The 115343-nt window shown below is 68.4% G+C and carries 103 protein-coding genes, 2 tRNA genes and 1 pseudogene (1 of these 106 only partly in view); 39 read left to right on the forward strand and 67 right to left on the reverse strand.

The genetic code is table 11. From position 1 onward, the window contains the following. Positions 1–201 precede the first annotated feature (201 nt). On the reverse strand, positions 202–1884 hold the full coding sequence (locus G6N28_RS06985; protein ID WP_163898585.1) for a DUF7159 family protein: 1683 nt from the start codon (positions 1882–1884) through the stop codon (positions 202–204). Between the two features lie 127 nt (positions 1885–2011). Between G6N28_RS06985 and G6N28_RS06990 the strand changes: the two genes are divergently transcribed. After that, positions 2012–3568, forward strand: coding sequence for a DUF7937 domain-containing protein (locus G6N28_RS06990; RefSeq protein ID WP_163898588.1), 1557 nt, complete (start codon positions 2012–2014; stop codon positions 3566–3568). 50 nt (positions 3569–3618) lie between these two features. On the opposite strand, the gene G6N28_RS06995 is transcribed toward G6N28_RS06990, so the two are convergent. The 4 genes from G6N28_RS06995 to G6N28_RS27000 all read right to left on the reverse strand — a co-directional run bounded on the left by G6N28_RS06995 (position 3619) and on the right by G6N28_RS27000 (position 7372). Continuing rightward, the gene (locus tag G6N28_RS06995) at positions 3619–4098 is read right to left on the reverse strand and encodes a hypothetical protein (RefSeq protein WP_235674492.1); all 480 of its coding nucleotides are present in this window, start codon (positions 4096–4098) and stop codon (positions 3619–3621) included. A 281-nt stretch (positions 4099–4379) separates the two neighbouring features. Beyond that, entirely contained in the window at positions 4380–5750 is a 1371-nt protein-coding gene (locus G6N28_RS07000) for a hypothetical protein (protein ID WP_163898592.1), read from the reverse strand. Between the two features lie 38 nt (positions 5751–5788). Next, on the reverse strand, positions 5789–7177 hold the full coding sequence (locus G6N28_RS07005) for a WS/DGAT/MGAT family O-acyltransferase (RefSeq protein WP_163898595.1): 1389 nt from the start codon (positions 7175–7177) through the stop codon (positions 5789–5791). 57 nt (positions 7178–7234) lie between these two features. Beyond that, a complete protein-coding gene (locus G6N28_RS27000; RefSeq protein WP_235674493.1) occupies positions 7235–7372 on the reverse strand; it encodes a hypothetical protein in 138 nt (45 codons plus the stop codon). A gap of 505 nt (positions 7373–7877) precedes the next feature. Between G6N28_RS27000 and G6N28_RS07015 the strand changes: the two genes are divergently transcribed. Beyond that, entirely contained in the window at positions 7878–8603 is a 726-nt protein-coding gene (locus G6N28_RS07015; protein WP_197745779.1) for a M15 family metallopeptidase, read from the forward strand. Between the two features lie 71 nt (positions 8604–8674). Here the strand turns inward: G6N28_RS07015 and G6N28_RS07020 are convergent, their stop codons facing one another. Continuing rightward, positions 8675–9319 carry a DUF1361 domain-containing protein gene (locus G6N28_RS07020; protein WP_163898598.1) on the reverse strand — a complete coding sequence of 215 codons (645 nt, stop codon included), beginning with the start codon at positions 9317–9319 and terminating at the stop codon, positions 8675–8677. 86 nt (positions 9320–9405) lie between these two features. Here G6N28_RS07020 and G6N28_RS07025 point away from each other — a divergent pair, with 86 nt between their 5' ends. The 5 genes from G6N28_RS07025 to sodC are packed head-to-tail and all read left to right on the forward strand — an operon-like array spanning position 9406 to position 15105. Continuing rightward, on the forward strand, positions 9406–11613 hold the full coding sequence (locus tag G6N28_RS07025) for an MMPL family transporter (protein WP_163898601.1): 2208 nt from the start codon (positions 9406–9408) through the stop codon (positions 11611–11613). Continuing rightward, a complete protein-coding gene (locus G6N28_RS07030; protein ID WP_163898604.1) occupies positions 11610–12668 on the forward strand; it encodes a type III polyketide synthase in 1059 nt (352 codons plus the stop codon). The genes G6N28_RS07025 and G6N28_RS07030 overlap by 4 nt, the downstream gene beginning before the upstream one ends. 1 nt (position 12669) lies before the next feature. After that, positions 12670–13179 carry an isoprenylcysteine carboxyl methyltransferase family protein gene (locus G6N28_RS07035; protein WP_163898607.1) on the forward strand — a complete coding sequence of 170 codons (510 nt, stop codon included), beginning with the start codon at positions 12670–12672 and terminating at the stop codon, positions 13177–13179. After that, positions 13176–14192, forward strand: a complete 1017-nt coding sequence (locus tag G6N28_RS07040) for an NAD(P)/FAD-dependent oxidoreductase (RefSeq protein ID WP_163898610.1) — start codon at positions 13176–13178, stop codon at positions 14190–14192. The genes G6N28_RS07035 and G6N28_RS07040 overlap by 4 nt, the downstream gene beginning before the upstream one ends. A gap of 37 nt (positions 14193–14229) precedes the next feature. Next, positions 14230–15105 carry a superoxide dismutase[Cu-Zn] gene (gene sodC, locus G6N28_RS07045; RefSeq protein WP_163898613.1) on the forward strand — a complete coding sequence of 292 codons (876 nt, stop codon included), beginning with the start codon at positions 14230–14232 and terminating at the stop codon, positions 15103–15105. Positions 15106–15280: 175 nt separating this feature from the next. Here the strand turns inward: sodC and nrfD are convergent, their stop codons facing one another. The 7 genes from nrfD to selA form a co-directional block, all read right to left on the reverse strand. Continuing rightward, positions 15281–16225, reverse strand: coding sequence for an NrfD/PsrC family molybdoenzyme membrane anchor subunit (gene nrfD, locus G6N28_RS07050; protein ID WP_163898617.1), 945 nt, complete (start codon positions 16223–16225; stop codon positions 15281–15283). Beyond that, positions 16222–17055 (reverse strand): 4Fe-4S dicluster domain-containing protein, encoded by an 834-nt coding sequence (locus G6N28_RS07055; protein WP_163898620.1) that lies wholly within the window; start codon positions 17053–17055, stop codon positions 16222–16224. Before G6N28_RS07055 ends, nrfD begins: the two co-directional genes overlap by 4 nt. Then, the gene (gene fdh, locus G6N28_RS07060) at positions 17052–20312 is read right to left on the reverse strand and encodes a formate dehydrogenase (protein WP_179962033.1); all 3261 of its coding nucleotides are present in this window, start codon (positions 20310–20312) and stop codon (positions 17052–17054) included. The genes G6N28_RS07055 and fdh overlap by 4 nt, the downstream gene beginning before the upstream one ends. A 66-nt stretch (positions 20313–20378) precedes the next feature. Then, complete coding sequence (locus tag G6N28_RS07070; RefSeq protein WP_163898625.1) at positions 20379–20936, reverse strand: hemerythrin domain-containing protein; 558 nt, start codon at positions 20934–20936, stop codon at positions 20379–20381. 176 nt (positions 20937–21112) lie between these two features. After that, entirely contained in the window at positions 21113–21913 is an 801-nt protein-coding gene (locus G6N28_RS07075) for a restriction endonuclease (RefSeq protein WP_235674494.1), read from the reverse strand. A 351-nt stretch (positions 21914–22264) separates the two neighbouring features. Next, positions 22265–23950 (reverse strand): selenocysteine-specific translation elongation factor, encoded by a 1686-nt coding sequence (locus G6N28_RS07080; RefSeq protein WP_163898632.1) that lies wholly within the window; start codon positions 23948–23950, stop codon positions 22265–22267. Next, positions 23938–25278 carry an L-seryl-tRNA(Sec) selenium transferase gene (gene selA, locus G6N28_RS07085; protein ID WP_163898636.1) on the reverse strand — a complete coding sequence of 447 codons (1341 nt, stop codon included), beginning with the start codon at positions 25276–25278 and terminating at the stop codon, positions 23938–23940. The genes G6N28_RS07080 and selA overlap by 13 nt, the downstream gene beginning before the upstream one ends. Positions 25279–25319: 41 nt before the next feature. Here selA and G6N28_RS07090 point away from each other — a divergent pair, with 41 nt between their 5' ends. After that, the gene (locus G6N28_RS07090) at positions 25320–25838 is read left to right on the forward strand and encodes a DUF488 domain-containing protein (protein WP_163898639.1); all 519 of its coding nucleotides are present in this window, start codon (positions 25320–25322) and stop codon (positions 25836–25838) included. A 26-nt stretch (positions 25839–25864) separates the two neighbouring features. On the opposite strand, the gene G6N28_RS07095 is transcribed toward G6N28_RS07090, so the two are convergent. Beyond that, a tRNA-Sec gene (locus G6N28_RS07095) sits at positions 25865–25959 on the reverse strand. 38 nt (positions 25960–25997) lie between these two features. Between G6N28_RS07095 and selD the strand changes: the two genes are divergently transcribed. Both selD and G6N28_RS07105 read left to right on the forward strand, forming a co-directional pair. Next, a complete protein-coding gene (gene selD / locus G6N28_RS07100; RefSeq protein ID WP_163898642.1) occupies positions 25998–26990 on the forward strand; it encodes a selenide, water dikinase SelD in 993 nt (330 codons plus the stop codon). A gap of 237 nt (positions 26991–27227) precedes the next feature. After that, a complete protein-coding gene (locus G6N28_RS07105; protein WP_163898645.1) occupies positions 27228–28616 on the forward strand; it encodes a glycoside hydrolase family 183 protein in 1389 nt (462 codons plus the stop codon). A 70-nt stretch (positions 28617–28686) separates the two neighbouring features. On the opposite strand, the gene G6N28_RS07110 is transcribed toward G6N28_RS07105, so the two are convergent. From G6N28_RS07110 to G6N28_RS27005, 8 genes are all read right to left on the reverse strand, one after another. After that, on the reverse strand, positions 28687–28890 hold the full coding sequence (locus tag G6N28_RS07110; RefSeq protein ID WP_163898648.1) for a cold-shock protein: 204 nt from the start codon (positions 28888–28890) through the stop codon (positions 28687–28689). A gap of 112 nt (positions 28891–29002) precedes the next feature. After that, positions 29003–29482 (reverse strand): DUF5994 family protein, encoded by a 480-nt coding sequence (locus G6N28_RS07115; RefSeq protein ID WP_163898651.1) that lies wholly within the window; start codon positions 29480–29482, stop codon positions 29003–29005. Continuing rightward, a complete protein-coding gene (locus tag G6N28_RS27255) occupies positions 29479–29607 on the reverse strand; it encodes a hypothetical protein (RefSeq protein WP_264072957.1) in 129 nt (42 codons plus the stop codon). Before G6N28_RS27255 ends, G6N28_RS07115 begins: the two co-directional genes overlap by 4 nt. A 105-nt stretch (positions 29608–29712) precedes the next feature. Beyond that, a complete protein-coding gene (locus tag G6N28_RS07120; RefSeq protein WP_163898654.1) occupies positions 29713–31251 on the reverse strand; it encodes a serine/threonine-protein kinase in 1539 nt (512 codons plus the stop codon). Between the two features lie 163 nt (positions 31252–31414). Next, positions 31415–31789 carry a hypothetical protein gene (locus G6N28_RS07125; RefSeq protein ID WP_163896466.1) on the reverse strand — a complete coding sequence of 125 codons (375 nt, stop codon included), beginning with the start codon at positions 31787–31789 and terminating at the stop codon, positions 31415–31417. A gap of 63 nt (positions 31790–31852) precedes the next feature. Further along, positions 31853–33649: a serine/threonine protein kinase StpK7 gene (gene stpK7 / locus G6N28_RS07130; protein ID WP_163898658.1), complete on the reverse strand. Its 1797-nt coding sequence runs from the start codon at positions 33647–33649 to the stop codon at positions 31853–31855. Positions 33650–33744: 95 nt separating this feature from the next. Next, the gene (locus G6N28_RS07135) at positions 33745–35397 is read right to left on the reverse strand and encodes a S15 peptidase family protein (protein WP_235674495.1); all 1653 of its coding nucleotides are present in this window, start codon (positions 35395–35397) and stop codon (positions 33745–33747) included. Further along, the gene (locus G6N28_RS27005) at positions 35394–35990 is read right to left on the reverse strand and encodes a hypothetical protein (RefSeq protein ID WP_163896467.1); all 597 of its coding nucleotides are present in this window, start codon (positions 35988–35990) and stop codon (positions 35394–35396) included. Before G6N28_RS27005 ends, G6N28_RS07135 begins: the two co-directional genes overlap by 4 nt. A 125-nt stretch (positions 35991–36115) precedes the next feature. Here G6N28_RS27005 and G6N28_RS07145 point away from each other — a divergent pair, with 125 nt between their 5' ends. Next, the gene (locus G6N28_RS07145) at positions 36116–37177 is read left to right on the forward strand and encodes a DNA topoisomerase subunit B (protein WP_163898661.1); all 1062 of its coding nucleotides are present in this window, start codon (positions 36116–36118) and stop codon (positions 37175–37177) included. Here the strand turns inward: G6N28_RS07145 and G6N28_RS07150 are convergent. Then, positions 37095–38465, reverse strand: coding sequence for a cytochrome P450 (locus G6N28_RS07150; protein ID WP_163898665.1), 1371 nt, complete (start codon positions 38463–38465; stop codon positions 37095–37097). The two genes, G6N28_RS07145 and G6N28_RS07150, sit on opposite strands and share 83 nt — an antisense overlap. Before the next feature lie 61 nt (positions 38466–38526). Beyond that, entirely contained in the window at positions 38527–39525 is a 999-nt protein-coding gene (locus tag G6N28_RS07155) for a PQQ-dependent sugar dehydrogenase (RefSeq protein WP_170307927.1), read from the reverse strand. Positions 39526–39623: 98 nt separating this feature from the next. Between G6N28_RS07155 and G6N28_RS07160 the strand changes: the two genes are divergently transcribed. The 4 genes from G6N28_RS07160 (at position 39624) to G6N28_RS07175 (ending at position 45278) form a co-directional block, all read left to right on the forward strand. Then, positions 39624–40790 (forward strand): FAD-binding domain, encoded by a 1167-nt coding sequence (locus G6N28_RS07160; protein WP_163905926.1) that lies wholly within the window; start codon positions 39624–39626, stop codon positions 40788–40790. A gap of 87 nt (positions 40791–40877) precedes the next feature. Next, on the forward strand, positions 40878–43247 hold the full coding sequence (locus tag G6N28_RS07165; protein WP_163898668.1) for a lysylphosphatidylglycerol synthase transmembrane domain-containing protein: 2370 nt from the start codon (positions 40878–40880) through the stop codon (positions 43245–43247). A gap of 121 nt (positions 43248–43368) precedes the next feature. After that, positions 43369–44313: a cyclopropane mycolic acid synthase family methyltransferase gene (locus tag G6N28_RS07170; RefSeq protein ID WP_163898671.1), complete on the forward strand. Its 945-nt coding sequence runs from the start codon at positions 43369–43371 to the stop codon at positions 44311–44313. 71 nt (positions 44314–44384) lie between these two features. Further along, a complete protein-coding gene (locus G6N28_RS07175) occupies positions 44385–45278 on the forward strand; it encodes a cyclopropane mycolic acid synthase family methyltransferase (RefSeq protein ID WP_170307886.1) in 894 nt (297 codons plus the stop codon). A gap of 46 nt (positions 45279–45324) precedes the next feature. Here G6N28_RS07175 and G6N28_RS07180 read toward each other — a convergent pair whose 3' ends face one another. Next, positions 45325–46575: a KasA/KasB family beta-ketoacyl-ACP synthase gene (locus G6N28_RS07180; RefSeq protein WP_163898674.1), complete on the reverse strand. Its 1251-nt coding sequence runs from the start codon at positions 46573–46575 to the stop codon at positions 45325–45327. A 59-nt stretch (positions 46576–46634) separates the two neighbouring features. Between G6N28_RS07180 and G6N28_RS07185 the strand changes: the two genes are divergently transcribed. From G6N28_RS07185 to G6N28_RS07195, 3 genes and pseudogenes are all read left to right on the forward strand, one after another. Then, positions 46635–47024, forward strand: a complete 390-nt coding sequence (locus tag G6N28_RS07185) for a DUF2237 family protein (RefSeq protein WP_163898677.1) — start codon at positions 46635–46637, stop codon at positions 47022–47024. 42 nt (positions 47025–47066) lie between these two features. Continuing rightward, positions 47067–47554 (forward strand): annotated as a pseudogene (locus tag G6N28_RS07190) (hypothetical protein). Between the two features lie 273 nt (positions 47555–47827). Then, entirely contained in the window at positions 47828–48271 is a 444-nt protein-coding gene (locus tag G6N28_RS07195; RefSeq protein WP_163898680.1) for a hypothetical protein, read from the forward strand. 2 nt (positions 48272–48273) lie between these two features. Here G6N28_RS07195 and G6N28_RS07200 read toward each other — a convergent pair whose 3' ends face one another. Further along, complete coding sequence (locus tag G6N28_RS07200) at positions 48274–50490, reverse strand: 6-phosphofructokinase (protein ID WP_163898683.1); 2217 nt, start codon at positions 50488–50490, stop codon at positions 48274–48276. Positions 50491–50568: 78 nt separating this feature from the next. Further along, entirely contained in the window at positions 50569–51420 is an 852-nt protein-coding gene (locus G6N28_RS07205; protein ID WP_163898687.1) for a phytanoyl-CoA dioxygenase family protein, read from the reverse strand. 447 nt (positions 51421–51867) lie between these two features. Here G6N28_RS07205 and G6N28_RS07210 point away from each other — a divergent pair, with 447 nt between their 5' ends. Further along, positions 51868–54897, forward strand: a complete 3030-nt coding sequence (locus G6N28_RS07210; RefSeq protein WP_163898691.1) for an Ig-like domain-containing protein — start codon at positions 51868–51870, stop codon at positions 54895–54897. 31 nt (positions 54898–54928) lie between these two features. Here G6N28_RS07210 and G6N28_RS07215 read toward each other — a convergent pair whose 3' ends face one another. Continuing rightward, a complete protein-coding gene (locus G6N28_RS07215) occupies positions 54929–56446 on the reverse strand; it encodes a carotenoid oxygenase family protein (protein ID WP_163898694.1) in 1518 nt (505 codons plus the stop codon). An 87-nt stretch (positions 56447–56533) separates the two neighbouring features. Here G6N28_RS07215 and G6N28_RS07220 point away from each other — a divergent pair, with 87 nt between their 5' ends. Further along, positions 56534–57088 (forward strand): TetR/AcrR family transcriptional regulator, encoded by a 555-nt coding sequence (locus G6N28_RS07220; protein ID WP_163898697.1) that lies wholly within the window; start codon positions 56534–56536, stop codon positions 57086–57088. A 119-nt stretch (positions 57089–57207) separates the two neighbouring features. Here G6N28_RS07220 and G6N28_RS07225 read toward each other — a convergent pair. Next, positions 57208–57293, reverse strand: a tRNA-Tyr gene (locus tag G6N28_RS07225). A 108-nt stretch (positions 57294–57401) separates the two neighbouring features. Here G6N28_RS07225 and G6N28_RS07230 point away from each other — a divergent pair. Continuing rightward, entirely contained in the window at positions 57402–57893 is a 492-nt protein-coding gene (locus G6N28_RS07230; RefSeq protein WP_163898699.1) for a YajQ family cyclic di-GMP-binding protein, read from the forward strand. A 64-nt stretch (positions 57894–57957) separates the two neighbouring features. Here the strand turns inward: G6N28_RS07230 and G6N28_RS07235 are convergent, their stop codons facing one another. Then, positions 57958–58950, reverse strand: coding sequence for an oxygenase MpaB family protein (locus tag G6N28_RS07235; RefSeq protein ID WP_163898702.1), 993 nt, complete (start codon positions 58948–58950; stop codon positions 57958–57960). A gap of 146 nt (positions 58951–59096) precedes the next feature. Here G6N28_RS07235 and G6N28_RS07240 point away from each other — a divergent pair, with 146 nt between their 5' ends. Continuing rightward, entirely contained in the window at positions 59097–59663 is a 567-nt protein-coding gene (locus G6N28_RS07240) for a TetR/AcrR family transcriptional regulator (RefSeq protein WP_163898705.1), read from the forward strand. A gap of 9 nt (positions 59664–59672) precedes the next feature. Here the strand turns inward: G6N28_RS07240 and G6N28_RS07245 are convergent, their stop codons facing one another. Genes G6N28_RS07245 through G6N28_RS07265 form a run of 5 tightly spaced genes read right to left on the reverse strand, consistent with a single transcriptional unit; the run spans position 59673 to position 65257 of the window. Further along, complete coding sequence (locus G6N28_RS07245; protein ID WP_163898708.1) at positions 59673–60698, reverse strand: spirocyclase AveC family protein; 1026 nt, start codon at positions 60696–60698, stop codon at positions 59673–59675. Beyond that, a complete protein-coding gene (locus tag G6N28_RS07250; RefSeq protein WP_163898712.1) occupies positions 60695–61699 on the reverse strand; it encodes an LLM class flavin-dependent oxidoreductase in 1005 nt (334 codons plus the stop codon). Before G6N28_RS07250 ends, G6N28_RS07245 begins: the two co-directional genes overlap by 4 nt. 7 nt (positions 61700–61706) lie before the next feature. After that, positions 61707–62558, reverse strand: a complete 852-nt coding sequence (locus tag G6N28_RS07255) for a mycofactocin-coupled SDR family oxidoreductase (RefSeq protein WP_163898715.1) — start codon at positions 62556–62558, stop codon at positions 61707–61709. 12 nt (positions 62559–62570) lie between these two features. Then, a complete protein-coding gene (locus G6N28_RS07260; RefSeq protein ID WP_163898718.1) occupies positions 62571–64130 on the reverse strand; it encodes a class I adenylate-forming enzyme family protein in 1560 nt (519 codons plus the stop codon). After that, positions 64124–65257 carry a thiolase family protein gene (locus G6N28_RS07265; protein WP_235674496.1) on the reverse strand — a complete coding sequence of 378 codons (1134 nt, stop codon included), beginning with the start codon at positions 65255–65257 and terminating at the stop codon, positions 64124–64126. The genes G6N28_RS07260 and G6N28_RS07265 overlap by 7 nt, the downstream gene beginning before the upstream one ends. Before the next feature lie 105 nt (positions 65258–65362). Here G6N28_RS07265 and G6N28_RS07270 point away from each other — a divergent pair, with 105 nt between their 5' ends. Then, positions 65363–65746, forward strand: coding sequence for a Zn-ribbon domain-containing OB-fold protein (locus G6N28_RS07270; protein WP_163905934.1), 384 nt, complete (start codon positions 65363–65365; stop codon positions 65744–65746). Between the two features lie 26 nt (positions 65747–65772). Here the strand turns inward: G6N28_RS07270 and G6N28_RS07275 are convergent, their stop codons facing one another. Genes G6N28_RS07275 through G6N28_RS07295 form a run of 5 tightly spaced genes read right to left on the reverse strand, consistent with a single transcriptional unit; the run spans position 65773 to position 72697 of the window. After that, entirely contained in the window at positions 65773–67950 is a 2178-nt protein-coding gene (locus tag G6N28_RS07275) for an acyl-CoA dehydrogenase family protein (RefSeq protein ID WP_163898721.1), read from the reverse strand. Further along, complete coding sequence (locus tag G6N28_RS07280; RefSeq protein WP_163898724.1) at positions 67914–69368, reverse strand: phosphotransferase family protein; 1455 nt, start codon at positions 69366–69368, stop codon at positions 67914–67916. The genes G6N28_RS07275 and G6N28_RS07280 overlap by 37 nt, the downstream gene beginning before the upstream one ends. Next, complete coding sequence (locus tag G6N28_RS07285; RefSeq protein WP_235674497.1) at positions 69365–70201, reverse strand: enoyl-CoA hydratase/isomerase family protein; 837 nt, start codon at positions 70199–70201, stop codon at positions 69365–69367. The genes G6N28_RS07280 and G6N28_RS07285 overlap by 4 nt, the downstream gene beginning before the upstream one ends. Next, positions 70198–71469: an FAS1-like dehydratase domain-containing protein gene (locus G6N28_RS07290; RefSeq protein ID WP_163898755.1), complete on the reverse strand. Its 1272-nt coding sequence runs from the start codon at positions 71467–71469 to the stop codon at positions 70198–70200. Before G6N28_RS07290 ends, G6N28_RS07285 begins: the two co-directional genes overlap by 4 nt. A gap of 1 nt (position 71470) precedes the next feature. After that, positions 71471–72697, reverse strand: coding sequence for a cytochrome P450 family protein (locus G6N28_RS07295; RefSeq protein ID WP_163898758.1), 1227 nt, complete (start codon positions 72695–72697; stop codon positions 71471–71473). Between the two features lie 171 nt (positions 72698–72868). Here G6N28_RS07295 and G6N28_RS07300 point away from each other — a divergent pair, with 171 nt between their 5' ends. The 6 genes from G6N28_RS07300 to G6N28_RS07325 all read left to right on the forward strand — a co-directional run bounded on the left by G6N28_RS07300 (position 72869) and on the right by G6N28_RS07325 (position 80019). Then, on the forward strand, positions 72869–73702 hold the full coding sequence (locus G6N28_RS07300) for an enoyl-CoA hydratase/isomerase family protein (RefSeq protein WP_163898761.1): 834 nt from the start codon (positions 72869–72871) through the stop codon (positions 73700–73702). A 4-nt stretch (positions 73703–73706) separates the two neighbouring features. Continuing rightward, complete coding sequence (locus G6N28_RS07305) at positions 73707–75140, forward strand: FadR/GntR family transcriptional regulator (protein ID WP_163898763.1); 1434 nt, start codon at positions 73707–73709, stop codon at positions 75138–75140. 90 nt (positions 75141–75230) lie between these two features. Beyond that, positions 75231–76805 carry an AMP-binding protein gene (locus tag G6N28_RS07310; protein WP_163898765.1) on the forward strand — a complete coding sequence of 525 codons (1575 nt, stop codon included), beginning with the start codon at positions 75231–75233 and terminating at the stop codon, positions 76803–76805. A gap of 4 nt (positions 76806–76809) precedes the next feature. Then, complete coding sequence (locus G6N28_RS07315) at positions 76810–77646, forward strand: acyl-CoA thioesterase (protein ID WP_163898767.1); 837 nt, start codon at positions 76810–76812, stop codon at positions 77644–77646. 50 nt (positions 77647–77696) lie between these two features. Next, entirely contained in the window at positions 77697–78788 is a 1092-nt protein-coding gene (locus G6N28_RS07320) for a DUF7064 domain-containing protein (protein WP_163898771.1), read from the forward strand. Positions 78789–78810: 22 nt separating this feature from the next. Continuing rightward, on the forward strand, positions 78811–80019 hold the full coding sequence (locus tag G6N28_RS07325) for a CaiB/BaiF CoA transferase family protein (protein WP_163898774.1): 1209 nt from the start codon (positions 78811–78813) through the stop codon (positions 80017–80019). A 7-nt stretch (positions 80020–80026) separates the two neighbouring features. Here the strand turns inward: G6N28_RS07325 and G6N28_RS07330 are convergent, their stop codons facing one another. After that, positions 80027–80821: a FadR/GntR family transcriptional regulator gene (locus G6N28_RS07330; RefSeq protein ID WP_163898777.1), complete on the reverse strand. Its 795-nt coding sequence runs from the start codon at positions 80819–80821 to the stop codon at positions 80027–80029. 116 nt (positions 80822–80937) lie between these two features. After that, entirely contained in the window at positions 80938–82158 is a 1221-nt protein-coding gene (locus G6N28_RS07335) for an IS110 family RNA-guided transposase (RefSeq protein WP_179962008.1), read from the reverse strand. 224 nt (positions 82159–82382) lie between these two features. On the opposite strand from G6N28_RS07335, the gene G6N28_RS07340 reads away from it, so the two are divergent. Together G6N28_RS07340 and G6N28_RS07345 are read left to right on the forward strand one after the other, a co-directional pair. Next, positions 82383–83855, forward strand: a complete 1473-nt coding sequence (locus G6N28_RS07340) for an aldehyde dehydrogenase family protein (protein WP_163898780.1) — start codon at positions 82383–82385, stop codon at positions 83853–83855. Then, positions 83840–84277: a DUF2599 domain-containing protein gene (locus tag G6N28_RS07345; RefSeq protein WP_163898783.1), complete on the forward strand. Its 438-nt coding sequence runs from the start codon at positions 83840–83842 to the stop codon at positions 84275–84277. Before G6N28_RS07340 ends, G6N28_RS07345 begins: the two co-directional genes overlap by 16 nt. Here G6N28_RS07345 and G6N28_RS07350 read toward each other — a convergent pair. Genes G6N28_RS07350 through G6N28_RS07410 form a run of 13 tightly spaced genes read right to left on the reverse strand, consistent with a single transcriptional unit; the run spans position 84267 to position 97088 of the window. After that, positions 84267–85016 (reverse strand): DUF3298 domain-containing protein, encoded by a 750-nt coding sequence (locus tag G6N28_RS07350; protein WP_235674498.1) that lies wholly within the window; start codon positions 85014–85016, stop codon positions 84267–84269. The two genes, G6N28_RS07345 and G6N28_RS07350, sit on opposite strands and share 11 nt — an antisense overlap. Then, complete coding sequence (locus tag G6N28_RS07355) at positions 84986–85603, reverse strand: Rv1363c family protein (RefSeq protein ID WP_179962034.1); 618 nt, start codon at positions 85601–85603, stop codon at positions 84986–84988. Before G6N28_RS07355 ends, G6N28_RS07350 begins: the two co-directional genes overlap by 31 nt. 27 nt (positions 85604–85630) lie before the next feature. Next, a complete protein-coding gene (locus tag G6N28_RS07360; protein WP_163898786.1) occupies positions 85631–86881 on the reverse strand; it encodes an MlaD family protein in 1251 nt (416 codons plus the stop codon). Then, entirely contained in the window at positions 86878–88122 is a 1245-nt protein-coding gene (locus tag G6N28_RS07365) for an MlaD family protein (RefSeq protein ID WP_163898789.1), read from the reverse strand. The genes G6N28_RS07360 and G6N28_RS07365 overlap by 4 nt, the downstream gene beginning before the upstream one ends. Beyond that, positions 88119–89222, reverse strand: a complete 1104-nt coding sequence (locus G6N28_RS07370) for an MCE family protein (RefSeq protein ID WP_163898792.1) — start codon at positions 89220–89222, stop codon at positions 88119–88121. The genes G6N28_RS07365 and G6N28_RS07370 overlap by 4 nt, the downstream gene beginning before the upstream one ends. Beyond that, the gene (locus G6N28_RS07375; protein ID WP_163898795.1) at positions 89219–90265 is read right to left on the reverse strand and encodes an MCE family protein; all 1047 of its coding nucleotides are present in this window, start codon (positions 90263–90265) and stop codon (positions 89219–89221) included. The genes G6N28_RS07370 and G6N28_RS07375 overlap by 4 nt, the downstream gene beginning before the upstream one ends. Positions 90266–90270: 5 nt before the next feature. After that, entirely contained in the window at positions 90271–91344 is a 1074-nt protein-coding gene (locus G6N28_RS07380) for an MlaD family protein (protein ID WP_163898798.1), read from the reverse strand. After that, positions 91341–92696: an MlaD family protein gene (locus G6N28_RS07385; protein WP_163898801.1), complete on the reverse strand. Its 1356-nt coding sequence runs from the start codon at positions 92694–92696 to the stop codon at positions 91341–91343. Before G6N28_RS07385 ends, G6N28_RS07380 begins: the two co-directional genes overlap by 4 nt. Positions 92697–92698: 2 nt before the next feature. Beyond that, positions 92699–93556, reverse strand: a complete 858-nt coding sequence (locus G6N28_RS07390) for an ABC transporter permease (protein WP_163898805.1) — start codon at positions 93554–93556, stop codon at positions 92699–92701. After that, a complete protein-coding gene (locus G6N28_RS07395; protein ID WP_163898808.1) occupies positions 93556–94386 on the reverse strand; it encodes an MlaE family ABC transporter permease in 831 nt (276 codons plus the stop codon). Before G6N28_RS07395 ends, G6N28_RS07390 begins: the two co-directional genes overlap by 1 nt. Before the next feature lie 47 nt (positions 94387–94433). After that, positions 94434–94718: a hypothetical protein gene (locus G6N28_RS07400; protein WP_163898811.1), complete on the reverse strand. Its 285-nt coding sequence runs from the start codon at positions 94716–94718 to the stop codon at positions 94434–94436. Further along, entirely contained in the window at positions 94715–95875 is a 1161-nt protein-coding gene (locus G6N28_RS07405; RefSeq protein ID WP_163898814.1) for an amidohydrolase family protein, read from the reverse strand. The genes G6N28_RS07400 and G6N28_RS07405 overlap by 4 nt, the downstream gene beginning before the upstream one ends. Before the next feature lie 37 nt (positions 95876–95912). Beyond that, positions 95913–97088: an acyl-CoA dehydrogenase family protein gene (locus G6N28_RS07410; RefSeq protein WP_163898818.1), complete on the reverse strand. Its 1176-nt coding sequence runs from the start codon at positions 97086–97088 to the stop codon at positions 95913–95915. 116 nt (positions 97089–97204) lie between these two features. Between G6N28_RS07410 and G6N28_RS07415 the strand changes: the two genes are divergently transcribed. Beyond that, on the forward strand, positions 97205–98332 hold the full coding sequence (locus G6N28_RS07415) for an acyl-CoA dehydrogenase family protein (protein ID WP_163898821.1): 1128 nt from the start codon (positions 97205–97207) through the stop codon (positions 98330–98332). A 119-nt stretch (positions 98333–98451) separates the two neighbouring features. Next, positions 98452–99474: an NAD(P)H-dependent glycerol-3-phosphate dehydrogenase gene (locus tag G6N28_RS07420; RefSeq protein ID WP_163898824.1), complete on the forward strand. Its 1023-nt coding sequence runs from the start codon at positions 98452–98454 to the stop codon at positions 99472–99474. A gap of 18 nt (positions 99475–99492) precedes the next feature. Here G6N28_RS07420 and G6N28_RS07425 read toward each other — a convergent pair whose 3' ends face one another. The 3 genes from G6N28_RS07425 to grcC1 form a co-directional block, all read right to left on the reverse strand. Further along, entirely contained in the window at positions 99493–100029 is a 537-nt protein-coding gene (locus G6N28_RS07425; protein ID WP_235674499.1) for a hypothetical protein, read from the reverse strand. Positions 100030–100155: 126 nt separating this feature from the next. After that, complete coding sequence (htpX, locus tag G6N28_RS07430) at positions 100156–101031, reverse strand: zinc metalloprotease HtpX (protein ID WP_163898829.1); 876 nt, start codon at positions 101029–101031, stop codon at positions 100156–100158. Positions 101032–101122: 91 nt separating this feature from the next. Beyond that, positions 101123–102130, reverse strand: a complete 1008-nt coding sequence (gene grcC1, locus G6N28_RS07435) for a nonaprenyl/(2E,6E)-farnesyl/geranylgeranyl diphosphat synthase (RefSeq protein ID WP_179962035.1) — start codon at positions 102128–102130, stop codon at positions 101123–101125. Positions 102131–102151: 21 nt separating this feature from the next. Here grcC1 and menJ point away from each other — a divergent pair, with 21 nt between their 5' ends. From menJ to G6N28_RS07450, 3 genes are all read left to right on the forward strand, one after another. Then, entirely contained in the window at positions 102152–103372 is a 1221-nt protein-coding gene (gene menJ, locus G6N28_RS07440) for a menaquinone reductase MenJ (RefSeq protein ID WP_163898832.1), read from the forward strand. After that, complete coding sequence (locus G6N28_RS07445; RefSeq protein WP_163898836.1) at positions 103372–103812, forward strand: GAF domain-containing protein; 441 nt, start codon at positions 103372–103374, stop codon at positions 103810–103812. The genes menJ and G6N28_RS07445 overlap by 1 nt, the downstream gene beginning before the upstream one ends. Positions 103813–103908: 96 nt before the next feature. Then, positions 103909–104124, forward strand: a complete 216-nt coding sequence (locus G6N28_RS07450) for a hypothetical protein (protein WP_163898840.1) — start codon at positions 103909–103911, stop codon at positions 104122–104124. Here the strand turns inward: G6N28_RS07450 and G6N28_RS07455 are convergent. From G6N28_RS07455 to G6N28_RS07465, 3 genes are all read right to left on the reverse strand, one after another. Then, positions 104121–105176, reverse strand: coding sequence for an alpha/beta hydrolase fold domain-containing protein (locus G6N28_RS07455; RefSeq protein WP_163898843.1), 1056 nt, complete (start codon positions 105174–105176; stop codon positions 104121–104123). The two genes, G6N28_RS07450 and G6N28_RS07455, sit on opposite strands and share 4 nt — an antisense overlap. A gap of 24 nt (positions 105177–105200) precedes the next feature. Further along, positions 105201–106979 (reverse strand): hydroxysqualene dehydroxylase, encoded by a 1779-nt coding sequence (locus G6N28_RS07460; RefSeq protein WP_163898846.1) that lies wholly within the window; start codon positions 106977–106979, stop codon positions 105201–105203. A gap of 67 nt (positions 106980–107046) precedes the next feature. Continuing rightward, positions 107047–107733: a demethylmenaquinone methyltransferase gene (locus G6N28_RS07465; RefSeq protein ID WP_163898849.1), complete on the reverse strand. Its 687-nt coding sequence runs from the start codon at positions 107731–107733 to the stop codon at positions 107047–107049. Positions 107734–107781: 48 nt separating this feature from the next. On the opposite strand from G6N28_RS07465, the gene G6N28_RS07470 reads away from it, so the two are divergent. Continuing rightward, the gene (locus G6N28_RS07470; RefSeq protein ID WP_163898852.1) at positions 107782–108606 is read left to right on the forward strand and encodes an SDR family oxidoreductase; all 825 of its coding nucleotides are present in this window, start codon (positions 107782–107784) and stop codon (positions 108604–108606) included. Between the two features lie 36 nt (positions 108607–108642). Here the strand turns inward: G6N28_RS07470 and G6N28_RS07475 are convergent, their stop codons facing one another. Further along, positions 108643–109782, reverse strand: a complete 1140-nt coding sequence (locus G6N28_RS07475) for a glycosyltransferase family 4 protein (protein ID WP_163898855.1) — start codon at positions 109780–109782, stop codon at positions 108643–108645. 134 nt (positions 109783–109916) lie between these two features. Between G6N28_RS07475 and G6N28_RS07480 the strand changes: the two genes are divergently transcribed. Then, complete coding sequence (locus G6N28_RS07480; RefSeq protein WP_163898857.1) at positions 109917–110588, forward strand: DsbA family protein; 672 nt, start codon at positions 109917–109919, stop codon at positions 110586–110588. A 45-nt stretch (positions 110589–110633) separates the two neighbouring features. Here the strand turns inward: G6N28_RS07480 and G6N28_RS07485 are convergent, their stop codons facing one another. From G6N28_RS07485 to G6N28_RS07495, 3 genes are read right to left on the reverse strand one after another with little or no spacing between them, the layout of a single operon-like run. After that, positions 110634–111134 (reverse strand): DUF3592 domain-containing protein, encoded by a 501-nt coding sequence (locus tag G6N28_RS07485; RefSeq protein ID WP_163905943.1) that lies wholly within the window; start codon positions 111132–111134, stop codon positions 110634–110636. A 41-nt stretch (positions 111135–111175) separates the two neighbouring features. Next, on the reverse strand, positions 111176–112825 hold the full coding sequence (gene menD / locus G6N28_RS07490) for a 2-succinyl-5-enolpyruvyl-6-hydroxy-3-cyclohexene-1-carboxylic-acid synthase (protein ID WP_163898861.1): 1650 nt from the start codon (positions 112823–112825) through the stop codon (positions 111176–111178). Next, the gene (locus G6N28_RS07495) at positions 112822–113610 is read right to left on the reverse strand and encodes an alpha/beta fold hydrolase (RefSeq protein ID WP_163898864.1); all 789 of its coding nucleotides are present in this window, start codon (positions 113608–113610) and stop codon (positions 112822–112824) included. The genes menD and G6N28_RS07495 overlap by 4 nt, the downstream gene beginning before the upstream one ends. 115 nt (positions 113611–113725) lie before the next feature. Here G6N28_RS07495 and G6N28_RS07500 point away from each other — a divergent pair, with 115 nt between their 5' ends. After that, on the forward strand, positions 113726–114607 hold the full coding sequence (locus G6N28_RS07500) for a PDDEXK-like endonuclease domain-containing protein (protein ID WP_163898867.1): 882 nt from the start codon (positions 113726–113728) through the stop codon (positions 114605–114607). Here G6N28_RS07500 and G6N28_RS07505 read toward each other — a convergent pair. Both G6N28_RS07505 and G6N28_RS07510 read right to left on the reverse strand, forming a co-directional pair. Beyond that, positions 114604–115326: a DJ-1/PfpI family protein gene (locus G6N28_RS07505; protein WP_163898871.1), complete on the reverse strand. Its 723-nt coding sequence runs from the start codon at positions 115324–115326 to the stop codon at positions 114604–114606. The two genes, G6N28_RS07500 and G6N28_RS07505, sit on opposite strands and share 4 nt — an antisense overlap. 12 nt (positions 115327–115338) lie before the next feature. Next, positions 115339–115343, reverse strand: partial view of a GlxA family transcriptional regulator gene (locus G6N28_RS07510; protein ID WP_163905945.1) — the 3' end only. 946 nt of this gene lie beyond the right edge of the window; only the last 5 of its 951 coding nucleotides appear in the window; its start codon lies off the right edge, out of view — the gene reads right to left on this strand; its stop codon occupies positions 115339–115341.

The following is a 115343-nucleotide window of genomic DNA, read 5'->3' on the forward strand; positions in this document are numbered from 1 at the left end:
GACACGAGATGCTGCGCGTCGGGCCTCGTTACGGGCCGAGGTCACCGACCACCGCCCACCTGCCGCAGCACACGGGCCGAGCACCGCCGAGGTCCGCGCCTGGGCCCGCACCGCCAGGCGGCGGTGCCCGATCGCGGCTGGCTTCGCCCCGATATTTGGCGGGCCTGCACGACGCCCACGACCCGACCTGACACGGTCGAGTTACGGCGACTCCAGCACCGTCGTCGCCGGCGACTGGACGGAACCGCCACTGCCACTGTCGCTTCCGCTGCCGTATCCGCCGCTCGACGGCAGCTCCGGAACCACCGGAGCAGGCGCCGGAGCGACCGGGGCAGGCGCCGGAGCGACCGGCGCGGGTGCGGGGGCCGGCGCAACGGCAGGCGGCGGCGTGTAGGCCGGCACCATCTGCGTCGTCGGCGGCTCGGGCGCGGGCGTGACCGGCGCGTACTCCACCGTCGGCTCCGTCGTCGGCGCCTCCTCCGACGTCGTGGGCGTCTCCGTGGTCGTCTCGGTAGTCGGCTGCTCGGACGTCGTCGTCTCGGTCGTCGTCGGTTCCGTGCTCGTGGTCGTCGGCGTCGTCGCGGTGGTCGTCGGCGTCACCGACGTCGTCACCGTCGTCGTCCACGTCGGCAGCGTCGGGAACGGGTTGAACGGCGGCACCGGAACCACAGGAACGACCGGGACCACCGGCACGTTCGGGGCCGGAGCGGGCGCCGGCGGCGGCACCTGCGGCGCCGGAACCTGCGGTACGACGCGGTTGGGCCCCCGGTTGATCAGCGCGCCCGTTCCTCGCGGCGCCTCGGGCGCCGGCGACACCACCGCGACCGGCAACGCCACCGGGTCCGGCTCGTGCGGCACCGTCGGCAGGTACCGCCCCGGCACCGTCTGCGCCTGCGCCTGCGCCGGGGGCGGCGGCTGCGCGGACACGTCGGCCACCGGCCGCACCGCGATCGCCACCGACGCCGCCAGCGTCGCGAAGCTGACCACCACGAAGCCCAGCGCACTGCCCATCAACAGCGTCCGCGGCGGCGGAGGCGGGATCATCGAGGTGTAGGCCTCTTCGTCTTCCAGCTCCGGGACGTACTCCTCGAGCGCATCGAAGGGCAGCTCGTATTCGCCCGGCTCCTCCTGCGAGTACGCCAGCTGCGGCCCCACCGCCGCCGGATCCGGCGCGGGCGCCATCTGCGTGGCATCCGCGGCGGCCGGCGCCATCTGCGTGGCATCGCCAGCCACGGGCGCCATCTGCGTCGCCGCACCCGCCGGGAACCCGGACTCCTGCGCCGTCTGCGCCGCGCCCCGCGCGACCGCGAACCCCGCGTCCTGGGGCAACTCCACCGGCGTCGTCGAACTGAGCTCCGCCGCAACAGAATCCAAGTCGAGTCGCTGCCCGACCAGCATGATCCGGACGACCCCCTCGTCGGGCACCTGCCGCAGCACCTCGGCACACGCGACGGCCGCGCCGGCCGCCCCGATCGGCACCGACGCCAGCACCGACGTCGACTCCTCGTCCTGCCCGATCACCGTCAGCGACACGGTGTCGTCGTCAGCGATGAGCAACGCGGCGTCCGCGCCGGTACTGCGGGCCAGTGTCGCGGCCGCGTCGACCTCCGAGATCACCTCGACGTTCTGCACCCCGGCGTCGGCCACCGCCTGGCGCAGCGTCTCGGCCCGCGCCGCGTCGGGCAGGCAGAGCCGCGTCGCGGCCACCCGGTTACCCGAGTCGGCCACCGCGCGGTACGTGCCCACGATCGTGTCGGCCAGGTCGGTCATCGCGTCGTCGGGCAGGTCCAGCGCGTACTGGTCGTACACCTGCCCGTCCGCCGCGCCGACCATCGCCAGCCGCGCGACCCGCCCGGTCACCGCCACCCCGAGGACTACGTCCACCAGTTCACCCTCGCCATTCTCGTGCCTGCCACGACGGTCCAAAGTTACTCTCTACCGTCTCGCTTGTGCGGCGACGCAAAAGTGAGCACGCTGAAGCGCAACATGTCCCTAAAGGAGGAATCGGCACGTGAGCGACCCGCGTTACGACGCCACCGTCGCCGTCCCCCGGTCACCGCGGGCCGGTCACGTGCCCGTCCGCACCAATAGGGTGCGCGACGGCGTCGCGGTCGCCCTGCTGCTCCTCGCGTTGCTGCTGCCGTGGAACCTCGACTTCGGGTTCGGGGTCCCCGGCAGTGAGGGCTCGTGGTGGGCGGCCGTCATCGCGGTGACGCTGCTCGCCGCCACCGCCGCGCTCGACGCCCACATCGGCCCGCTGCGGCTGACCAACCCGCAGCTCGACGTCCGCCTGCTCAGCCGAATCCGGCTGTTCGTCTGCCTGCCCTACCTCGTGGTCGCGGTCGGTTTCGTCGGATACCACCTGTTCGAAACCGTGCGCGACGGCGGCACCGGCATCGTGCCGCCGGGCGTCGGGCCCGGCCTGGTGTTGGGCGTGGCGGGTGCGCTGCTCGCCGCGCAGCCGCCGGTCACCAGTGTCACCATCGAGGACAACCGGTTTCGGCAGTGGTACGCGGTCGCTCGGGTGCTCGGCGCCGTGTCGATCGGACTCGCGACGCTGTCGGTCGCGTGGAACGTGTACTGGCGGCTGCGCTATCTGTTCGTCACCGACGGCGAGTTCGGCGGTCAGGACGTCGCGGTCATCGTCACCACGCTGCTGTACGGCGCCGTCGCGCTGATCGCGTTGATCATCGGGTCGCGCTGGCTGACCGAGAAGTCCGCCGCCGCGCGCCTGGCCACCACCGCGCTGGGTGCGTCGGCCGCGCTGGCCGCGACGCTCGTGTGGGTGTTCCCGATCGGCCGCGACATCGACGCGTTTCACGGCATCGCGCAGAACACCTCGACGGCGGCGGTGGGTTACGAGGGCTACCTGTTCTGGGCGGCCGCCGCGGCGATCGTGGCGCCGACGACGCTGTACACCGTCTTTCTCGTCAAGCCGCCGACCCTGGGGGCGTTTCGCTCCGCCGCGCAGAAGTGCCTGACGCTGATCGCGTTCTGGGCGTTCGCCGCCGCGGTCTGCCGGGTGATCGACTTCGTGATCGCCGCCTCGCTGCAATTGCCCCGCGCGCTGTACGACAGCGTGGCGATGACGGCGTTCAACCTGTTCGCGGGGATCGTCGCGGCGTGGCTGAACCGCCAGCTCGGCCGGGGCGAGGCCTCGCCGGCGGTGATGGCGGCGTTCAGCGGCCTGCTGTTCGTGTTCACGGTCGCCAACATCGCGATCGGCGTCGCGCTGGCCCCGCGGTACGCCGAGGCGTCGCCCGAGGCGATCTACGGCAACAACCTCGTCCAGCAGATCACCAGCATGTTCGACGTGGTGATCTGCCTGCTGTCTCTCGCCGTGTTGCTGGTGATGCTGTTCACCGGTCCGCTGGCGGGCTATTTGATGCGCCGCCGCGAAGCCCGCGTCACTGCGCCGGAGCCAGAGCCGCCGACGGTCACCCAGCCTTCGCAGCCTGCTCAGCCTCCCAGAATCGCTCGGCTCAAGGAGGATTCGACGACGGTGCTGCCCGCGCCGGAGACCGAGCAGTTCACCATCGGGTTGCGGATCCAGCGCCGCGACCCCTAGGCGATTTCGGCGCGCTCATGCACCCTCAGGGGGCCATCAGCGCGCCGAAATCACTCCAGGTCGAATCGGCCGTCGCGCAGCCGCTCGGCCGCGCGGCCGTCCACCAGTTCCGCCCGGTCCTCGGGATGGCGCCAGTAGTGGCGCACCAACCAGTACAGCGCGGCCCCACGGGGCAGATAGATGTCGGCGATCGTGATGATCTCTTCGTGGCCGTCGCGCATCCGAAGCACCACTGCGCGACGCGCCTTCTTCGATTCCGCATGGTCGGCGACGTCGACCACGTCGTCCCAGTCGAACACCCGAACCTTGAGAATGTCAGCGTTCTCGACCACGCTCGGCGTCAGCTTGACGTGTCCGATTCCCTTGCGACGCCACGCGGTGACCAAGCTCAAGATCGTCGTGAACGCAGCGAATCCTGCCAGACCAGGTATGACCCCTCGCAAGTAGCGGCTGTCGGGCATATCGATGACGCCGAACGGTCCGAAGACCGCTAAGGGTAGGCAGCTCAAAATGGCCGGCACGGTCGACACGAGGCAGATGATGGTGAACCGTCGATCCGGCCACACGGTGAAACCCGTTGCATCACTTGTGGTCCGTGCAGTGGTTCGGCCCGAACCGGCCAAGGCTATCGCTGTCATTGCCAGCAGCCAAACGAGGGCCAATCCAATGAAAACCACTGCGGTCAAGTAGCTTCCACGGCCGACTGCCGCCACACCCAGACAGGCCAAACCCACTGCGACAACGATGCCCACCGTGCCGATCACCACGAGAAACCGCCGCCCACCACGCCAACCCGGGGGCTCCGGTAGGCCTAGTACGGACACACCGCGTCTCCGACCATTTTGCCTAACTCGCGGCCGCCGAATCCCGCGAGAAGCGCGCCGCTGATGGCAAGGGTTGGAACGAGAAATAACGCTCCAGGTCCCGTCGCCGCACCGAGAGCTGCACCACCTTTCGCGCCGCCCCAACCGCCGAGACCGCCGGCGGCCCCGGCGGCCAATGCGACGCACCTGTCGTGCCGCGAGTCGGCCATCACCATGTCGAAGATCGTCGTCGCCACCGTAACCGCGGGGCCGCCGAACTTCATTGTCTTGCCGATCTTGTCGACCGACTCGGGGGTGACCATCGGCAGCGAGCCGCCGCGGGCGATGTGTTTCTCCAACCCGGACATGCCGGAGGTGCTCACCAACGAGATGTTGTCGATCAACTCGACGGGTACCGCGCTGTGGTGCCCGTCGGCCGTGGTGAAGCCGACCGTGACGTATCCGGTCGGATCCATCGACATCGACAGGTTGGAGCCGTCGGCGTAGGCGAACGACGTGTAGTCGCAGTCGTTTCCCATGTCATGCCACGAACTGGTCGTGGCGACGAACGCGCCGGTCCTGTCGAACTCCTCGATCTGGTAGAAGTTCATCTTGCTCGGCCATTCGAACGGGTCCATGCGGGTGGCGACGGCCTTGCTTCCGTCCTGTTTGATCACCGTGGTCACCTCCTCGCCGTATTCGTTGGTCGATTCGATGACCTCACGCACGTTCTGCTGCTGGTCCGCGGCCCGCATCGCCTCCTGGCCGACCAGCCCGATGACCGTCCGCGGATCGGGCACCTGATCGGCCGGCCGCTGCGCGGTCGCCATCATCATCGCCGCCAGATCGGTCGACGGTGCCGGCTCCACGAACCCGAACTCGTTGCCCGCCTTCAGGACTGCGTTCGCCATCGCGTCGTCGGCGTCGCCCACCGCGATCAGCATCGCGTTCACCGCCGCCTGCTCCTGCAGCGCCAGCGCCTGCAAATCGGCCATCTCCTCCGCGGAGACATGCCTCGGATCGATCTGCACGACCCACTGGTCGGTGACGTTCAGCGGGCCGGTGTCGAGCTCGTTGGCCTTGGCCAGCAATGCGTTACGCGCGGTTTCCAGCGATGCGGCGCCGTCCCGTATCGCCGCCGCCACGGCGCCGGCGTAGTTCGAGAACGTCTCGGCCACGCCGTCGGCCCGGCCGAACATCTCTTTGGCCGCGTCGTGCGCCGTCCCCGCCCACGCGCTCAGCTCCGGCAGCCGCCCACAGGCGTCGTCGACGCTGGACACCGCGGCCCGTACCGCGTCACCACCGGTCTCCACGGCTGCCGACGAACCCCACAACGCGTCCGGTCGCCAGCCTTCCAAGGTCGATCGGGTCGGCAGCACCCGTCAATTGTCTCCCAGCCGCCGCCGTGCTCCGGACACTAATTTCGGCGCCGCACCAGTTCATCGAGCTCAGCCTCGAAGAGATCGGCCAGATCCCACAGGTCATCCACCAGGTCGCGGCACGAGACGATTCCCACGTTGAGCTTGCCGCTCAACGACATCACGGTGATGTTCAACCCCGAGCCGTGAAAGATCGGCCCGAGCGGATACAGCGCCTTCAGCTTCGCCCCCATCACATACAACTCGGCCTGCGGGCCCGCCACGTTTGACAGCACGACGTTGTGAATCGCCGTGTGTTTCAACGGTGTATGCGACATGACGTCGAAGGCCACCCCGAACATCGCAGGCGGCAGCGCCTGGGTCACATCCGCCAACAGCGTCGGTGTGAGCGCCGAGCTGTGTTCCTTTGCCCGCGAGCTTGATTCGGCGATCGCCCGCAGGCGCTGCACCGGATCCGCTATCTGTGTCTTCAAGTTGCAGAACATGCCCGACAACTGGTTGCGCCCCGGCCGGTCCGACAGCCCACGCACCGACGACGGCACCACCGCCACCAATGGCTTGTCCGGCAACTCGCCCCGGCCCTCCAGATATCCGCGCAGCGCCCCGGCGCACAACGCCATCACCACGTCGTTGACCTTGACGCCGTAACGGTCCTTCACCCGCTTGACGTCAGCCAGGTCCAGCTGCGCCAACGCGAGCGTCCGATTCCCGGTGATCTCGGCGTTGAACACCGTCGTCGGGGCCTTGAACGGCGCCGCCATCGCCCGACCGCTCAGCGCCCGGCCGATCGTGCTCACCACCGTCGACACCGTCGCGGGCACTGCCCGCGTCAGCTGCCACGGAAGCGTGAGAAACCGCAGCAACCCCCCGGCGGCGATCTCCAGCGGCAGCGCCCCGCCGGGCCCCGCCACCGCATCCGGGGGCGGCGCGTCGGGTTGCAGGTCGCACAGATGGCTGAGCAGTTCGCCCGCCGACACCCCGTCGACGGCCGCGTGGTGCACCTTGATCATCAACGCGATCGGCCCGCCGTCGTGCGGGTCGGTGCCGGCGACGCCTTCGAGTACCCACATCTCCCACAGCGGTTTGTCGCGGGCCAGTGGAATCGACGCGATGCGTCCGCACACCTCGCTCAGCTCATGGCGCCCGCCAGGTGCGGGCAGTGCGATCCGGTGCAGGTGGTGCGACACGTCCAGCTCCGTGTCCTCCACCCACACCGGGTGATCGAGGTTGAGATGACTGTTCGCAAGTTTTGCTCGCAGCTCCGGGAGCGCGCTCATTCGCGACGCCAGATGGTCACGTAGCCCGTCGAAGTCGTAGCCACCGGGGATCGTGGTGGTGTCCAGCTCCGCGATCGAACACACATGCAGCAGCACCGAACTCGTCTCGGCGTAAAGCAAACTGGCGTCGAACGCGGTGAGCCGTTCCATCCGTCGAAGGTACCCGCGTTGACACTTGCGTCAAACGCCGAAGGGGTGGCAAACCGGTTAGCCCGAACCGTCGGGCGAAGCGCCGGGAACATGGCGCGCGACGGTCTGGTTCATGGTCTCGCGCAGCGCCGGGATCTCGTCGAGCAGCCGCCGCAAATCGTCGCGCGCGATGTGTAGCACCTGTGCGCTGCCCATCGTCGTCACCGTCGCGTTGCGCAGCGAACCGCGCAGCGCCGACTCCCCCGATCACCTCGCCGGGCCCCACCACCGCGATGCGGTCGTGGCCGACGTACACCCCGGCCTCCCCGCTGAGCAGGATGTAGCAGGACTCCGAGGGCGTGTGCTCCTGGATCAGCGGCCACGGCCCCGACGTCGACGTGCGATGCGCCGTCTGCACCAGCCGCTTGAGGTCCTTGTCGGAGAACTTCGCGAACGTGTCGAACTCGCGCAGCCGTTGCGCGGCCTCTTCGATCTCCTGCGCGCGCGCCTCTTCGCTCTCCCGGGCGTACTTGCGGTTGTCCATGTGATCCCCGAATCCGCGAGGTTCCGCTGTCACCGGGAGCCTAGTGAACCCCCCGCGAATGTGCGGTTTTATCCGCAACACGCCGCTCCGGCCGGATGAATCCGCACAGTCGCCGACGCGCGCCGGCGCTACATTGGCCGCAGCCGGGACCTCCCCGGTGAAAGCTGGTCGGATCGAATGACTGCACGACGCGCATGGTTGGTGGCGTTGGCGATGGCCGCCGCCGTCGTGCTGCCGCACTGCAGCTCGCCACCGCCCACCCCCGACGCCCCGCCGCCGCCCGCCTCCTCGGAAGCGTCCCCGCCGCCGTCGACCAGCGCCCCTTCACCGCCCAGCCCGACGCCGGTCGGGCCTGCCGTTCACCCCGTCACCGCGGCCGACCTCGGGGCGAGCTGGCGCCCGGGGTGCCCGCTGGGCCCGGAGCGGTTGCGGCGCGTCGAACTCGACCACATCGGGTTCGACAACCAGCCCCGCCGCGGCGAGCTGATCGTGCACGAGGACCTCGTCGACGAGGTCATCGCGATCTTCGCCGACCTGTATCGGCTCGGCTATCCGATCGAGAAGATGCGCACGGTCGAGGTTTACCCGAACGCCGACGACGAGTTGTCCATGCGCGACAACAACACCTCGGCGTTCAACTGCCGCGACATCCCGGGCAGCGGCCAGTGGTCATGGCACGCCTTCGGCCGCGCCATCGACGTCAACCCGCTGCTCAACCCGTACATCGACGCCGCGGGTGACCTTCAGCCCGCCAACGCCGAGGTCTTTTTGGATCGCAACCGCATCGACCCGGGCCTGCTGCACGACGGCGACCCGGCCGTCGCGGTGTTCACCGACCGCGGCTGGGTCTGGGGCGGGAACTGGCGAACCCCGAAGGACTACCAGCACTTCGAACGTCGCTGACCACCCGCCAGCTCCGCCGATTGTGCGGTTTCATCCGCGACACGCCGCGCGGGGCGTATGAAACGGCACAATCACGGCTCAACGCGCCCGGACGCACACAGCGACCACACCGTCAGATACGCCAACCCGAAGAACGCCGCCACCGCGATCCCCACCCCCGTGGACTCCACGTAGGACAGCGGCGAGCTCACCCAGTCCAGCGTCGACGTCGCGATCGCCCGCGGGTCCGTCACCAGGTCCCACGAGTTCCACCGCTGAAACCGCCCGATGACGACGCCGATCGCGCACAACCCGACCGACACGATCGCCGCCGCCCATCCGACCAGCACGCCGAACTCGCGCTCGATCCGGCGGTGCACCAGCCACAGCGACACCGTGCCCAGGATGATGCCCGTCCACGCCGCCACCCCGTATTGCAGGACGTGCCGCCACAGTTCGGCGTTGGCCTCCAGGTGCACGAGATCGGTCACCAGGTACGGGGCGTTGGGCAGAAACGCCAGCCAGCACGCCCCCAGCGGGATCAGCCAGATCCGGCGTCGCACCGCGGCGAAACCGGCCGCGAAGACCATCGGCATCCACGCCAACACCAGGTTCCAGATCAGGAACGCGGTCGGGTAGTACAGCGGCTCGGCCGGATCGGTGATGCCCAGCATGATCGCCAACCCGGTGGTGGCCACCAGCGAGAAGGACAGCAGGTATCGCGACAGCGAGGTCATCCGTGCAGCTTGCCAGCCAGTCCGGTGAACCTTCGGGCATTTGCGCACGTGAATAGTGTTAGGAAGCCTGACTGAGAGGATGCCGCGTGCTGCACGGGATCGCACGGCTGGCCATCGCCGCGCCGCGTCGCGTCCTCGCCGTGGCCGCGCTGGCGACGGTGCTGGCGGCCCTCTTCGGCATCCCGGTGGCAAACCGGCTGTGTGCGTGCGGTTTCCAGGACCCCTCCTCGGAGTCGACGGAGGCGACCCAGCTGCTCACCGACAAGTTCGACCAGGGCGGCGTGGAGCTGCTCATCGTCGTCACCGCGCCCGACGGCGCCGACAGCGCAGCCGCGCGTGCCGCGGGCACCGCCATCGTGGAGCAGCTGAGCCGCTCCCCGCACGTCGCGACCGTGACCTCGGCCTGGACCGCCCCACCCCCGGCCGCGGCCCGGCTGGTCAGCACGGACGGCAGCTCCGGGCTGGTGATCGCGGGCATCCGCGGCGGGGAGAACGACTCACAGAAGTACGCCAAGGAGCTCTCCTCGGAGATCGCCCAGGACCGCGACGGCGTCACGGTGCGGGCCGGCGGCGTCGCGATGGTCAACGTGCAGGTCACCGAGCAGTCCCAGCGCGACGTGCTGGTGATGGAGATGATCGCGATCCCGCTCAGCTTCCTGGTGCTGGTGTGGGTGTTCGGTGGGCCGCTGGCCGCCGCGGTGCCGATCGCGGTCGGCGTGATGGCCATTCTCGGTGCGCTGGCGGTGCTGCATGCCATCACGTTCGCCACCGACGTGTCGATCTTCGCGCTCAACCTCACCGCCGCGATGGGGTTGGCCCTGGCCATCGACTACACGCTGCTGATGGTCAGCCGGTTCCGCGACGAGCTCGCCGAGGGCGCCGGCCGCGACGAGGCCCTGGTGCGCACCATGGTCACCGCGGGCCGCACGGTGGTGTTCTCCGCGACGACGGTGGCGCTGTCGGTGGCCGCGATGGTGCTGTTCCCCATGCGTTTCCTCAAGTCGTTCGCCTACGCAGGGGTGGTGACCGTGGGGTTCACGATGGTCGCCGCGCTGGTCGTGACGCCCGCGGCCATCGTGGCGCTCGGGGACCGGTTCGACGCGCTCGATGTACGACGGCTGCTTCGCCGCGTGTTCCGGCGACCCGCGCCCGTTCGGCGTCCTGTCGAGCGCCAGTTCTGGTACCGCACACCGAAATTCGTCATGTCGCGCGCGATTCCGATCGGGTTGGCGGTCGTCGCGCTGCTCGTGCTGCTCGGGGTGCCGTTCCTCGGCGTGCGGTGGGGTTTCCCCGACGATCGTGTGCTACCGGCGTCGGCGTCGGCGCATCAGGTGGGTGATCAGCTGCGCAACGACTTCGCCGCCAACTTCGAGTCCACGGTGACCGTGGTGATCCCCGACGCCGCCGGCGTCGGCCCCGGCGAGATGCAGCGCTACGCGGCCGGCCTGGCCCGGATACCCGACGTCGCCTCCGTGTCGCCGCCGGTATTCGCCGACGGCAGCGCGTTTCTCACCGTCGATAGTACGGCGCCGCTGTTCACCGACCGCTCCGAAGCCCAGCTCGACGCGCTGCACGCGTTGGCCGGCCCCGCCGACAGGCCCGTGCTCGTCACCGGGACCGCGCAGATCAACCGCGACAGCGTCGCCGCGATCACCTCGCGGCTGCCGCTGGTGCTCGCGGTGATCGCCGTCGTCATGCTGGGGCTGCTGTTCCTGCTGACCGGCAGCGTCGTCGTCCCGCTGAAAGCGTTGGTGTTCAACGTACTTTCGCTGACCGCCGCGTTCGGTGCAATGGTGTGGATCTTCCAGGACGGGCAGCTCGGCGCGCTCGGCACGACACCGACCGGCACACTGACCGCCAACATCGCCGTGCTGCTGTTCTGCGTCGCGTTCGGCCTGTCGATGGACTACGAGGTGTTCCTGGTCTCCCGGATCCGCGAGTTCTGGCTTTCATCCGGCCGCACCCGCGCCGACAACGACGAAAGCGTCGCGCTCGGGGTCGCCCACACCGCGCGCGTCATCACCGCGGCCGCGCTGATCATGTCGATCTCGTTCGCGGCACTGATCGCCTCCGATGTCTCGGTGCTGCGGCTGCTGGGCTTGGGGCTGACGCTGGCCGTGCTCGCCGACGCCACGCTGGTGCGGATGGTGTTGGTGCCCGCGTTCATGCACGTGCTGGGCCGGTGGAACTGGTGGGCGCCCAAGTGGATGACCTGGCTGCACAACCGCTTCGGCCTCGACGACGGCCACGGGGTGGTGAACCAACCCGACCCCCAAGTCGTGTCCAATAGGTGAGCGTCATTGCCAGCGTGCGGGGCGCCTTGCCGCGCCACCGCTATGCCCAGTCCGAGATCACCGAGGCCCTGCTCGCCTATCCCGGGTGGGAGGCGCATGAGGCGGAGATCCGGGCCCTGCACGAAAGCGCGCACGTCCGCAGCCGCCATCTCGTCGTGCCGCTCGAGGACTACCCGATGCTGATCGACTTCGGCGCCGCCAACGACGCGTTCATCTCCCACGCCGTTTCCCTCGGGGCGGCGGCGCTTTCGGGCGCGCTGCAGGACGCCGGGCTGGCGCCCGCCGACGTCGACGTGATCCTGACGACGACGGTCACCGGGATCGCGGTCCCGCCGCTGGACGCCCGCATCGCCGCGCGCGTCGGCCTTCGCCCCGACGTGCGACGGCTGCCGGTGTTCGGGCTGGGCTGCGTGGCCGGCGCGGCGGGCCTGGCCCGGCTCAACGACTATCTGCGCGGTGCCCCCGACGACGTCGCGGTGCTGCTGTCGGTGGAGTTGTGCTCGCTGGGCAAGAAGGTGAACCCGACGATGGCCACCATCGTCGGCAGCGCGTTGTTCGGCGACGGCGCGGCCGCCGTGGTGGCCGTCGGCGAGCGTCGCGCGTCGACGATCGCTGCGCGCGGACCCGACATCCTCGATTCCCGCAGCCATCTCTACCCCGACTCGCTGCGCACGATGGGCTGGGACATCAGTTCGGACGGAATGGAATTGGTGTTGGCGGCGGATCTGCCCGCCGTGGTCGAACGCTATCTCGGCGACGACGTCGCCGGCTTCCTCGCCTCACACGGGCTGACGGTCGAGGACGTCGGCGCCTGGGTGAGCCATCCCGGCGGGCCGAAGATCATCGACGCGATCGTCGACACCCTGGGGCTCCCCGACGACGCCCTGGAGCTGACCTGGCGCTCGCTGAGCGAGGTCGGCAACCTGTCGTCGTCGTCGGTGTTGTTCGTCCTGCGCGACACCATCGCCAAACAGCCGCCTCCCGGCAGCCCGGGGGTCGTGATCGCGATGGGGCCCGGCTTCTGCTCGGAGCTGGTCCTGCTGCGCTGGCACTGACATGCTCTGGTATCTGCTGCTGGTCGGCGCGATCGCGGTGGAGCGTGTCGCCGAACTGGTTGTGGCCCAACGCAACCTGTTGTGGAGCCGTTCCCGTGGGGGTGTCGAGTGGGGTGCGCGTCATTACCCGGCGATGGTTGCGTTGCACACTGGGTTGCTGGCCGGGTGTGTCATCGAAGTCGTCGTGCTGCACCGGCCTTTCCTTGCCTGGCTGGGCTTGCCGATGCTGGGGCTCGTGGTGGCCGCGCAAGGGTTGCGCTGGTGGTGCGTCGCGACGCTGGGCCGGCAATGGAACACCCGGGTCATCGTCATTCCCGGCGCCACCCGGGTGGATCGTGGGCCGTATCGCGTTGTGCCGCATCCGAACTACGTCGCCGTGGTGCTCGAAGGGATGGCGCTGCCGCTGGTGCATACGGCTTGGCTGACCGCCGTCGTGTTCACCGTGCTCAACGCGGCGCTGCTGCGGACACGGATCAAGGTGGAGAACGCGGCGCTGGCGGAGCTGAAGTGATCGACCTTCTGATCGCGGGCGGCGGGCCGGCCGGACTGGTCACCGCGTTGCACAGCGCCCGCGCCGGACTCGACGTCGTCGTCGTCGAACGACGTCGCGGCGTGATCGACAAGGCCTGCGGGGAAGGGCTGATGCCGCACACGCTGCGCCAGCTGGAACGTCTCGGCGTCGATCCGCCGGGGCGGCCGTTCCGCGGCATCCGCTACCTGGACGAGCACCGCAGCGTCGACGCGGCGTTTCGTTCCGGCCCCGGCCGCGGGGTGCGCCGGACCGCGCTGCACGCGGCACTGCGGGACGCGGTGATGGCGGTCGGCGTGCCGGTGTTCACCACGGAAGCCGGTGCGGTAACACAGGATTCGACGTCGGTGCGGATGGGCGCGCTGCGGGCGCGCTACCTCGCCGCCGCCGACGGGTTGCATTCGCCGATCCGCCGGTCGCTGGGGCTGGCGCGGCCGTCGCACGGCTCGCGCCGGTGGGGCATCCGCAGGCACGTGCGGATCGCGCCGTGGACCGATCACGTGGAGGTGTACTGGGCCTCCGGCGCCGAGGCCTACGTGACACCGGTCGCCGACGACTGCGTCGGCATCGCGATCCTGACGTCGCAGCGCGGCGGGTTCGATCAGCAGCTATGCGCCTTCACCGCGCTGCGCGACCGGATGGCCGATCACCCGCACGGGCCGGACATGGCCGCCGGGCCGTTGCGGCAGCGCGTCCGCGCACTGTCGACGGGTCGGGTGTTGCTCGTCGGGGACGCGGCGGGCTATGTCGACGCGCTGACCGGCGAAGGGCTCGGCATCGCCTTCGATGCGGCTCGGTTGCTGGTGAGCTGTGTCATCGCCGACCGGCCCGGCGAGTACGACCGGCAGTGGCGGCGAATGTCGCGCCGCTACCGGTTGTTGACGTCGGCGCTGGTGAACGCGGGTGCCTGGCGGCCGGTGCGGTCGCGGATCGTGCCCGCCGCGGCGGCGTTTCCGCGGGTGTTCGCGCTGGCCGTCAACCAGCTGGCCGACTGACGCGATTGAAAGATCTTGAATCGGGTACGCGCCCCTCATGTCCAAGTCGAAAACCGCCGCCGCCGCGCTCGCCGCACCCCTCGCCATCGCCATGTTGAGTGCCTGCAACGCCGAGGAAACCGCCGACCAGACCACCACGACCTCCCCCACGACCAGCCCCGCACCGGAGGCCGAGACGCTGACCACCGAGCTGCGGACCGCCGACGGCACCACCGTCGCCAACGCGACGATCGAGTTCACCGACGGCTACGCCACGATCACGCTGGAGACCGCCGAGGGAGGCAACCTGACACCCGGGTTCCACGGCTTCCACATCCACGCGATCGGCAAGTGTGAACCCAACTCGGTCGCCCCCGACGGCGGCGAACCCGGCGATTTCCTGTCCGCCGGCGGGCACCTGCACACGCGCGGACAGGGCGACGGCCATCCCGCCGCCGGCGACCTGACCCCGGTGGACGTGCGTTCGGACGGGTCGGCGCGCCTGGTCGCCACCTCCGATTCGTTCACGATCGAGGACCTGCGCGGATCGCAGGGCTCCGCGCTGATGCTGCACGAGCTGCCCGACAACTTCGCCAACATCCCGCCGCGCTACACCGTCAACGGCGTGCCCGGCCCGGACGCCGAGACGCTGGCCACCGGGGACGCCGGCAGCCGCGTCGCGTGCGGCGTGCTGGCCCCCGCGTCCGAGACGCCGGCGACCACCGATACGACGACCGTCACCGAGACGGCCCCGGTGGTCCCGCCGCCCGCTGAGACGACGCCGCCGGCCACCGAGCCTCCGCCGGCCACGGAGCCCCCGGCTGCGGAGACGGAAACCACCACGCCGACCACGACCGAGAGCCCGGCGACGACGACGCCCACCACCGTGGAGACGACGACGACCACGCCGGAGGAGGGGCAGCCGGGCGGGTGACCCCGGGGCGGGGTGACCCCGAGTCGATGCCCGGCGCCTCGTGCGGGCGCTGGCTCTCCGGAAGCCGTGGCGCGGCTATTGCCAAGCTATGAGCGAAAAATTCGCTCAACTACTACACGCGGTCCCGACGTCAGCGAATAATTCGCTCAGAGCTTGGCATTTCGGTATATGCACCCTAGAGGCGGGCACGCTCACGTGCGTTGACCCGTTCGCGCTGCGGCACCACAACGTATTTCGGGTCGCGGGTGGACGCGACGCCCGCCTCGAACACGGCGAACCGCTGCAGCGCGCTGCCCACCAGCAGCGCCGCCCCCGACACCGCCGTCACCGCGCGGCGCCTGCCGAGCACCGCCCCGACCGCCCCGCCGACGGTCAGGGCCTCCGACAGCTGACGTAGCCGGTGCGGCTTGCCGGTCGTGTACGCCTCAGCGGGCAGGCCGATCCGCTGTTCCATGACGCGCGACGCCGTCACCTCCACCGCGGCGCCGACGACGGCCATCCGCCGCGCCGGCCCGGTCTCGGCCGTCGGCGCCAGCAGCATGCCCAGCCCGCCGCCGCTGGCCGCGGCCGAGCCGGTGAACACGAACGGTAGATACGGGTGCGCCTCCCGCCACGCCGGAACCGCCGTCTGCGACAACAGAACCGCCGTATACGACGCCACCCCCGGCGCCGTCGCAGCCGCCCACAACCCCGCGGGCCGCGCCAACCGCGCGACCAGCCGGCCCAGCCGCGTGCGTCGCAGCCAGCTGGGCATCAGTTCGGCCACCGCGGCAACCCCTGAGCCGGGCCCGTACGCGCTCAGGATCCAGGTGCCGACGCTCATCGGCGAGCTCGGCTTGGCCACCCGCAGCATGTGGTGAAACCGTTCCGGGCGGCCCAGGTCGGCGATCAAGAAGTAGAGGCTGGCCAGCACCCCCGCCAGCGAGCCGATCCGCGAAACCTTGCGCAGCCCAGGCAGTCCCGTCAGGTCCGCGCCCGCGGCCAGCATCGCCGAGCCCGCCGACAGCCCGCCGGTGAACAGGTAGGCCGCGATCATCCAGTTCCACACCGGGGTCTTGAGGATCTGCTTGCCGTAGTAGGAGCGGAACTCCGCGCGCGGCACCGCCAGCTGTTCCTTCATCGGCGCCGCCCCGCGAAAGCCGACACCGCGATGCCCACCAGCGCCGACGCCGCGATCCCGGCGTAGCGCCACATCGCGGGGGCGTCGCGCGTGGGAACCACCGGATCCGGCGGCAACCCATACACTTCCGGCTCGTCGAGCAGCAGGAAGAACGCGCCGTCGCCGCCGACCCCGTCGTCGCTATCCTCGCCGTACAGCCGCGCTTCTGTGATGCCGCGGGCGTGCAAGTCCTCGACACGCCGGGCAGCCCGCTCGCGCAGTTCGTCGAGCACCCCGAACTGGATCGAGTCGGTGGGACACGCCTTGGCGCACGCCGGTTCCAACCCGTCGCGCAGCCGGTCGTAGCACAGCGTGCACTTCCAGGCGCGGCCGTCACCCTCGCGCCGCTCGATAACCCCGTACGGGCAGCCCGACACGCAGTATCCGCAACCGTTGCAGATGTCTTGCTGCACAACGACAGTACCGAACTCGGTGCGGAACAACGCACCCGTCGGGCAGACATCCAGACAGCCGGCGCGGGTGCAGTGCTTGCACACGTCGCTGCTCATCAGCCAGCGGAAATCGGTGCGGGTCTCGGCGCCCGATAAGTCGCCGGGCCGTTGCAGACCGGGCATGCCGAGGTCCACCGGGGCCTGCTCGACGAACGCAACGTGGCGCCACGAGTTCGCGCCCAGCTCACCGGTGTTGTCGAACGACGTGCCCAGCAGGTTGAACCCGTCGTCGGGCACGTCGTTCCATTCCTTGCACGCGACCTCGCACGCCTTGCAGCCGATGCACACCGAGGTGTCGGTGAAGAACCCGACCCGCGGCTGCTCGTCGTAGGCGGTCATGGCGTCTCCTCGGTGTGCTCGTCGGCGGCCTTGGTGGTGTCCAGCTGGGTTCCCGTCCCAATAGTGATACCCGCCCGGCGTCGGTATTCCTCGATGTACGAAAGCAATTCGGGTCCGCGGGGCCGACGGCCCGGCTGGATATCGCACGTGGCGACCTTGCTCTCCTGGATGAACACGTTCGGGTCGGCCACCACGCCGAGCAGATCGTTGACCACGTCGCCGTCGATCAGCCCGACGTGGCCCCAGTGGTAGGGCATCCAGATCTGGTGTACCACCCGGTCCTCGATCCGCAGCGGGCGCATCCGGTCGGTGACGAGCACCCGGGCGTCGACCGCGGTGCGGCTGGTGATGACGTGCGCCCAGTCCATGTGCGAAAGTCCGCGCAGCGCAGCGAGTTGCGGGGACACCTCGACGAACAGCTCCGGCTGCAGCTCGCTGAGATAGGGCAGCTGGCGGCTCATGCCGCCCGCGGTGTGGTGCTCGGTCAGCCGCGCGGCGGTGAACACGTACGGAAACACCTCGCCGTTCGGTTCCGGTGGCGACGGATTCGACGGGTTGTCGTCGCGTCCGTAGACTTTGCGCGCCGGATTGCCCTGCTGCTTGTACAGCGCGTTGCGCACCGGAGACTCGTGGGGCTCGTAGTGCGTGGGCAGCGGGCCGTCGAGCACGCCGCTGGGGGCGAACAGCCACCCCTTGCCGTCGGCCTGCATGACGAACGCGTCGTCGCCACGTAACGCATCCACGCCGACAGCGTCCGGATCAGGTTGGTAGCCCGGCGGTTTGGCCTTCTCGAAGTCCGGGACGTCGTAGCCGGTCCACTCGCCGACCCCGGCGTCCCACCAGACCAGTTTCTTGCGTTCGCTCCACGGCCTGCCTTGCGGGTCGGCTGAGGCGCGGTTGTAGAGCACACGCCGATTCATCGGCCAGACCCAGCCCCACTCGCCGGGCGGGCCGTGCCCGGTATGCGGGTGGCGGCGGGCGGCCTGGTTGACCTCGTCGGCGTACACGCCGCTGTAGATCCAGCAGCCGCATGCGGTGCTGCCGTCGGCCTTGAGTTCGGTGTAGCCGTTGAGCGCGCGCCCGGTGATCAGGTCCACGCCGTTGATGCGGCGCAGCACGTCCTCGGCCGAGGGTTCGTCGCCGTCCATCTCGTAGTCCCACGCCAGGTCCAGGATGGGGCGGTCGCGCTCATCGGTTGAGCGGGCGAGCTTTTCGCGGATCCGGCGGCCGAGGTGGTAGAAGAACCACAGCTCCGAGCGCGCGTCGCCGGGTGGTTCGACGGCCTGCTCGCGCCACTGCAGCATCCGCTGGGTCTGGGTGAACGTGCCGGACTTCTCCACATGCGAGGCGGCCGGGAACAAGAACACCTCGGTGCGGCAGGTCTGCGGGGTGATCTCGCCGGTCTCGATCTCGGGCCCGTCTTTCCAGAAGGTGGCGCTTTCGATTTCGACGAGGTCGCGCACCACCAGCCAGTCCAGGTTGGCCATGCCGAGGCGCTGCAGCTTGCCGTGCGCGGAGCCCACGGCGGGGTTCTGGCCGAGCAGGAAGTAGCCGAACACCTTGCCGTCAACCATGTCCATCACGGTGCGGTAGGTGCCGTGGTCGCCGTTGATGCGGGGCAGGTAGTCGAAGCAGTAATCGTTGTCGGCGGTGGCGGCGTCACCCCAGTACTCCTTGAGCAGCGACACCATGTAGGTATCGGCATTGCGCCAGAACCCTTTCTGGTATTTGCCGATGATGTCGTCGAGGTAGTCCGACAGCGTGGCGTGACCGGCCTGGGGCATCGCGAGGTAGCCGGGCAGCAGGTTGAACAGCGTCGGCACGTCGGTGGAGCCTTGGATGCTGGCGTGGCCGCGCAGCGCGATCACGCCGCCGCCGGGCCTGCCGATGTTGCCGAGCAGCAGCTGGATGATCGAGCCCGCGCGGATGTACTGCGCGCCCACCGAGTGCTGGGTCCACCCGACGCTGTACACCAGCGCCGAGGTGCGTTCGCGCCCGGAGTTTTCCGTCCACGCCCGCGCGATCTCGAGGAACTGTTCGGCGGGCACGCCGCAGATGCGCTCCACCATTTCGGGGGTGTAGCGGGCGTAGTGGCGCTTGAGGATCTGGTAGACGCAGCGCGGGTCCTGCAGCGTCGGATCGGCCGGAATCTGTTGGGCGCCTTCGATCGGGGCGCCGCCGGAACCGTGCCGTTCCGGCGCGGCCTCCTCCGAGTCCTCGGCGCCGCCCTCTTCGGTGTCGGTGGTCTGGTACTGCCAGCTCGAGGGGTCGTAGGAGGCGGTGTCGGGGTCGTAGCCGCTGAACAGGCCGTCGAGATCCTCGGCGTCGCGGTAGCGTTCGTCGACCAGGAACGAGGCGTTGGTGTAGGCGGTGACGTATTCGCGGAAGTCGAGCTCGTTGGACAGGATGTAGTTGATCACGCCGCCGAGGAACGCGATGTCGCTGCCCGCGCGCAGCGGGATGTGTTGGTCGGCCAGCGCGCTGGTGCGGGTGAAGCGCGGGTCGATGTGCACGACGCGGGCGCCGCGGGCCTTTGCCTCGACCACCCACTGGAACCCGACCGGGTGGGCTTCGGCCATGTTCGAGCCCATGATGACGATGAAGTCAGAGTTGGCGAGGTCTTGCTGGTAGTCCGTCGCCCCGCCGCGACCGAAGGAGGCTCCCAGACCGGGAACCGTGGCGCTGTGTCATATCCGCGCTTGGTTCTCGATCTGTAACGCGCCCAGGGCGGTGAAGAGCTTCTTGATCAGGTAGTTCTCTTCGTTGTCGAGGGTGGCGCCGCCCAGGCTGGCGATGCCCATGGTGCGGCGTAGCGTGTTGCGGTCGGCGTCGAACTGCTGCCAGCCCTTTTCGCGGGCGTCGAGCACCCGCTCGGCGACCATGTCCATCGCGGTGTCCAGGTCGAGTTCCTGCCACTCGGTGGCATAGGGCGGGCGGTAGCGCACCTTGGTCAGCCGCTGCGGGCCCGTGACGAGCTGCTTGCTGGCAGATCCCTTGGGGCACAGTCGGCCTCGGGAGATCGGGCTGTCCGGATTGCCCTCGATCTGGATGACCTTGTTGTCCTTGACGTAGACGTTCTGCGCGCAGCCGACCGCGCAGAACGGGCAGACCGAGTGCGCGACGCGGTCGGCGTCGACGGTGCGCGGGGTCAGCTCGGCGCTGCGCTTGGACTGGGCGGCCTGCCCGCGTCCCGTCGGATCCTGCCCCGTGAGCTGGCGATATACCGGCCACGACTGGAACAGTTTCTTGATCTGCATCAGCGCCTCCTACCCGCGACATCCCCGATCAAACCCGGGAACCGCGGAGAAGGCAATCAAGCGCGCCTAGTTGCGGCCCATCAGCGCGTCGCGCAGCCGGTCGACCAGCCCGGCGCCGGCTCCGAGAATCTTGTTGGCCGGCGGACGGTCCGGCGCCAACGGGTGTGGCCTGGTGGGCGCCATCTTCTTGGCCTGGTGGAACTTCTCGCTGAGCTCCTGCAGCTCGTCACCCGGGCAGGCGGTGCGAAGCTGAGGCAGCAGGTCTTCCTCTTCGTCCTTGATGTGATGGCGGATGTCGGCGATCAGCTTGCGGACGAGCTCGTCGTACTCCGAGTCCTCGGCGCCAGTCTTCTCGATGTCCTTCATGATCTCCTCGGCCTGCGAGTGCTCCTCGATCTCGTGCTCGACGAGCTCGTCGCCGTCGGGCAGTGCCCGTCGGGCCGTCGGATAGACGTACTGCTCCTCGGCGACGGCGTGCCGCACGATGCCCGCGATCACGTGGTCCACCAGATCCGGTTGGGTGCGCGGATCACCGCCGGATTCGATCTCGGTGAACACGCTCTCGAACTCGCGGTGGTCGGCGATGATGTCGTCGACGATGTTGCCCGTCACGGTGTCAGCCATGGTCCTCCTTCGTTCGTCCGCCGCGTACCCCCGGCCGCGGCGGCCAAACTCCTCGCGAGCGCGCAGCCTTGTAATAATTTGGCGGCCAGACCATACAAAGGTGAGCGCTCCGGCGATGGGTGTTCTACCCGCGCTGATCGCAAGAGTTGCGCGGCTGTCGAAATTACAATGCGGCGTCAGCCAACATCCCACACTCTCTTCAACGGAACCCGGCTACGAATGTCACCGCTCAGATGGTCGTAATGTTCTAACACTAGGTCAACGACGTCCTCAGACTGCCAAACCCGGACTCGCAACTGGTTGCTCTTCACAGCTTCTTGGGCTGGCTTTGTCAGCCCACCCCATGCAACGAGGAGGCCTTGGCGCGCACCATGGGTCGCCATAACTCCGTGCAATTGCGAGACCACCGGAGACCCTACTTGGCTTTTACCAGATTTAACTTGAACCAGGATCGGATCATCCAACCCGAGCAAGCCCCGGCCGGCGACGATGTCGATTCCGCCGTCTGGCCCCGGGGGCGATTGCATACAGCGCATTCCTTCTACTTGGAGCAACCCTGTCACGAGTGTGGCGAGGTCGTGGCCAGTGAACTCCTCCTCGATCTTGGTGGTGATTTGGTTTCGTGCGGCCTCTTCGATATCGGGAGCTAGTTCTGGCTCATCGACGACGTCAGTCGTGTCAGTACCTGGTGGTTGCTTGTGTTGATTCGAAATTGGAGATTTTGTCACTTGCCCTGGGTCGCTGCCGTGCTCGAGGAGGTGCGCCAATCGAGCCACTGCATTGCCCTTTCTCGGGCTGAAGATCGTGAGGGCGCTCCCTAGGGTGAACAGCAGGTCCTGCTTTACCGCAGAACGTGGAAGATCTTCGCGTTGCCAGTCGACTTTTACGACGTGCCGCTTACCGGGATCCGGTTCTTGTGCACGGTATTCGTACGGACCGGTAACACGACCGAGCGCGATCTGCTTGGTGGTTTTCATGGGCATAGCTAGGAGGTCGCCTGGCTTGATTCGCCCGCGAAGTGCCCACAGTTGCCCTGTAAAGTTCGCCAGTTTGCTTTCCGAAGCATCTTTGAAGGAGGCAGCGACGACTTGTGCGACTTCGTCACGTGTCGTGCACGGTGTCAGATCTGGCACTAATGCCCAGCCTCCGCCCGAGTACCCCGACTGGAGCGCCCAGGCGTCGCGCTCGCCGTGCCGGCCGGAACGGATTACCCATGCGTCTATCATCTCCTTGATTCCTCCTCGCCGACATCGACCATAGAACGTCCCAGTCCGATCGCCGGTGCACCAAAGGCATATTTCTGCTCAAGTCTTCGCGTTCGACTTCGGCTAGACCACCGTGCGTGTACCGTCGGCAGCCCGTCGCGTCACACCTCGGGCGTCGAGGTGTTCCAGCAGTGGCACCGCGACCCGGCGAGTGGTGTTCAGCGCGCGCCTGGCCTCGGCGACGGTGAACGGCTGCGTCAGCGTCGCCAACACCTCGGCCGCCCGGTCACAAGCGTCCGCGCCGAGCACGACGCCCTCGGCGATGCGGGTCAGCCGCTTCGCGCGCACCGCCGCGGCGAGCTCGCGCGGCCCGAGCTTGAGTTCACTGAGCTGATCGGCCTCCGGCGCGCGGAATGGCTCTTCCGCCAACCACTTTTCGACCGTGCGCACCGCATCGTCCACCCGCGGCGGCAGCGCCGCATCGGGGCGCCGCACCAACCCGTCGGCCACGATCAGACCGGTTCCGTCGAGCACCTCGGCCACCAGCTCCACCGCGGGCAGTTCGAGCTCTTGTCGCAGCGTCTCCAACGGCATGCCCGCGGCGATGTCGTGCTCTGCCGACCACCGCTTTACCGCCGCCGGTGCCTCGCGCCGCCGCTGCGCCCACCACCGCTCATCTACCACCCACTCGCCGACCCGCAGACCGTCGAGCGGAAAGCCCATGGCGCGCATTTCATCTACCCGCGCACACGCCGGCGGCCGTGCCCGCCCGGAAGCCAGCTCGCCGGCTCGCTCTCGCGCCGCCCCGCGCCGTCGCAGCGGCGGCGGGCGTACGTCGAGCACCTCGATACCCGCGGCGATGCGGTGCCGGCCGGGGTCGCGCAGCAACCCGACGTCGCCGACACGCAACGGCAACGGTCGCGCCAGTCGCAGCCGCGCTGCGGTCCCCAGCGGACGCACAGTCACCGGCACCGCCGTGGAACCGATGTGCAACATCAGGTTTCGGGGCAGCTCCTCTGATGCCCGCACCGAAACATCCACTTCGGCGGTGTCGAGCCACGCCCCCGGTGTACGTAGCGCGTCGCCGCGGCTGATCTCGCGGTGGTCCGCCCCGCGCAGGTTCACCGCGACGCGCGCCACCGCCGAAACGGACATTTCGGCACATCCCAGCGACTCCAACCCCCGCACGGTGTACCGCCGGCCCGCGTGCTCGACCTCGTCGCCGACCCGCAGTGTGCCCGCCCTCAGCGTGCCGGTGACCACCGTGCCCGCCCCGCGAATCGTGAACGAACGATCCACCCACAGCCGTACGTCGGCGTCCACATCCGGGGCAGGCAGCCGCTCGGCGAGCGCCACCAGCTCCGCCCGCACCGCATCCAGATCCGTGCCCAGCACCACGGGGGCATCCGGAAACCGTTGCCGGACTTGGCTGATGGCAATAATAGGGTCGGCGAGGTCGGCCTTGCTGATCACGACCAGCGTGTGCCGCACCCCCAACGCCTGCATCGCGGCGAAATGCTCCTCGGACTGTGGCATCCACCCCTCGGTGGCCGCGACCACGAACATCACCGGATTTTCCGGGGCTACCGCCCCAATACCGGCGAGCATGTTGGCCACGAACCGTTCGTGGCCGGGCACGTCGACGAACGCGAACGTCCGGCCCGCGATCTCCGTCCACGCGTAGCCGAGCTCGATCGTCAACCCGCGGCGCTTCTCCTCGGCCAGCCGGTCCGGCCACATGCCGGTAAGCCGTTGTACGAGCGTCGACTTCCCGTGGTCGACGTGGCCCGCGGTGGCTACGACATGCATGCCAGCACCGCACGCACCAGCGCGTCGTCGTCGTCCGGCCGCACCGTCCGCAGATCCAGCAGGCACCGGCCGTTCTCCAACCGGCCGACCACCGCCGGGTCGCCCACCCGCAGAGGTGCCGCACACGTTTCGGGCAGACTTACTGCCGCGCTTGGCAGTTCGACACCCGGCGCGCCACCGCCGCCGACTGCGGCGACACAGTCCACCGCCTGCGCGTCGGGCACCTGCGCGGCCATCCGCTCGGCCCGTAAGCGCAGCGACGCCACGTCGACCTCGAGCGCCTCCACCACCGGCGGAGGTGGGCCGGTCAGCGTCGCCTCCAGCGCCGCCAACGTGAGCTTGTCCACGCGCAGCGCCCGCGCCGCCGGGTGGCGTCGCAGCCGCTCGATCAACTTCGTCGTCCCGAACAGCAGCCCGGCCTGCGGCCCGCCGAGCAGCTTGTCGCCGCTGGCGGTGACGAGATCGGCGCCGTCGCGCAGCATCGTCGTCGCATCAGGCTCGTCGGGCAGCAGCGGATGCGGCCTCAACAATCCCGAGCCGATGTCGACCACCAGGGGCACGCCCAGGCCTGTCAGCTCGGAAACGCTTACCGCAGAGGTGAATCCGCTGAGCAGATAATTCGACGGGTGGACCTTGAGCACGAAGCCGGTGTCGGGGCCGATCGCGTCAGTGTAGTCGCGCAGATGGGTGCGGTTGGTGGTGCCGACCTCGCGGAATCGCGCGCCGGTGGACTGCATCAGCTCGGGCAGCCGGAACCCGTCGCCGATCTCGATGAGCTCGCCGCGGCTGACCACGATCTCCTTGCCCGGCGCCAGCGTCATCGCGGTGAGCAGCAGCGCGGCGGCGTTGTTGTTGACCACGTGCACGCCGCCCGCGGTGGAAACGGCGGCGGCCAGCGCTGCCAACGCGCCGCGGCCGCGACGCGCGCGTCGTCCCGTCTCGAGATCGAACTCGACGTCGGTGGCGCCCGCGGCGGTGACCATCGCGTCGACGGCCGCCTGCGACAGCGGTGCGCGCCCGAGGTTGGTGTGCACGACGACGCCGGTCGCGTTGATCACCGGGCGCAGGCTCGCGGCGCTGGTCGGCAACGCGGCGACGGCGTAGTCGGCCACCTGGTCGGGCGCGATCGTGCCCGACCTGGCCCGCTGCTGCGCGTCGGCGACGACGGACTTCACCAGGGAGCGACCCAGTGTGCGCGAGGCCGCGGCCAGGCGGGGGTCGGCCAGCAGCACGTCGGTGCGCGGCACCTGCCGGCGCGGATCGTCGGGCGATTTCGGCGCGCTCGTGGACTCTGCGGGGGCATCAGCGCGCCGAAATCGCCTCGTCATGAGGCCATCATGGCAAGCCGCCGCTGGGGTAGACAGAAGAAGTGCTGATCTCGGTGGGCCACGGGACGCTGGACAAGGCCGCACTGGTCGAGCTGTTGACCGGCGCCGAGGTCGACGCGCTCGTCGACATCCGCCGCTACCCCCACAGCCGGCGCAACCCCGACGTCGCAACGGAGGCGATCACCGCGTGGGCGGCCGACGCCGGGCTGGACTACCGCTGGGACGCCCGCCTGGGCGGGCGCCGACGGCTACCCGCCGACACCGAGCCCGAGGACACCTGGTGGCGGGTGAAGCAGTTCGCCGCCTACGCCGCCTACACCCGCACCGCGGAGTTCGGCGCGGCGCTCGACGAGCTGCTCGCGCAGGCGCGGCGGCAGCGCACGGCGATGATGTGCAGCGAGGCGGTGTGGTGGCGGTGTCATCGGCGCATCGTCGCCGACGTCGCGGTGGTGAAGTTCTCGACCGAGGTGTGCCACCTGATGCACGACGGCCGGCTGCGCCCCCACCCGCCGTCCGAGGGCGCGCGACTGCGCGACGACGGCCAGCTGGTGTGGGTCTGACCTGGGGCTCTGCCGGGCCGGGCCGGTGGCGGAGGCGGACGGGAATCGAACCCGCCAGCGACAGGATCTGCCGCTCAACGATTTTGAAGACCGCGCCGGTCACCAGACCGGATACGCCTCCCTGCCCACGCCAGATCATGCCAGGGCAGCATGGAGGCCATGGCTTATCGACTGACCCAGTACGCCCACGGCGGCGGCTGTGCATGCAAGATCCCGCCCGGCGAGCTGGAGGACGTGGTGCGCGGGCTGACGTCGGCGGCGCCGTGCGACCCGGTGGGCGAGCTGCTGGTCGGTCTGGACGACGGCGACGACGCGGCCGCCGTGCGCGTGAACGGCGACACCGCGCTGATCGCGACGACGGACTTCTTCACCCCGGTCGTCGACGACGCCTACGACTGGGGCCGCATCGCGGCTGCCAACGCGTTGTCGGATGTGTACGCGATGGGCGGGCGGCCCGTGGTCGCGGTGAATCTGCTGGGCTGGCCGCGCGAGGAGCTGCCGATCGAGTTGGCGGCCGAGACGCTGCGCGGCGGGCTCGACGTCTGCGGCGCGGCGGGGTGCCATCTGGCGGGCGGGCACAGCGTCGACGACCCGGAGCCGAAGTACGGCTTGGCGGTGACGGGTATCGCCGACGCGAATCGGCTGCTGCGCAACGACTCCGGCAGGGCGGGGCTGCCGTTGTCGTTGTCGAAGCCGCTGGGCATCGGGGTGCTCAACAGCCGGCACAAGGCCACCGGCGAACGGTTTCCCGAGGCTATCGAGGTGATGACGACGCTGAATGCCGCCGCGGCGCAGGCTGCGCTGCAAGCGGGTGTCGAATGTGCCACCGACGTCACGGGTTTCGGGTTGCTGGGTCATCTGCACAAGCTCGCGCGGGCCAGCGGCGTGACGGCGGTGCTCGACGCGAACGCGGTGCCCTACCTCGACGGCGCGCGCGAGGCGCTGACGGCCGGGTATGTCAGCGGCGGCACCAAGCGCAACCTCGACTGGGTCTCGCCGAATGTCGACCTGAGCGCGGTCGACGAGGCCGAGGCGCTGCTGCTCGCCGACGCGCAGACCTCCGGCGGGTTGTTGATCGCCGGGGAGATACCGGGCGCGCCGGTCATCGGGGAGCTGGTGCCGCGTGGAGAGCACACGATCGTGGTGCGGTAACGGCGTAGCCGCCTGACCGTTCGCGAAACGTGCACCAGGGCTGTCGCCCGGCGGGCAGCCGCGACCCTGGTGTACACCTCGAGAAAAGGGACAACCTCGACCGAGCGGTTGCGACACGGTCACGGACGCGTATCCATTGGAACTCAGCGATCCCAACAAGATCAATCGTCACTATCGTCACATCAGCCCCAGTTGACGTCAATGCGACGTCCGCCCCGGAACCCGGAAAGGTGTGACATGTCGCCGCGTCGACGCATCGCAAACCGCTCGATGGCGTCGGCGGCTGCGATCGGATTGATCGCCACGCTCGGTGTCGCGCCGCCGGCCGCGGCCGAACCGTGCACGGGCGCCGCCGCGGCAGCCCAACCGCCCGCGGCCAACAACGCCGAGGAAACCCCGCTGCTGCCGGGGGTCAACCTCCGCCCGGTCGGCCAACGTCCCGACGGCGCCAACGACGACGCCCCGCTGCCGAGCCTCGGGCAGGTCTCCGCGCCGCTGCGGCAGCAAGCCGGGGTGCGGCCCCGACCGGACGTCCCCGACGCGCAGGCCGTGAACCCGCAGCCCGCACCGCCTCCGCCGCCGTCGGCACCGGGCACCTCGCTCGTCGGCTGGGTGACGGGACCCGACAGCCCGAACAAGACCATCGAGCGATTCGCGATCACCGGCACCGACCTCGGAATCATGTGGGACAACGGCGATCCCGCCAACCGCCAGGTGTTGATGGCGTTCGGCGACACCTACGGCTACTGCAGTGTGCGCGGCCAGCAGTGGCGCTACAACGTGCTGATGCGCAGCCAGGACGGCACGCTGTCGAACACCGTTGCCGTACCCAACGGCGTTCTGGCCAGCAGCTATTCGGGTTCACCGATGCTACGGCCGAACATCTCCAAAGCGATTCTGCCCGGCGTGAAGTGGGCGCCCGAGGAGAAGGGCATGATCCCGACCGCAGGAATCGCGGTGGGCGGCAAGCAGTATCTCAACTTCATGTCGATCAAGAGTTGGGACGGCGACGGCCGCTGGACCACCAACTACTCGGCGATCGCGGTGTCACCCGACAACGGCGAGCACTGGGGCATCTACCCCGACAGCGTGCGCCCCGCGGCTGAAAACGGTATTCCCAACGTCAAATACAGCCCGGGAAACCAGAACTTCCAGCAGGGCGCGTTCCTCAAACCCGGACCCGGCGACCCCTACATCTACTCGTTCGGCACCCCGTCCGGGCGCGGCGGCCCGGCGTTCGTCTCGCGGGTTCACCCGGCATATGTGCCCGACCTGCGGAAGTACGAGTACTGGAGCGCCGACGCGAACGCCTGGGTGCCGGGCGACCCGGCCGCCGCCACGCCGGTGATCCCCGCGCCGGTGAGCGAGATGTCGGCGCAATACAACACGTATCTCAACGAGTACCTGGTGCTGTACGGCAACGCCGCCAACGACATCGTCGCCAGGACCGCGCCCGCCCCGCAGGGCCCGTGGAGTCCCGAACGGCTACTCGTGCGGTCCTGGGACTTCCCCGGCGGCATCTATGCGCCGTTCCTGCATCCGTGGTCGACGGGCAAGGAGCTGTACTACAACCTGTCGCTGTGGTCGGCCTACAACGTGATGTTGATGAAAACCGTTTTGCCGTAACCCAAAAAACACCCCGAAATACATTGTGGGCTGGCGAGATACCCGCCAGCCCACAACGACGACGTACTCGTCAGACGGCCGTCACTCCGACCGCCTGCGGACCCTTGGCGCCCTGTTCGATCTCGAACTGGACGCGCTGGTTCTCCGTCAGCGTCCGATATCCGTTTCCACGGATTTCGCTGTAATGGACGAACACATCCTTGGCGTCACCATCAGGCGCGATGAAGCCGAAGCCTTTGTCTTCGTTGAACCATTTCACGGTTCCCTGTGTCATACTTTCCAACTTCTCTCATTCTTGAACGGATGTCAGAGGACATCCCTTGTCAGGGTAGCAGCACCGCCCGCGTCAACCTAGCGGCACAGAAAACACGTTGTGCGCCAAGCGGTTACGTCAGCGCGGCGGTCCACAACGCGGATTGCGCGGAGGCGTCGCGAACAACGCTTTCGGCCGCCTCACACCATCGGCTGTCAAGTTCCGCACCCACGAGCGGCCTGCCCGACGCGCATCGCATCACCAGGTTGCCCAGCGCCGGTGTCGTCATATGGGGCACGACGAGAAGCTTGGCCTCGGCGGTGCAACCGACGACTTTCATCAGTCGAAGCCGTCGATGCTCGGCGGCGGCCTTGGGCGGCGCGCTCTGCAGAATTGAATTCAGGTCCGGGGCCCCGTCGGTGGCCGACCAGTTGATGCAGATGTCGACGATCTCGCCGAGCGGCCGGTGCAAAACCCCGATCAGTTGCGGCAATTCACCGGCCGTCGAGCCGGTATGGGGCCACCACGCGCCGTCGATGTCCGCGCCCAATGTCGGTGCGAGCACCAGTCTGACGGGCCGGGCCAGTCGGCGCGTACCCGCCAAGCCGTTCATGCGGAACGTCGCGTCGCGGAGTGCTGATCGGAGAACACCGGGTTCTTCACCGGTTCGTCGGAGTCACTGGTGTTCGAGGTGGGTTCGGTCTTGTCGAGATGTGAAAACAGTTCGGATGCCTTCATAAAGAAGTCCTCAAGTATGTGCGCCCGGGCCACGAAGGCGAAGGGCGGTCGAAATCGCAGATGCGATGCTGACCGGAATCGGTCTACGGCCCAGCCTACACGCCGCTATCCGGCCCCGAATTCCAGTGCCGGTTCCGCCGAATCGACACCGCGGCTGCTGGAGATCGTCAGCATGTCGGGGCGGACCTCGTAGCGGGCCCCGTCGGCGGGGTTGACCGCCACGAACCCGGCACCGGAGCGCACCGCGTCGCTCAGTTGCAGGCTCGCGCCGTCGCTCAGCCGTTCCCCGCGGTAGTAGTAAGCGCCGGGCGAGGTTTCGCACACCACCGCCAGCGAGTTCGCCGTCCGGATCGCCGCGGCCGGCGAGTCGCCCGCGTTGCACCGGGCTGAGTGCCCGACGAAGCCCAGGGAATCGGTGCCCGACACCCCCGCGATCGGGGCCCCGGTCGGTGACGGCGTCGTCGTCGGGGTGGTCGTCGTCGGCGACGTGGTGGGCGTGGTGGTCGTCGGAGCCGTCGTCGTCGGTGCGGTCGGTTCCGGCGGCACCGCCAGCGGTGTCTGCGGTTCGCTGCCGCCGTCGGCGAACACCAGCACCGCGGCCAGCACCACGGCCGCGGTGAACATCACGATCGTGCCGATCAGCAGCGCCAGCTGCGCCGGCCCGAACCGGGACTTACGCGCGGGCGGCGCAGGTGGGGGCGGCGCGTACGGCAGATAGCCCGTGCCGGCCGGGTTCGGATAGACCGCCGAGAACTGCCGCGTCGACGGCGGCGGGGCGGGCGCGAGCGCCGGCGTCGCGCTGGGCGCCTGATCGACCGCCGCGGCCGCCGCCTTGGCCAGCTCCCCGGCCGAGGCGTAGCGGTCGGTGGGCTTTTTCGCCATCCCGCGGGCGACGACGTCGTCGAAGGCCCGGCTGATCCCGCGTCGCATGATGCTGGGCCGCGGCGGCGGGTTGAACAGGTGCGCGCTGATGACCTGGCGCAAATCGGCGGCCTCGAACGGCGCCCGGCCGGTGAGCGCCTCGTAGAGCAGGCACGACAACGAGTACACGTCGGACGCCGGGCCGCCGCGTTCGCCGTTGAAGCGTTCGGGCGCCATGTAGGCGCTGGACCCGATGAGCAGCCCGGTCATCGTCACCGTCGCCTCGCCGGTGCCGTGCGCGATACCGAAGTCCACCAGGTAGGCGAAGTCGTCGGAGGTGAGCAGCACGTTCTCCGGTTTGATGTCGCGGTGCACCAGGCCGTTGGCGTGCGCGGCGTCCAGCGCCGAGGCCACCTGGGAGATGATCGACACCGCCCGGCGCGGCGGCAGCGCACCCTCGTTGCGCAGCACGTCCTTGAGGCTGGCGCCCTCCACCAGCCGCATGTCGATGTAGAGCACACCGTCGATCTCGCCGAAATCGTGCACGGGGATGACGTGCGGCTCCTGCAGCCGGGCCGCGACGCGGGATTCGCGGCGAAACCGCTCCTGAAACGTCGGATCCGACGCCAGGTCCTGGCGCAACAGCTTGATCGCCACCATGCGATCGCGCGCGGTGTCGTAGGCGCGATACACCTCGCCCATGCCCCCGACCCCGATCAGAGACTGCAGCTCGTAGGACCCGAACCGGGTACCCAGCCGTGAGCCGCCCTTCGGGGAACTCACATGAAATCCTTTCCGTGTGCGGCGCGCGGAGGCGACTGTGCAGGTCAAACGATAGGGTTCCCGCTGCGCGCCCAGACCTAACGCGGAGGTCCCCGCGGCGAACGCTCGACACTACCAAAGTGTATGCCGCACAGATGGATTGGTGTTACCGCCGAACGCCGGCTCAGCCGCCCTCTTCTTCCTCGGTGGTCTCCGGGCCTGGGGCGGTGACCGGCGGTGACGCGCTGACGTCGGGCGGGCGGGTCTCGGAGGTCGGGCCTTCGTTGGTCTCGGCAGGCGGCGGCTGTTCGGCGGGCGGCGCGGCCGGCGGACCGGTGGGCGTGACGACGGGCGGCGGCGTGGTGACCGGCGCCTGCTGCTGGGTCGTCGGCGGGGGCGGCGCGGGTGGCGGTGGCGACGTGGTCGTCGTCGTGGTGGTGGTCGGGGTCGTCGTGGGGGTCTCTTGTGGCGCGTCGTCGCCGCAGGCGGACAACGCGGCGACGGCGACGACGGCTGCCGCGCCGATCGCGAGGCGCACAGCGCGGTTGGTTTCGCTCATCAGCGCTCCCTGGGGCTTGGCGGTGAAAGCCCACGGGTTCCCTCCCGCCGGGAGCGCAAAACGCTATCGCGTCGCGCCGTTGATCGTCGGCGTGTCGAGCATGCCCTGCTCCACGCCCCACATCGTGGCGATGGTGCGGTACTCGCCGGTCTCGATCAGGTGCTCCAGCGCCAGGCGCAGCGACTCGGCCAGCGCTGACCCCTTCGCCACCGGCCACCCGTAGGGCGCGGCGTCGAACACCTGCCCGGCCGCCTCCAGCGCGCCGCCCGAGGTCTTGATCGCGAACCCGGTCACCGGCGAATCCGCCGACATCGCGTCGACCTCGCCGTTGATCAGCGCGGTGTTCAGGTCGTTCTGGCTGACGTAGACGGCCTTCTCGATCGGCGGCAGGCCGGCCGCCTCACATGCGGCGCTCTTGGCGGGGATCTCCTCGGTCTCCTGCAGCGACGCGTAGGACACCCCGACCCGCAGCCCGCACGCGTTGTCCGGGTCGACGGCGGAGCCGACCTGCTGGGCCCATTGCGTGCCCGCCTCGAAGTAGTCGACGAAGTCCACCGACTCCTGGCGTTCCTTGGTGTCGGTGAACGACGACATCCCCACGTTGAAGTCACCCGCTCGCACCGACGGGAAGATCGCCTCGAACGCCGTCTCGCGGTACTCCGGCACCAGGCCGAGCGTGCGTGCGACCGCGTTCATCAGGTCTACGTCGAACCCGACGATCTGGCCCTCGGCGTCCTTGAATTCGTTTGGCGCGTAAGGGACATTCACGCCGACGATCAATCGGCCCGTGGACCGGATGTCCTCGGGCACCGTCGCCGCGATGGACTCCACCGCACCCGACACCGCCTCCGGCGTCGCGGTCGAGGAACTCTCGGCCATGCTCGCCGGGGTTGCCTCGCCGCCGGAGCCGCCGCCGCGCCACTGCCACACCCCGAAGGTGCCGAGCGCGGCGACCAGCACGAGCGCGCCCGTCACCGCGAGCACCCGCCGCTTGGTGACCGGTTTGCGCTGCGCGGCGTGGCGCCCGCTGCCGGTCACCCGCACGGGCGCGTTGAGCGCGCGTCGCGCGGCCTCGGCCAGCGCGCCCGCCGTCTGGTACCGCTTACCCGGCTTTTTGGCCATGCCCCTGGCGATGACCTCGTCGAACGCGGCGAGCTTGGGATCGGTGGCCGACGGCCGCGGTACGTCCTTGGTCATGTGCGCGGCGATCTGCTGCTCGAGGGTGTCGGCCGGATAGGGCCGCACCCCGGTCAGGCATTCGTAGAGCACACAGGTCAGCGCGTAGATGTCGGCGGTGGGGTCTACGGGTTTGCCCTCGAAGCGCTCGGGGGCCATGTAGGCCATCGTGCCCAGCGTGCTACCGGCTGTCGTCAAGCCCTGATCGCCGGCCGAGCGGGCGAGCCCAAAGTCGATGAGGTACACGAAGTCTCGGTCGGTGATCAGGATGTTCGACGGTTTGACGTCGCGGTGGATCAGGCCGGCCTGGTGCGCGGCGTCCAGCGCGGTTCCGACCTGTTCGACGATGCTGACGGCGAGCGCGGGCTCCAGCGCATTGCCTCCGCCCGCGAGGATGGTGCCCAGGTTGCGGCCCTCGATGAGGCGCATGTCCAGATACAGCCGGCCGTCGATCTCGCCGAAGCCGTGAATCGGCACCACGTGCGGGTCGTTGAGGCCGGCCGCGGCGTGGGATTCGCGCCGGAACCGCTGCTGAAACGTGTCGTCGGCGGCCATGGCGACGGGCAGCACCTTCAGGGCGACGACGCGGTCGGTGCGGGTGTCGTAGGCGCGGTAGACCTCCCCCATTCCGCCCCGGCCGATCAACTGTTGCAGTCGATAGTGCCCGAATGGTGTCGCGTCCACCCATCACTCCTCGGCAGCGTCCCCGCGTCGCTGTGTCGACCGAAACTATCGCACGTTTGCCAGCAATGTGGCAGCGCGTGCCATTTCGATGGCGTTCAGGCGGCACGCACCAGCACGGTGTCGGGCGTCGAGATCGCCGATGCGTCTGCCGTCGGCACCGTCAGCGTGATGTCGGAGATGCGGATTTCCCCCAGCGTCCACGCCGTCTGATAGGTGACCGCGGATGCGACGATCTGCAGTGTCACCGTCTGCCCCGGCGCCAGGGTGTGGGCCACCGGTTCCAGCGAGATCTTCGCCGTGTGGGTCTTGCCGTCCAGCGTCACCGGAATCGGTGTGACCTGATTGCCGAGCACCAAACCCGTTGAGTCGTCGACGAGTTGGGCGTAGACATGCCGGGTATAGCCGGTCCCGGCATAGCTGAACTCCAACTCGGGTGCGCCGACGATGTAGGTGGTCGTGACCGCCGCGGTGGTGGTCAGGTAGACCGCGTTGGGCGCTGGGGCGGCAGACAATAGCCCCAACAACGCGCCGATCGGTCCCGCGCCCAACGCCCGCAGGTTGGGCCCGGACCCGCCCAGCAGCGGAAACAGCGGCAGCGCGCCGCCCGCGGCATTCGAGACGGTCAGCGGCGTCGCCGGTTTGACCGGGTAGATGTCCGACGCGAAGTTACGGCCGTGCTGATCGACCCATTCGAACTGCGGGCCGGTCGACACCGGGCGCCCCTTGACGTACCTGGCCAGCCAGTCCATCGTGGCCCGCTCGACGACCTCGCCGTCGTTGATGCTGGTGATGCAGCCGCCGTGACCGCCGCAGTACCACACCACCTTGGTGGGAACGCCGTTGGCGATCAGCACAATCGCGTTGTCGTGGGCCTCCTGCAGGGTGAACAGGGTGTCGACGGTTCCCTGGATCAACAACGTTGGGGCGGTGATGTTTTCGAGTAGCTGCGAGGGGCTGCGCGCGTCGAGAAAGTCCTGGTCGGCCTTCCGTAACTGCCCGGTGATCAGGCCGACCGCGACCGCGGAGTAGATCTGCGGGTTGACCCGGGCGCCGGTGAACACCAGTGCCGCGCTGAGGATGACGCCCCAGCTGGACTTGGTGGCGGCGCTCTTGTACAGCGCGGTGTTGAGATTGTGCCAGGCGATGGTCGGCACGATGGCGTCCACTCGATCGTCGATTGCCGCTGTCACCAACTGGATTCCGCCGCCGTAGGAGGCACCGACCATGCCGATGCGCGGGTCGCCTGGTGCGTCGAGAAGGGCCTCGGGCTGTTGCGAGATCCAGCTGATGATCGCGACCATGTCCTGGCCCTCGAACTGCGGGTGATCGATCTCGAGGCGGCCGCCCGAACTCCACTCACCGCGCGGATCCCATGTGACGACGTTGTAGCCGGACCGCAGCAGCGTGCCGACGCCGACCACCTCGTTGGGCAGAAACGGGCTCGTCATCGCCAGCGGGTTCGTCTCCCCGGGCAGACCGAGCCCGGAGCCGTACAGGATCGTCGGCGCCGCCGTGCCCTTAACGTCGCCCTGCGCCGGGAAGAAGTGCACGTAGATCGGGGTGCCGTCGGCCGAGATGACGTACACGTCGCGGGGTGTGGTTCCGCCGGTGGCGCCGAGCGGATAGCCGATGATGGGGTGCAGGATGTCGCCGATCAGCGGGACCTGCTTGATGGTGGCGACGATCGGGGTGATCACCAGCGGGCCGAGGACCGGGATCTGTTGCAGCGGAGCGAGTACCGGCGTCACCGGTCTCGCGACGACTTCCTCTGGAACGGCCGCGACTGCTGACGCGTCGGTCTCCTGTTCGAGATCGGGGACCACGCCGAGGAATTCGCGCCGCGCGGCCGCGGCCAACGTCCAGACGGCGGGTGTGCCGGCGGGTGCGGCGGGGTGTCGGAGGCGTCGGCGGACAAGTCAAGGGCTGCGGTGGGCTCGTTGGACACGGCGACGGTGGCGGGCTCGGGTGGTTCGTCCGCTCCGGGCTCCTCCTCGACGACGGCGACGTCCGCCACGGGCTCGGCCTCGTCGACCTCTACATCCGGATCGTCCACGCTCGCCGAGTAATTCACGGTGCGGCCGTTGCCCACCGTGGACATCACGTCCCGCTCGTCGAGCGTGGACGTCACGGCCCGCGCGTCGCTGTCGGCGTTGTCGTCGTTTGGCGAGGATTCCGGCTCGGCCGACGAGGACTCCGTCGTCGTCGACGCCGACTCGGTCGTCGTATCCGAGCCCGAGGGGCCCGAGGAGTCCGGTGCGGCCGACGCGATGCCCTGTCCCGTCAGCACCGCCGCACCCACGCCGAGGGCTACCGCCAGCCCACCGATCCGCCCCACGCCCATCCGTAAGTACTTACCGACATCGCGCGCCGCAAGGCGGGCGTTTGGCCGAAATACCCGCCCGCACCCGTTGCTGTCAAAGCCCCGCGCAAGTGGGTTTTCGCAGCTCAGACGGGTAAAATGGCCAGGTGAAGAGCGTTGTGCCGAGTTGGCCGGTCTGCGGCAGGTGCGGTGAGGTAGCGGAGTTCCCCTGGATGGGTGGCACCCACCGTTGTGGTGACGCGCCACCCGACCCGCTGCCCGGGTATGACCCGTTCGACGGGGACGCGGACGAACTGCCCGAGGCCGCTCACCACGGCCGCGTGGCGATCTGGGCGATGATCGACGCCGTCGTCGCCGAACTGTCGGCCTGTCAGGAGCCGAACGTGCAGGTCACCCTCCTCGACGACGATGGGATACAGATCAGCGACGACGGCCGCGGCGTACCGATCACGTTGCCGCACTCCGTGACCGCGGAAAGCGGCTTGGCGGCGATGGTCGAGATCGAGACCCACCGCGACGGCTACCGATGGCTGCAGCAGATCGGCCTCGGCCTGCCCGGCATCGTCGAACGACGAGAACCGACAACAAACACCGGAACGACCGTTCGGTGTTGGGTCACGCCCATGTTCCCCGGCGCGATCGAATACGACGCTCTCGCAGTGCGGCTTCAACACCTGGCGGCCCTCAACGCCGGGCTGGCGGTCACGCTGCTCGACCAGCGGCCGTCGCCGCAGCCGACCCGCGCCTTCTGCTGTCCCGCCGGGTTGGCCGACTATGTCAGACACCTCAACCGGATCAAAACGCCGATACAGCGCACCATCATTCGCTTCGCCGAACGCATCGGGCACGCGGAGGTCGATGTCGCCGCGCAGTGGAACGCCGGCTACTCGGAGTCGATTTCCACCTTGGCCGACGACAACCACCCCGACTACCACACCGCGCTGAGGCAGGGTTTCCGCGACGCGCTGAGCACTGCGCTGCAAGGCTACGTCGACGAGCGCATACCGCTGAAGGCCGCGGCTGACGCGCTGGTTCAAAGCCCACCCGGTCGAGGCAGACGTGATTGCGAACAAGGCGATCTCAACGCACGTGTACGCCAACAGCGCACACCGCAGCGACTGTCGCTCAGCGATTTGGGCGTAGTTCGTCACGCTCAGCGTGACCAAACACGCCCAAATCACCGCGGTCCCGACGCGCGCGCACCGTGATCCGCGCGCCCCGTCGCGGCGTGAAGATCACGTGCCTGAGCCGGATCTTCTCCCCCGGCTCGGTCGTGGTGGCCAGCTCGACGCGGCGCAGGATCTCCCGCAACACCACCCGCATCTCGACCATCGCGAAACCCGCACCCAGACAACGCCGGTTACCGCCGCCGAACGGCAGCCACGTCGTCGGGCTCAGCGTCGCGCCGACCATCCGGTCCGGGTCGAACTCCTCGGGCCGCTCGTAGACGGATTCGCTGGAGTGCACCAGCGTGATGCTCGGCACCACCATCACCCCCGCGGGCAGCCGATAGCCCGCGATCTCCACCGGTTCCTTGATGATTCGGCCGACATCGGGCACCACCGGCCGCGCCCGCAGCGTCTCCTTGGCCACGGCGTCCAGATACTCGTCGTCGCCGGAGTCCGCCGCGGCCACCGCCTTCGCCAAGATCTGCGGGTGGCGGGTCAACCGCTCCAACGCCCACGACAGTCCCGTCGCGGTGGTGTCGTGGCCCGCGACCAGCAGCGTGATCAGCTGATCGCGTATCTGCTTGTCGCTCATCGCGGTTCCGTCGTCGGCGCCGGCCTGCACCAGCATCGCCAGCGCGTCGGTGCGCGACGCCAGGTCGGGGTCGGCGCGCCGCTCGGCGATCTCGGCGTAGAGCAGCCGGTCGGCCTCGGCCATGCATTCCCGCAGCCGGCGCCATGGCCGACGCTCCAACAGATGCGGCTTGGCGATCGCCATCGACTGCCACGGCCCCACGTTGAGCAGCCGCGGCATCACGTCGCGCAGCGCGGCCAGCCGGGCCGGGTCGCTCGCACCGATCACCGTCCTCAGGATCACCTCCAGCGTGATCTCCGACATCTTCGGCACCACCGCAAACGGGGTGCCCACCGGCCAGCCCGCGATGTTCTCCGCGGCGATCTCGGCCATCGTCGTCTCCTGACGCGCCACGGCGTCGCGATGGAACGGGCTCATCATCAGGCGGCGACGCTCGCGGTGCGCATCGCCGTCGATCACCAGAACCGAACTGTCGCCGAGCAGCCCGCCCAGCATCGAATTCGCCTCGCCGGCGTGGAACACCCGCGGATCCCCGGCGAACACCGTCTTGATGTCGTCGGGGTCGGCCAGGTACACCATCTGGCCCATCACCGTGTTGCGCAGCGTGAAGACGTCACCGTAGCGGCGCCGGCACGCGGCCACGAACGGCGACCACCACCGCGCCATCAACAGCATCTGAACAAACGAGGGGATCGGAGGTCCCGGGGGCAAGCCCGCCCGCGTTGTTCTACTCATGCCTAATACCGTACGAACCCGGGCACCGACACGGAAGCGATTTCAGAAATGTCTCGACCGCTCAGGGCCGGTACTGCAGAATCCGGTCGTCGCCGTCGCGCGGGCTCCCGCGCCCGTCGCGGTTGCTGGTGGTGAACCACAACGCGCCGTCGGGCGCCGCGACCACCGTCCGCAGCCGCCCGAACCGCCCCACGAACAGCGCCTCCGGATTACCCAACGCGCCGTCGCCGCCGACCGGGATCCGGAACAGCCGCTGACCGCGCAGCGCCGCGACCCACAACGCGCCGCCGTAGAACGCCAGCCCCGACGGTGACGCCTCGTCGACGCCCCACTGGATCGCCGGGTCGATCAGGCCGTCGACGCCGGCGCGGCCCTCGACCATCGGCCAGCCGTAGTTGCCGCCCGGTTCGATCAGGTTGAGCTCGTCGAGCCGGTTCGCCCCGTATTCGGTGGCCCACATCCGCCCGGCGCCGTCCCATGCCAGGCCCTGAATGTTGCGGTGGCCCAACGACCAGACCGGCGATCCGGGGTCCGGGTTGTCCGGCGGCACCGAGCCGTCGAGGTTGATGCGCAGGATCTTGCCGCCCAGCGACGCCGGGTCCTGCGCCAGGTCGGGATCGCCGCGCTCACCGGTGGCCACGTAGAGCTTGCCGTCGGGGCCCAGCGCGATGCGCCCGCCGTTGTGGATGGAGCCGGCCGGGATGCCGGTGAAGACCGGCGTCGGCGCCGACAGCGCGGTGCCGTCGAAACCCATCCGGACCACCCTGTTGTCCTGGGCGGTGGTGAGGTAGGCGAACACGGAGTCCCCGGCGGTGACCAGGCCGAGCAGGCCGCCCTCCCCACGGGCCGCGACACCCTCCACGGTGCCGACCGGGTTGACCGTTCCCGAGACCGCCATGTGTTTGATCGCGCCGGTGTTGCGTTCGGCGATCAACGCGCCGCCGTCGGGCAGAAACGCGATGCCCCACGGCACGTCGAGGTTGGCGGCGACGTCCCGCGGTTCCGCGCCGCTGGGCTGACCGCGGGATTCGGTGTTGTATCCGCATGCGGCCACCAACATCACGCTCGATGCGACGGCCAGCAATGCGCGCGCGAATGCAGTCACCGCATAGGAGTACCCGGGCCGGCCAATCCCACTACGCTGGTTCGCGCGTGAATATGAAGGTGGCCATCAGCGGCGCCGGCGTGGCCGGCGCGGCCATCGCACACTGGCTGCAGCGCACCGGCCACACCCCGACGCTCATCGAGCAGGCACCGGCGTTCCGCACCGGCGGCTACATGATCGACTTCTGGGGCGTCGGCTACCGGACCGCGCGGCGCATGGGCATCGAACCGGCTATCCGCGACGCCGGTTATGAAGTGCAGTCGGTGCGCTCCGTCGGCGCCGACGGCAAGACCAAGTCCGAGCTGAAAATCGAGAACCTCCGTGCGATGGTCGGCGACGACGTGATCAGCCTGCCCCGGGGCGACCTCGCGGCGGCCATCTACGACACCATCGACGGCAAGGTCGACGCCCTCTTCGGCGACAGCATCGCCACGCTCGACGAGCATCCCGACGGGGTGCGGCTCACCTTCGAGCACGCCGAGCCGCAGGAGTTCGACCTCGTCATCGGCGCCGACGGACTGCACTCCAACGTGCGACGGCTGGTCTTCGGCCCCGAACAGGACTACGAGCACTACCTGGGCTGCAAGGTCGCCGCGTGCGTGGTCGACGGCTACCGTCCGCGCGACGAACTGGTCTACCTCACCTACAACGTCCCCGGTAAGCAGGTCGGCCGCGTCGCGCTGCGCGGGGACCGCACCCTGTTCCTGTTCGTCTGGCGCGCCGAGCACGACGACGCCGGGCTGTCCCCGAAACAGCAGTTGCACAACGGGTTCGACGACGCCGGCTGGGAATGCGCGCAGATCCTCGCCGCGGTGGACGGCGTCGACGACCTCTACTTCGACGTGGTCAGCCAGATCCGGATGGACCGATGGTCACAGGGCCGGGTGATGCTGATCGGCGACGCGGCCGGCTGCATATCGCTGCTCGGCGGCGAAGGCACCGGGCTGGCGATCACCGAGGCCTACGTGCTCGCCGGAGAACTGCAGCGTGCCGGCGGCGACCACCGCCGCGCCTTCGCCGCCTATGAGGCGCAGCTGCGCCCGTTCATCGCGGAAAAGCAGGCCGGCGCCAAACGGCTGATCGGCTTCTTCGCCACCAAGACCCGCTTCGGGCTGTGGTTTCGCAACATCGCCATCCGCAGCATGGCCTTCCCGCCGCTGGCCAGGATGTTGGCCGGTAGCGCCGCCGACGATTTCGACCTGCCCGACTACGCCATGTAGCGCGGCTACGCCGACAACCAACGCCATACCGATAGGTTGTCGGCGAGTCGCCACCCCCGCGACCCCGAGACGAAAGATCGTGGAGACATGCGCGTTGACGGGCGGGAGATCACCGTTTCCGGCAGCCTGCTGCAACCCCTGACGCGACGGACCAACGACATCCTGCGGGTCGTGCTGTCCGGGCTGTTTCTGGCGATCGTCATCTTCAGCTCGCTGATCACCCGCAACGAGTGGGTGGCGCTGGAGCAATCGATCTCCCAGATCGTCGGGGTGCTCACCCCCACCCAGGCCAACCTGGTGTACATCGGCTACGGCATCGCGCTGCTGGCGCTGCCGTTCGTGATCCTGGTCGGCCTGATCGTGTCGCGGCAGTGGAAACTGCTCGGCGCCTACGGGGCGACCGCGGCCATCGCCGGGTTGGCGCTGTCGGTCACCGGCGAGGGCCTGGCGGCGCCGCGCTGGCATTTCGACCTGTCCGAGCGCCTGGACTCGGTGACCTCCCAGTTCGTCGACGATCCGCGCTGGATCGCCATGCTGGCCGCGGTGCTCACCGTGTCGGGACCGTGGCTGCCCGCGCGCTGGCGGCGCTGGTGGTGGACGTTGCTGCTGGCGTTCGTGCCGGTCCACCTCGTGATCAGCGCGATCGTGCCCGCGCGCTCGCTGTTCGGCCTTGCCGTCGGCTGGTTCGTCGGCGCGCTGGTCGTGCTCGCCGTCGGCACCCCGGGCCTCGAGGTGCCGCTGGACGGTGCCGTGCGCGCGATGGCGCGACGCGGCTGCATCGTCTCCGCGCTGACGGTGGTGCGGCCCGCGGGTGCCGGGCCGCTGCAGCTGCTCGCGACGTGCGAGGGTCATCAGACGGCTGCGGTGATGGAGTTGTACGGTCCGCACCAGCGCGGCGGCGGCGTGCTGCGGCAGCTGTGGTCCAAGGTGCGGCTGCGTGACCGCGAGACCGCGCCCCTGCACGCCTCGATGCGCCGCCTCGTCGAGCACCGCGCGTTGATGGCCATCGCGATCGGGCAACTCGGCCTCGCCAACACCTCGACGATCAGCGTGGCCGCGCTCGACCGCGGCTGGACGCTCTACGCCCACACACCCGCCCGCGGCACCCCGATCAACGAGCACTCGATGCCCGTCGGCCGGGTGTGGGAGGCGTTGCGTGAGCTGCACGACTGCCAGATCTCCCACGGCGACCTGCGCAGCAGCGAGATCACCGTCGCCGACGACACCGTGCTGTTCGGCGGCTTCGACAAAGCCGAGTACGGCACCACCGACGCCCAGCTGCGCTCCGACATCGCCCAGCTGCTGGTCACCACCACCGACCTGTACGACGCGCCTTCTGCCGTGCGCGCCGCCATCGACGCGTTCGGCAAGGACACGGTGCTGGCCGCCTCCCGTCGTCTCACCAAAGCCGCTGTGCCACAACCTATCCGGCAATCCGTCCGCGACGCGGGGGCCGTCATCTCCGAAGCCCGCGACGAGGTCAAGCGCCAGACCCTCGTCGACGAGATCCGCACCGAGACGGTCACCCGGTTCACCCGCAGCCAGATCATCCAGCTGGTGCTGCTGATCGCGCTGGTCTACGTCGCCTACCCGTTCCTGAGCTCGGTGCCGACGTTCGTCACCGAACTGCGCACCGCCAACTGGTGGTGGGCGCTGGTCGGGCTGGCGGCCTCGGGGCTGACGTATATCGGTGCGGCGGCGTCACTTTGGGCCTGCGCCGACGGGCTGGTCACGCTGCGCGGGCTGACCGTCATGCAGGTCGCCAACAAGTTCGCCGCGACCACCACCCCGGCCGGCGTCGGCGGCCTCGCGCTGTCCGCGCGCTACCTGCAGAAGGGCGGGGTCAGCCCGATGCGCGCCACCACGGCCGTCGCGCTGCAACAGTCGGTCCAGGTGCTCACCCACATCGGGCTGCTGATCTTCTTCAGCACCGCGGCCGGGGTCTCGGCCGACCTGGACCGTTTCGTCCCCGACGCCGCGGTGCTGTATCTGGTGGCGGGGCTCGCGCTGGGCCTGATCGGCACGTTCCTGCTGGTGCCCAAGCTGCGCAGGTGGCTGTCCACCGCGGTGCGGCCGCGGCTGCAGGAGATGATCGGCCACCTGACCGAACTCGCCCGCGAACCGAAGCGGCTGGCAATCATCGTCGCGGGCTGTGCGGCAACGACTCTCGGGAACGCGTTCGCGCTGTGGGCGGCGATCGAGGCGTTCGGCGGGGACACGTCGTTCATCACCGTCACCGTGGTGACGATGGTGGGCGGGACGCTGGCGTCGGCGGCCCCCACCCCCGGCGGTGTCGGCGCCGTGGAGGCCGCGCTGATCGGTGGTCTGGCGGCGTTCGGCATGCCGGCCGCGGTCGCGGTGCCCGCGGTGCTGCTCTACCGCGTGCTGACGATCTGGCTGCCGGTGTTCGCCGGTTGGCAGGTGATGCGCTGGATGACCAAAAACGGACGAATTTAGCTGGTCGACGCGTCGGCGGGGCCAATACAAGACCGCCCGGACAAGAGGTACTGTCGTCTCATCGTGTCGAGAAGACCTGCGCGATGATCACAACCAAACCCAAGACACGGCGAGGGTGACGATGAGCGATTCATCAGGCGCAACGACGGGGAACACCCCTCAAGCGGAATCCAAATGGCTGTCGAAGTCGGCGGCGCAGACCCGCGGCTCCGACAAGAACGAAGTCCAGTTCCACTACGACATCTCCAACGATTTCTTCAGGCTGTGGCAGGACCCGACCCAGACCTACAGCTGCGCCTATTTCGAGCGCGACGACATGACGCTGGAAGAGGCCCAGATGGCCAAGGTCGACCTCGCGCTGGGCAAGCTGGGCCTACAGCCAGGAATGACGTTGCTGGACATCGGGTGCGGCTGGGGTTCGACGATCATGCGGGCCGTCGACCGCTACGACGTCAACGTGATCGGGCTGACGCTGTCGGAGAACCAGAAGCAGCACATCGAGGACCACTGGTTCGCGAACTCGAAAAGCAAGCGCCACATGGAGGTCCGGCTGCAGCCGTGGGAGGAGTTCGAGGGTCGTGTCGACCGGATCGTGTCGATCGGGGCCTTCGAGCACTTCGGGTTCAACAAGTACGACGACTACTTCAAGAAGACGTTCAGCTGGTTGCCCGACGACGGGGTGATGCTGCTACACACGATCATCATTCCCGAAGACGAAGAGATCAAAGCCAAGAAGCTGCCGCTGACGATGTCCAACGTGCGCTTCATCAAGTTCATCATGGACGAGATCTATCCCGGCGGTCGTCTGCCGCTGGGCTCGATGGTCAAGGACCGCGCGGTGCGGGCGGGCTACACCATCGCGCGTGAGCAGCACCTGCAGCCGCACTACGCCAGGACGCTGGACACTTGGGCGGCCAACCTGGAGGCGAAGAGGGACGAGGCAATTGCCGTTACCTCCGAAGAGGTATACGAGCGGTTCCACAAGTACCTCACCGGCTGCGCAAACCTGTTCCGCGACGGCTACACCGACGTTTGCCAGTACACGTGTGTGAAGGTGAGCGTTTAGCCGAATTAGGAAAAGTGCGATATACAAAGTGCGTTAATTTCGCACCTCATTGCTGAAGGAGCCGAACGCGGATGTCGGAGAGCAGGTCGGGCTCGACGAAGGTTTCGACGGATATGCGGCCAGCATTCGAGGATGTTCAGGCCCACTACGACATATCCAACGAGTTCTTCGGGCTCTTCCAGGATCCGTCGCGCACCTACAGCAGCGCCTACTTCCAGCGCGACGACATGACGTTGGAAGAGGCGCAGATGGCCAAGATCGACCTGGCGCTCGGCAAGCTCGATCTGCAGCCCGGGATGACGCTGCTCGACGTCGGGTGCGGCTGGGGCTCGGTGATGAAGCGGGCGATCGAGAAGCACGACGTCAACGTCGTCGGGCTCACGCTGAGCAAGAACCAGTGCGCGTTCGCCAACGAGATGCTGGGCGCCATGGACACCGACCGTTCGCGCCAGGTGCATCTGCAGGGCTGGGAGGAGTTCGACGGGCGCGTCGACCGCATCATCAGCATCGAGGCGTTCGAGGCGTGGCCCAAAACGAAGTACAAGGCGTTCTTCGAGACCTGCTACCGCGTCATGCCCGACGACGGCCGGATGCTGCTGCAGACGATCATGGGCCACCCGCTGAAGCGCTGGCCGGAGATGGGCATCCCGATCGTCATGAGCGACCTGAAGTTCATGCGGTTCATCGCCAAGGAGATCTTCCCGGGGGGCGCCGTGCCGTGCGACGACGACATCGTCGACTACTCGCGTGACGCCGGCTTCTCGGTGGACCAGCTGGAGAAGCTCAGCCCGCATTATGTGCGCACCCTGCGGACCTGGGCCGAAGCCCTGGAGGCTCATCACGACGAGGCCGTCGCCGTGACGTCGGAGGAGGTCTACCAGCGCTACATGCACTATCTGACCGGGTGCGCGGACTTCTTCGAGCGCGGCATCTGCGAGGTCGGCCAGTTCACCCTCGTGAAGTAGCGATTTGTGTGCGCTTAAGCGCCTTGCCGCACACAAATCGCCCTACCTAGGGGGCGCCGAACACCAGCGCGACGTTGTAGCCGCCCAACCCGAACGAGTTGGACAGCGCGTAGCGGTAATTGCCGCGCCGCGGACTACCCGCGACGACGTCGAGGTCGATCTCGGGGTCCGGCTCGGCGTAGTTGCGGGTGGCCGGTATGACGCCCTCGCTCAACGTCTTCACCGTCAGCATCGCTTCCACCGCTCCGGCGGCACCCAGCGAGTGACCCAGCGCCGCCTTGGGCGCATACACCGCCGGTTGGTGGGTGCCGAGCGCGCTGTGGATGGCGCGCGCTTCGGCGAGATCGCCGACGACGGTTCCGCAGGCGTGGGCGTTGACGAGGTCGATGTCGGTGGGGGCCAACCCGGCCACCTCGATCGCGCGGATGATCGCGTCGCCCGCGCGCTCGCCGGACGGATCGATGTCGATGGCGTCGTAGCCGTCCGACGTCATCGCGGCGCCCAGCAGCCGGGCGAGAATCGGCGCCCCGCGGGCCTTGGCGTGCTCCGCCCTCTCGAGCAGCAGCAGCGCGCCGCCCTCGGCGAGGACCATGCCGTCGCGGTTCTTGTCGAACGGGCGACAGGCGCCGGCCGGGTCGGCGGAGTTCGTCGACATGATGCCCTGCTGCATGAACGCCGCGATGGGCACCGCCTCGATCTCGGTCTCCACTCCACCGCAGATGGCGACGTCGGCGTCGCCGAACACGATGTGGCGCCAGGCCTGCACGACGGCCGCCGACCCTGAGGCGTCGGCCATCACCGGCGACAGGATCCCGGCCTTGGCCTGATGATCCAGCCCGAGCGCCGCGGCCGCCGCGTTGGGCATGTACATCTGCACGGCCAGCGGTGAAACAGCGCGCAGCCCTTTCTGTTTCCACGCGTCGTACTGGGCGGGGATCTCCTCCGTCGACCCCAGCGCCAGCCCGACCGAGACCATCAACCGTCGGGTGTCGACCTCGGGCGCACCGGCGGCCTCCCACAACCGGCGCCCGAGCAAGGTGGACATCTTCTGCATGAACGCCATCCGACGCTTCTCGACGCGGTTGAGCTGATCGTCGAAGTCTTCCCGGATCTGACCGCCGAAGGTGACCGGTGACTCGTATTCGCCGACGAACCACTTGTCCAGCGCACGGATACCGCTTTCACCCTGCAGCAGTTGCTGCCACGTCTGTTCGGCGTCGGGCGCCAACGAGGTCGTGGCCGCCACCGCGGTAACCACGATCTCAGAGAACCCACCGCCCGTGCTCAGCGTCGTCATTCCCGGTGCTCCTCCATGCCACCCTTTACATTAGGGCCTGATGCTGCGGAGGCGATGGTTTGGTATTTGAACGCAACGTTTTAGGCGAAGTCCTCGAGCCGTGCGGCACCGAGCCGCTCACCGGGTTCTACCGCGACGGGTGCTGCTCGACCGGCCCGGAGGACATCGGCAGGCACACCATCTGCGCCGTCGTGACCGCGGAGTTCCTCGACCACCAGCGCGCGATCGGCAACGACCTGTCGACCCCCCGACCCGAGTTCCGTTTCCCGGGGCTCAAACCCGGTGACCGTTGGTGTGTCACCGCGGTGAACTGGCTACGCGCGTATCACGACGGGGTGGCCGCACCGGTGGTGCTGGCGTGCACTCACGAGCGCACGCTGGAGGTGGTGCCGTTGGAGGCGCTGAGCGAGCACGCCGTCGATGTGCCCGACGACCCCGGAGACCTCTGACACTCCCTTTTCGGGGGCGTCGGAACGTCGTAGCGTGAGCGCATGACAGACGTTTCCCCGGCGGTCACCATCAGCCATCCGCCGCAGGCCCTCCTGCGTGCCGTCAATCCGGTTCTGCGGTTCGCGCTGCGCACGCCGCTGGCCGGGCCGCTGCGCCGGCAGTTCATGGTGCTGAACTTCACCGGACGCAAGACCGGGCGGAAGTTCTTTCGACGCCGGTGAGCGCGCATCGCATCGACGGCCAGCTCTACGCGATCGCGAACGCGGGCTGGAAGCACAACTTCCGCGACGGCGCCGAGGCGCAGGTCGTCTACGCCGGCAAGACCACGCCGATGCGCGGCGAACTCATCTCCGACCCGGCGAGCGTTGGCGAACTCGCACATCGTTGCGCGGAGTCCTACGGCGTCAAGCGCGCGCAGACCATGCTCGGGCTGAAGTTCCGCGAGCCACGGATGCCCACCGTGGAAGAGTTCGCCGATGCGGCCGCGCGCGAGAAAATCGCGGCGATCCGGTTCACCGCGGTGCATTAGTTGCTGGTTGTGACGCTGGCTAGCGTCGGATTTGTATTCAGGTCGGTTGGTTCGCCGATCTAATGAACTGACAGGGCGGCGCGGTGGCGTTGACCTGCCTCAGCGTGGCAGCGGCGACGAATCGACCTCGCCGGCGACCGGCCCGGACCCGGGTCAAAAAATTCAGGTTTGAATTTTTCTCATTTCAGGTACACCGTGACCGAATAGTGATGTGATTGAGATCACGCCACGGATGAATTCATCTAGCGCTGGTGTCGCCTGAAGGGGGAAGCGATGGACCCAACGCTGAGTCCCGCTTGGATCGGTGTGCTGGTCGTGCCGATGGCCGTCATGATGACCATCGCGTTCCTCGCCGAACAGGGGAAACGTCGGCGCGATCGCGCGGACGGCGTCCTGCTCTCCTTTGACGACCTGCGACTGACCCGCACGCACCTCATCGTCGGATCCGGCCCCGACGCCCCGCGGTTCCCGCTCACCGGGCTCACCGCCACAGCCACCACCACCGCCCCGCCCGACGGGGACACTGACGAGGTTCACGTCATCATCGAGAACGCGGGCTGCGACATCCACCGTCGGCTCCCCTACTCCTACGGCTCCAGCGGCGATGCGCAGATGTTCGCCATCAAGTTCAACCTGCTCGCCGGCCACTCCTACGCAGCGGCGCGGGGCCTGCGCGACACCGCGTCGGCCCGGCACACGAGCCATCACGCCGCCTGACGTCAGCCGCGCATGATCGCGGCGAGGTCGCGGTGATCCAGCCACGGCTGTTCGACGGGTCGGTGGACCTTCTCTTCGATGAGTGTCGGGTAGCGCGCGAGGTCGGTGAATCGGATGTCACCGGACAGGAATCCGACCATCGCACTGCCTCGACCGCCGGATCGCAGCTGCTCTGAAAGGAATTCGAGGCAGCGGGCGGTCAGGATCGTCGCCTGTATCCGGTCGAACGGCGACGGATTGCCCCCTTCCTGGACGTGCCCGAGGATCTCGGCGCGGGCGTCGAACAAGTCCCCGCCTTCCTTCTCGAACAGCGAGGTGATGAAATCCGTCGCGTAGACGGGGTCGGAGCCTTCGCCCCGGACGATCAGGCCGACCCTCTTGCCGGCTCGGAAACCCTCGGCGAGGGCGTGGACGTCGGCGGTGAGGCTGCCGAGCGTGATGCCCTCCTCGGGCAGGTAGATGCGTTCGGCGCCGGTGGCCAACCCGGACACCAGCGCGAGGTAGCCGCAGTCGCGGCCCATCACCTCGACCACGAAGACGCGTCGGGTGGCGACGGCGGAGCGCCGGATCTTGTCCACGTCGGTGACGATGCTGTTGAGCGCCGTGTCGCTGCCGATGCTCAATTCGGTTGCGGGGACATCGTTGTTGATGGTCATCGGCATACACACAATCGGGATGTCGAGCGCCGGATACCGTCGGCGGTGCCGGTCCAGTTCGTGAGCGGCCCGGTAGCCGTCCCATCCCCCGGCCACCAGCAGCCCGTTGATGCGATGTGCGGCAACCTGTTCGGCGATTCGGGCGATGGCGTCGGGGCCGGGCACGTAGCGGTTGGTGCCGATCTCGGCGCCGCCCTCGGACACCCAGCCGCTGATGTCCATCCAGCCCATCTCCTGGATGTCGCCGTCACGCAGTCCGCGGAACCCGTTCTTGACCGCGAGAACGGTGTGACCCTGGTCCAAGCCGAGCCGGATCGCCGCGCGCACCGCGGCGTTCATCCCGGGCGCCGGTCCGCCGCCGTGCACCATCGCGATCCGGAAACGCCGGTCCGCGGGGACGGGGCTCGGGGCGGCCTGTTGGATGGTCTGCAGGATCCGGTAGGCCTCGCGAAAGCCTCTGCCGCGCAACTTTATTACGCTGTCGTAGTCGCGCGCCTTGACATGTTCGGCCACTTCTTGAGTGCGCTCGACGCAGTCCATCAGCGGTAAGGTGACCACTCGGTTCCCCTGGAGGCCGATCAGTTGGGCAGGCGCGTGTGGTTCGTCGGCGAGGAGCCGTTCCACGGCGCGGTGACCCAACTGGGTGCCGAGGTAGCGGTCGAAAGCGCTTGGCGCACCCCCGCGTTGGACATGCCCGAGGACGGTCACCCGGACGTCCTCACCGAGGTCGGCCTGCAGCAGGGTGCGGACCTGTTCGGCGGTGATCCGGTTGCCGTCGCGGTCATGGGCGCCCTCGGCGACGACGACCACGCCGTGCCTGCGTCCGATTTCCCGTCCCGCCCTGATGAGGCGAGACATCTCCTGCGGCCAGTCGCTGCCCGGCGGTTGCTCGGGGACGAGGACGTAACTGGCCGCGGTGGCAAGCGATGACATCAGCGCGAGGTAGCCGCAGTTGCGGCCCATCACCTCCACCACGAACGTGCGCTGGTGGCTGGCCGCGGTGCTCTGCAGCGCGTCCAGCGCGTCGGTGATCCGGTGCAGCGCCGTGTCAGCGCCGACGGTCATGTCGGTGCCCCACATGTCGTTGTCGATCGAGCCGACCAGGCCGGCGAGGCGCAGGAAAGGATGTCCGTCGGCCAGGTTCGGTGAGATCGCCCCGGCGGCGACCAGTTCGGCGAGCAACCCAGCCCACTCCTGACGGAACATGTTGGCGCCGGCGAGGCTGCCTTCGCCGCCGATCACCACCAGCGCGTCGATGCCGTGCTCGACCATGTTGCGCGCGGCCGCCAGGCGGCCCTCGCGGGTGCGGAACTCGTTGGATCGCGCGGTGCCGATGACCGTGCCGCCGCGGTGCAGGATCCCGTCGACGTCGACCGGTTGCAGGCGCCGGATCAGGTCCCCGCCGGTGACCAGGCCGTGGTAGCCCTCGTGGACCGCGTACACGTCGATGCCGCGGTGCGCGGCGGTGAGGACGACGGCACGCACTGCCGCGTTCATACCCGATGCATCGCCGCCGCTGGTCAGGACGGCGATGCTCGATGGCGCGGAATCGATTTCCGACATGTCAGCGGCCTCCGTCCCCGTTCGCGAATCCATATACCGTCTTAGCGGTCGACAGCACGGCGGTCGAGACGAGGGTGGCTACTGGTCCAGCAGCCGCAACGGGTGCAGGCCGTCGACGGCGCCGACGAACGGCGGATGGATGCTGTAGCCGATCATGCGGCGAATGTCGTCGGAGACCGCGCGGGCGATGTCGCGCGAGATCGACAGCGTGAAGGCCTCCATCGGCCGCAACCACGGCTGGCAGTACTGGGCGGTGACGGCAAGCCGCGCGTCGGCGCTGCTGTTGGCGCCGCCGCCGTGCCAGAGCGTGCCGACGAAAAAGACGCAGGAGCCGGCGGGCATGACAACCGGAAGGGATGGGTCGTCGGGTTCGGGCCGGCGCCTGCCCCAGCGGTGGCTGCCGGGGTAGAGCACGGTGGCGCCGTTGTCGGCGGTGAAGTCGTCGATGGCCCAGATGGTCGCGGCGGCCAGCGGCGCCCGGGGTCGCGGGACCGGATAGAAGCCGTCGTCGTGGTGGGCCAGCTGGGCGGCCTCTCCGGGCTGGATGTTGATGGCCTGCAGCGCCGAGAGCAGGTAGTTGTCCATGAGGATGCGGTCCAGGACGGCCAGCACCCGCGGATGATCGACGAGGCGGTCGCAGACCCGCGTGCGGCTCAGCAGGCTGTAGACGCGCTGGGTGCGCCGGCCCTCGAACGCGTTGCGGCCCGGATGCACCAGCCAGGGCGCGACGATTTCCTTGATTTGGCGGCACTCGTCGGCGCCGAGCAGGTTCTCCCAGATGACGTAGCCGTCGCTCTCGATCGCCGCCAGGTCGGCGTCCACGGCCGCCGGGTCCACCGACGCGCCGCCGCTGGGTGCCCATTTGTATCGGCCCGCGAGATCGCCGCGAAGGTCCTCCAAGGTGGTGACGGGCTCGTCGTCGGTGCTCATCTGCAGCCTCCTGGCCGGCACGTCGGGACTCGGTCGCCTACCGAAACACTGGACCCCGGGTGACCGGCGGTCAAGTCCGGGCCACGCGTCGGGCGACGTCTCCAGAGTTCCGGGGCGGCCGGTGGCGACTTCTCCGCCGCAACACGGCTGACCAGCAAATTTTTGGCGATGTCGAAGCCGGCGGCACCGACCGCCGTCAGGTGCCGAAGCGATGGGCCGCGATGTGTTAGCTCGTCCGCGGGGTCGCAGCCACGCGTGAGACGCCGCTTGCCGCGCCTCATTACCACCGGCGATCCCTGCGGACACATATGAAAAAATTGACGCCTGCGCCACCTGCGGTGCTAACGTGATACGCACAAGAGTTAGCAGGACATATTGACATACCAATGCTCATGCTGGTTAACGCCATAGTAACGGAAGCGATAAATTTTGCGGGGGTGGCACGTCGTGGCACAGGGATCTCACACCAAGAACCGGTCGACCAGCACCAAGCGGGCACGCCGCAGGCATCGCACCGCGCTCCGCAAGACCGAGCCGTATCGCTGGCTGGGGGCTGGCGTCGTCGCGCTGGGGCTAGGGGCGACGATCGCCAGCGGGTCCGGAGTCGCACACGCCGACGGCGGCACCGGCGGCACGACCTCGTCGACCGGCAGCGCCGACAGCAACGCCACGGACGGACAGTCGACCGGCGCGCAAAGCGGGTCGACAGCGGAGACGCCAGGAGATCTCGGCACGCCGACCGGCGACGACGCGCCGACCCAGTCGGATGCGGCTGTCACCGGCCCCGGCGCGGCCACCCCGCCGACGAGCACGGTCTCCTCCAGCGGCGGCAACCTGTCGGCGATTTCCGGGTCGCCTGACGAACCCACCACCGACACCGCAGATTCCGAACTCACCGAGGATGCGATCGCGGAGATCGAAGACGGCTCACCAGATCCGTCACCGGCAGAGGCGATCGACACGAACGACACCACCGTGGTGGAGACCGACGAAGACAGCAACTCCAGGCGCGACAACGATTCGCCTGCGTCCCTGAGCGTCGCCGAGGAAAGCACCGACGATCCGGGGCTGGGGATTGTTGATCGCGAGATCACCGCGTCAACGTTCGCGCCATCGACGGTCACCACCGTCTCTGTGCAGCAAGAGCTTTCGGCCGGCGGATCACCGGTGTCGGCGGCGGAGAAAAGCGTCGCGCCGACGGCTACCTCCCGCGTCTCGATCGCACCCGCCGCGGACGCGCCGCCGGCCGCGCCGCAATCCGTCGTCGCACAACTGCTGAGTTTTGTCGGGTTGGCGCCCCTGATTTCGGACAGCCCGGCCGCACCGTTCCCCTTGAACCTGTTCGAGGCACTGTTCGTCGAAGTCCGCCGGCTGTTCTTCAACCAGACCCCGACCATGTCGGTGGGGACCACCACCACGCTGCCAACCGGCCAGGTCACCGGGACGGTGACAGGCAGCGACCCCGACGGCGACGCGATAAGTTTCGGTGCCAGCGCCCCGGCGCACGGCAGCGTCACCATCGACCCGACGACGGAAACATGGACGTACACACCCGATCCCGGTTTCGTGGGCACCGACTCGTTCGCCCTAACCGTCAGCGATGCGGCGTTCCATTTGCACGGGCCCTTCGGACTTTTCACCCCGGGCCAGGGTCATACCGCGTCGGTTCCCGTGACCGTCACCGCGGGCTCGGTCACCAGCGTCGCCGTGGGCGACGGCCCCTGGGACATCGCCACCAGCGCTGACGGCACCCGCACCTACGTCACGAACAGCGGCAGCACCACGGTGTCGTACATCGACACGTCGAGCGGCAGCCCGGAGCCAAAGACGATCACCCTCAGCGGCACCCCCGCCGGGATCAGCACCAACGCCGACGGGACGTTAGCGTTCGCGGCCCTTCCCGATGAAGGGCTCGTCGCGGTCATCGACACCTCGGGGGAGACCCCGGCGGTTCACACCGTCGCCGTCGGGGGCGAACTGCCGCAGTACACGGCGGCGAGCGCCGACGGCAGCCGGGTCTACACCACATCGTGGGATCCGGGTACCCAGACCAGCCTGCTCTCCGTCATCGACACGTCCGACCCGTCCCAGCCCGTCGTCATCGAAACCGTCCCGCTGGACGGCTATTACGTCGAGCGGGTGGTGACCGGCGCCGACGGCACCCGCGTGTACGGGACGGGCTACAAGGAGCCGGTCAACGAGGACGAGGTCCTCGTGATGGTCGACGTCACCGACGTGCAAGACATCCAGGTCACATCTATCCAATTCAGTGAGGGTAGAACGCTCGGCCTGGGCGAAGCGGTGAGCGCGGACGGCACCCGCGTCTACGTGACGTACCAGAATTACGACGGCGACGACTCGGTGGTGGTCGTCGACGCCACCGATTTCGACGACCCCAAGGTGATTCGCATCGACGCCGGGTTCAGCCCCGAGGCCATCGCGGTCAGCGCCGACGGCACCCGGGCCTACGCGCCGGGATCACCCTCGGATGGAAACGGGCACGCGGTGTATCTCATCGACACCACCGACTTCGCGAACCCCGTGGTCATCGAGATCGCGCTGCCTGTCGCGGCTTCCAACGGCGTTCAGGATGTGGCGACGACCGCCGACGGCACCCGCGCATACGTGACCAACTTCATCGACGGGTCACTGTCGATCGTCGACACGTCGGGAACCAGCCCCGTGGCGTACCGGGTAGCCGTCGGGGAGCTTCCGGCCGCGCCGGTATCAAGTGCGGACGGGCGCTACGTCTATGTGACCAACTTCTCCAGCAACACCGTGACCGTCGTCGAGGTCCCGACCCCCACGACGGTTGACGCCGCCACGTCCGTTGCGCCATTCGCCGCGGCGGCAGCGGTCGATCCCTACATTCAGCAGTTCCTCGACGCCGATCCGACCGGCCGGTTCTTCACTCCGGCGTCGACGGACTTCTCGCACTGGATAAGCATGGTGGGACCCGTCTTCGATCCGGTGACCTTCGAGGAAGGGGTGGCCCTGTACGGCACCACGGGCTTCAGTCGCAACGCTCAGGGAACCCTGCACTACACCAACAACTGGGACTTCGACGTCGCCGTGCTGCACGCCAGCGGCGGCAACACCCCGATCTCGGGAATCGTTGTGGTGCAACCGGGTCAGACCGCCGTCATCCCCAACACCTACGCGCTTGCGCAGGCGCCGCGAAGCTACGCGATGGTGGGTCGACCGATCGCCATCGTCGCGGTGGCCGGTCCTGGCCATCCGGCGGCTGCGCCGGCTGACTTGCCAAGCTTCTTGCAGAGCGTCCTGTGGGATGCCGGTCAGAAGATCGTGGACAGCGTGGTGCGCAACACCCAGGCCGCCATCGCAAACCTGTTGTCGTTGAACCCCTTGGCGTCTGTGATGAACGGGTTCCAGATCCTGTTCGACGTGACCAGCGCGACGGTCGACGTCGTGGCGCGCGGCGTCCAGGGGATGTTCGCCAGGCTGTTCGGCGGATAGCGGCCGCTCGCTGGTTCTGGCGTCGCCGGTGTCAGCGCGATCGCGGAGCGAAGTTGCCGTGGAACCCCTGCGGAATGTGGTGGCGCAGGCGGGCGGAGGCGATCGGGCCGGCAGCGATGTCGGCGGCGTCGAGGATCACCAGGCGTGACGTGTGGGTCCGCGCTTGGTATTCCACCGAGAGCACCCATCCGTCGTCCTCCGCGGCGGTGTTGGGTTTGGCGACGAATACCGGCTCGCAGAAGCTGTTTCCGTCCTCGGGTGTGGTGTAGGTCGCCGCGGAGGAGTCGCTCAGGTCGAGTCTGGTGATCGAGTCGTAGAACGAGACGAGATGGTGGCGCGTGTTGAGGTAGGCGTAGCGGTGCTTGCGGCCCTCGAAGGCGTCGTTGTGGCGGGGGAACTCACAGGGAAGCTCGGAGAGCGCCTCGGCGAGGACGCGTCCCGACCGCGTGATGCGGTATCTCATGAACGTCGAGGGCGCGTCATCAAGGGGTGCTACGTGGAACCTGTTGAGCCGCTCCAGGAGTCGCCCGTCGTCGTAGGTGATCGCGTCGATGACGGTGTCGCCGTCGTCGTCGTAGGCGTTGCTGAGGTGGAACATCAGGACGGCGTCGTATTCGATGGTGCGGATCCTTCCGCCGTCGCGCGGAACCAGGATGAACATGCTGCCCCGGTCGGGTCGGTACCGCATGGCGTCGCCCATCGGCTTGAGCCCCAACACGATCGGTAGGGCCTGCGGGATGATCGGCGATACCACGAACACCAGATGGCTCTCCGTCAGCGCGAAGTCGTGCACCATGGCGACATAGGGCAGTCGAGCCGAGCGGAAGTGCGTCAGCCGGCCCGTCGAATCGGTGCGATAGATCCGCAGATGCGGTCGCGGGATGAACTCGACGCCAAAGTTGAACATCTCGCCGGTACGCGGACAGAAGCACGGATGCGCCGAATACGAACCCACCCAGCGCAACTCACCGCCGAAGCGGCGGACGCCGAGGGTTTCCAGTGTCTCAGGGTCGATCTCGTGCGGCGGGCCGCCTTCCCACAGCGCGTACAGCCGGCCGGCGTGTTCGACGACGTTGGTATTGGCCAGATTCGGTGGAAGGCGGCCGATGTTGGCCTTGACGCCCCCGGGCGCCGCGGTGCCCATGTGGTTCAGCCCGGTCTTGCCGAGATAGTGGTTGGTCCGCACGTACCTGTTCTTGTAGTGGACCGAACCGTCGACGACGGTGAACGCCGAAAGCATGCCGTCGCCGTCGAACAGGTGGTGCAGCGGCCGGCCGCTGTGGTCCTGCCAGCGGCCGGGCCCGTTGCGGTACAGGGTCCCGTGCAGGTCCGGCGGAATGGTTCCGTCGATGTCGTCGACGCGGTAGTCGTATTCGTCCAGCTGCGGCTCGCTGACCCCGAGGCTTCGGAAGTCGGCGTCGTTGAGGGTGTTGAGCTGCGTCGTCAGCTGGTCCCGCTCGCTGACCGGAAGTGTCGCGAGGTAGCGATGGAGTTCGGGGAGGTCGGGCCGATCGGACGCCGTACCGGTCTGCGTCGGGGTTTGGGTCACCGGGCCCTCCTGGGATCAACTGAGACTAATTGGCAATCTAGTCTTAGTTTGGGTCGGGCCGCAATGGAGCTGAGGTAGAAAGAGTCGGTGGCCAGGACTCGTTCGTCGTCACAACTGGTGCAGGCCGCGCTGGAGTTGATCAGCGAAAGCGGTCTGGACCGGCTCACCTTGAGTCAGGTCGCGGAGCGGGCCGGCGTCTCGCGGGCCACCGCCTACCGCGAGTTCGGCGACAAGGACGGACTGCTGGGCGCGATCGCCGAGCAGGAGATCAGCGCGATGATCGCGGCGACGCTCGCGGCCTTCGATCCCCAGGCCGATCCCCCGGCGCAGACGGCCGCGATCGTCACGACCGCGCTGCGCTACCTCCGCAATCACCGGGCGTTCGTCTACGTTCGCGACCACGAACCTCACTGGCTGCTTCATGCCGGGCTGCCCGTCGGCAATGATCGGTTGAGCCTGGTGCAGACGGTGGCTGCGATGGTCGCGCAGGCCATCCCGAGTTCCGATCAGCTCGCCCTGACTCCGGTCGCCGCTGCCGAAGTCGTCGTCCGGACCGTCCTGTCACACACGCTCATCCAGGACAGCGCACTGACCGATGAGGAAGTGGCCGACGTGGTCAGCCGCGCCATCACCCGGCATTGACCGTCGCGCTTACCCGCCGATCCGCGTCGTAGCCGCTGGCGGGATCCGCCGAGCAGACGCCAATTGTTCAAGAAAGCGCTTTGAACTGGGCATTTTGCGTCTGCTCGCGCAGTTTCGCATGGTGGCAGGTGCAGGATTCGAACCTGCGTAGGCTTACGCCGACGGATTTACAGTCCGCTCCCATTGGCCGCTCGGGCAACCTGCCTGGGTGCTGCACCGCGCCGGTCACCCCGGCTTGGTGCGACTAGCAGGGTACAACGAGGATGGGCCTAAGACGAAAACGGCATCAGACTCTCGAGGAGGACCGGATCCAATGGCGGATTCATCGTTCGACGTCGTCAGCAAGGTCGACCGCCAGGAAGTCGACAACGCGCTCAACCAGGCGGCCAAGGAGCTGGCCACCCGCTTCGACTTCCGCGGCACCGACACCGGCATCGCGTGGAAGGGCGAGGAGGCCATCGAGATCACCAGCTCCACCGAGGAGCGCGTCAAGGCCGCGATCGACGTGTTCAAGGAGAAGCTGGTCCGCCGCGACATCTCGATGAAGTCCTTCGACGTCGGTGAGCCGCAGGCCTCGGGCAAGGCCTACAAGGTCACCGGCACCATCAAGCAGGGCATCAGCAGCGAGAACGCCAAGAAGATCACCAAGCTCATCCGCGACGAGGGCCCCAAGGGGGTCAAGGCGCAGATCCAGGGCGACGAGGTGCGGGTGTCGTCGAAGAAGCGCGACGATCTGCAGGCCGTCATCGCCATGCTCAAGAAGGCCGACCTCGACGTCGCGCTGCAGTTCGTCAACTACCGATAGCGAGCGCCGACGTCCCCGGCGAGCAGACGCAAAAACCCCCTGAAACAGCCGCGATTGGGGGAGTTCACGTCTGCTCGGCGCCGGGAAGGGAGCCGGAAGTGGCGCCGGAAGTGGCGCCGGGGACCTTGTAGGCCCACGACTTCTGCTGGCGCTGCTCCATCTTCTTCAGGCACTTGTGGTGCTTGAGCGCGTGATACGCCAGCGGGAAGTAGGTCAGCCGGTCCGGTAGCACCCGGTAGGCGATCCGAATCACCTTGTAGATCCTGTTGAGTTGACGCTCCTCCTCGGCGCTCCAACTCACGCCGAGCTTCTCCCGCAGCCGCGGGTCGAGCAGGCCGACGATCGACAGGTAGTTGAACCGCAGCGCGGGCCGCAGCAACACCTTGAGCACCGGGTAGAGCACCTTGGGCACCGAAGGACCCAGCTCGATCTGGCCGGTGATCAAGTCGTCCATCAACTTCATCGCCTGCGGGGTGGCCTCCAACGTGTCGATCATCGACTCGAAGTAGTCGGTCATCTCCTGGTGCGTGCGCGGATAGCCGCGCATCGGCACGTGCAGCAGCCGCGCGAGCCGGCGGTTGTCGCGCAGCAGTTCGGCCTTCTCCTCGTCGGTGAACTCGCGCCCGATGAGCAGCCGGCCGCCTTGGGCGTTGACGAGGTAGCCGGTGACGATCACCCATTGGTAGGCCTCGGGATTCAGCGCGCTGATCTGCTTTCCGCTCGCCGCGCTTTTCATCGTCATCGGTTTGTGCATCGACCGGACCCGGTTGCCCTCGGCGATGGCCGCGGTGCCGCCGTAGGTCCAGCGCAGCACCGAGTCGACGGAGCGGATCGCGCGGCCGCCCGGATCCCCGTGGAACGACGCCGAATAGCGGCCGGTGACCTCGGCGATGACCGGGTGCATCGCCTGCATCATGAACGCCGCGCCCTCGACGATCAGGAACGTCCAGCGCCCGGTGTGCTCGGCGGTCAGCGAGTCCAGGGGCACGAGTTCGGCGGCGTCGTCGTCGGCGGGGGTCGCCGTGGTGGAAACCTCGAGATCCGAAGTGGCGGTCATGAGCGCACAATCCTCCTGTCGCGGTGGTGCGACGACGCTAATATGACCGCCAGGTCACATTCAAGTCGCGTAAGGAAATGCCGTTGATCACCAATAAGCGCAGTTCAGGACGTCGTAAGCTGCCGCAGCAGAAACGCTCCCGCGAGATGGTCGCAAAAATCGTCGAGACCACGGCGGCGCTGCTGCGCACCACCGATCCTGCGCAGCTGACCACCAACCTGATCGCCGACCGGGCCGGCATCAGCAAGGGCTCGCTGTATCAGTACTTCGCCGACAAGGACGAGATCCTCGAGGCCGCGATCGAACATTTCGCGGCCGAACAGGCCCCCGCCGTCGAAGAACGGCTACGCACGCTGACGCTGGTTCCGCCCGAAGAGGCGATGGCGGCCTCCATCGACATCCTCATCGACCTGACGATCGCCAACCGCAACCTGGTGCGCTACCTCGCCGAACGACCCGACCACGTGCGCACCTTCGAGAACATCGCCGGCTTGAACGCCACGCTGATGGCGCTGTCCACCCTGCACATGAACCACTACCGCGACCAGTATCGCGACGAGCTGAGCCCAAATGCGTTGGCGTGGTTGTTCTTCAACATGGCGGTTGCGACCACGTTGCGCTACGTCGAGGCCGACGACCCGATCCGCCTCGACGAGCTGCGCGCCGGGCTCAAGTTCGCCTCCTCGGGGCTGCTGGCGGGCCGCCGCGGCTGAACCGCCGGCTCACGGCCGCGGCGGGCACGGCGGGTTCGGGTCGATGCCGCACATCCCGTGGTGCACGTAGCTCGGAACGTCCTCTGCCGGTTGCACATCGGCGTGCTGGTTGATGAAGTTGAAGCCCAGCATGAACACCATCATGATCAGGTTGAACACCGCGGTCAGGGCGAGGATCCGGATGACGGGCAGCCAGCGGGTGTTGCGGATCCGCTCGATGCCCTTGTCGGTGATCATCATGCCGTCCTGGTCGCGGAAGCAGTAGATGCCGATGGACAGCACGGTGACCACGCCGCCGAAGAAGACGCCTTCGTAGAGCGGGAATTGGTACATGGTGCCGGTGAAGATCGACCAGGTTTCGTTGACCCGCAGATAGTGCCACGCGCCGATCCGGTGGAAGAACTGCTCGAGGGTGATGCACAGGAACGTGAACAACGCGATCATGAAAACGATCACGCCGGCCTTGTTGATCCGCGGGAACCGCTTGCGCACCGTCTCGATGAGCTTGTCGATGCCCATGATCGCCAGCGGCGTCAGCACGATGTAGCTGGCCAGAAAGTAGATGATCGGCTGCGGGTTCTCCGGGCCCTTCTCGACCCAGCCCGGAATGAACTGCGCCCAGGTGCCCATGTTGAAAAAGCCGCCGTTGTAACCGAACACCGGCCGCACGGCGTTGACGCCGACGTCCTGCCACGCCGCCAGCAGCCACGCCAGCACGAAGACGCCCAGCGTGGGGAACTGCCGTTCGCGGCGCATCTTGCGGATGATGAACCAGAACAGGCCCACCCCCAGCACCAGGCAGCCGATCTCCCAGAACCGGATCCAGGCCATCGTGGAGCCGGGGATCTCATCGGTCCCGTTCGGCGACGGGGCGAACGCGTCGGAGAAAACCCAGCGCAGATAGATATAGATCTGGAAGATCACGAACACCGCGCCGAGGCGGGCCAGCCACACGATCGGCGGGGAGTCCTTGGCGCCCGTCCAGAGTCGGTTGAAGTTCTCCGACTCCGGTCGGGTGGCTTGATCTGCGGTCACAGCACAGCTCCAATCTGTTCGAAGGCATTGATGACCTGGCCGACGTAATGCTTGCGGCGCCGCGGGCTCACCAGAAACCCGGGCGGAGAAAGGAATCCGATGTCGGGCAGCCGCCGACGGGCCGCCAGCATCTCGCGAGCCTGGGCTGAATCGCCGCACACCGCCATCGCCCACAGCATTTCGTCGCTGACGTGATCGCCCATCTTGCGCAGGTCGCCGCCGGCGAATTCGGCGCGGATGGCGGCGGTCTCGTCCTGCCAGCCGTGCAGCTCGACCAACGAGTCATAGGTCTTGACGGTGAGGTAGAACGCGATCTGGCGCTTGGCGTCCTGGACCGCGCGTTGCGGGTCGTCGTCGTCGACGGCGGTGATGACCCAGCCCCACCGCAGCAGGTCGGACGCGGTGCGTCCCCCGCGTTGGGCGCCCAGGCGCAGTTGCGGGTCCACCACGTCGTCCCACCACCGGTCGGTGAACAGGCCGTGTCCCAGCACGCCGTCGGCGACTTCACCCGCGGTGCGCAACATGTGGACGTTGAAGGCGCCCAGCAGGATCGGCACCTCGATCGGGCCCAGCACGGGGGCGCGGATGTGCGCGTCGAGAGTGTAGTACTCGCCGGTGAACGCGATGTGCTGGTCGTTCTCCGCCTCGAGGTACGCACGGATGCAGGTGACGAGCTCTTTCATCCGCGTTGCCGGGTGCGACGAGTCGACGCCGAACCAGTCGCGGTTCATCCGGCTGGTCCCGGCGCCCAACCCGAGAAACACCCGCCCGGGCGCGATCTTGTCGAGGTGGCGCACCGAGGCCGCGTGCACGAACGGGGATCTGGCGAACGCGTAGGCGATGCCGGGGCCCGTACGCGCCGTCGTCGTGGCGTGGGCCATCTCCGAGGCGGTCACGTAGGCGCTGGCGTCGGCGAACTCACCGGCGCAGAACGCCACCGCGCCCGCCTCCTCGCACCGGCGCGCTAGTTCGGCACCCGGCCACGGCGTTCCCCATCTCATCGGCGCCTCAGAACTTGAGGCTCGCGCCGGCATCGACCTTGAACTGCACCCCGGTGACGTAGCGGGACTCGTCGGAGGCCAGGTAGCACACCGCGTGCGAGATGTCGTCCGGCTCGACGTAGGGAATCGGCATGCCCTGCATCATCGGAAATGTCAGAATCGCGTCGTCGAGGCTCGGATGCTCGAGGTCCGGGCGGAACATCTTGTACATCGCCTCGTTGTGCAGCATGTCGGTGTTGACGTTGGTGGGGTGAATCACGTTGGCCCGGATGGAGTGTGGGGCCAGTTGGGCCGCCACCGCCATCGTGTAGCGGTCGATGAACTGTTTGGCGAGGTTGTAGCCCGCGCCGCCGGTGCCCTGGGGTCCCATGGCACCACCGGGCGCCTTCTCGGCCAGCAGGCCGGCGACCGACCCCACCGTCACGATCGAGGCGCCCGCGGACAGGTACTGCAGGCTGGAGTGCACGGTGTTGACGACGCCGACGAAGTCGACGTCAAAGGCGTTGGCGAACGCGCCGATCGGTTGATCGGCGCCCAGCGGGCAGATGCCGGCGTTGGCGACGACCACGTCGAGCTTGCCCATCTCGGCGACCGCCGCGGCCAGCGCGGCTTCGAGGGCCGGGCGGTCCCGCACGTCGACCGCCGCCGAAGTCACTCGGTGACCGGCCTTTTCGACCTCCCGGCAGGCCTCCTGGAGGTCGTCCTCGGTGGCCAACGGGTAGTCGTTGTGTTCGATGTTCTGGCAGATGTCGAACAGGATGATGTCGGCGCCCTCCTCGGCCAGCCGCACGGCGTGTCGGCGACCCTGCCCGCGAGCGCCGCCGGTGACCAGCACCACCTTGCCTTCAACTCTGCCCATGTTCGTGACCCTTCATGTTGTGTTGGTTGCGGTCAATCGAGCGCGCAGCACGTGCTTCTGCACCTTGCCGCTGGCCGTACGGGGAAGTTCGTCGACGACGACGATGCGTTCGGGGGTCTTCTGGCGGGCCAGCCCGCATGCGGCGAAATGCGCTGCGGCGTCGTCGAGCCCGAACCGCTGCCCGTCGTTGACGACGACGAACGCGCACACCCGTTCGCCGTAGGTCTCGTCCGCGGCGCCGACCGCGGCGGCTTCGGCGATCGCCGGGTGGCTGCTGAGCACATCCTCGACCTCCTTGGACGAGATGTTCTCGCCGCCGCGCACGATGATGTCCTTCTTGCGGTCGGTGATGGTCAGGAATCCGTCGGCGTCGAGGCGTCCGACGTCGCCGGTGCGGAACCACCCGTCGACCCTGGCGGCGCTGGTGTGGCTCTCGTCGGTGTAGCCGCGGAAGAGTTCGACTCCGCGCGTGAGGATTTCGCCCGCCTCCCCCGTCGCCACGTCACGGTCGTGGTCGTCGACGATTCTGACCTCGGTGCCCGGGCAGATCCGGCCGTCGGTGTCGGCGCGTTTGTGCAGCGGGTCCTCCGGGCGGCCCGAGCTGATGGTCGGGTGCTCGGAGGACCCGTAGCACCGGAACGCCCCGATCCCGAACCGGTCCGCCCGGCGGATGAGCGCGCCGGCGACCCCGGCGGCACCGGTGACGTACTCGGCGAGGCTCGACACGTCGAGGCCGTCACGTTCGGCGATGTCGAGGATCCCGCTCAGGTGTATCGGGGCGCCGCCGGAGGCCCCGATCGCGTGCTTGTCGATGAGCCGCGCCGCGGTCTCCGGGTGCCAGGCGTCCATCGCGAACGTCGCGCTGGACCGGCACAGCGTCCGCAGGATACCGAGCGTGCCCGCGATGTGCCCGGAGGGGAACACCGACAGCATGGTGAGATCGGCTCCGCTGGAGCGCATTTCGTCCATGGCGCGGATCTCGCCGAGCAGGCCGGCGTGGGTGTGTTGGACGCCCTTGGGCCGCGCGGTGGTGCCCGAGGTGTACACCAGCAGGCACCGATCGCGGGGATCCGTGCCGTCGACCGGGGCGAAGCCCGCGGACGAGGTCTCGGCGAGCTCGGCGTAGGACACGGTGCCCGGCAGCGGCACGCCGACCACGATGCGCCGCGCCAGCCCCGGTAGCTCAGCCACCGCGGCGAGCGTGTCCGCGGCGTCGCGGCCCCGGATCTCGCGGGCGAGAATGACGGCGCGCGCGCCCGATTGCTCGGCGATGAAGGACACTTCCGCGGGGCCGTAGATCGGCACGATCGGCAGCACCACCGCCCCGCGCAGCCAGATCGCCGCGTGCGCCGTCAAGCACTGCCGCCAGTTCGGCAGTTGTACGGCGACCACGTCGCCGGGTCCGATGCCCAGCGCGGCCAGACCCGCTGCCACCCGCCGGCTTTCGGCGAACAGGTCAGCCAGCGTGGTCGAGTCCGGGTTGACCTCGCTGTGCACCTCCACCACCGTGTCGGGGTGGGCAGCGGCCGCCGCCGTGATCTCCTGGGCGACGGTGGGGGCGACGGTCAACATGTCAGCAACACACATCCCGCGATCGGGCCGCCGCCCGCCGACACCACCGCCACCTCGGGCCGGTTGGGCAACGCGGTCTCTCCGGCGCGGCCGCGCAGCTGCTGGCAGGCCTCGTGCAGAACCCAGTACCCGTGCATCCGGCCGGCCGAGAGCTGACCGCCGTAGGTGTTCAACGGCAGCTGCCCGTCGGGTGCGATGCGGGTGCCGCCCTCCACGAACGGGCCGGCTTCGCCGTCGGCGCAGAAGCCCAACGCCTCGAGCCAGGCCAAGGTCAAAAACGTGAAACCGTCGTAGAGTTCGGCGACATCGACGTCGGTGGGCTTCAGCGTCGTTGCGGCCCACATGTCGGCCGCGGCGTCGGTGGCCGCCATCTTCGGGTAGTCCGCCCTGCCGCTCCACCCGCCCGCCCCGGACGCGCCGCCTGCGGCCTCGACGGTGACGGCCCCGTTGGGCGTGTCGGCGCGGTGGCTCGCGGTCGAGATCACCAGGGCGATCGACCCGTCCACCGGGACGTCGCAGTCCAACAGCCCGAAGGGATCCGAGACCGGCCGCGCGGTGAGGTAGTCGTCCATGGTGATGGGGTCGCGATACACCGCGCGCGGATTTTGCCCGGCGTTGCGCCGGCCGTTGATCGCCACCCAGCCGAGCTGCTCCTTGGTCGTCCCGTACAGCTGCATGTGACGGCGGCAATGCATGGCCAACCAGTTGGCCGCCGAGTATGCGTGTGCGGCAAGCAGATATCCGACATCGGCCATCGGCCCCGCGGTCCGGCCGCGCCCCGGTTTCGGGCCGGAGGCCTTGGTGTCCGGGGTGCCGCCCATCATCTGTACGGTGCGGTAGACCAGCACATGCCGGGCGCGACCATCGGCGACGGCCGCGCAGGCCTGCACCACCGGGCTCAGCAGCCCGTGAGTCCCGAGCGGAGCACCGAGGTCGGCGGGATCGGCGATGCCCAACCGTTGCGCGGCCTCCGCCGCGGGGGTGTCCCCGAGCGTGAGGATGCCGTCGATGTCGGCGGCGGTCAGGCCGGCATCGGCGATGGCGGCTTCGCACGCCTGCGTCGTCAGATCCAGCGGCGCGATACCGGTACGCCGGCCGATCTGCGAGATTCCGGTGCCCGAGATCACCGGAGCGGCCCTGCCCGATCCGATCGTTCACTCCCGTCGCCGTCGCAAAGAACTTAATCAGTGTACTGTTAAACGGTGCCGACAACACCCCCTTTGGCGCCGCGGATCCTGCCGGAACTCGACGACTCGTCACGGCCCTATTGGACCGGCGGCGCGGCGGGAGAACTACGGATCGCGCATTGTGGGTCCTGTCGACGTTTCGTTCATCCGCCGTGCGACGAATGCCCGGACTGTGGTGGCGCACTCGAGTTCGTCGCGGTGTCGGGCGAGGGCAGCGTCTTCACCTACACGATCGCCTACCAGCAGTTCCATCCCGAGATGCCAACGCCTTTCGTGATCGCGCTGGTGGAACTCGATGAGCAGCCCGGACTTCGGCTCGCGGCCAACATCGTCGACTGCGACCCGTCCGCGGTGACGTGCGGCATGCCGGTCCGGGTGCGGTTCGAGCAACACGGTGCGGTGTTCGTTCCGGTGTTCGCCCCCGCATAGGAGTCCGAGACGCCGTCGGCCGCCGCTCATTTGATGAGCGGATCGCGGGGCAGACCGAGGATGCGTTCGGCGATCTGGTTGCGGGTGATCTCCGAGGTGCCGCCCGCGATCGTCATCCCGCGGGAGCCGAGCATCAACAGCCCGGTCACCTTCGCCGGCGCCGCGAGCAGCGCGACGTCGGGCCCGAACAATTCGGCGGACAGGCCGGCCCGGTTGACGACGTGCTCGGCGATCAGCAGCTTGGTCACGTTGCCCTCGGGGCCGGGCTCGGCGCCGGCCACGCTGCGGGCGGCGCGACGCAGGTTGAGCAGCCGTAGCGCGTGGTCCTCGGCCAGGAAGCGCCCGGCACGTTCGGCCGCGCCCGCCACCCGGTCGCCGTAGCGCGCCGTCAGGTCGACGACCGTGGTGGCCGCGCCCCGCGCGCCCGCCGCGCCGCCGCCGATGCTCACGCGTTCGTTGCCGAGCGTCGCACGCGCCACCGTCCAGCCGTCGTTGGGCGCCCCGACGACGTCGTGGTCGGGCACGAACACGTCGTTGAAGAACACCTCGTTGAACTCCGAGCCGCCGGTGATCTGCCGCAGCGGGCGGACTTCGACGCCGGGGGCGTGCATGTCGATGATCACCGTGGTGATGCCCGCGTGCTTGGCCGCGTCCGGGTCGGTGCGCACGGTGGCCAGGCCGAGGTGGCAGTGCTGGGCGCCGCTGGTCCACACCTTCTGGCCGTTGACGATCCAGCCGCCTTCGGTGCGCGCCGCTTTCGTGCTCACGGCCGCCGCGTCCGATCCCGCCCCGGGCTCGGAGAACAGCTGGCACCACACCTGTTCGTGGCGCAGCGCCGGGTTCACGAAGCGCTCGATCTGCTCGGCGGTGCCGTGCTGGATGAGCGTGAGGATCACCCAACCGGTGATGCCGTACTCGGGGCGCTTGACCCCGGCCGCTGCGAACTCCTGCTCGATGACCAGCTGCTCCACCGCGTCGGCGGCGCGGCCCCACGGCTTGGGCCAGTGCGGCATCCCGTAGCCCGTCTCGATCATCTTGTCCCGCAACTGCTTTTCGTCCAGCTCGGACCAGGTGGCCAGTTCGGCACGCAGCTCGGCGCGCAATTGCTCCGCTTCCGGTGGGAGGTCGATCGAGTTCTCCCGCACCACACCTTTGGAGGTCAGCGTGTAGACGTCGGCCGGCGCGGTCCGGCTGCCGAGGATGCCGCGCACCGTGGCCGACCGGCGCAGGTGCAGGTGTGCGTCGTGCTCCCAGGTGAACCCGATGCCGCCGTGCACCTGAATGTTGAGTTCGGCGTTGTGCACGTAGGCCGGAAACGCCAGGGTGGCCGCGCAGGCCGCCATCAGGGCGAACTCGTCGTCACCCGCACGCGCCGCCCGCGCGGCGTCCCACACCGTCGCGGTGGCCTGCTCGGCGGCCACCAGCATGTTGGCCAGGTGGTGTTTGACAGCCTGGAAGGTGCCGATGGTGCGGCCGAACTGCTCGCGCACCTTGGCGTAGGCGACCGCGGTGTCCACGCAATCCTGGGCGCCGCCAACGGCTTCCGCGGCACCGATGACGCGGGCGAGTGCGGTCGCGGTGCCCGCGGCGCCCTCCAGGATATCCGCGGGTGCCAGTTCGACGTCGGACAGCCGGACCCGTCCCGACCGGCGGGTGGGGTCGAGGTTGGCGGGCACGTCGACGGTGACGCCGTCGGCGGTGGCGTCGACGACCAGCACGTCCTCCCCCACCGTGAGCACCAGGAGGTCGGCCAGGCCGGCGCCGAGCACCACCCCGGACTCCCCGGAGAAGCGGTCGCCCTCGGCGGTGATCGGCGACTCCCCGGAAGCCTGGATGCCGAATCCGGCTGTCGCGGTGCCGTTCACGAGCGCGGGCAGCCAGCGCGACCGCTGATCGTCGTTGCCCGCGGCAGAGATGATCGCCGAGCCGATCACCGTCGGCAGAAACGGTCCCGGCGCGGCGGCGCGGCCGAACTCCTCGGCCACCACCACCAGTTCGGGCAGCCCGAAGCCCCCGCCGCCGTACTCCTCGGGAACGTGCAGCCCGAGCCAGCCCAGTTCGGCCAGCTCCGGCCAGAACGGCGGCCGTGCCTCGGATTCGGCGTCGAGCAGGTTTCGCGCCGCCGTCCGGGCACCGCGCGCTGCCAGGAAATCCCTTACTACGCCTGCTAACTCACGGTGGTCTTCGGTGATGGCGATGCCCAACGGTCTGGATCTCCTTGCTCGACGGGAAAGGGTTCGTCCGGATGACGAAGTGGCGGCCACGTGCGCAGTCCCAGTGCACCGGAGGCCGTGCGGGTCAGGTAGTCATCGCGTTTGATGCCGCGCCACAACTGCGCGACGTAGTCGTGCTCGTCGATCTCGCCGCGGCTGGCCGCCTCCGCAAGCGCGGCGCGGCCCCGCGCCACCGACGTCGGCGTCTGTCCCAGAAGTGCGGACAGCTCCGCGGTTTCATCGGCATCCACCACGGCGCCGACGCGATCGACTTCGGCCAGGTACTTCACCAGCCGCGCCGCCCCCTTGACGTAACGCAGCGCCAGGCCGTCCTGCGTGCGCGCCGCCGCGGCCGACATCGCCGCCGCGGCCGCGTCATACACCGGCGCGTGCTCCGACTGCGTGTCGTCGCCGGGCAGTGCCACGTCGACTTCCGGTATTCCGACGACGTGTGCCAGCGCCTCGACGAGCAGTCGACGGTGCAGCATGCCGTAGATCAGGCTGTTGCCCGCGTCGGGGGATCCCGCGGGTACCGAGGCGCGGACGTCGACACTGCCCGGGCTCAACGACGCCAGCCGGGTCTCGGCGAACAGGCGGTAGTACCAGACGCGATCCTCGTCGATGCGGTGCCCGGACAGTTGTTCGTATTCGGCCAGGCGGGCGGGGAAGTCGGTGAACGTGTCCTGCACGGTGCGCAGCGACAGCCAGGCGATGTCGTCCATCGGGTCACCGAAATGGGCGAGTTCCCAGTCGACGATGGCCGTGACGGCACCGTCGGCGTACATGAAGTTGCCCGGTCCGGTGTCGCCCTGCACGAACACCGTGGGACCGTCGTAGTCGGGCACATGGCGGTCCAGCCAGTCGATGCAGAACCTCAACAACGGCGCGGGTTTTCGATACCGCTTCACCCGTTCGCGCATGGCGGCGATCTCGTCGCGCACGTGCCCTTCGACCGGGCCCGCCGATCCGAGGCTCGGGATCGTCAGGTCCTTGGCGTCGATCCGGTGCAGCGCGGACAGCTTCGTGATGAAGTCGCGGGCGGTGCGCACCTGCTCGTCGGGGTCCTTGATCCGGCTGAACCAGGTGCCGCCGTGGACGCGTTGCAGCAGGACCGCCTGGCGATGCGGGTGCGCGGCGATGACCCGCGGCACCGTCACGCCGTTGCGGTAGAGCTCGGCCATGATCTCGGCCTCGACGGCCAGCGGATGAAATGCGCTGACCGGGTCCGGTTCCCGCGGGTCGTAGCGCAGGAACAGGTGCTGGGTGTCGGCCCCGGTGAAGGTATCGACGAACCACGCCTGCCTGCTCGCCCCGCCCGGCACCTGCTTGACGTCCACGCGCTCGGCGCCGGTCTGGGCGGTGATCCACTCGCGGATGTCGCCGGGCAACTCCGGGCGCGCGCCGGTCATGACCGGGCCTTCTTCGCCGCGCTCGCCAGCCACGCCTTGACCGCGTCGCGGTGCTCCTGGGTGAGCGCGCTTCGGACCATCCGCTCGCTTTCGGGCAGCAACGCCTCACCCAGCGAAAGCCTCATCGCGTCAAGCACGTTGGCCTTGGTTCCGGCGAACGCGGCGGTGGGCCCCGCGGCGATCTCGGCGGCCCAGGCGCGCGCCGATGCGGGCAGGTCGGCGTCGTCGATCACCCGGTTGAACAGGCCGAGGCGCTCCGCGGTGCCGGCGTCGATCGCCGTGTCGGCGATGAGCAGTTCCAGCGCCTTCGACGGACCCACCAGATGAGTGAGCAGCCAGGCGCCGCCGAAGTCACCGGAGAACGCCAGCTTGGACCAGCCGGGGATGAGCCGCGCCGATCTCGCGGCGATACGGAGATCGGTGGACAGCGCGATGCCCATCCCGGCTCCGACAGCCGCGCCCGGCAACGCCGCGATCGTCACCTTCGGCATGTCGTGCAGTAGGGTCACCATCCGGGCGTTGTCGGCGAGAATCGCCGCGCGCGCGGCGATCTGCTCGTCGCGGTTGCCTGCGGGGACGTCCTTGGCAGATCCACCGTCTCGGACGTCACCGCCCGCGCAGAACGCGTCGCCGGCACCGGTGATGAGCACGCAGCCGATGTCGTCGTCGGCGGCGAACCGTTCCAGCAGCCGGGGTACGGCCTGATACATCTCGGCGTGCAGGGCGTTTCGACGCTCGGGCCGGTTGAGCGTGATGACCCCGACCCCGTCGACCACGTCGGCCAGCACGGTCGAGGTGCCGGTGTCGATCTGGTGATCGCGGGCCAACGTCACCGGTTCTTACCGTTGGCGATTTCGTTGTGGCGCGCCATGAACGCGATCGCCTTGCGCCGCAACTCCTCGTCGGGCTCCGGAAGCACGACCGGCCCGAGTTCCCGGCTGGGCAGCGCCACCGTCGCCGTGGCCGGCGCGGTGATCTCACCGCGCTGGCTGGTGGCCCGGAATTCGATGTCGACCACACCGTTGCCGTTCTCGATGCGTTTGCCGACCACCTCGCCGGTGATGAACTGGGTGTCACCGATGTAGTTGAACTTGCGCATCTCGTCGTGCTGACGCAGCAACCAGCCGTCGTCGCCCATCCAGTCGGTGAGGTAGTGGGTCAGCCAGCACTCGCGCATGATCCCGTAGTCGTAGGCCATCGGGTTGCCGATCGACTGCGACCATTCGTTCTCCCAGTGCAGCCGCTGCGCGACGTCCGGGATGCCCGCGGCGTTCTTGATGTAGAACTTGGGCTTCTTCTGGCGATTCTTGTAACCCACTCGGGTGCCGCCGATTCCGTAGGGGCCGAAGCCGTATCCCCCGGCGTGGAAGCAGATCATGTCGGTCAGCGTCAGCGGGCCCTTGACCATCTTCGGCAGCGCTTCGCCGACCTCGACGTCTTCGAAGTACCGTGGTTCGGCGCCGCGGGCGCCCTCGGCGGCGTAGATCTCGTCGATCTCGGCGATCTGTTCGTCGGTGTAGGTCGCGGGCTTGAGATCCATGTACTTGCCGCGCTCCCGGGACTTCTTGCGTTCGGTGGCGATCAGGATGGTGCGCTCGATCGCGACGATCTCGGCGCGCTGGTTGACCCGCACGGCCCGCCGGACCCGGATGACGGAGCGACCGGCGTACTCGCTGGTCTTGACTTCGGTGGACTCCATGCCGCCGAACCCGAAGAGCTGGTCGCCGGGTCGGACCGGTTTGAACCACTCGGTGTCCTGGCCGGACACGAAAAGGTGTACGCCGGAGAACAGTCCCTTGGTGGCCTTGCGGATGTCCTCGGGGATCGGGTCGCCCAGCATCTTCTTCGACAGCGAGGAATGGATCATCGGCGGCGCGATCGGACCGCCCCACCGCGTCGTGGCCGCATAGTCGGGATCTACGAAGAGCGGGTTGTCGTCGCCGTAGCCGATCGCGAACTGACGGATCGTGTCGACGCTGCACTCGCGGTGGTGTTCGTCGATGCTGATCGGCGCATCGATGCCGATGAGCAGTTTGGCGCGCTCGATGTCCTCGTCTTTGATCGCGTGGTCGAAGTCTCGGGCCTGTTCGGTCTGGGTCATGTCAGTACATCCGTATCGGTAGGTTGGTCAGTCCTCGCAGCGACGCCGTGGGCTTGTACCGCAGGCTTTCCCGCGGCGCCATCAGTTCCCAGTGGTCGAAGCGTTCCAACAGGGTGGCCAGCGCGATGCGGCCCTCCAACCGGGCCAGCTGGTGGCCCAGGCAGTAGTGAATGCCGAAGGCGAATGCCAAGTGGCGGTTGGGCTTCCGCGTGAGGATCAGCGACTCGGGATTCTCGAAGACCGCTTCGTCGTAGTTCGCGGACGTGATCGAGCCGATCACCTGAGAGCCGCGCGGAATCGGCATGCCCCCGATCTCCATGTCCGCCATGGCAAACCGGGCGGCACCGTCGGCGACCGGTGTGGTGAACCGCAACAGTTCCTCGAGTGCGGTGGTCTCCAGAAGTTCCGGTTGCTCGCGCAGCTGGGCGAGTTGTTCGGGGTGCTCGATGAGCGCGAGCACGCTGCTGCCGATCAGGTTGGCGGTGGTGTCGTGCCCGGCCAGCAGCAACAGGAACACCATGGAGACAAGCTCTCGGTGGCTGAGACGGTCGCCGCCTTCGTTGGCGCGGATGAGCTCCGAGATCAACCCGTCGTCGGGATGTCGCCGCCGGTCCTCGATCATCGATTCGAACAGCTTGGCGAGCTTGCGCGCCGTCGGGTAGCCGCGCATCAACTTGTGCTGCTCGTCGCCCAGCTTCTCCACCAGCATGTGGAAGCGGTCGCGGTCCTTGTCGGGGACGCCGAGCATGGTGGCGATGACCGCAAGAGGAAGCCGGATGGCATAGGCGTGCACCAGGTCGACGTCGCGCTTGGCCGCGACCTCGTCGGCCAGCTGCTCGGCGATCTTGGTGATGTCCGGCGCCATGGTGGTGACGAGCTTGGGAGTGAAGGCCTTGTGCACCAGCGTGCGCAGGCGCTTGTGATCCGGGTCGTCCTTGAACACCATGGTCTGGGCCAGCATCCGCAGGCTCGGCGGCAGCAACCAGATGAACTTGCCTGCGGGCGAGTTCTTCAGCACGTCGGTGGAGAACCTGTCGTCGCTGTGCAGGGTCATCACGTCGTCGTAGCGGGTCAACAGGTAACCGCCCTGGCCCTGCAGCAGGCCTTTGGCAGTCGCCCACGACACCGGCTGGTACTTGCGCAGGTACGCGAACCGCGCGTGCGGGGTGTCCAGCATCTCGCGCGAGCCCAGATCGGTCTTCTCAAGCGTGTCAATCACTTTGGACATGGTTGCTCCCGTCCGTGGTCACCGGAACTGGTGTCGAACATCGCGACGACGTCGCCGCCGGCGTGCTCGGCGGTTGATGCGAAGAGCAGCGCGGCACGCGCGTGCGGGGTCGCCAAGGTCGACTTCTCCGTATCTCAACTGGGCTCGGAACTTATTAGTACACTGATTACTATGATTTCCGCTACCCCCCACGATCAAGTGCCCATGGACGGGGTGGACGCGGCCCGGTTGCAGGACATCGAGTTCGGCATCGAGGACCACGTCGCCACCATCACTTTGAACCGTCCGGACGCGCTCAACGCGGTTTCCGCTCAGATGGCCGCCGAACTGGCGTGGGCGTGGCAGACGGTGCGCGACGACGACGAGGTCCATGCGGTGGTGCTGCGGGCCGCCGGCGACCGCGCGTTCTGCACCGGCGTCGACGTCAAGGGGGACGGCAGCTGGTTCTTCCGGTCCAACGTGTGGAACACCTTCGACCCGGGCACGGTGATCTCGCCGAAGATCGTGCACCGCTGTTGGAAGCCGGTCGTCACCGCCGTTCACGGGTTCGCCGCCGGCGGCGCGCAGTATCTGCTCAACGAGTCCGACATCATCATCTGCTCGGAGGATGCGAGTTTCTTTGACCCGCATGCCAACGCGTCGATCGTCTCGGCCCTCGAGCCGATCGGGATGCTGCACCGGGGCGTGCCGCTCGGCGAGGTGTTGCGGTGGGCGCTGATGGGCACCGAGGAGCGCATCTCCGCGGCGACGGCCCTGCGTATCGGGCTGGTGTCCGAGGTCGTCGCCCGCGAGGAGCTGTGGGACCGGGCGCAGGCGATCGCGGCCTCCATCGCGGCGCGCAACCCGACCGCCATCCAGGGCAGCGTGCGGGCGATATGGGAATCTTTAGAAATGACCAGGTCGACCGCGCTGCACAACGGCATGGCCTACACCCATATCGGCAACCCGCCGCTTGCCGAGCGCCGGGCGGCGCCGCGCCGCAACGGGCCGCCCACCTATCGGTGATGCCTTGAACCCCGAACGGATCGCACCGCGAGTCGACTCGCGCCAGGCCAAGCTGGCCGGCCGCGCAGCCGAGCAGATCGTCAATGATGTGGTCGAGCTGGGGTGGCCGGTCGGCGAGGTGCTGGGTTCGGAGACCGAACTTCTCGAGCGGTACGGGGTCAGTCGCGCGGTGCTGCGTGAGGCGATCCGGCTCGTCGAACATCAACGCGTGGCGCGGATGCGCCGCGGCACCGGGGGCGGCCTGGTGATCGACGAACCCGACGTCGACGCCGTCATCGGGCCCGCGGTCATCTACCTGCTGCGCGTCGGCGCCACCCTCAACGAGATCTTCGACACCAGAATCCTACTCGAGGAACTCGCCGCCGAACTCGCCACGCTACGCGTCGCCGAGGCGGATCTGGCGACCCTTCGCGACGCCGTGGACCGCGAAGCCGAGGGCCGGCTCGCCGACTTCCGCGAGCTGCACACCCGGCTCGCCGCGCTGTCGGGCAACCCGGTGCTCGAGCTGTTCGTCGAAACCTTCAGCCGGGTCTGCAATTTCCACTTCGCCGACGTGGCCAGCGTGCCCCCCGACGTCGATCGCGCGGTGTTGCGGGCCCATCGCGGCATCGCGAAAGCGGTGCTGGCCAACGATCCCGCGCTGGCCCGCGAACGGATGCGCAGGCACCTGCGCGCCGAGGCCGACTTCATCCGCGCGCAGCCGGACACCGTGCAGCGCCTGGACCCCGAGGTGGCGCTCGCGGGCACGCTGGGCGACAAGCGCGGCGAAGCGCTGGCACGGCAGATCTTCGCCGAGCTCGCCAGCTCCGGTGCCACCCCGGGCACGTTCGTCGGGTCGGAGGCCGCCCTGATGGAGAAGCACCGGGCCAGCCGCGCCGTCGTGCGCGAGGCCATCCGGATCCTGGAATACCACCGGATCGCGCTGACCCGGCGGGGTCCCGGCGGCGGTTTGTTCGTCACCGAGCCCGACATCTCCGCCGTCGTCGACATCTTCGCGATCTATCTGCGCCGCCACGGGGTGAAGGTCCGGCACCTTGCCGACCTGCGCACCGGGCTCGAACTCGCGGTCGTCGCGCGCGCCGCCGAGACGCTGAAATCCGGCGGCGGTGATTCGGCGGCGATCGAGGCCGCGCTGCGCGCCGAGTCCGAGCACGGCCCCGCGACGGCGTTCGGCCACGGCGAGGACTTCCACTCGATGCTGGCCAGGCTGACCGGCAACCGGGCGCTGAGCCTGGTACACAGCGTCACGATGCGGCTCGGCTGGCAGTTCTTCTCCCAGTACGCAATTGAAGATCCCCGCGTGGCGGCGATGTCGCAGGAGTTGCCGTCCACGGTGGGGCCCGCCCACCAGAGCATCGCCGACGCCCTGCTGGCCGGCGACACCGAACTGGCGGTGGCACGGATGCGCGATCACATGACCGCCACCGGCCCGACATGAGCTGACCCGAACACCGGCGTCCCGCCCCGGACTTTCCCCGCGGCGCAATTAAGGATACTGTTTTATCTGAATCTATGCGCGGGAGGCTGGATGCGGCATCCATGGGATCAGCGGCTCGGGGTGTGGTGGATCGCCGAGGATCACCCCGAGACACCGGCCATCGTCGAATCGCCCAGCGGCCGGACCATGACGTTCGCCGAGTTGGCGGCCGCGGCGCACCGGGTGGCGAACGCGTTGCGCGCGCACGGGCTGCGGGTCGCTGACACCGTGGCCTACGCGCTGCCCAACGACGTCGACGCGGTCATCTGGCAGCTGGCCACCACCGAGATCGGGCTGCGCTACCTCACCCTCAACACCGCGCTGTCCGCCGACGAGTTCACCTCGATCCTCGAGCACTCCGGCGCCTCGGCGCTGGCGGTCCACCCCGACTACCTCGACCGCTTCCACTCGGTGCCCGACGGCGCCGGGCTGCGGATCGTCGTGGGCGAACCTGCCCCCGCCGGCTGTCCTGACGGCTTTGTCAGCGAAAGCGACTTCCTGGCCGGGCAGCCGTCGACGCCGCCCGCCGACCGCACCCAGGGCGACGCGATCCGCTACTCCTCGGGCACCACGGGCAAGCCCAAGGGCATCGTGCGCCCGCTCGAGGAACGCGACCCCGGCGCGGCCGCCAACGCGCACGCGATCTTCGGGCGCGCCTTCGACTTCCGGCCGCTCGAAGGCGTTCACCTGGTGTCGACCGGTATGCACCATGCCGGATGCCAGAGCTTCTACCTCGGCGCGCTCAATGTCGGTCAGGCCCTGGCGATTCTGGGCAGGTTCGATGCCGAGGAGACGCTGACGGCGATCGAACGGCACGGCGTGACGACGGCCTACATGGTGCCCACCCAGTTCGTGCGGATGCTGAGGCTGCCGACACACGTGCGCAACAAGTACGACCTGTCGAGCCTGCGATCGGTGATCCATTCCGCCGCACCCTGCCCGCTGCAGGTGAAGAAGGACATGATGGCGTGGTGGGGTCCGGTGATCTGGGAGACCTACGGCGGCACCGAGGGCCCGGCCACCATCGCCAAACCCCACCACTGGCTGGAGAAGCCGGGCACCGTCGGCCGCCCGATCCGCGGTGTGCGGGTGCATATCCTCGATGACGAGGGTAACGCTTTGCCGCCCAACGCAATTGGCAACGTCTTTATCGAACGGATCGATGGGCAGTCATTCGAGTACCGCAACGACGCCGAACTCACCGCGTCGGTGCATCGCGGATCGGCGTTCACCATCGGCGACGTCGGGTACCTCGACGACGACGGATACCTCTTCATCTGTGACCGCGCCAAGGACATGATCATCAGCGGCGGGGTCAACATCTACCCCGCCGAAGTCGAGGGGGTGCTGCTCACCCATCCCGCGGTGGGCGACGTCGCGGTCATCGGGGTCCCCGACCCGGAGTGGGGCGAACAGGTCAAGGCCGTGGTCGAACTCGTCGACGAGGCCGAGCCGTCGGCCGAGCTGGCCGACGAGCTCATCGCGTTCTGCCGGGCCAGGCTCGCCGGCTTCAAGTGTCCGCGGTCGGTGGATTTCGAAGCGAGACTGCCCCGCAACGAAGCAGGCAAGTTGATCAAGCGCGTCGTCCGCGACGCCTACTGGGCCGAAGCCGGCAGGCGGGTCTGAGCGGATGACCCAGACCTCGCGCGAGGTGTTCGACGCCGACCAGGCCGCCCCGACGGCCGTCGCACAGGTCCTGCAACTCAAATCCCTTCCCCACGATCGGTTTCGGGCCGACCCGGTGAGCGTGACCGGTCGCCGCACCATCTACGGCGGACAGGTCGCCGCCCAGGCGTTGCGCGCGGCCAGCTTCACGGTGCCCGACGATCGGGTCGCGCACTCGATGCACGCGTACTTCCTCGCTGCCGGGGATGCCAGCAGGCCGATCGAGCTGAAGGTCGAGCGCGACCGCGACGGCGGGCGCTACTCGGGTCGCCGGGTCAGCGCGGTGCAGGGCGAATCGGTGATCTTCTCGATGGTCTGCTCGTTCACCCGCCCCGCCGACGGCGCACCCGAATTCCAGGCCATCCCGATGCCCGACGTGCAGCGGCCCACCGAATTGCCGACGCATCAACTCAACGCGTCGCGCACCTTCGACCTGGAGGTGCGCGTGCCCGAGGACACCGAGCCGTGGTATCGCTGGCCGGCGCGGCTGTGGCTGCGCATCCGGGAGCGGCTGGCCGACGAGCCGAACGTGCGGGCCTGCGGCATGGTGTTCCTCTCCGACCTGTGCACCGGGCTGTCCCGGGCGCCCCAGATCGAACAGGTGGGGCTGCTGCCCAGCGTCGACCACGCGGTCTGGCTGCACCGCGACGGCGATCCCAACGGGTGGCTGCTGATCGACCTTCATCCGCTGTCCACGTCGGGCGGGCGCGGCGTCTACACCGGTCAGATCTTCGACGAGCGAGGCGGGTTGGTGGCCAGCCTGGCCCAGGAGTCGCTGTTCGACCTCCCGCGCGGCCGATGAGCGCCGCGAAACTATTCCCTAAATAAGTATCCTTTAGTTAGGATCGGTTCATGGTCAGAGCGGACGCGGCGTGCGGGGATGCGTCGGTCGTCACCGCCGAGACCCCGTTCCTTCCCGACGACGACGCCTTTCACCGCTCTCCCGACGACAATCCGTTCTGGGCCGAGACCACGTGGTGGTCGTTCAACGTGCCCGAACGCAAGCTCGGCGGGTGGCTGCACGCACAGTTCAACACCAACCGCGGCACGGTGACGTGGCGGGTCTATGTCTGGGACCCCCGCGGCGCGGACCCGGAGCAGTTGCGTTACTTCCGCATGGAAACCGACGTGCCGATGCGGGATCTGGCGCCCGACCTGCGCGACATCGCCATCCCGGGCGGTGGGTTCAGCGTCCGGATGCTGCGTCCGCTGCACGATTACCGCATCGAATACAGCGATCCCGCAGCGGGTTTCGCGGTGCACCTGGACTTCGAAGGGGTGCATCCACCGCGGCGGTTCACCCCGGGTGAGCCGCCCTTCATGGAGCACACCCACCTCGATCAGCTGGGGCACGTGACGGGCGAGCTGGTGCTCTCCGGGGAACGCATCCCCATCGACTGCTACTCGGTGCGGGACCGGTCGTGGGCCCCCCGCGGCGCACCCAAGCGCACGGGTGACAAACCGGCCGCCGCACCGACGAACCGGGTGCGGCATCCCGGCGGACCGCGCTGGCGGGAAATCGAGCGCGAGCGCGGAAGAGGGCGAATTCAGTACATCTTCGGGCACGCCGGCGCCGACGTCGGGTTCCTCGGCTTTGTGCGGGTCGCCGACGGTGACGCCGGGGGGTGGTCACCGCTCAACCACGGCTGGCTGCTGGCCGACGGACACTTCGAGCGGCTGGACAAGTCGGCCAGCGTGATGAAGAACTACCGCGATCCCCGCACCGGCTGGAGCGACCACATGGAGCTTCGGCTCACCGACCTGACCGGCCGCACGCTGGATGTCGAGGGCCACAGCGTCAGCCACATCTGCGAACGCGGAGGCGGCAGCACCGCGCTGATGCGCTGGGAATTGGGCGGCCGCATCGGGTGGGGCGAAGACCAAGACATCTGGCACCCAAAGCATTTCGCAAGGATGCTGGAAGCCCTGCAGGCCGTGCGGTGATCGACTTGGACAGGAGCGACAGGTGACCGGACCATTCGAAGGCGTTCGTGTGGTGGAGGTCGCCTCGTGGACCTTCGTTCCCGGCGCCGGTGCCATCATGGCCGATCTCGGCGCCGATGTGATCAAGGTCGAACCGCCGGACGGGGATCCACAGCGGGCGCTTCGCAACGCCATCAACGCCGACGATTCCAGCCCGAATCCGTTTCTGCACGTGCCTAATCGGGGTAAGCGCAGCATCACCTTGAACCTCACGAGCCAGGCCGGCCACGACACGCTGCTGAAACTCACCAAGAGCGCGGACGTGTTCCTGACCAGCTACCTGCCGAAGGTCCGCACCAAACTCGGCATCGACGTCGACGACCTGCGCGGCGAGCACTCCCGTCTCATCTACGCTCGCGGAACAGGTTGGGGCACTTCGGGTCCGATGGCCGACGCCGGTGGCTTCGACTCGGCTGCGGCCTGGTCGGCCGCCGGCGTGCAGCACAAGCTCACCGAACCCGGCGCCCAATCGCCTGCCGCGCAGCCCGCCGCGTTCTACGACCTGCAGGGCTCGAGCGCGATCGCGGGGGCCGTGGCGATGGCCCTGTACCGGCGGGAGCGAACCGGCGAGGGCGGGGTGGTCGACGTTTCGCTGTTGAACACCGGCATGTGGACGATGAGCCCCGACCTGGCCGCCGCCGCCGCCGGGTCCGGTGAACTGCCGAGGCCCAACCGGTTTGACGCCCCCAACCCGATCGTCAACCTCTACCGCACCGCCGACGATCGGTGGCTGAACCTGGTGTGCCTGCAGGCCGACCGGTTCTGGGGCGAGTTGTGTGAGCTGATCGGCAGGCCGGAGCTGGCCGACGACGAGCGGTTCCACGACGGAGTTTCGCGGTTCGTCAACCGGGAGGCCTGTGTCGCCGAGCTGGACAAGACGTTCGGTGCACGCACGATGGACGAGTGGAAGTCGGTGCTGTCGGGTTTCTCCGGAGTGTGGGCGCCCGCAGCGACTTTCGAGGAAGTGTGTGAGAACCCGCAGGTCGCCGAGAACGGCTACCTGCCCGCCGTCGCGGGCAACGACGGCCGGGAATTCCGGCTGGTGTCACCCCCGTATCAGTTCGACGGTGTCCCAGGAGCACCGGCCGGGCCCGCACCCGAACTCGGGCAGCACACCGAAGAGGTGCTGCTGGAATCCGGTTTGGACTGGGACGAGATCAGCGCGCTGCGCGACAGCGGAGCCCTGGATTGAAGCCATGTCACACGTAGAGGTCGATCACCGTCTCCTTGGCGAGGTCACCCCACAGCATGCTGCGGCCCGCCCGCTCCATGTGCGCGGCCCAATGATCCCTGGCGCCGGCACCGTCGCCGGCCTCGATCAGCGCGACGAGCTTGTTGAACGCCTTGATGGTCTGCTTGTACTGCTTCTCGATTCCGGCGGGGTTGGTCGCCGTGCTCATCACCCGGGTCATGTGGCGCGTCACGACCTCCCGCAGCACCGCCCCGAACAGCCGCAGCGTGTTGTTGCCGGCCCGCTCCATGATCAGGTCGTGGAATCGGAACGTGGCCGCAGTCCACTCCGCGTAATCCGCACCCGCGGTGCCCTCCTCGACCAGGGCCGCCAGCGCGCTCGCCGCCGCCTTGAGGTCGGCGATGTCCTCGGGCGTCGCGCGCCGCGCCACCATCTGTGCCGCTGCCGGTTCGAACACCTTGCGCGCCTCGTAAAGGTCGGTAAGGGTGGTGCCGGACATCTGCAGAAGCAGGCCAAAATTCCTTGCCGCTACGGATGTTTCGGGCGAGCACACCAGCACTCCACCGCGCGAGCCGCGTCGCACAACGATCAGCGACTCGCTTTCCAGAATGCGAAAGGCCTCACGCAACGTGGGACGCGAGACCCCGAACTGTTTGACCAGTTCCACCTCGGTGGGCAGCGCGTCCCCCTCCTTCAGCACACCGCGCACGATGCTGCTGCGCAGATGGTCGGCAATGAGCTCAGCGGTCTTCGGTGCGCGCACCAGCTTGGACTCGCCGTTCCCCCCGCTCGACAGGTCCATCCGATGATCCGTCCTCGCCGGCTCGCACTGTGTGAGGCGAACCCATTGCCCGCCTTCCAATTACCTAACTGATTGTACTCAACCCAGGACCCACAGGAGGATTCTCAATGAGGTTGTCAAGCCGCTGCGGCAGTAGGCGTGGTGGGTTGATAGGTCGTGTGGTCGCGCAGCATTGCCCACAGAACATTGAGACGCCGACGTGCCAGGGCCAGGACGGCTTGGCTGTGGCGTTTGCCTTCGGCGCGTTTGCGGTTGTAATACGTGCGCGAGACGGGGTCGGATCGAATGCTGGACAGCGCCGACAGGTAGCAGGCGCGCAGCAGGCGCCGGTTGTAGCGGCGGGGTCGTTGAAGGTTGCCGCTGATGCGGCCGGAGTCACGCGGTACCGGAGCCAGGCCGGCGACGCCGGCGAGGCGGTCAACGGAGTCGAAGGCACTCATGTCTCCGCCGGTGGCAGCGAGGAATTCGGCGCCGAGCGTGACGCCGAAGCCCGACATGCTCACGATGATTTCGGCGTGGCGGTGGCGGCGAAATCGCTCCTCGATCATCGCATCGGTGTCGCCGATTTCGGTGTCGAGGGCCATCACCTCCTTGGCCAAGCGGGCAACCATGGCCGCAGCGAGTTGTTGTCCGGGTATGACGGTGTGTTGAGCGTGAGCGGCCTGCAGGGCTTTGGCCGCGACGGCGTCGGCGTTGCGGGCCTTGCGTTTACCCAACCAGGCTGCCAGTCGAGCAGCACCGGCTCGTCGCAGCCCATCGGGAGTTTGATAGCCGGTGAGCAGCAGCAACGCGGCCTTGCTGGTGCTGTAGTCGAACGCGCGTTCCAGGGCTGGGAAGTATTCGAGCAGCTGGGCACGCAGTCGGTTGATCGTGCGGGTGCGATCAGCCACCAGATCGGTGCGCCGGCTGGTGAGAATGCGCAGCTCCACTGCGATGTCATCTCCGGGGCGCAGTGGTTGCAGATCGCGGCGCATCCGGGCCTGATCGGCAATGACGGCGGCATCTTTGGCGTCGGTCTTACCCTCCCCGCGGTAGCTGCCCGAGGCGTGGTGCACGGTGCGGCCGGGGATGTAGAGCAGCCGCTGGTCAGCGGCGATCAGCAGCGTGATCAGCAGGGCCGCACCGCCAGCGTTGAGATCGATGGCCCAGGTGACCTCACCGCCGTCAGCCATGGTTGCGACAGTGCTGATCAACTTCAACAGAGTCGCTTCGTCGTTGGCTACCCGCTGCGACAGCAGTCGCTTTCCCTCAGCATCGATGACCACGCAGAAGTGGTCCGATTTCCCAGCATCGATACCCGCCCAAACAGCTTGTGTCACTACCGCCTCCGTGCTCATCACCATTTCCACCAGCCCGGCAGACGACCACGCCGTCGTGTCCTTACACAGCGATCGAATCGCATCTCTCAATTAGCGGTCGAGTCGTCGCGGGACAGCGGGCGGCCAATCCTCCTCGGCCATCAAGGGCTGACCAATGAAAGCCATACCCGCTGTCCCTGGGTGAATCGAAGCCTAACTAAGGCCAGCGGCCCCGAACACCCTCCAAGAAAGGTAAGGATCCGATGACCGCGAGCTCACTGGCCACCCGGAGGTTGTTCATCGACGGCGCGTGGACCGACGGTGTCGGTGAGCAGGCCCTCCAAGTGCTCAACCCCGCGACCGAGGAGATCATCGCCGAGGTGCCCCAGGCCTCACCGGCCGACGTCGACGCCGCCGTGCAGGCCGCCCGCCGCGCCTTCGACGAAGGCCCCTGGCCGTCGATGAGCCCCGCCGAGCGCGGCCGGATCCTGGGTGCGATGGCCGACGAATTGACGCGCAGGCGCGACGAACTCGTCGAGCTGAACATCACCGAGGCCGGATCCACCCGGATGCTTGCCGAGTTCCTCCAGGTCGGCACGCCAATCGACCACTTCGCGGACATGGTCCACCGGGTGCTGCCACAGTTCGCGTTCGAAACACCCACCGCGCCCGTGCTCGGCAACGGCATCGGCCAGGGCGTCATCGTCCGCGAGCCCTACGGGGTGGCCGCCCTCATCACCGCGTTCAACTTCCCGTTCCTGCTCAACCTGGCCAAGATCGGCCCCGCGCTGGCCGCCGGGTGCACGGTGGTGCTCAAGTCGTCGCCGTACACGCCACTGGAAGCCCTGATCCTCGGGGAGATCGCCGAATCCGCCGGGCTGCCACCGGGAACGTTGAACATCGTCACCGGCGACGTCGACGCGGGTGAGGCGCTGACCCGCCATCCCGGCGTCGACATCGTCAGCTTCACCGGGTCCGACGCCGTCGGCCGCAAGGTCTACACCCAGGGCGCGGAGAGCATCAAGAAGGTGGTCCTCGAACTCGGCGGCAAGTCGGCGAACATCATCCTCGACGACGCCGATCTCGACAAGGCGATGGAAAGCGTTCTGGGCGGCTTCATCACGCATGCCGGCCAGGGCTGCGCGCTGCAGACGCGGATCCTCGTGCACCAGTCGTTGCACGACGACCTGGTGGCCCGCATCGTCGGCACGCTGGGCTTCATCTCCGTCGGCGACCCCGCCGACCCCGCCACCATGATGGGGCCGCTGATCCGCGAAGTGCAGCGCCAGCGAGTGGAGGCACTGATCGCCACGGGAGTGGACGAGGGCGCACAGATCGCGTTCGGCGGCAAGCGCCCTGCCCACCTGGACCGCGGATTCTTCGTGGAGCCAACCCTTTTCGTCGGGGTCGACAACGGCATGCGGATCGCCCAGGAGGAATTCTTCGGCCCGGTGGCGGCGGTGATCCCGTTCGCCGACGACGACGAGGCCGTCCGGATCGCCAACGACAGCCGGTACGGTCTCAGCGGCGGTGTCTGGTCGGCGGATCCCCTGCGGGCCGCCGCGGTCGCCCGCCGGCTGCGCACCGGCATGGTCGTCATCAACGGCGGCGGCGGTGGACTCAACCCCGCGGCCCCGTTCGGCGGCTACAAGCACAGCGGGATCGGCCGCGAGTTTGGGGAGTTCGGACTGTCGGAGTACCTGCAGCACAAGGCCCTTCAATGGCCGGTCGGCTGAGCCTTCTGTTCGCCTCGGCGGCGGTCGGTGCGGCGCTGTGCGGATCCGCACCGGCGCATGCCGCGCCGCCGCCCCGGCCACCGGGCTCCCCCGACTACATCGAACGCACCGAGTGGGTGTACCACGGCGAGCGGGCCACCCTGCGGATCTACCCGACGGCCTGGGGATGGGCGGCGGCGGGCATCTTCACCGACGGCGCCCAGAGCTATGACGCGTGGGCCGAGCTGCTCGAGCACGCACCCGACGCCAACACGCTGAGCATGCAGAACCAGTTCATGTGCTACTGGCAGTTGGCGACGTTCACCAACCCGGGCAAGGTCGGCACCTGGAACCTGGAGCCGTGGCGACCGGTCGTGTCGAGCATCATCATGCAAAACTCGGGCTGCAACCCGGGCGGGCCCGACGACGTGCTCAACTGGTGATCGGCACGAACTCGGGGGCGATCAGATCGATGACCGCCGACCACGGGATCGTGATCGTGCGCACCTCGCGGCCGAACTGCCCCTCCGGAAAGTGCATTTCGATGCCCGCGTCGGTCGGAATCCAGAACCGGAAGTTGCGCTCCACCGGCGCCCATCCGGCGTAGTACTCGCCCCAGCCGCCCAACGGTGGCGTCGGATAGGTGGCGGGCAGGATCTCTTTGGTCAGTTCGCCCAGCCGGTTCAGACCGGCCTGCTCGTCGACGAACAAGTTGCCCCACACGATTTGGATTCCGCTGCGCGAGTCGAACACCCGCGTGGCGACCGTGTCGACCGGCATGTTCGGCAGCTCGGCGGCGTGGTACCGGCCGCGCCACAGCTCCGAGATGGTCAGTGGCCGGAACTGCAGCCTGCCCTGGGTGGTGAACGTCCACGGTGAGCTCTTGCTCGCGCTGGCGGCGAACAGCCACACCTGGCCGTCGGCCTCGTCGTCGAGGATCCGGTTGATCGCGTCGGTGACCGCGGGATCACCGCCTGCGAGCTTCTCGTAGTTCACCGTCCACTCGCCGGGCCCCTGCGGGCTGACGCCGGAACGCACATCGGGGACGACGGTGTAGGCCACACCGTTGGACACGGTGTCGGCCAGCGCGGCGGGCGTCGCACCGAGGAACGCGAGCAGCAGGAGGGCGCCGAACATCGCGGCCAGCCGGGTCACGGCAGCACGACGTCGCTGGCCAGCCACCGACCGTCGACCTTGTCCATGGTGATGATGATCCTGTTGCGGTCAAGGCGCGGTTCGGGATTCAGCTTGTTGCTGACCGCCTGATCGAGGAACAGCATGACCTCCACCTTGTCTTTCGTCGCCGACTTGATGCCTGCCGCGATGACCTTCCCGTCGGCCCTGGCCTCGTTGTCGATGAGCACCTGCTTGAGCTGGTTACTCGATTCGCTGTACATCTCCTTGAATTCGCCTGTGGCGCCGTCGAGTACCGCGGCGAAGTTCTCGTCGAGCTTGGCGCCGTCGACGGTGGTCAGGATGATCGCGTACTGCTGGGCGGCGGCCAGGGCCTGCTGGCCGGCGTTGTCGATGGCTTGGCGCTCCGACAGCTTGACGGCCAGCACGGCGCTGGTGGCCAGGGAGGCCACCAGCAGCGCGGCACCGGCCCCGAGCGCCACCGTTCGGCGGGTGGGATGGCGAAGCCATCGCCGCGGCGGGGAATCCGATTGCGGCTGTGCGTCTTCCGATCCGGCGTCGGTTTCGGGGCCGGTTGTCGTGGCTTCGGTGTCCTCGGGGGTGTCGACCGTGGACACGTCCTCGCGAGTAGTCATATCGAGTCCTTTCTGACGGTCGTGGGGTCAGGGACCGCTCGGCGGCGGGGGGAGCGGGAGGAAGGGACCGCCATACGGCGTCGGAATGGTGAACCGGCCGGTCGGAACCGGGTCGGCGCGTTGCAGCGGGTGGGCGCCCGGCGGCGGTCCGGCGGTGTCGTCGCCGGCTGGGCGCGGCGCGTTGCGCGCCCCCCGCACCAGGTACTTGGGGTCGGGATTCGGGCAGTAGGTGTACAGGAACGGTTCCGGGAAGTCGGTCAGCGTCGGCGGTGCCTTCGGCAGGTTGTAATCGCATCCGTAGCGGGAGTACAGGCTTACCGCGCCCCACACTCCCCCGTCGCGGAACGTGCTGCCGACCGCCTCGAGCGCCGAACCCTGGCGGTACTGCGGGAAGAAGAACTCCTGCAGGGCGGGCACCCGCAGATAGACGAGCTGGGACACCGTCGTCAGGTTCCCGAGCAGCTGCACCATGGTCGGTGAGTTGTCGGCGATGACGTCGTCGATCCCGGCGAACGCCTCGGGCCCGCGGTCCAGCAGGGTGCGGTACCCGTCCTGCATGCGTTCGACCCCGGCGAAGATCTGTGCCAGATCGCTCGAGGTCGTCGCCATCCCAGGACTGACGTCACGCACCGTCGACAGCACCACCTTGCTGTTGCGGATGAGGCTGACCGTTTGGGGCAGAACCGAATCCAGGGTCGACACCAGGAACGTGCCGCCGTCGAGAATGGCCGCGAGCTTGTCCGCGCCCTCCGGTCCGACGCGCAGTTCGTCGAGCACGGCGGACAGCCGCGCGGTGTCGATCTGTTCCAGGGTGCCGTCCAGGTCGCCGAGCAGCTTGGCCAGTGTCACCGGGGTTCTCGTTCGGGCGCTGTCGATCTCGGCACCGTCGGTGAGATAGGGGCCGTCGTTGCGGTCGGCGCGGAAGTCGAGATACTGCTCGCCGGCCGGGGACAGCGCCGACACCCGCACTTCGGTATCGGCCGGGATCCGGGTGCCGGGACGGATTTCCGCCACGGCCACCGCGCCGGTGTCGGACAACTCGATGGAGCGTACCCGGCCCACCGGTACCCCGCGCAACGTCACGTCCTGGCCCGGCAGCAGACCACCGGTCTGGTCGAGGTGTACGCGGACGACGGCCTCGGTGCTGACCGGATCGAGCCGCAACGTTCCGAACAGCAGGTAGACCACGCCGAGAACGAACATGGTGGCCAGCGCGACCGCCGAAAGGCCCAGGCGCCGTATCCTGGCCCACCGCAACGCGTTCAGCAGATGCCTCATCCCGCAGGCTCCTCCAGCGATGCCCCTGGCGGGGCCGTGGGCGGTGGCGGCTCCAGTCCAGGCGGTGGCGGGGCGGGCGTGAGCTTGTCCGGCGCGGGCCCGATCAGGTTGGGCGGCGGCACGTTTCCGGGTGGCGGCGTCGGCGCGCCCCAGAACTTGTTGCGGACCATCAACAGTTCGTAGGAGATGCTGCCGACCATGTTGCGGAAGTCCTCCCGGGTGGGGGCGCGGCTTCCCGGGTCGGCCGGGTGATACGGATCGGCGAACGCGCCCACAGCGAGGTCGGCGAGGTCGATCTCGACGCTGGACGCCGTCGAGTTGGTGGTCTTGAGGATGGGCCCGAACATCCGGTTGAAGTTCGCCAGCGAAGCGCCGGGCGCGGTGGACGCCTCGTTGAGGCCCTCGGAGATCCGGTTGAGGTCGGCCATCATGCTTCGTGACTCCTCACCCCGCACCGACGGCATCTTGGCCAGCTGCAGGGTGATTCGATTGACCTGCGTGACGAGGTCGATGATCCGGTCGGTGTTCTCGGCGACGGTCCCCAACGCGGGCCCCGCGGCCTCGATCGCGGCGTCGATGGATCGCTGCCGTTCGGCCATCGTCTCGGCAAGATCACCGGTCTGGCTGAGCGCGGTCTTGATGCGATCCGACCGTGCCGAGAGGCTCTGGATGAGGCGGGTGGACTCGTCGACGAATTGGTTGAGGTCCTCGCCCTTTCCGCCGACCGCGCGGCCCATCCCGTTGACGATCCTGGTCAGGTTGCGGATCGCGCCCCCGTTGACCAGCACCGCCGCGGTGCTCAGCACGTCTTCCACCGAGGCGGCGGACGCGGTGGAGTCCAACGGGAGCGCGGCACCCGGCAGCAGTGGTCGGGTCGCCGCGGACGCCCCGGGTGGCGGAGTCAGCGACACGAAGATGTCGCCGAGCGGGGTGGCCGAACGCAGTTCGGCCTTGGTGCCTTCGGGGATCTGGACGTCGGAGGCGATCCGCATCGTCACCACCGCGGTGTAGTCGCGTGCGGTCATCGACTCGACCTCGCCGACGTCGGCGCCGGACAGCCGAACCTTGGCTTTGGCAGGCAAATTCAGCGCGTTGGCGAACGTCGCGCTGATCTCGTAGGTGTCCTCACCGACCGACGGGGCGGGCAGTGGAATCTGGTCCAGGCCCATCGAGCAGCCCGCCAACACCGTTGACAGGCAGAGCGCGCAAAGCGCGCCCAGAGGTTTCATCCGCTGTGTCATCCCGGCAGACCTGCCAATCCCTCGAGCATGCTGGTGAGTCCGAAATCGGGGCCGAAATCCTGGATGGTTCCCGTGGTGCAACCGAGCTGTTTCATGCCCAGCAGGTTGCACAGCTCCTTGGTCATCTGGCCGTTGAGCTCGACCTTGTCGAGCACGGGATGCGCCCGGATGGCGTCCTTCTCGTGATCGATCATGTTGTAGACGTTGTCCAGCAGCATCGGCGCCACATCGAGTGCCTCTGCCATCTCGCGGCGGTAGTCGGCGATGGCCTTGGTCACGGTCTCCATTCCCGCCGCGGTCGCCTTCAGGTGATCACGGTTGTCGTCGATCAGATCGGCGGTCTGAGTGAGGATCTCGTTCACCTGTGCGCCGGTCGACCCGCTACCGAGCTGCTCGGCGGCCAGCACGGCGCTCAGCTGGCGCACCGAGGTGCCGACGTCACGGATCGTCTGGTCGTTCTCGACCGCCGCTGCGGTCAGCCTGTCGAGGTTGGTGACGATCGTGGTGATCGCGTCGGCGGTCGGCGCGCCCCTGTCCTGGCTCATCTTCAGCGCCGTGGACAGTTCGCCCAGCGCCGAACGGATCTTGGCGCCGTTGCCGTGCGTCATCGCGGCGCTCACCGACAACAGATCCGCGACAGGGCCCGACCCGCGGCCGTCGCCCTGCAGATGCACCGCCAGCTCGTCGATCATCGCCAGTACCCGGTCGAATTCCACCGGCGTCCTGGTCCGGTCCAGTCCGAGCCGGGTGCCGTCGGCGAGCGTGGGGCCGTCGCGGTACGCCGGGGTGAGCTCGACGTGCCGGTCGGTGAGGATGGAGGTGGAGACGGTGACAGCCTGCGCGTCGGCGGGAATCTGGACGCCGGGGTCGACGCGCATGGTCACCTCGACGTAGGCGCCCTTCGGATCGATCTTCTCGACCTTGCCCACCGGCATGCCGAGCACGGATACCGCGTTGCCCTCGTACAGGCCGCTCGCGCTGTCGAACTCGCCGACGATCGTCAGTGCGCGCCCGCCGAGGGGACCGCTCACGCAACCCCCGCACACGAATCCCACCATGACCAGCACGACGATCAGCTTCACGATTGCGCGTGGGGTCATTTGCAGTCCCCGAAGTACGGTGGCAGGTTGAATTGCTTGGCGCGACCGCTGATCGCGCAGATGAACGAGTCGATCATCGACCCCCCGGTGGAGGTGAAGTCGAACTCGTTACCGTTTCCGGTCGCGTTGGCGAAGTTGCGGACAGGCAGCGGCAGCAGCTGAAGCGTGCTGCGCAACAACGCATCGTTGCGGTGGACCGCGCTGAGCATGCCGTCGAGGTTGGCCATCAGTTCGTCGATCCGCTGCCGGTCGTCGACCAGCACCGGGCGCAGCTCGTTCACCAGCTTCGTGGTGGCGTTGATCAGCCGCACCACCAGTTCCCTGCGCGCCGCCAGGTCGCCGAGGACCTCGTGGCTCTGATGGATCAGCAGGCCCAGGCTGTGCTGTTGGTCGCCGAGCAGCTCGGCCACCCGCTCGGTGCTGCGCAGCAGGTCGTAGATCTGATCGCGGCGCGAGGCGATCACCGACGACAGGTGGCCGATGTTGTCGAGCGCCTGCGGAAGCACCTCGGGGGCACCCTGCAACTGCGTCGACAGCGTCGTCATCGACTGCGCGATCTTCTCGGCGTCCACGGCCTCGAACGTGGTGGTGGCGTCCTGCAGAGCGGATTGCAGGTCGTAGGGAACCTCGGTGTTGGCCAGCGGGATTCGCCGATCCGTCAGCGGCTGCGAGCCTGCCGGCTGCACGTCGACGTAACGTGCGCCAAGCAGCGTCGTGAGCTTGATCGAGGCCCTGGTGGCCGAGCCCATCGGCACGTCGTCGTCGATCTCCAGACCGACCGCCACGTGGTCACCGGCCAGCCGCATGCTCTTGACGCGACCGACGTGCACGCCGGCGACCGTCACCTGGTCGCCCACGCTCAAACCGGCCGACTGCGCGAACTCGGCGATGTAGACGTCCCTGCCGAGCCCGAGGCGCCCCAGGCCCAGCGCGCCGCCCAGCGCCAGGCCGAGGACCAGCACCGCGATCAAGCCGAGGCGCAGCTTGCTGTAGGAATCGATGGGTCGGCCGGTCCGAATCTTCGCGTTCGCAGGGTTTCTCATCATCGTCACCGGCACTTCTGGGTGTAGGTCAGCCGATCCTCGGGGGTGCCCTCGCGCACGATCGCGTGGATGAGGCTGTCGATGCGGGGAAACTGCGTGACGGTGAGATTGCATGCGTAAATGTCCAGATACGCCCCGCCCTGGCTGAAGCGGGCCATGCCCTTGAGCATCAGCGGGGTGTTGAACGCCATGTATTCGAAGCCCTGCTTGTCCTCCATGAAGTGCTTGGCGAAGCCGGGTTCGCGGGCCAGCCACTCCCTCAAGTCCGGCTGGACGTCGTCGATGATGTTCGCCAGCCGCTGGCCCACAATCGAGGTCTGATCGATCGAGTCTACGAATTCGGCACGGCGGGCGGCGAATCCATCGAAGACCATCTCCGCGGAGTAGATGGTTGTGCGCAGGGCGTCGTCGCGGTCGGCCAGCGAGGCGACGACGCTGTTCAGATGGGTCAGCACGCCGTCGAGGATCGCGTCGGTGCCGGAATAGGACTCGGCAAGACGGGTGGTCTCGGAGATCATGGTCGCGATCGCGCCGGTGTCGCCCTGCAGGGACCGCACGATCGCGGTGGTGAGGTTGTCGACCTGCGCGGGATTCAGCAGCGCGAACAGCGGTTCGAAGCCGTTGAGCAATTGGGAGATGTCGAAGGACGGCTCGGTGCGTTCGACGGGGATCACCGCACCGGCCGGGAGCACGCGCGGAACGCCGTAGTCGCCGAGGGACAGCCCGAGGTAACGCTGGCCGATGATGTTCTGGTAGATGATGCCGGCCTTGGTGTTTCCGTACAGCACCTGTTCGGACTGCACCCGGAAGTCCACCTTCGCGGTGGTGCCGTCGAGCGCGATGGCGTCGACGCGACCCACCTTGACCCCGGCCATACGCACCTCGTCACCGACCTTGAGCCCCGAGGCATCGGTGAAGATCGCGCTGTAGCTGCGGGTCTCGCCTGCGACGTTGCGCTGCAACGTGACGAACACGGTCCAGATCAGGGCGAGGCAGACGGCGAGGAAGACGGTCAGCCCGAGCAGGGGGCGGCGGTACTTGCTCAGAAACGTTCCGACGGAGGTTTCCGGCGACTTCACGGGCCGTTCACTCCTTCCGGCTGGGCGGGGGCTGGCAGGGGCGCCTCGGCGGGCAGCGGCGCCGGTGCCCCGGGGTCGGGAACGACGTGGATCGTGTTGCCGCGGGCGACCGGGCCGAGCAGCAGCTCTGAGGCGACGTTGGCGTCCGGGCCGAGCAACTCGGCGAGCTGCGCGCGCTCCTCGGGGCTGCCGACCGGGCCCACATTGCCGCCCGGTGGCTGGTAGTTGCGCGGATCCAGCGGGGCGGGTAGCACCGGCGGGTCGGCGGTGAGCGGGGCGTTATGGCAGCTGGGGCCCTCGAGCGCGCCGTAGCGCGGGCAGTCCTGGCGGGTGTACATCTTGTTCGGCGTGAAGACCAACATGAACTTACCGACCGCCATGTTCTTGTCTTCATGCCAGACATGGTCGAAGAACCGGTTGGTGACGTCGTTGATGCGCGTGACGATGGGTGCGAAAGCGCCTGCGCCGTCGGCCATCACACCCATCACCGGGGACAGCTGGGTGGTGATCACGATGATGCGGTCCATGTGGTTCTCGAACGACGTCCCGATCTCCCCGAACGTGGCGTGCCCGGCGGACAGGAAGTGTGCCAGCTGCTGACGCTCTTCGGCCAGTGTGCGCATCGGCACCACCGCGCTGTGCACCGCGTCGAGCAGATCCGGCGAAGTGCGCTGCAGGCCCTGCAGCGCGTCGGAGACCACCGCGAGCGTGGCCTCGGTGCCGTCGTCGGCCATCACCCGGTTGAGTTCGTCGACGATGCGCTTGGCCCCGCCGCCGGCCCGTTCGATCTCGTCGCCGCGACCGCTCGTGGCCTCGGCGACGGCGGCCAGCACGCCAACGGAGTCGGTGGACCCCGGCCTGCCCGCGGCGGCGAGCACCTCGCGCAGCTTGGTCAGCGCCGTCTGGAACTGCACCGTGGCCAGGCTGTCGTCCTGGCGGATCTGCGCGCCGGGCTTCAGTGCGGGTCCGGAGCCGTTGTCCACCAGCTGAATCGACGACACCGCAAACACGTTGCCCGGCACCACCCGGGCGGTCACGGTGGCCGGGATGGCGCGCGCGAAGTGCGGGTCGAGGCTCACCTCGACCCGGTTGTCGCCACCGTCGGCGGCTGGGATCACGCCCTCGACGGTGCCGACCAGCGCGCCGCGGAATTTGACGTCGGAACCCTTCGGCAGGCCGTCGCCGACATTGGTGAGCAGCGCAATGACACCGACGCGACCGGAGAACGCTCCTTCGGACTTGGCGATCGCGGCGGCGGCCAGGAGCAGGGCGCCGAGCAGTACCGCGATCCCGCGCAGCAGCAGCCGGCCCTGCGACACCGGCGCTGAGGCGGATTCGAAGTTCGGCAACATCGTCAGCCACCCAGCCTTGCGCCCGACCCGATGCCCCAAAGCCCGATCGTCAGTAGCAGGTTCGCGATGATCATGACCGAGATGCTTGCCCGCATGGCACGCCCGGCCGCGGTCCCGACCCCTTGGGGCCCGCCCGCGGCGAAGTAACCGTAATAGCACTGAATGGTCGACGTGATGATGACGAAGACAATCGCCTTGCACACCGAGTAGAAGATGTCCGTGCCGGTCAACACCAACCGGAAGTAGTGCTCGAACGACCCCGCCGACAGCCCACCGGCGAAGGTGACGATGGCCTGCACCGTCGCGTAGTTGACCACCAGGCACAGGATGTACAGCGGGATGATCGCCACCACCGACGCCAGCAACCGGGTGGTGATCAGGTACGGAATCGGCCGGATCGCAAGCGATTCCATCGCGTCGATCTCCTCGGAGATGCGCATCGAACCGAGCTGCGCGGTGAATCGGCAGCCCGCCTGCGCGGCGAAGGCCAACGCCGCCATGACGGGGGCCAGTTCGCGCGTCGACACCGTCGACGACAGCAGGCCCGCGGCCGGTTCCATGCCGAGCAGGTGAAGTGCCTCGAGGCCCTCGATGCCCACGATCGCCCCGGCCGTCGCACCGAGCAGGATGATCACCCACGCCGTGCCGCCGCCCACCACGACGGAGCCGTTGCCCCAGGTGACGTCGGACAGGATCGCCAAGAAGCTCTTCCGGTACCGGGCCAGCGTCACCGGAATGCCGGCCACCGCGCGCCAGAAGAACGTCAGCATGTGGCCGAGCCGCGCGCCGAGCCCGGCCACCGACTCCGTGGCCGACACCAGCGGCCGAACACCGCGCGGGTAGTACGGTGCCGCCGCCATCAGAGCGATGCCTTCGGAAACAGCAGGACATACATCTGGGTGAACACGACGTTGGTGATCATCAGCAGCAGAATCGACGCCACCACAGTGGCGTTCACCGAGTTCGCCACCCCGGCGGGGCCGCCTTTGGTGGTCAACCCCTTGTCGCACGCGACGATCGCGACGATCGCCGCGAACACCACCGCCTTGATCAAGGTCAGCACCATGTCGCCGACCGTCGCGAACGACGCGAACGTCATCACGAAACTGCCGGGCGCCCCGGCCTGCGCGAAAGTGTTGAACAGGTAGCCGGCCAGGAACCCGATGAAACAGACCAACCCGGTCAACGCGACACCGACGACCATCGCCGCGGCCAGCCGTGGCACGACCAGCCGGCGGATCACCGAAATCCCCATCACCTCAAGCGCGTCGACCTCGTCGCGGATGGTTCGCGACCCCAGATCCGCGCAGATCGCCGAGCCGACCGCCGCCGCCATCAGCAGCGCGGCGACCAGCGGTGCGCCTTGGCGGATGACGGCCAGGCCGCTGGCGGCGCCGGCCAACGACGTCGCACCGACCTGCCCCGCGAGCAGCGCGAACTGGATCTGCAGCGTCACCCCGATGGGGATGGCGACGCACATGGTCGGCAGCATCGCCGTCGACGCCATGAAGGCGGCCTGCTCGACGAACTCGCCGAGCGGAAAGCGCCATCGCAGGATGTCGAGAATGAGGTACTGCAGGGCCCGCAGGCCGAGGATGCACTGACTGCCAACGGTTTCCAGGGAGGCGATGGGATGCCTCCTGGCGTAGCCCTTCGTCCACTCGGTGATGTCACCGACTGGCGAAGGCATCTGCCCCGAAGTCACCATTGACCCCTCGGATCGCTACCTATTGTTCCTCAACGCCACTGGGGACGCCGGTCGGATGGCGGATCGACCAGTGACCCGAACCGGCGGTTGAAGGACTCGTTCGTGCGCTGCTCCTGTCGATACCGGTCGCCGCTGGACTTCAGCAGTTCGATGCGCTGTTCGAGGCGTCGAATGCGGTCCGTGTCCGGGCTGGCCTGCTGGCGCAGCCCGTCCAGCTCCGCTGTGGCCGCGGCCAGTTCCTCCGACAGCCGCGCGGCGACCTCGCCGAACGTCAGCAGGTCGTAGTCGGCGGTGTCGGGCCGCGGTTCGGTCATCGGCCGTTGCCGAAGCGCAGCAGTTCGCGTGCGTTGAGTTCCACGATGCGGTGGACGTCGTCGTCCGGAACGTCAAGGAGGTTCTCGCTCATCCGTTTACGGCTGTTGGGCCAGTTCGAGTCGGAGTGCGGATAGTCGACCTCGACGAGGATGTTCTCGACACCGATCGCGTCCCGGGAGTTCACGCCGTGCTCGTCGTCGATGAAGCAGCCCCAGAAGTGCTTGCGGAAAAGATCCGACGGCCGATCCTCGCGGCTGATGTTCTGATACCAGCGGTGCCGCTCCCAGGTGTAGTCCAGCCGTTCCAGCAGGTAGGGGATCCAGCCGATGCCGCCCTCGGAAAGCATGAACTTCAGGTTCGGATGTCGTTGCAACACACCGGAGAACACCAGGTCCGCGGTGCTCCACATCAGGTTGGTGGAGAACGTCGCGATCGCCACCGCGAACGGCGCGTTGGGGTCCATGGAGCCGGTGGCGAAGGAGAAGCCGGGCACGTAGCTGCCCGAACCGAAGTGCAGGCACACCGGCATGTCCGCGGCCTCGAGGGCGTCCCACAGCTTCTCCCAGTGCGTCGGGTCGTGGAACGAGGGCAGGCCGAGCGGCACGGGGCTGTCGGGAAATGACACCGCCCTGGTCCCGATCTGGGCCAACCGCTCGACTTCGCGGGCCGCCAACTCCACATCCCAGGTGGGCAGAATTCCCAACGGGATCAACCGATCCGGTGCCGTCGCGCACCACTCGTCGACCTGGAAGTCGTTCCAGGCCCGCACACATTCCAATGCGAGCGTCTTGTCCTTGGCCCGTTGGAACACCCCGCCGCCGAATCCCGGAAACGACGGAAACGCCAGCGCGGCCTCCACGCCGTCGATGTCCATGTCGCGGACCCGCTCGACGGGGTCGTAGCAGCCCGGGATCATCTGGTCGTAGCGCACCGGTTCCATGCCGTACTCCGCGGGCGGCTTGCCGGCGACGGCGTTGAGCCCGATCTGCGGGAACAGCTGGCCTTCGTACTGCCAGACATGGTGTCCCTCAGCCGTTTCGACGATCTGCGGGCCCTCGGCACGAAGCGCTTCTGGAAGCCGGTCCTGCCACACCCGAGGATGTTCGATGACGTGGTCGTCGACCGAGATGATCTTCATCCAGTCTTGCAAAGGCATGGCATCTCCTTCGACTCCGAAACCGGGTCCTTGGGGGTCATCGCGGCAATCCCAGTGCGCGTTCGGCGATCAGGTTGCGGAGCACCTCGTTGGTGCCGCCCGCGATGGTGAAGGCCCGCCCGTAGAGGAAGGCGTCCTGCCACCATCCGTCGTCGTGCACCTGGGCGTCGCCCTCGATACGCACCCCGTCGTGGCCCTGCAACTGCACCCCGTACTCGTGCAGGGCCAGGTTGATCTCGCTGAACAGGATCTTCGACACCGGCGCGTCGGCGACGTCTCCGGTGCCGTGCAGCGCCCTGCTGTCGCCGAACGCCGAAACCAGCGCGTTCACGTGCACGTCGGCGACGAAACCGCCGATCGCCTGGCGCACGTCGTCGCGTTCGAGCGCGGGGCGGCCGTCCCGCCGCACGTCATTCGCGAGGCGCACCAACCGGTTCAGCGCCCCGAACAGCGATGCCCCGCTGCCGGCGCTGGAGCGTTCCAGCGCCAGGCTGGTGGTCGTCACCGCCCAGCCCCCGTTGACCTCGCCGATGACCTGGGTTTCGGGGATCCGCACGCCGTCGAAGAAGACCTCGTTGAAGTCGGCGGTGCCGGTGATCTCGCGCAGCGGGCGCACCGTGACGCCAGGGGTTTTCATGTCCAGCGCGAACGCCGTGATACCCGCGTGCTTGGGCGCGTCGGGATCGGTGCGGGCCAGCAGGTAGCCCCAGTCGGCGTGCTGGCCGTTGGTGGTCCACACCTTCTGCCCGTCGACGACGAAGTGGTCCCCGTCGCGGCGCGCGCGCGTGCGCAGGCCGGCCAGATCGCTGCCGGCGTCGGGCTCGCTGAACAGCTGGCACCAGATGTGCTCGCCGGAGCGGATGCGCGGCAGGAAGTGGTCCTTCTGTGCGGTCGTACCCGAGGCGACGATCGCAGCGCCGGCGAGCAATCCGCCGCCGACCGGACCGGCCGCTCCCGCGCGGATCAGCTCGTCGGCGACAACGGACTCGTGCAGCGGATGCGCGTCTGCCAATCCCCCGTACTCGACCGGCCAGTTCACTCCCAGCAACTGCTCGCTGAAGAGAATCGCGGTCCACTTCCGCAACGCGGGAATTTCGTGGGCCTCAGGCGCCCGAACGCCGGTGCGGCTGTGGCGCGGCGGCGCATACTGGGCGGCTAGATCGCGGACCCGCATGCGCAGCGCATCCAACTCGCGGTCCTGGCCGAGATGCAAGTCGCCTCCGTCCAACCGGTTTAGTGATCAGATTCACCTTAATCAGTATCCTGTATGTTTTGGGGAGTTATTGCAATCCCCTCATTCGCCCCGTCGGCGTCAGCGAAGGAGCACCCGTGGATTTCGAGCTCTCCGACGAGCAGCGCGGCCTCGTGGATTCCACCCGTTCCCTGCTGAGCAGCAAATCGTCGGTCGATCGGGCCAGGGCGCTGATCGACGGGCCGGTCGGGTACGACGCCGAGGTGTGGCGGCTGGGCTCCCAACTCGGCTGGCCGGCGTTGGCGATTCCGGAGGCCGACGGTGGGCTGGGCCAGCAGTCGATCGATTTGGCGCTGGTGGGCGTGGAGCTTGGCCGCGGGTTGGCGGCCACGCCGTTCATTCCCACAGTCGTCGCGGCGGATACCCTGAGCCGGGCCGAAGAGGTGACGAAATCCAAGGTTCTGCAGTCGATTTCGGAAGGCGCACTGATCGCGACGTGGGCGTTCGCCGAGTCGGGCCGGCCGTGGACGCCTGCCGGGCTGCAGACCCGCGCCGAACGGAGCGGTGACGGCTACCGCATCACGGGGTCCAAGGCGTCGGTGCAGGACGCCGATGCCGCACAGGTGCTGCTGGTCGACGCGGTGCTCGACGGCGCGCCCGCCCGTTTCCTGGTGCCCGCGGACGCCGAGAACCTGAGGATCGAGCGGCAGCAGACTCTCGACGTCACCCGCAGATACTGCGATGTCACGTTCGAGGGGGTGTGCGTTCCGGCGGACGGGCTCGTCGCCGCCGGCGACGCAGCGCAGCGGTCGCTGGCCCGCACGCTGCAGCTGCACACCGTGCTGGTGTGCGCGGAGCTTGTCGGCATCGGCGAGCGCCTGTTGGCGATGACCGTCGACTATGTCAAGAACCGCGTCCAATTCGGCCGTCCCGTTGGCAGTTTCCAAGCCGTCAAGCACAAGTGCTCAAACATGCGCATCCGGGTTCAGGCCAGCACGGCGGCCACCTACTACGCCGCGATGGCGCTCGACAGCGGCCGCGCCGACGTCGATCACGCGGTCAGCGTCGCGAAAGCCTATGTGTCCGACGCCGTCAACGAGGTCGCGGGCGAGGCGCTTCAGCTTCACGGCGGGATCGGGTTCACCTGGGAGCACGATCTACATCTCTACCTGCGCCGGGCCCGTGTCAACTCGCTGCTGTCCGGTGACGCCAGCCATCACCGGGAGCGGTTGTGCCGGATGCTCGAGGCCGAGGTGCTGCGCTAACCCGGGCCGAGATCGACGTTTTGGCGGAATCCACTGGCACTTTTCCGCCCAAATGTCCCTTTGGGCGTGAGTGTGCAAACCGCACGTGCGCGCTGGGGAGTGGTCCTACGCTGACGGGCATGGCTGAGAAACGGGTTCCCAAAGTCGTCGTTCTCGGTGGGGGCTCCTGGGGTACCACCGTCGCGTCCATCTGCGCCAGGCGCGGGCCGACCCTGCAATGGGTGCGCTCGGAGGAGACCGCCAAGGACATCAATGACAACCACCGCAACACCAAGTACCTCGGCGACGAGGTCGAACTCCCCGAGTCGTTGAAGGCGACGACGGACTTCTCCGAGGCGGCCAGCTGCGCCGACGTCATCGTGATGGGCGTGCCGTCACACGGCTTTCGCGCGGTGCTGACCGAGCTGGCCAAGGAGCTGCGGCCGTGGGTACCCGTGGTGTCGTTGGTCAAGGGGCTCGAGCAGGGCACGAACTACCGGATGAGCCAGATCGTCGCCGAGGTGCTGCCCGGGCATCCGGCCGGAATCCTGGCCGGGCCGAACATCGCCCGCGAGGTCGCCGAGGGCTACGCCGCCGCCGCGGTGCTCGCGATGCCCGACCAGCAACTCGCCGCGAACCTGGCACAGCTGTTCCGCACCAAGCGGTTTCGCACGTACACCACCGACGATGTGGTCGGCGTGGAGATGGCAGGCGCGCTGAAGAACGTGTACGCGATCGCGGTCGGCATGGGCTATTCGCTTGGGATCGGCGAGAATACCCGCGCGATGGTGATGGCGCGTGCCGTGCGCGAGATGTCGAAGCTGGGCGAGGCGATGGGTGGGCACCGCGACACGTTCGCGGGCCTGGCCGGCATCGGCGACCTCATCGTCACGTGCACGTCGCAGCGCAGCCGCAACCGCCACGTCGGCGAACAGCTGGGTGCAGGCAAGCCGATCGACGAGATCATCGCGTCGATGAACCAAGTCGCCGAGGGCGTCAAGGCCGCCAGCGTGGTCATGGAGTTCTGCAACGACTACGGGCTGTCGATGCCGATCGCGCGGGAGGTCGACGCGGTGGTCAACCACGGCTCGACCGTCGAGCAGGCCTACCGCGGGCTGATGGTCGAAAAGCCGGGCCACGAGGTGCACGGCTCGGGGTTCTGAGCCCGTGCGCGCCGAAGGCTAGTTGAAGAACGGGTTGGTGCCCTCGGGCCGGTCCAGCAGCGGAACGCGGCCGTCGTTGATGATGTAGCTGCCCGCCGGGCTGAGCACGAAACCGGACTGGTTACGGCTGTCCGCGCACGTCGTCACCGAGCCGTCGCTGCCGCAGCTGACCGTCTGGAAGCTGATCCGCGACCCGGCCGGCAGCGGCTTGACGTCGCCGACGAAGCCGAACACCGCGGCGTCGGCGTTGGCGAACCCGGGCACCCCCGGCCCGCCGCTGACGAAGTTCGCGCCGTTGGGCGCGGCGGGAATCGCGCCGCTGCAGCCGTAGCCGCCGGTGCGCTGCAGCACACACGTCAACCCGTCCGGGGTGCGGAACGCATACCAGCTGCCGTCCATCACCGCATAGTCGGAGAGCTTGACCGGGGCGTAGGCGTTGACGTCGGGAGCGGGTGGGGCCGGCGGCGGCGACGGCGGCTGCGCGGCAGCCACTCCGGACCCGCCGAGCAGCGCCGCGGCCGCGCCGAGGGCGCCGATCAGGACTCTGTTCAGCACGTGCACACCCTAAACGGTGCGCTGGGGACTCGCAGCATACCCAGGTCATCGCCGATCGACGGCCGCCCGTTACGTGATTTCGGCGCGCTCATGGCCCCTGACGGTCGATCAGCGCGCCGAAATCGCTCAGTACGGGCCGCCGCGGCCGGCCATCTGCTCGAGCCGGCGGATCCGGTCCTCGATCGGCGGGTGCGTGGAGAACAGCTTGCCGATCTTCTCGCCGGAGCGGAACGGGTTGGCGATCATCAGGTGCGCCTGATCGGCCAGCTTCGGGTCGGGCGGCAGCGGCGCCTGCTCCACACCGGCGCTGATCTTGCGCAGCGCGCTGGCCAACGCCAGCGGGTCACCGGTCAGCTCCGCACCGGACTGGTCGGCCTGGTACTCGCGCGACCGCGACACGGCCAGCCGGATCACCGTCGCCGCGATTGGGCCCAGCAGCGAAACCAGAAGGATCGCAATCGGATTCGCGCCGCCGCTACGGTTGCCGCCGAACATGCTCGCGAAGAAGGCGAGGTTGGCCAGCGCGGTGATCACCGACGCCATCGCGCCTGCCACACACGAGATCAGGATGTCGCGGTTGTAGACGTGCGACAGCTCGTGACCCAGCACCGCGCGCAGCTCGCGTTCGTTGAGGATGCCCAGGATGCCCGTCGTACAGCACACCGCCGCGTTGCGCGGATTGCGGCCCGTCGCGAACGCGTTGGGCGCCGCGGTGTCGCTGATGTAGAGCCGCGGCATCGGTTGCCGCGCGGCGGTCGCCAGCTCGCGCACGATGCGGTACATCACCGGCGCCTGCATCTCGTTGACCGGCTGCGCGTGCATGGCCCGCAACGCCAGCTTGTCGCTGTTGAAGTAGACGTAGACGTTCATGCCGATGGCGAACAGCACGGCCAGGAACATGATGTTGCGGCCGAACATCGCGCCGACGGCGACGATCAGCGCCGAGAACAGCGCCAGCAACAGGAACGTCTTGATCCTGTTCGCGTGCGGGTTCCACGTCATCGCGGATTCCTCCTGCTTGGGGCTCTCGAGTCGAGCTGGAAGCCTTCGCCTGACATAACGCTGCAGCGATCCCCCCGGTTCCGAAACAGCCTCAGCCGTGCCGGTTGACCGTGTAGTGCACCAGCGTGGCCAGCGCGTCGCGGCCGGGGCCGTCGGGCAGGTGGTTGAGCTCGTCGCTGGCCTGTTCGGCGTACTGGACGACGGTCTCTTTGGCCCGCGCCATGCCCGGTGACGTGCGCAGTAACCGCAGCGCCTCGGCCAGGTCGTCGTCGTCGTCGACGGGCCCGGCCAGCAGCTGCCGCAGCCGGTCGGCGTCGGGCCCCGGTTCGCGCAGCGCGTAGAGCACCGGCAGCGTGTGCACGCCTTCGCGCAGATCGGTGCCGGGCACCTTGCCGGACTCCTCGAGGTCGCTGTCGATGTCGATGATGTCGTCGGAGATCTGAAACGCGGTGCCGACGATGCCGCCGAGGCGGGAGAGCCGCTCGATCTGCTCGTCGTCGGCGCCGGAGAACGTGGCCCCGAACCGGCCGGACGCCGCGATCAGGCAGGCGGTCTTCTCGTACACCACCTTGAGGTAGTGGTCGACGGAGTCGACGTTCTCGGCGGCGCCGCGGGTTTCGCGCATCTGGCCGGTGACCAGCTGGGCGAACGTGTCGGCGATCACCCGCACCGCTTCGGGCCCCAACCTGCTGACCAGACGAGACGCGGTGGCGAACAGGTAGTCGCCGGCCAGGATCGCGATGTTGTTGCTCCAGCGGGCGTTGGCGCTCAGCGCACCGCGGCGCATCTGCGCGTCGTCCATCACGTCGTCGTGGTACAGCGTCGCGAGGTGCACGAGCTCGATGACCGCACCGGCGACCGTCACCTGCCACGCGTCGGGTTCGGGGCCCAGCCGCGCCGACAGCACGGTGAACAGCGGACGGAACCGCTTGCCGCCGGCCTGGAACAGGTGCTGCACGGCCTCGGACATCAGCTCGTCGGCTTTGCCCAGCTCAGCGGCCATCAGGTCCTCGATGCGCGCCACCGCGTCGCGAACGTCTCGCGCGAACGCGGGGTCCCCGAAATCCACTCCCGCCACCACGCTCGCTGGTGTCCTCACACAGCCAACATACTGGGAACCATGGATTCGCGAGCCGACGTGGTGGTGGTGGGTGCCGGACCCGCTGGATCGGCGGCCGCCGCATGGGCGTGCCGCGCCGGCCGCGATGTGCTGGTGATCGACTCCGCGCAGTTCCCCCGGGACAAGGCCTGCGGCGACGGCCTGACCCCGCGCGCCGTGCAGGAAATGGAGCGGCTGGGGCTGGGTACCTGGCTGGACGGGCGGGTTCGTCACCGCGGGTTGCGGATGTCGGGGTTCGGCGCCGACGTCGAAATCGAGTGGCCGGGACCGTCGTTCCCGGCGACCTCCAGCGCGGTCCCGCGCACCGAGCTCGACGACCGCATCCGCATGGTCGCCGTCGACGAGGGCGCCAAGATGATGTTGGGCGTGAAAGCCGTTGGCGTGCAGCATGACTCGACGGGCCGGGTGATGACGCTGGAGCTGGACAACGGGGCCTCGATCGGGTGCTCCGAGTTGATCGTCGCCGACGGCGCACGATCGACGCTGGGGCGCGTGCTGGGCCGGCAGTGGCACAAGGAAACCGTGTACGGCGTGGCGGTGCGCGGTTACATCGCCACGCCGCGGGCGGGCGAGCCGTGGATCACGTCGCATCTGGAGTTGCGCTCCCCCGAAGGTGAGGTGCTGCCCGGCTACGGCTGGATCTTCCCGCTGGGCAACGGCGAGGTGAACATCGGCGTCGGCGCGCTGGCGACGTCGCGGCGGCCGGCCGACACGGCGCTGCGGCCGCTGATGTCCTACTACGCGGGGCTGCGCCGCGACGAGTGGGGCTTCTCCGGTGCGCCGCGGGCCGCGTTGTCGGCGCTGTTGCCGATGGGCGGGGCGGTGTCGGGGGTGGCCGGGCCGAACTGGATGCTGATCGGCGACGCGGCGGCCTGCGTCAACCCGCTGAACGGCGAGGGCATCGACTACGGGATGGAGACCGGCCGGCTGGCGGCCGAGCTGCTGGGCTCCGGTGACTTGTCGGCGGCATGGCCGGCGGTGCTTTCGGCGCACTATGCGCGCGGGTTCTCGGTGGCGCGCCGGCTGGCGCTGTTGTTGACGATTCCGCGCTTCCTGCCGCTGGCGGGGCCGGTGGCGATGCGGTCGGACTTCTTGATGACGATCGCGGTGCGGGTGATGGGCAATTTCGTCACCGAGGAGGACGCCGACTGGGTGGCCCGGCTGTGGCGGGTGGCGGGGAAGGCATCGCGGCGCATCGACGAACGTCCGCCGTTCACCTGATGAGCACACCCGCGGTCTACCGCGCGCCGATGCGTTCCCGCAGCGACGATTTCGATCCGGCGGCGACGATCGAGCGCGCGCTGGCGCTGGGGCTGGTGGGCTTTGGTGAAGCCGGTGCCGATGAGCGGCTGCAGCGTCGGGTGGACCGGTTCGCCGACGTCGACGACGGCTCGTTCGTGTGGACACGCGACGCCGCGGGCCTGTACTGGCTGGGCCGCATCGACGGGCCGTACTTCTACGACGATGCCGGAGCGGCGGTGGATCTGGTGCATGTCCGCCCCTGCCGGTGGCTGGGGCGCCCGCTCACCGAATCCGCGGTGCCCGCCGCCGTCGTCGCCACCTTCGGCCGGGGCGGGCGCAACTTCCAGCAGACCCACGACCCCGGCGTCGGCCCGCAGACGCAACGGGCTTGGGACGCAGGCATTGTCGAGTCTGGCTAACTGTAAGCCCTGCTAGCTGAACTGTTCACGGGCACGCGCCGGGATTATCCTTTGGCGTAGCGGCGTTTAGAAAGTGCATCGAGGGAAGGAACCGCGATGCGTAGCCTGACAGTTCGAGCGGCGCTCGGCGCAATCGCCATCACCGCTGCCCTGGGCTCGGCCGGAATCGCTGCCGCGGCGCCGAGCGGGCCGTGTCGAGACGTGCCCTATGTCGGTGTCTGCGAACGACTCGGCGACCAGCCGCGCCCCACCCCCCGACAGAGCATGGGCGAAATCATCGTGACGCCCGACAGCACCCAGTCCGTCGGCTAGCCAAGCGATTTGGCGAACCCGCTGACGTCGCGGATGCTGGCGTCGAACACATCCGGCATGACGTGCGCCATCAGCAGATCACCGCCGTGGCAGGTGCCCGCCACCACGCGGCCGACCGCGGGCACGCCCACGCGGATCAGCCGTCGGTAGTACAGCAGGCCCTCGTCACGCAGCGGGTCGAGTTCATTGACCGAGATGACATGCGGTGGCATTCCGGTCAGCTCGCCGTCGGTGGCCACCCCGGCCCAACAGGTGGCGTCGTCGGCGTGCTTACCGTCGGGGTCGTAGATCGAGCCGAGCAGCGCCAGCTGTTGGCGATCGACGAAGTATCCGTCGTTCTCCTTCAGCGACGGCAGGTCGTCGCACTCGTCGAGCCAACGGTTGGAGATGTAGGGGCACTGCGCGTAGAGCCCGGCGATGTCGCCCACCCAGCCTTCCCGTTTGGCCTTGTGCGCCACGGCCAGCGTCAGGTTGCCGCCGCCGGACTCCCCCGACACGATCAAATGGCTGACACCGAGTTCCGTGCGGTTGGCCGCCACCCACCGCACGGCCGACGCGCAGTCGTTGAGGCCCGCCGGAAACGGGTGGGGGCCGAGCTTGCCGCCGGAGTTGCGAAACTCCACGCCGACGACGACAACCCCTGTGGCAGCGAGGTATTCACGCAACCTCAGATAGGCGGTGTCGGCGGCGCTGCCGATCGCCATTCCGCCGCCGTGCAGATGTACGACGGCGGGCAAGGGGGCGCCGCCGGTGTCGGGGCTGCTGAGGTACAGCGTGATGTCGTTGCCGTCGACGCTGGCGATCTGGGTGGTCGTGGTGGTGACGCCGGTGACCGTCGGTGCGGCCTGGGCGAACACGTCGAAGATGGCGCCCATGCCCTGTTCGCTGACCGCGGCGAACTCGCGGCGGTCTTCCAGCGGCGCGTCGACGGTCAGCGGCGGGGGCGGTAGCCGCCCGTCGAGGCCGAACGGCGCGAAGGCCTTGACCATGCGCGGATCAGCACGCGGATCGGTGCCGAGGGTGGCTTCGGGGTCTGCCAGACGTCCATACATGGCGTGACCGTATACCGCGGCGCGCTATGTCGTCGGCCATCTGGTGTCGAAGATGTCCAGGATATGGGGCAAACCCTTCTGGTACCGGGCGCGGTCGAGCTGTTTGAGGGGTTCCCACCACGGCGCCTGGAACAGCTCGACGATCTTGACCATGTCGCCGTTGTAGCCCGACGCCTGCAGCACCGCGTTGGCCGCGTAGCGCCCGCCCTCGTTGGCGCCCTCCATCGTGGTGACGTTCTGGTCGGTCTTGATCCATTCGCCGGCCAGAAACAGGTTGTCGATCGCCGTGACCGCGTTGGGCCGTCGATGCCACGACCCGGGATCCTGGATGAACAGCGGTTCGTCGTTGCGGACATCCGGTGTGCCCGAGTCGATGATCGCCGGGTCGAGGAACCACGAGTGCAGCATGTCGTCGTCGACCACCTTGTCGGTGTCGTTGAGGTGGGCCTTGATCTGCTGCCACGCCTCGTGGGCGATCTCCTGGGGCGTGCAGTCCCGCGCACTTCTGCCGTTGAAGTTACCCGGCGTGCTCCAGTCGGAGATGATCGCCGACAGACAGTCACGCACGGTGCCGTCGCCGTACTCGGTGAGGCTTTTCCTCCAGAACTGCTCCTGGCTGATCGAGGTGATCGCCCAACCGGAGTCGACGTAGTTGACGTGACCCTTGGTGACGTCGACACGATCCTTGAGATAGAACATCAGGCCGTTCATCCACTCGGTGCGCAGCAGCGCGATGTTGGCCAGTTGCGGGTCGGCCTCGATGACGTCGGGGGTGAGGACCGCGGCCAGCTTCTCGCACGGGATGGCCGAGACGTACCAGTCGGCGACGACGGGCTGCGGTATGCCGCCCTGGCTGACCACGGTCGCCGACTCGATGTGCTTGCCGTTGGTGGTAAACCGCGCCACCGCCTGACCGATGCGGAACTGCACGCCCTGGTCACGCAGGTACTCGACCCATGGGTCCAACCACTGCGAGCTCGTCGGTCCGTTGAGCACACGGTCGAAACCCTTGCCGTCGGAGTCGTTTCCGAAAAGCAGGATGGACCAGACCGACGCTTCGCCGACCAGTCCGATCGAATGTGCGCTGGCGTCTTTGGATTTGGATGCGGCCAGGTTACGGATGATGCCGTCGGCGAGGTAGCGGTTGTATTCGTGGGACTTTCGGTTCGCGCCGATGTAGTCCTCCCACGTCAGGTTCTCCCACTGGCCGAGCTTGCGTTCGTTGCTGCTGGAGACGTAGACGGCGAGCTTCTGCGCGGCGTACAGCGCCTCCCACGGCGGCAGCCGGAACAACGTCTCGAAGACGGTGGTGACCGATTCGATGAAAGCCTTTGGAGTGATCGGATTCGGGATGGTCGGCAGCGGAAGCGGAAGCGGCACAGTGAGATCGGAGCGACCCATCCCGGAATGCAAGTAGGATGTCGCCCGGGTCAGGTTCTCCCAGGTGCCGTTCCGGTTGCCGGGAAACGGGATTCGACGCATGGTGTCGGTGACGTTGCGGTAGAAGCCGGGGAAGAACCGGAACCCGTGCTCGGCAGGCAGCGGCGTGGCCCCGGAGTTCGGGACGGGTATCGAACGGGCTTTGCCGCCGAGTTCTTTTCGTTCGTAGACCGTGACCTGATAGCCGCGTTCGACGAGTTCGTGCGCGGCGGTCAAGCCGGCGATCCCCGCACCGAACACCGCGACCGTCTTTCCGGGGGCGGCGCGGGCGCGCGGCGGCATCGACGCCAGCGCGGCCGCGGCGGCGGCTCCGGCCAGGAACGTCCGGCGGGACAAGTGAGTGTGCTGAGCATCACTCGACATGCCGCTAAGTTAATGGCCATTCTCCGCGGGAAGGCCGCGACACGCCGTAACGCCTGCCCGTTGTCGGCTAAGGTTTGGTCGCGGCGTGCAGCGCGACGATTCCGCCGGTGAGATTGCGCCACCGCACCTGCGACCAGCCGGCCTCGGCTATCTCGCGGGCCAGGGCCCGCTGGTCGGGCCACGCGCGGATGGACTCGGCGAGGTAAACGTAGGCCTCCGGGTTCGACGACACCGCGCGGGCGATCCGCGGCAGCGCCTGCATCAGGTACTCCTTGTAGACGGTCGCGAACAAGCGGTTCGTCGGCGTGGAGAACTCGCACACCACCAGCCGTCCGCCGGGCCGGGTCACCCGCGCCATCTCCCGCAGCCCCGCGGTGTGGTCGACCACGTTGCGCAGCCCGAAACTGATCGTCACCGCGTCGAAGACGCCGTCGGCGAACGGCAACCGCGTCGCGTCCCCGGCCACCTTGGGCACCTTGCGCTGGTAACCGGCGGCCAGCATCCCCACGCTGAAGTCCGCGGCCACACACCACGCCCCCGACGCCGCCAACTCCACCGTCGACACCGCGGTGCCGGCCGCGATGTCGAGCACCTTGTCGCCGGGCCCCACCCGCAGCGCCGAGCGTGTCGCGCGCCGCCAGAACCGGTCCTGGCCCAGCGACAACACGGTGTTGGTCAGGTCGTAGCGGCGTGCGACGGCGTCGAACATCGATGCGACCTCGTGCGGGTCCTTCTCCAGCGTCGCGCGGCTCACGGCGTCGACGCTACCTGTGGTCCGGGCCTTCAGGCGCATAGTGGGTCCATGGGCGAAAGAGTGTGGTTCATCACCGGGACATCGCGCGGGTTCGGCCGCGAATGGACGGCCGCGGCCCTCGAGCGGGGCGACAAGGTCGCCGCGACCGCGCGCGACGTCGCGACGCTGGACGATCTGGCGTCGACATACGGCTCCGCGCTGCTGCCGCTGTCGCTGGATGTGACCGACCGCGAGGCGGACTTCGCGGCCGTCAAGCAGGCCCACGACCACTTCGGCCGGCTCGACGTCGTCGTGAACAACGCCGGCTACGGCCACTTCGGTTTCGTCGAGGAGGTGACCGAGCAGGAGGCGCGGGATCAGATCGAGACCAACGTGTTCGGCGCGCTGTGGGTCACCCAGGCCGCGCTGCCGTACCTGCGGGCCCAGCGCAGTGGGCACGTCGTGCAGGTGTCGTCGATCGGCGCGGTGTTGGCGTTTCAGAACCTCGGGCTCTATCACGCGTCGAAGTGGGCCCTTGAGGGTTTCTCGCAGTCGCTGGCGCAGGAGGTGGCGCCGTTCGGGATCCACGTCACGCTGATCGAGCCGGCCGGCTTCGCCACCGACTGGGGCGGCTCGTCGTCACGGCGGTCCGCGCCGCTGCCCGACTACCGCGAGGTGCACGAGGAGGCCGACCGGATTCGCAGCCAGCGCGTGTCCAAGCCGGGCGACCCGAAGGCGTCGGCGCGGGCCCTGCTGAAGGTCGTTGACGCCGAACCTCCGCCGCTACGAGTGTTTTTCGGGGAGATCGGGTTGGGGATGGTCAAGGCCGAATACGCCGACCGGATCAAGACGTGGGAGCAGTGGCAGCGGGTCGCCATCGAGGCACAGGGCTGAGTTCGCTCCGGCGAGCAGACGCCAATACCCCCAAATTCACGCTGAAATAGGGGTTTTCACGTCTGCTCGACGGTGTTGGACCGCGGCGTAATGGTCGAGAAGCTCGTCGCATATGGCCGGCCAGGTACGACCGAGCACACTACGACGCGCGGCCACCGAATAACGTGCCCGTGCGGCGAGCAGGTGGTCGACGGCCGCGGGGAGGTCGGCCTCGAACGTCTCGACGGACAGCAGCAGCCCGGTGCGGTAGGGTGCCACCAGGTCGCGCGGACCGCCGGCGTTCGGGGCGACGACGGGCAGGCCGGAGGCCATCGCCTCCAGCACGGTCTGGCAGAACGTCTCATGTTCTCCGGGGTGAACGAACAGGTCCATCGAGGCGTAGGCGGCCGCCAGCTGCTCCCCGTACAGTGCGCCGGTGAAAACCGCGGTGGGCATGAGTGTTTGGAGCTTCCTGCGGTCGATGCCGTCGCCGACGAGTACGAGTTGCAGGTCGTCGCGGGCGGCCAGGGCAGCCAACCGCTCGACGTGCTTTTCCGGGGCGAGCCGCCCGACGAACCCGACGATGGGCCTGCCGTCCGGTGACCATCGGCGGCGCACCGCGTCGTCGCGTGCTGAGGGAGCGAACCCGGTGACGTCGACGCCGCGCGCCCACTTGTGCACCCGCGGAATACGGTGTGCGCTCAGGTCTTCCATGGCGGAGGTGGACGGTGCCAGGGTGCGGTCGGCGCGGCTGTGCAGGTGCCGGGTCCAGGCCCACGCGGCGCGGGCGGCGAACCCGACGCCGTAGCTCTGCGCGAACCCGGCGATGTCTGTTTGGTATACCGCGACGGTCGGTACCCCGAGCCGTCTTGCGGCGTGCAGGCCGCCGTAGCCCAGGAGCGCGGGTGAGGCCAAATGCACGACGTCAGGGTCGAATCCGCGCAGCACACCGACGATCCTGGGTCGCGGCACGCCCAGCGGTAGCGAAGTGACCCCGGGGAACATGCGTGACGGCACACGGTGCACCCGGATGCCGTCGTGCACGCGGTCGGCGGGTGGTTGGCCGCGCGGGGTGTCAGGGGCGATGACGAGGGCTTCGTGGCCGGTGCGGCGAAGGTGCTCGAGTATCCGCAGCACCGAGTTCGTCACGCCGTTGATGTTCGGGAGGAAGGACTCTGCGACGATCGCAACGCGCACACCGCAATGGTCGCCGTCGCCGATGTCGGCAAGGTTGCATCGCGGCGTACGGCGGACGAAGACCCGGTGCCGACAACGGATGCGTCACCGTCGCTTCATCGAGTAGGGTGCGCACCAGAGAAAGGGCGGTTGACATGCGGATACCCCGTGTCCTGGCGTTGCTGGCGATCGGTGTGATGCTTGTCGCGCCGGGGTGCACCCGGCAGGTCGCCGGCACCGCGCAGCCCGATCCGGACAAGCCCCCGGTGGGGGTGAGCAAGGACGGCTTCGGCGTCGTCGCCGGATTCGAGAACGCGCCCGTGCGCATCGAGATCTTCACCGAGCCGCAGTGCACCCACTGTGCTGACCTGCAGGCCGACTTCGGCGATCAGCTGGCCTATTACATCGGCGTCGGGCAGTTGAAGGTCACCTACCGTCCGCTGACGTTTCTCGACACCGAGTCCGACGGGCATTCGGCGCGGGTGAGCAACGCGTTGTTCCTGGCCGCCGACGCCGAGGCGACAGGCGCCGAGTTCCAACGGTTCGTCCGGGAGCTGTGGATGCATCAGGACCCGGGCGGCCCCGGCCCGAGCGACGATGACATGGCCGAGATGGCGCGGGACGCGGGGCTTCCCGGCAGCGTGGTCGATCGGGTGGCCACCGGCGGGTCCGCGGTGAACATCGCCGACATGGAGGTGTCGAACTTCGAGTACCTCTACGAGATCGATCCGTTGAGCACCGGTACGCCAACGGTTTTCGACCCGGTGACCGATGAGCGGCTCGACATCTATGACGATGACTGGTTGCTGAAGCTCATCCAGTCTTGACCCGCGCGCGCCCACCTTGCGCCGAGATCGACGAAATGGCGAAAACTACTCGCACTTTCCCGCCCGTGTGTCCCCTTGGGTGCTTTGAACCGCCTCGATGCGGCGCTGCGCCAGGCCGGTCGCGGCCAGCGCCATCCCCGCGATCACCCAACCCACCACCGCGATCGAACCGGCCGGGATGATCGCCAACGCCGCGTTACGGTCCTGCACCCGCACCAGATCCGGGTCGTTGCGGTCGTATTCGACATAGATCCGCATCCCCGCCTCCAGCTCCGACGGATACAGCACCCCCAACTCCGGCCGATACGTCACCCGGTCCGGCGTGACGAACTCGATCGTCGAGCGGCGCGGGCCCGCGCTGAGCACCTCGGCCTCCGCGACCCCCATGTGCCGCTCGATCTGGCGGTCGTTGCGCCACGCGCCCAACACCATCAGCACCGACTGCAGCGTCACCAGGCACGCCACCACCACGATCGCGATGCGGATGCGCCGAAACACCCGTTGGGTCCGCGACCCGTTCGGCTCAGCCGACAAGTTCGGAATCATGGTGCGCACCACAGCGATCGGATTCCTCAGCTTGCCGACGTTCACAGCGCCGCCTTGATCGACGCGTGCAGCGCCCGCAGCGAGGACCGGTCTGCCTTCACCTCCAGCACCCGCATCCCCTCGTGCGGCTCGTCGAGCGCCGGGGCCAGATCGTTCACCTCCAGCTGGCGGCTCTCCACGTGATACGCCCGGCACAACGCGCCGACGTCCACGTCGTGCGGGGTGCCGAAGATCCGCGAGGACACATCGGAGAACCGCGGATCGCCCTGCTCGAGCAGTTCGAAGATGCCGCCTCCGTTGTCGTTAGACACCACGATGGTCAGGTTGCGCGGGGTGGGCTCGGTCGGCCCGATCAGCAGACCGGAACTGTCGTGCACGAACGTCAGGTCGCCGAGGAGCGCGACCGTGCGGCCGCCGCCGGTCGTCCGCTCGTGGGCCAGCGCCGCCCCGATCGCCGTCGACACCGTGCCGTCGATGCCGGCCACGCCCCGGTTGGAGCGCACCTTGATGCCGTGCGGGTTCAGCCCCACCAACGCCGCGTCGCGTACCGGGTTGGACGCGCCGAGCACCAGCTGGTCCCCCGGCCGCAGCGCGTCGGCCACCGCCGCGGCCACGTGCAGCCCCGTCGTCAGCGGGTGGGTCCTGAGCTGGTTTCGCACCGCGTCCACGGCATGCCGGTTGAACTCTTCGCAGCGCTTCAACCAGGCCGGATGCGGCGCGCCCGTGGTGACCGCGCGGGTGCCGGTGGCCTGCGAGTTGCCGGACACGTCGGGCCAGCGCGGGCCGGTGGTCAGCGCGTAGACGGGCACCGACGGGTCGGCCAGCAGCGCCGACACCGGCCGGTGCAGCGTCGGGCGGCCCAGCATGATGACCTGCTTGGGGTGGATCAGCGGCAACGCCAGCGGATGCAGCGGATTGGCCGGGGGCGGCGCGGTCGGCTCGGCGACGGTGGGCAGCGCCGCGAGGTTGGGGTGCTCGCCGGCGCCGTGACCGGCGATGACGACGGTGTCGGGCGTCAGGTCGATGTCCAGCGGCTGGTCGAACGTGACGGGCGGGGTGTACGTCCACGGCTTGCCGCCGCGGCGGCCCTCCGGCGCGTAGCCGAGGCTGTCGCGCGCTTCGCTGGCGTCGGGCACCAGCGGTTCTCGCAGCGGAATGTCGAACTGCACCGGACCTGCATTGGCTGAGCGAGATCCCATGGCCGCCACCAGAACTCGGCACGTCGCCGAACGCCACTGCGCGTTGAGCTCGGCCATCCGCTCGGTCGCGTCCTCCGCGAGGCCCAGGCTGATCGACGCGCGTACCTGGGTGCCGAAGTAGCCGAGCTGCTCGAACGTCTGGTTCGCGCCGGTGCCCAACAGCTCATAGGGCCGGTTGGCGCTCAGCACGATCAGCGGCACCCGCGCGTAGTTGGCCTCCACCACCGCCGGGCCCAGGTTGGCCACCGCGGTGCCCGACGTCATCGCCACACACACCGGCGCCTGCTCGGCCACGGCCAGCCCGATCGCCAGAAAGCCCGCGGTGCGCTCGTCGATGCGCACGTGCAGCCGGATGCGGCCGGTCCGGTCGGCGTCCTGCAGCGCGAACGCCAGCGGCGCGTTGCGCGACCCCGGGCACAGCACGACGTCTCGTACGCCGCCGCGAATGAGCTCGTCGACGACCACGCGGGCCTGCGCGGTCGATGGGTTCACGGCTCCAGACTATCGGCGAAGAACTTCAGCACCGCCTCGTTGACCAGCTGCGGCTGCTCGATGAAGCCCAGGTGGCCGGTGTCGGGAACCTCCAGGTAGCGCCCGTTGGGGATGGCGTCGGCGACCTCGCGGCCCAGGTGCGGCGGCATCACCACGTCGTCGGCGAACCCGATGACCAGCGTCGGGTGCGTGATGGCGCGGTACGCGGGCAGCCGGTTGTCCTCCGGTATGACACCGAACTGGGCCTGCAGACCCGGCGTGATCTTGGTCGGCCACATCGTGAACATGTCGAGCCAGTCGCGCACCTTCGCGTCGTCGTTGAGGGTCTTCGGCGAAAAGCTCTCCAGCAGACGGATTTTCGCGTCGTAGCGGGGTGGCAGCCGGACACCGGAGTCGAACAGCTCCCGCTCGGCGGCGCGGAAGAACTCGCGGGTGCGGTCGGTGCGGCCGCGGGTGGCCAGCAGCACCGCGCGGTCGACGAGCTCCGGGCGTGCCAGCAGTAGTTCCTGGGCGATGAACGAGCCCATCGACACCCCCACCAGGCGCACCGGCGCGGCGTCGAGCTTCTCGATCAGCGCGGCGGTGTCGGCGACCATCGTCTCGATGGTGAAGCCGCTGGCCTGCTCGGTCGCGCCCACGCCGCGGTTGTCGAAGGTGATGCAGCGATAGCCGGCCCGCTGAAACTCGGGCACCTGATGCAGATGCCAGGTCCGGCCGGCTCCGCCGCGCCCGGCGATGAACAGGACAGCGGGGCCGCTACCGCGGTCGTCATAGGCCAAATTCACGCTGACGACCGTATCTCGCGGCGATTTCGGCGCGGATATCGCCCGCTGCGGGGCATGAGCGCGCCGAAATCGCCGGAAGTGGAACCGCGGCGCCGCCGCGCGCGTCCGAACAACCATGATCGATGACTACCTGCGCCGTCATGACGGCGTAATCACGCTTGCGCAGGCGCGCAGGGCCGGCCTGACCCAAAAAGTCGTGCAGCGACGCGTGGCCTCCGGGCATTGGCGCAGGTGCACGCCCGGGGTGTACTTCGTCGAAGATCGGCCTTTCACCGACGCCGCACGTATTCGCGCGGCGGTGTGGGGCTACGGCCCGCAGGCTGCGGCGAGCGGCCTCACCGCCGCCTGGTGGCACGGTCTCACGAGGTTCACCCCGGAACTCGTCGAAGTCACCGTCCCTCGGAACAGTCACGGACGCAGCCATGACGGATGCCGGGTGCGGCGGCGCGACCTCGAGCCGCCAGACGTCGTCGAGCGAAACGGGCTTCGGCTGACGGCGCTGGATCTGACGGTGCTCGAAGCCGCCGTCCAGCGCGGCGGTGGAGCGAGGTTGATGGATTCTGCGCTACAGCGCCGTGTCGAGCTGGGCCAGTTGTGGCGGACACATCTGCGCAACAAGGGCCGGTACGGATCGCCACGAGCGCGCCGACTATTGCTCGCGGCGTCGGACGGCGCCCGGTCAGAGGCCGAGAGGCTGCTGCTCAGGCTGCTCCGCAACGCGCGCATCACCGGGTGGAAGGCGAACTACGCATTCGGCCCGTACCAGATCGATGTCGCGTTCGCGGTGCTGAAAATCGCGATCGAGGTCGATGGCTGGGCATTCCACAGTGACGAGGAGGCGTTCCAGCACGACCGGACACGCCAGAACCATCTGATTCTGTACGGCTGGCAGGTCCTGCGCTTTACCTGGCTGGACCTCGTCGAGTATCCGCAGCGGGTCCTCGCCGCCATCCGCTCGGCGATCTCGGCGCGCTCACGGACGCTGGCGGGGCATTAGCGCGCCGAAATCGCCCGTTGCCGCGCCCGCTTGATCGCGGCACCCCACACCAGCTTCACCGTGGGCGCCAGCTGGTGCTGCTTGACCATGTCCCTGGTCAGCAGCGCCGATGCGGCCGCCTTGGTGGCCACCGACGCCTTGGAGGTATGCCCGGAGTCGAACGGGGGCTGCGGGTCGTATTCGATGACCAGCTGCACCGCCTTGGCCTTGGCCTCCCCGCCGATCTGCCCGCACAGCCAGAGCCCCAGGTCGATGCCCGCCGAGACGCCGGCCGCGGTGACGATCTTGCCCTCGCGCACGATCCGCTGATCGCCCACCGGCTCGACGCCGAACGAGCGCAGCGGCTGCAGCGCCATCCAGTGCGACGTGGCCCGACACCCCTCCAGCACACCCGCCGCGGCCAGGATCACCGAGCCCGAGCACACAGAGGTCGTCCAGGTCGACGTCTGGTGGGCCCGCCGGACCCAGTCGAGCACCTTCTCGTCGCGGGCGTGCTCGAAGGTCGCCCCGCCGCCGGGCACCAGCACGATGTCGGGCGACGGCGTCTCGTCGAACGAGTGGGTGGCGCCGATGAGCAGCACCCCCGAGTCGGCGGCGACGGGCCCGGGCTCATGCCACACAAACCGCACCTCGGTGTCGGGCAGGTTGCGCAGCACCTCGTAGGGGCCGATGAAGTCCAGCGCGGTGTAGCCGGGGTACACCATGATCGCGATCTGCATGTGGCCTCCTTGTCAGG

Source organism: Mycolicibacterium pulveris (assembly GCF_010725725.1).
In the GTDB taxonomy this organism is placed as follows: domain Bacteria; phylum Actinomycetota; class Actinomycetes; order Mycobacteriales; family Mycobacteriaceae; genus Mycobacterium; species Mycobacterium pulveris.

What these genes read in the sequence shown, in the direction of transcription:
- G6N28_RS07005 (WP_163898595.1), bottom strand. Translation starts at nt 7,177, where the DNA reads ATGGAACGGCTCACCGCGTTCGACGCCAGTTTGCTTTACGCCGAGACG.
- G6N28_RS27000 (WP_235674493.1), bottom strand. Translation starts at nt 7,372, where the DNA reads ATGGGCAGCGCACAGGTGCTACACATCGCGCGCGACGATTTGCGGCGG.
- G6N28_RS07015 (WP_197745779.1), top strand. Translation starts at nt 7,878, where the DNA reads ATGACTGCACGACGCGCATGGTTGGTGGCGTTGGCGATGGCCGCCGCC.
- G6N28_RS07020 (WP_163898598.1), bottom strand. Translation starts at nt 9,319, where the DNA reads ATGACCTCGCTGTCGCGATACCTGCTGTCCTTCTCGCTGGTGGCCACC.
- G6N28_RS07035 (WP_163898607.1), top strand. Translation starts at nt 12,670, where the DNA reads ATGCTCTGGTATCTGCTGCTGGTCGGCGCGATCGCGGTGGAGCGTGTC.
- sodC (WP_163898613.1), top strand. Translation starts at nt 14,230, where the DNA reads ATGTCCAAGTCGAAAACCGCCGCCGCCGCGCTCGCCGCACCCCTCGCC.
- nrfD (WP_163898617.1), bottom strand. Translation starts at nt 16,225, where the DNA reads ATGAAGGAACAGCTGGCGGTGCCGCGCGCGGAGTTCCGCTCCTACTAC.
- G6N28_RS07055 (WP_163898620.1), bottom strand. Translation starts at nt 17,055, where the DNA reads ATGACCGCCTACGACGAGCAGCCGCGGGTCGGGTTCTTCACCGACACC.
- G6N28_RS07070 (WP_163898625.1), bottom strand. Translation starts at nt 20,936, where the DNA reads ATGGCTGACACCGTGACGGGCAACATCGTCGACGACATCATCGCCGAC.
- G6N28_RS07075 (WP_235674494.1), bottom strand. Translation starts at nt 21,913, where the DNA reads ATGAAAACCACCAAGCAGATCGCGCTCGGTCGTGTTACCGGTCCGTAC.
- G6N28_RS07080 (WP_163898632.1), bottom strand. Translation starts at nt 23,950, where the DNA reads ATGCATGTCGTAGCCACCGCGGGCCACGTCGACCACGGGAAGTCGACG.
- selA (WP_163898636.1), bottom strand. Translation starts at nt 25,278, where the DNA reads ATGACGAGGCGATTTCGGCGCGCTGATGCCCCCGCAGAGTCCACGAGC.
- selD (WP_163898642.1), top strand. Translation starts at nt 25,998, where the DNA reads ATGGCTTATCGACTGACCCAGTACGCCCACGGCGGCGGCTGTGCATGC.
- G6N28_RS07105 (WP_163898645.1), top strand. Translation starts at nt 27,228, where the DNA reads ATGTCGCCGCGTCGACGCATCGCAAACCGCTCGATGGCGTCGGCGGCT.
- G6N28_RS07110 (WP_163898648.1), bottom strand. Translation starts at nt 28,890, where the DNA reads ATGACACAGGGAACCGTGAAATGGTTCAACGAAGACAAAGGCTTCGGC.
- G6N28_RS07115 (WP_163898651.1), bottom strand. Translation starts at nt 29,482, where the DNA reads ATGAACGGCTTGGCGGGTACGCGCCGACTGGCCCGGCCCGTCAGACTG.
- G6N28_RS27255 (WP_264072957.1), bottom strand. Translation starts at nt 29,607, where the DNA reads ATGAAGGCATCCGAACTGTTTTCACATCTCGACAAGACCGAACCCACC.
- G6N28_RS07125 (WP_163896466.1), bottom strand. Translation starts at nt 31,789, where the DNA reads ATGAGCGAAACCAACCGCGCTGTGCGCCTCGCGATCGGCGCGGCAGCC.
- G6N28_RS27005 (WP_163896467.1), bottom strand. Translation starts at nt 35,990, where the DNA reads ATGGGCGTGGGGCGGATCGGTGGGCTGGCGGTAGCCCTCGGCGTGGGT.
- G6N28_RS07150 (WP_163898665.1), bottom strand. Translation starts at nt 38,465, where the DNA reads ATGAGTAGAACAACGCGGGCGGGCTTGCCCCCGGGACCTCCGATCCCC.
- G6N28_RS07155 (WP_170307927.1), bottom strand. Translation starts at nt 39,525, where the DNA reads ATGTTGGTGGCCGCATGCGGATACAACACCGAATCCCGCGGTCAGCCC.
- G6N28_RS07160 (WP_163905926.1), top strand. Translation starts at nt 39,624, where the DNA reads ATGAAGGTGGCCATCAGCGGCGCCGGCGTGGCCGGCGCGGCCATCGCA.
- G6N28_RS07165 (WP_163898668.1), top strand. Translation starts at nt 40,878, where the DNA reads ATGCGCGTTGACGGGCGGGAGATCACCGTTTCCGGCAGCCTGCTGCAA.
- G6N28_RS07170 (WP_163898671.1), top strand. Translation starts at nt 43,369, where the DNA reads ATGAGCGATTCATCAGGCGCAACGACGGGGAACACCCCTCAAGCGGAA.
- G6N28_RS07175 (WP_170307886.1), top strand. Translation starts at nt 44,385, where the DNA reads ATGTCGGAGAGCAGGTCGGGCTCGACGAAGGTTTCGACGGATATGCGG.
- G6N28_RS07180 (WP_163898674.1), bottom strand. Translation starts at nt 46,575, where the DNA reads ATGACGACGCTGAGCACGGGCGGTGGGTTCTCTGAGATCGTGGTTACC.
- G6N28_RS07195 (WP_163898680.1), top strand. Translation starts at nt 47,828, where the DNA reads ATGGACCCAACGCTGAGTCCCGCTTGGATCGGTGTGCTGGTCGTGCCG.
- G6N28_RS07200 (WP_163898683.1), bottom strand. Translation starts at nt 50,490, where the DNA reads ATGTCGGAAATCGATTCCGCGCCATCGAGCATCGCCGTCCTGACCAGC.
- G6N28_RS07205 (WP_163898687.1), bottom strand. Translation starts at nt 51,420, where the DNA reads ATGAGCACCGACGACGAGCCCGTCACCACCTTGGAGGACCTTCGCGGC.
- G6N28_RS07230 (WP_163898699.1), top strand. Translation starts at nt 57,402, where the DNA reads ATGGCGGATTCATCGTTCGACGTCGTCAGCAAGGTCGACCGCCAGGAA.
- G6N28_RS07235 (WP_163898702.1), bottom strand. Translation starts at nt 58,950, where the DNA reads ATGACCGCCACTTCGGATCTCGAGGTTTCCACCACGGCGACCCCCGCC.
- G6N28_RS07240 (WP_163898705.1), top strand. Translation starts at nt 59,097, where the DNA reads ATGGTCGCAAAAATCGTCGAGACCACGGCGGCGCTGCTGCGCACCACC.
- G6N28_RS07250 (WP_163898712.1), bottom strand. Translation starts at nt 61,699, where the DNA reads ATGAGATGGGGAACGCCGTGGCCGGGTGCCGAACTAGCGCGCCGGTGC.
- G6N28_RS07255 (WP_163898715.1), bottom strand. Translation starts at nt 62,558, where the DNA reads ATGGGCAGAGTTGAAGGCAAGGTGGTGCTGGTCACCGGCGGCGCTCGC.
- G6N28_RS07260 (WP_163898718.1), bottom strand. Translation starts at nt 64,130, where the DNA reads ATGTTGACCGTCGCCCCCACCGTCGCCCAGGAGATCACGGCGGCGGCC.
- G6N28_RS07280 (WP_163898724.1), bottom strand. Translation starts at nt 69,368, where the DNA reads ATGACCGGCGCGCGCCCGGAGTTGCCCGGCGACATCCGCGAGTGGATC.
- G6N28_RS07290 (WP_163898755.1), bottom strand. Translation starts at nt 71,469, where the DNA reads ATGACCCAGACCGAACAGGCCCGAGACTTCGACCACGCGATCAAAGAC.
- G6N28_RS07295 (WP_163898758.1), bottom strand. Translation starts at nt 72,697, where the DNA reads ATGTCCAAAGTGATTGACACGCTTGAGAAGACCGATCTGGGCTCGCGC.
- G6N28_RS07300 (WP_163898761.1), top strand. Translation starts at nt 72,869, where the DNA reads ATGATTTCCGCTACCCCCCACGATCAAGTGCCCATGGACGGGGTGGAC.
- G6N28_RS07310 (WP_163898765.1), top strand. Translation starts at nt 75,231, where the DNA reads ATGCGGCATCCATGGGATCAGCGGCTCGGGGTGTGGTGGATCGCCGAG.
- G6N28_RS07315 (WP_163898767.1), top strand. Translation starts at nt 76,810, where the DNA reads ATGACCCAGACCTCGCGCGAGGTGTTCGACGCCGACCAGGCCGCCCCG.
- G6N28_RS07320 (WP_163898771.1), top strand. Translation starts at nt 77,697, where the DNA reads ATGGTCAGAGCGGACGCGGCGTGCGGGGATGCGTCGGTCGTCACCGCC.
- G6N28_RS07330 (WP_163898777.1), bottom strand. Translation starts at nt 80,821, where the DNA reads ATGGACCTGTCGAGCGGGGGGAACGGCGAGTCCAAGCTGGTGCGCGCA.
- G6N28_RS07335 (WP_179962008.1), bottom strand. Translation starts at nt 82,158, where the DNA reads ATGAGCACGGAGGCGGTAGTGACACAAGCTGTTTGGGCGGGTATCGAT.
- G6N28_RS07340 (WP_163898780.1), top strand. Translation starts at nt 82,383, where the DNA reads ATGACCGCGAGCTCACTGGCCACCCGGAGGTTGTTCATCGACGGCGCG.
- G6N28_RS07345 (WP_163898783.1), top strand. Translation starts at nt 83,840, where the DNA reads ATGGCCGGTCGGCTGAGCCTTCTGTTCGCCTCGGCGGCGGTCGGTGCG.
- G6N28_RS07355 (WP_179962034.1), bottom strand. Translation starts at nt 85,603, where the DNA reads ATGACTACTCGCGAGGACGTGTCCACGGTCGACACCCCCGAGGACACC.
- G6N28_RS07360 (WP_163898786.1), bottom strand. Translation starts at nt 86,881, where the DNA reads ATGAGGCATCTGCTGAACGCGTTGCGGTGGGCCAGGATACGGCGCCTG.
- G6N28_RS07365 (WP_163898789.1), bottom strand. Translation starts at nt 88,122, where the DNA reads ATGACACAGCGGATGAAACCTCTGGGCGCGCTTTGCGCGCTCTGCCTG.
- G6N28_RS07370 (WP_163898792.1), bottom strand. Translation starts at nt 89,222, where the DNA reads ATGACCCCACGCGCAATCGTGAAGCTGATCGTCGTGCTGGTCATGGTG.
- G6N28_RS07375 (WP_163898795.1), bottom strand. Translation starts at nt 90,265, where the DNA reads ATGAGAAACCCTGCGAACGCGAAGATTCGGACCGGCCGACCCATCGAT.
- G6N28_RS07385 (WP_163898801.1), bottom strand. Translation starts at nt 92,696, where the DNA reads ATGTTGCCGAACTTCGAATCCGCCTCAGCGCCGGTGTCGCAGGGCCGG.
- G6N28_RS07390 (WP_163898805.1), bottom strand. Translation starts at nt 93,556, where the DNA reads ATGGCGGCGGCACCGTACTACCCGCGCGGTGTTCGGCCGCTGGTGTCG.
- G6N28_RS07395 (WP_163898808.1), bottom strand. Translation starts at nt 94,386, where the DNA reads ATGCCTTCGCCAGTCGGTGACATCACCGAGTGGACGAAGGGCTACGCC.
- G6N28_RS07400 (WP_163898811.1), bottom strand. Translation starts at nt 94,718, where the DNA reads ATGACCGAACCGCGGCCCGACACCGCCGACTACGACCTGCTGACGTTC.
- G6N28_RS07405 (WP_163898814.1), bottom strand. Translation starts at nt 95,875, where the DNA reads ATGCCTTTGCAAGACTGGATGAAGATCATCTCGGTCGACGACCACGTC.
- G6N28_RS07420 (WP_163898824.1), top strand. Translation starts at nt 98,452, where the DNA reads ATGGCTGAGAAACGGGTTCCCAAAGTCGTCGTTCTCGGTGGGGGCTCC.
- htpX (WP_163898829.1), bottom strand. Translation starts at nt 101,031, where the DNA reads ATGACGTGGAACCCGCACGCGAACAGGATCAAGACGTTCCTGTTGCTG.
- menJ (WP_163898832.1), top strand. Translation starts at nt 102,152, where the DNA reads ATGGATTCGCGAGCCGACGTGGTGGTGGTGGGTGCCGGACCCGCTGGA.
- G6N28_RS07445 (WP_163898836.1), top strand. Translation starts at nt 103,372, where the DNA reads ATGAGCACACCCGCGGTCTACCGCGCGCCGATGCGTTCCCGCAGCGAC.
- G6N28_RS07450 (WP_163898840.1), top strand. Translation starts at nt 103,909, where the DNA reads ATGCGTAGCCTGACAGTTCGAGCGGCGCTCGGCGCAATCGCCATCACC.
- G6N28_RS07455 (WP_163898843.1), bottom strand. Translation starts at nt 105,176, where the DNA reads ATGTATGGACGTCTGGCAGACCCCGAAGCCACCCTCGGCACCGATCCG.
- G6N28_RS07460 (WP_163898846.1), bottom strand. Translation starts at nt 106,979, where the DNA reads ATGTCGAGTGATGCTCAGCACACTCACTTGTCCCGCCGGACGTTCCTG.
- G6N28_RS07470 (WP_163898852.1), top strand. Translation starts at nt 107,782, where the DNA reads ATGGGCGAAAGAGTGTGGTTCATCACCGGGACATCGCGCGGGTTCGGC.
- G6N28_RS07480 (WP_163898857.1), top strand. Translation starts at nt 109,917, where the DNA reads ATGCGGATACCCCGTGTCCTGGCGTTGCTGGCGATCGGTGTGATGCTT.
- G6N28_RS07485 (WP_163905943.1), bottom strand. Translation starts at nt 111,134, where the DNA reads ATGATTCCGAACTTGTCGGCTGAGCCGAACGGGTCGCGGACCCAACGG.
- G6N28_RS07500 (WP_163898867.1), top strand. Translation starts at nt 113,726, where the DNA reads ATGATCGATGACTACCTGCGCCGTCATGACGGCGTAATCACGCTTGCG.
- G6N28_RS07505 (WP_163898871.1), bottom strand. Translation starts at nt 115,326, where the DNA reads ATGCAGATCGCGATCATGGTGTACCCCGGCTACACCGCGCTGGACTTC.